General features: G+C 49.0%; 107 protein-coding genes and 1 tRNA gene (2 of these 108 cut by a window edge). 65 read left to right on the forward strand and 43 right to left on the reverse strand.

Going from position 1 to position 115,343, the window contains the following annotated elements:
* A protein-coding gene (locus tag F569_RS0106255) for a hypothetical protein (RefSeq protein ID WP_154813663.1) crosses the window boundary here: on the forward strand, positions 1-565 show its 3' portion. Its footprint begins 641 nt before the window's first position; the window shows 565 of its 1,206 coding nt (coding positions 642-1,206); its start codon lies beyond the left edge, outside the window; the stop codon is at positions 563-565.
* Positions 566-818: 253 nt separating this feature from the next.
* On the opposite strand, the gene F569_RS0106260 is transcribed toward F569_RS0106255, so the two are convergent.
* Positions 819-2,081: a Y-family DNA polymerase gene (locus F569_RS0106260; protein ID WP_026941497.1), complete on the reverse strand. Its 1,263-nt coding sequence runs from the start codon at positions 2,079-2,081 to the stop codon at positions 819-821.
* A 277-nt stretch (positions 2,082-2,358) separates the two neighbouring features.
* On the opposite strand from F569_RS0106260, the gene F569_RS0106265 reads away from it, so the two are divergent.
* The 20 genes from F569_RS0106265 (at position 2,359) to F569_RS16865 (ending at position 21,271) form a co-directional block, all read left to right on the forward strand.
* The gene (locus F569_RS0106265; RefSeq protein WP_026941498.1) at positions 2,359-4,419 is read left to right on the forward strand and encodes a conjugal transfer protein TraG; all 2,061 of its coding nucleotides are present in this window, start codon (positions 2,359-2,361) and stop codon (positions 4,417-4,419) included.
* Between the two features lie 2 nt (positions 4,420-4,421).
* A complete protein-coding gene (locus tag F569_RS0106270; protein ID WP_026941499.1) occupies positions 4,422-4,940 on the forward strand; it encodes a hypothetical protein in 519 nt (172 codons plus the stop codon).
* Positions 4,933-5,943 (forward strand): P-type conjugative transfer ATPase TrbB, encoded by a 1,011-nt coding sequence (gene trbB / locus F569_RS16855; protein ID WP_034387939.1) that lies wholly within the window; start codon positions 4,933-4,935, stop codon positions 5,941-5,943. Before F569_RS0106270 ends, trbB begins: the two co-directional genes overlap by 8 nt.
* Complete coding sequence (locus tag F569_RS0106280; protein ID WP_051279477.1) at positions 5,928-6,269, forward strand: TrbC/VirB2 family protein; 342 nt, start codon at positions 5,928-5,930, stop codon at positions 6,267-6,269. The genes trbB and F569_RS0106280 overlap by 16 nt, the downstream gene beginning before the upstream one ends.
* Positions 6,269-6,544: a VirB3 family type IV secretion system protein gene (locus tag F569_RS0106285; RefSeq protein WP_026941501.1), complete on the forward strand. Its 276-nt coding sequence runs from the start codon at positions 6,269-6,271 to the stop codon at positions 6,542-6,544. The genes F569_RS0106280 and F569_RS0106285 overlap by 1 nt, the downstream gene beginning before the upstream one ends.
* Entirely contained in the window at positions 6,541-9,000 is a 2,460-nt protein-coding gene (trbE, locus tag F569_RS0106290) for a conjugal transfer protein TrbE (protein ID WP_026941502.1), read from the forward strand. The genes F569_RS0106285 and trbE overlap by 4 nt, the downstream gene beginning before the upstream one ends.
* The gene (trbJ, locus tag F569_RS0106295) at positions 8,979-9,710 is read left to right on the forward strand and encodes a P-type conjugative transfer protein TrbJ (protein ID WP_026941503.1); all 732 of its coding nucleotides are present in this window, start codon (positions 8,979-8,981) and stop codon (positions 9,708-9,710) included. Before trbE ends, trbJ begins: the two co-directional genes overlap by 22 nt.
* Entirely contained in the window at positions 9,710-11,080 is a 1,371-nt protein-coding gene (gene trbL / locus F569_RS0106300) for a P-type conjugative transfer protein TrbL (RefSeq protein WP_026941504.1), read from the forward strand. Before trbJ ends, trbL begins: the two co-directional genes overlap by 1 nt.
* Before the next feature lie 22 nt (positions 11,081-11,102).
* On the forward strand, positions 11,103-11,804 hold the full coding sequence (gene trbF, locus F569_RS0106305) for a conjugal transfer protein TrbF (protein WP_026941505.1): 702 nt from the start codon (positions 11,103-11,105) through the stop codon (positions 11,802-11,804).
* Entirely contained in the window at positions 11,801-12,853 is a 1,053-nt protein-coding gene (gene trbG / locus F569_RS0106310; protein WP_051279479.1) for a P-type conjugative transfer protein TrbG, read from the forward strand. The genes trbF and trbG overlap by 4 nt, the downstream gene beginning before the upstream one ends.
* Positions 12,850-14,121: a TrbI/VirB10 family protein gene (locus F569_RS0106315; RefSeq protein WP_026941507.1), complete on the forward strand. Its 1,272-nt coding sequence runs from the start codon at positions 12,850-12,852 to the stop codon at positions 14,119-14,121. Before trbG ends, F569_RS0106315 begins: the two co-directional genes overlap by 4 nt.
* Positions 14,118-14,342 (forward strand): DUF2274 domain-containing protein, encoded by a 225-nt coding sequence (locus tag F569_RS0106320; protein ID WP_026941508.1) that lies wholly within the window; start codon positions 14,118-14,120, stop codon positions 14,340-14,342. The genes F569_RS0106315 and F569_RS0106320 overlap by 4 nt, the downstream gene beginning before the upstream one ends.
* A gap of 33 nt (positions 14,343-14,375) precedes the next feature.
* Positions 14,376-14,696 (forward strand): DUF736 domain-containing protein, encoded by a 321-nt coding sequence (locus F569_RS0106325; RefSeq protein WP_026941509.1) that lies wholly within the window; start codon positions 14,376-14,378, stop codon positions 14,694-14,696.
* A gap of 69 nt (positions 14,697-14,765) precedes the next feature.
* Positions 14,766-14,981 carry a helix-turn-helix transcriptional regulator gene (locus F569_RS20060; protein ID WP_034388240.1) on the forward strand — a complete coding sequence of 72 codons (216 nt, stop codon included), beginning with the start codon at positions 14,766-14,768 and terminating at the stop codon, positions 14,979-14,981.
* A 480-nt stretch (positions 14,982-15,461) separates the two neighbouring features.
* Positions 15,462-16,655, forward strand: a complete 1,194-nt coding sequence (locus F569_RS16860; protein ID WP_051279481.1) for a tyrosine-type recombinase/integrase — start codon at positions 15,462-15,464, stop codon at positions 16,653-16,655.
* Positions 16,652-17,449 carry a hypothetical protein gene (locus F569_RS0106340; protein ID WP_026941511.1) on the forward strand — a complete coding sequence of 266 codons (798 nt, stop codon included), beginning with the start codon at positions 16,652-16,654 and terminating at the stop codon, positions 17,447-17,449. The genes F569_RS16860 and F569_RS0106340 overlap by 4 nt, the downstream gene beginning before the upstream one ends.
* Positions 17,450-17,516: 67 nt before the next feature.
* Positions 17,517-17,732 carry a helix-turn-helix transcriptional regulator gene (locus tag F569_RS0106345; RefSeq protein WP_026941512.1) on the forward strand — a complete coding sequence of 72 codons (216 nt, stop codon included), beginning with the start codon at positions 17,517-17,519 and terminating at the stop codon, positions 17,730-17,732.
* A 264-nt stretch (positions 17,733-17,996) separates the two neighbouring features.
* The gene (locus F569_RS0106350) at positions 17,997-19,277 is read left to right on the forward strand and encodes a hypothetical protein (protein ID WP_026941513.1); all 1,281 of its coding nucleotides are present in this window, start codon (positions 17,997-17,999) and stop codon (positions 19,275-19,277) included.
* Between the two features lie 54 nt (positions 19,278-19,331).
* Positions 19,332-20,516, forward strand: a complete 1,185-nt coding sequence (locus F569_RS0106355; RefSeq protein WP_233353615.1) for a DNA cytosine methyltransferase — start codon at positions 19,332-19,334, stop codon at positions 20,514-20,516.
* Positions 20,517-20,518: 2 nt separating this feature from the next.
* Entirely contained in the window at positions 20,519-21,271 is a 753-nt protein-coding gene (locus F569_RS16865) for a GIY-YIG nuclease family protein (RefSeq protein ID WP_034387943.1), read from the forward strand.
* Here F569_RS16865 and F569_RS0106365 read toward each other — a convergent pair.
* The 3 genes from F569_RS0106365 to F569_RS0106375 are packed head-to-tail and all read right to left on the reverse strand — an operon-like array spanning position 21,268 to position 26,226.
* Positions 21,268-24,129: an ATPase domain-containing protein gene (locus tag F569_RS0106365; RefSeq protein ID WP_026941515.1), complete on the reverse strand. Its 2,862-nt coding sequence runs from the start codon at positions 24,127-24,129 to the stop codon at positions 21,268-21,270. The two genes, F569_RS16865 and F569_RS0106365, sit on opposite strands and share 4 nt — an antisense overlap.
* A 2-nt stretch (positions 24,130-24,131) precedes the next feature.
* A complete protein-coding gene (locus F569_RS0106370; protein WP_034387946.1) occupies positions 24,132-24,992 on the reverse strand; it encodes a hypothetical protein in 861 nt (286 codons plus the stop codon).
* Position 24,993: 1 nt separating this feature from the next.
* A complete protein-coding gene (locus F569_RS0106375; RefSeq protein ID WP_154813664.1) occupies positions 24,994-26,226 on the reverse strand; it encodes an NAD(P)/FAD-dependent oxidoreductase in 1,233 nt (410 codons plus the stop codon).
* Between the two features lie 516 nt (positions 26,227-26,742).
* On the opposite strand from F569_RS0106375, the gene F569_RS16870 reads away from it, so the two are divergent.
* The 4 genes from F569_RS16870 (at position 26,743) to F569_RS0106395 (ending at position 32,024) form a co-directional block, all read left to right on the forward strand.
* Complete coding sequence (locus F569_RS16870; RefSeq protein ID WP_051279483.1) at positions 26,743-27,885, forward strand: tyrosine-type recombinase/integrase; 1,143 nt, start codon at positions 26,743-26,745, stop codon at positions 27,883-27,885.
* 123 nt (positions 27,886-28,008) lie between these two features.
* Positions 28,009-29,181 (forward strand): Fic family protein, encoded by a 1,173-nt coding sequence (locus tag F569_RS0106385; RefSeq protein WP_026941518.1) that lies wholly within the window; start codon positions 28,009-28,011, stop codon positions 29,179-29,181.
* Positions 29,182-29,325: 144 nt separating this feature from the next.
* On the forward strand, positions 29,326-30,351 hold the full coding sequence (locus F569_RS0106390; protein WP_034387949.1) for a glutathione S-transferase family protein: 1,026 nt from the start codon (positions 29,326-29,328) through the stop codon (positions 30,349-30,351).
* On the forward strand, positions 30,348-32,024 hold the full coding sequence (locus F569_RS0106395; protein WP_026941520.1) for a sulfatase: 1,677 nt from the start codon (positions 30,348-30,350) through the stop codon (positions 32,022-32,024). The genes F569_RS0106390 and F569_RS0106395 overlap by 4 nt, the downstream gene beginning before the upstream one ends.
* A gap of 7 nt (positions 32,025-32,031) precedes the next feature.
* On the opposite strand, the gene F569_RS0106400 is transcribed toward F569_RS0106395, so the two are convergent.
* Complete coding sequence (locus tag F569_RS0106400) at positions 32,032-32,724, reverse strand: hypothetical protein (protein WP_026941521.1); 693 nt, start codon at positions 32,722-32,724, stop codon at positions 32,032-32,034.
* On the reverse strand, positions 32,724-33,572 hold the full coding sequence (locus F569_RS0106405; protein ID WP_026941522.1) for a type 1 glutamine amidotransferase domain-containing protein: 849 nt from the start codon (positions 33,570-33,572) through the stop codon (positions 32,724-32,726). Before F569_RS0106405 ends, F569_RS0106400 begins: the two co-directional genes overlap by 1 nt.
* Positions 33,573-33,649: 77 nt before the next feature.
* Between F569_RS0106405 and F569_RS0106410 the strand changes: the two genes are divergently transcribed.
* A complete protein-coding gene (locus tag F569_RS0106410) occupies positions 33,650-35,416 on the forward strand; it encodes an arylsulfatase (protein ID WP_026941523.1) in 1,767 nt (588 codons plus the stop codon).
* Here F569_RS0106410 and F569_RS0106415 read toward each other — a convergent pair whose 3' ends face one another.
* Genes F569_RS0106415 through F569_RS0106430 form a run of 4 tightly spaced genes read right to left on the reverse strand, consistent with a single transcriptional unit; the run spans position 35,417 to position 38,635 of the window.
* Positions 35,417-36,046, reverse strand: a complete 630-nt coding sequence (locus F569_RS0106415) for a TetR/AcrR family transcriptional regulator (protein ID WP_026941524.1) — start codon at positions 36,044-36,046, stop codon at positions 35,417-35,419. It abuts the gene before it with no gap.
* Positions 36,043-37,110, reverse strand: coding sequence for an MBL fold metallo-hydrolase (locus F569_RS0106420; RefSeq protein ID WP_026941525.1), 1,068 nt, complete (start codon positions 37,108-37,110; stop codon positions 36,043-36,045). The genes F569_RS0106415 and F569_RS0106420 overlap by 4 nt, the downstream gene beginning before the upstream one ends.
* A 2-nt stretch (positions 37,111-37,112) precedes the next feature.
* Positions 37,113-37,487, reverse strand: coding sequence for a hypothetical protein (locus F569_RS0106425; protein WP_026941526.1), 375 nt, complete (start codon positions 37,485-37,487; stop codon positions 37,113-37,115).
* Between the two features lie 11 nt (positions 37,488-37,498).
* Positions 37,499-38,635: a DsbA family protein gene (locus tag F569_RS0106430; protein ID WP_026941527.1), complete on the reverse strand. Its 1,137-nt coding sequence runs from the start codon at positions 38,633-38,635 to the stop codon at positions 37,499-37,501.
* 119 nt (positions 38,636-38,754) lie between these two features.
* On the opposite strand from F569_RS0106430, the gene F569_RS0106435 reads away from it, so the two are divergent.
* Genes F569_RS0106435 through F569_RS0106465 form a run of 7 tightly spaced genes read left to right on the forward strand, consistent with a single transcriptional unit; the run spans position 38,755 to position 44,746 of the window.
* Positions 38,755-39,900, forward strand: a complete 1,146-nt coding sequence (locus F569_RS0106435; protein WP_026941528.1) for a glutathione S-transferase family protein — start codon at positions 38,755-38,757, stop codon at positions 39,898-39,900.
* A 2-nt stretch (positions 39,901-39,902) separates the two neighbouring features.
* A complete protein-coding gene (locus F569_RS0106440; RefSeq protein ID WP_026941529.1) occupies positions 39,903-40,844 on the forward strand; it encodes a haloalkane dehalogenase in 942 nt (313 codons plus the stop codon).
* On the forward strand, positions 40,841-41,836 hold the full coding sequence (locus F569_RS0106445; protein WP_051279485.1) for an NADP-dependent oxidoreductase: 996 nt from the start codon (positions 40,841-40,843) through the stop codon (positions 41,834-41,836). The genes F569_RS0106440 and F569_RS0106445 overlap by 4 nt, the downstream gene beginning before the upstream one ends.
* The gene (locus F569_RS0106450) at positions 41,836-42,471 is read left to right on the forward strand and encodes a hypothetical protein (RefSeq protein ID WP_026941531.1); all 636 of its coding nucleotides are present in this window, start codon (positions 41,836-41,838) and stop codon (positions 42,469-42,471) included. The genes F569_RS0106445 and F569_RS0106450 overlap by 1 nt, the downstream gene beginning before the upstream one ends.
* Before the next feature lies 1 nt (position 42,472).
* On the forward strand, positions 42,473-43,549 hold the full coding sequence (locus F569_RS0106455; RefSeq protein ID WP_026941532.1) for a DUF2855 family protein: 1,077 nt from the start codon (positions 42,473-42,475) through the stop codon (positions 43,547-43,549).
* Between the two features lie 14 nt (positions 43,550-43,563).
* On the forward strand, positions 43,564-44,427 hold the full coding sequence (locus F569_RS16875) for a fatty acid desaturase family protein (RefSeq protein WP_051279487.1): 864 nt from the start codon (positions 43,564-43,566) through the stop codon (positions 44,425-44,427).
* Between the two features lie 10 nt (positions 44,428-44,437).
* Positions 44,438-44,746, forward strand: coding sequence for a hypothetical protein (locus F569_RS0106465; protein ID WP_026941533.1), 309 nt, complete (start codon positions 44,438-44,440; stop codon positions 44,744-44,746).
* 80 nt (positions 44,747-44,826) lie between these two features.
* On the opposite strand, the gene F569_RS0106470 is transcribed toward F569_RS0106465, so the two are convergent.
* The 4 genes from F569_RS0106470 to F569_RS0106485 all read right to left on the reverse strand — a co-directional run bounded on the left by F569_RS0106470 (position 44,827) and on the right by F569_RS0106485 (position 48,542).
* Positions 44,827-47,454, reverse strand: coding sequence for a TonB-dependent receptor (locus F569_RS0106470; protein ID WP_026941534.1), 2,628 nt, complete (start codon positions 47,452-47,454; stop codon positions 44,827-44,829).
* A 169-nt stretch (positions 47,455-47,623) separates the two neighbouring features.
* Positions 47,624-47,788 carry a hypothetical protein gene (locus tag F569_RS19520; protein WP_154813665.1) on the reverse strand — a complete coding sequence of 55 codons (165 nt, stop codon included), beginning with the start codon at positions 47,786-47,788 and terminating at the stop codon, positions 47,624-47,626.
* A gap of 96 nt (positions 47,789-47,884) precedes the next feature.
* Positions 47,885-47,960: transfer RNA gene (locus F569_RS0106480), tRNA-Thr, on the reverse strand.
* 129 nt (positions 47,961-48,089) lie between these two features.
* On the reverse strand, positions 48,090-48,542 hold the full coding sequence (locus F569_RS0106485; RefSeq protein WP_026941535.1) for a DUF1761 domain-containing protein: 453 nt from the start codon (positions 48,540-48,542) through the stop codon (positions 48,090-48,092).
* 117 nt (positions 48,543-48,659) lie between these two features.
* On the opposite strand from F569_RS0106485, the gene metG reads away from it, so the two are divergent.
* Together metG and F569_RS0106495 are read left to right on the forward strand one after the other, a co-directional pair.
* Entirely contained in the window at positions 48,660-50,396 is a 1,737-nt protein-coding gene (gene metG / locus F569_RS0106490; RefSeq protein ID WP_026941536.1) for a methionine--tRNA ligase, read from the forward strand.
* 1 nt (position 50,397) lies between these two features.
* Positions 50,398-50,898 carry a DUF805 domain-containing protein gene (locus F569_RS0106495; protein WP_034387953.1) on the forward strand — a complete coding sequence of 167 codons (501 nt, stop codon included), beginning with the start codon at positions 50,398-50,400 and terminating at the stop codon, positions 50,896-50,898.
* On the opposite strand, the gene F569_RS0106500 is transcribed toward F569_RS0106495, so the two are convergent.
* Positions 50,875-51,684, reverse strand: coding sequence for a hypothetical protein (locus F569_RS0106500; RefSeq protein WP_026941538.1), 810 nt, complete (start codon positions 51,682-51,684; stop codon positions 50,875-50,877). The genes F569_RS0106495 and F569_RS0106500 overlap by 24 nt on opposite strands.
* Before the next feature lie 150 nt (positions 51,685-51,834).
* Between F569_RS0106500 and hpf the strand changes: the two genes are divergently transcribed.
* From hpf to F569_RS16885, 4 genes are all read left to right on the forward strand, one after another.
* A complete protein-coding gene (hpf, locus tag F569_RS0106505) occupies positions 51,835-52,410 on the forward strand; it encodes a ribosome hibernation-promoting factor, HPF/YfiA family (RefSeq protein WP_026941539.1) in 576 nt (191 codons plus the stop codon).
* 139 nt (positions 52,411-52,549) lie between these two features.
* A complete protein-coding gene (locus tag F569_RS0106510) occupies positions 52,550-53,029 on the forward strand; it encodes a PTS sugar transporter subunit IIA (protein WP_026941540.1) in 480 nt (159 codons plus the stop codon).
* A gap of 110 nt (positions 53,030-53,139) precedes the next feature.
* The gene (locus tag F569_RS16880; protein ID WP_034387956.1) at positions 53,140-55,359 is read left to right on the forward strand and encodes an RNA degradosome polyphosphate kinase; all 2,220 of its coding nucleotides are present in this window, start codon (positions 53,140-53,142) and stop codon (positions 55,357-55,359) included.
* On the forward strand, positions 55,349-56,884 hold the full coding sequence (locus F569_RS16885) for a Ppx/GppA phosphatase family protein (protein ID WP_051279489.1): 1,536 nt from the start codon (positions 55,349-55,351) through the stop codon (positions 56,882-56,884). Before F569_RS16880 ends, F569_RS16885 begins: the two co-directional genes overlap by 11 nt.
* Before the next feature lie 29 nt (positions 56,885-56,913).
* Here the strand turns inward: F569_RS16885 and sciP are convergent, their stop codons facing one another.
* Positions 56,914-57,186 (reverse strand): CtrA inhibitor SciP, encoded by a 273-nt coding sequence (sciP, locus tag F569_RS0106525; protein ID WP_026941541.1) that lies wholly within the window; start codon positions 57,184-57,186, stop codon positions 56,914-56,916.
* A gap of 287 nt (positions 57,187-57,473) precedes the next feature.
* On the opposite strand from sciP, the gene mnmA reads away from it, so the two are divergent.
* The 3 genes from mnmA (at position 57,474) to F569_RS19525 (ending at position 59,107) form a co-directional block, all read left to right on the forward strand.
* Entirely contained in the window at positions 57,474-58,628 is a 1,155-nt protein-coding gene (mnmA, locus tag F569_RS0106530; RefSeq protein ID WP_026941542.1) for a tRNA 2-thiouridine(34) synthase MnmA, read from the forward strand.
* A 48-nt stretch (positions 58,629-58,676) separates the two neighbouring features.
* The gene (locus F569_RS0106535; protein WP_026941543.1) at positions 58,677-58,880 is read left to right on the forward strand and encodes a dodecin family protein; all 204 of its coding nucleotides are present in this window, start codon (positions 58,677-58,679) and stop codon (positions 58,878-58,880) included.
* 62 nt (positions 58,881-58,942) lie between these two features.
* Complete coding sequence (locus F569_RS19525; protein WP_154813666.1) at positions 58,943-59,107, forward strand: hypothetical protein; 165 nt, start codon at positions 58,943-58,945, stop codon at positions 59,105-59,107.
* On the opposite strand, the gene F569_RS0106545 is transcribed toward F569_RS19525, so the two are convergent.
* The 8 genes from F569_RS0106545 to rimK all read right to left on the reverse strand — a co-directional run bounded on the left by F569_RS0106545 (position 59,104) and on the right by rimK (position 68,777).
* Positions 59,104-59,985, reverse strand: a complete 882-nt coding sequence (locus F569_RS0106545; RefSeq protein WP_026941544.1) for a dienelactone hydrolase family protein — start codon at positions 59,983-59,985, stop codon at positions 59,104-59,106. The two genes, F569_RS19525 and F569_RS0106545, sit on opposite strands and share 4 nt — an antisense overlap.
* A gap of 63 nt (positions 59,986-60,048) precedes the next feature.
* Positions 60,049-61,773 (reverse strand): SulP family inorganic anion transporter, encoded by a 1,725-nt coding sequence (locus tag F569_RS0106550; protein ID WP_026941545.1) that lies wholly within the window; start codon positions 61,771-61,773, stop codon positions 60,049-60,051.
* A 101-nt stretch (positions 61,774-61,874) separates the two neighbouring features.
* Positions 61,875-63,023, reverse strand: a complete 1,149-nt coding sequence (locus F569_RS0106555) for a hypothetical protein (protein WP_026941546.1) — start codon at positions 63,021-63,023, stop codon at positions 61,875-61,877.
* 602 nt (positions 63,024-63,625) lie between these two features.
* Positions 63,626-63,922 (reverse strand): hypothetical protein, encoded by a 297-nt coding sequence (locus F569_RS0106560; protein WP_026941547.1) that lies wholly within the window; start codon positions 63,920-63,922, stop codon positions 63,626-63,628.
* A gap of 87 nt (positions 63,923-64,009) precedes the next feature.
* Complete coding sequence (locus F569_RS16890; protein WP_051279491.1) at positions 64,010-65,233, reverse strand: lipase family protein; 1,224 nt, start codon at positions 65,231-65,233, stop codon at positions 64,010-64,012.
* Between the two features lie 504 nt (positions 65,234-65,737).
* A complete protein-coding gene (locus F569_RS0106570) occupies positions 65,738-66,499 on the reverse strand; it encodes a uracil-DNA glycosylase (protein ID WP_026941548.1) in 762 nt (253 codons plus the stop codon).
* Positions 66,492-67,385, reverse strand: coding sequence for an ATP-grasp domain-containing protein (locus tag F569_RS0106575; protein ID WP_026941549.1), 894 nt, complete (start codon positions 67,383-67,385; stop codon positions 66,492-66,494). Before F569_RS0106575 ends, F569_RS0106570 begins: the two co-directional genes overlap by 8 nt.
* 3 nt (positions 67,386-67,388) lie before the next feature.
* Positions 67,389-68,777, reverse strand: a complete 1,389-nt coding sequence (gene rimK, locus F569_RS0106580; RefSeq protein ID WP_026941550.1) for a 30S ribosomal protein S6--L-glutamate ligase — start codon at positions 68,775-68,777, stop codon at positions 67,389-67,391.
* A 117-nt stretch (positions 68,778-68,894) separates the two neighbouring features.
* On the opposite strand from rimK, the gene F569_RS0106585 reads away from it, so the two are divergent.
* From F569_RS0106585 to F569_RS0106600, 4 genes are read left to right on the forward strand one after another with little or no spacing between them, the layout of a single operon-like run.
* A complete protein-coding gene (locus F569_RS0106585) occupies positions 68,895-70,598 on the forward strand; it encodes an electron transfer flavoprotein-ubiquinone oxidoreductase (RefSeq protein ID WP_026941551.1) in 1,704 nt (567 codons plus the stop codon).
* A gap of 39 nt (positions 70,599-70,637) precedes the next feature.
* Positions 70,638-72,353 (forward strand): tetratricopeptide repeat protein, encoded by a 1,716-nt coding sequence (locus tag F569_RS0106590; protein WP_026941552.1) that lies wholly within the window; start codon positions 70,638-70,640, stop codon positions 72,351-72,353.
* A 1-nt stretch (position 72,354) separates the two neighbouring features.
* Positions 72,355-73,191 (forward strand): 4-(cytidine 5'-diphospho)-2-C-methyl-D-erythritol kinase, encoded by an 837-nt coding sequence (locus F569_RS0106595; protein WP_026941553.1) that lies wholly within the window; start codon positions 72,355-72,357, stop codon positions 73,189-73,191.
* A complete protein-coding gene (locus F569_RS0106600) occupies positions 73,191-74,222 on the forward strand; it encodes an MraY family glycosyltransferase (protein ID WP_026941554.1) in 1,032 nt (343 codons plus the stop codon). Before F569_RS0106595 ends, F569_RS0106600 begins: the two co-directional genes overlap by 1 nt.
* Before the next feature lie 97 nt (positions 74,223-74,319).
* On the opposite strand, the gene F569_RS0106605 is transcribed toward F569_RS0106600, so the two are convergent.
* A complete protein-coding gene (locus tag F569_RS0106605) occupies positions 74,320-75,372 on the reverse strand; it encodes a polyprenyl synthetase family protein (protein ID WP_084168873.1) in 1,053 nt (350 codons plus the stop codon).
* A gap of 81 nt (positions 75,373-75,453) precedes the next feature.
* Between F569_RS0106605 and F569_RS0106610 the strand changes: the two genes are divergently transcribed.
* The 11 genes from F569_RS0106610 (at position 75,454) to F569_RS0106660 (ending at position 89,075) form a co-directional block, all read left to right on the forward strand.
* The gene (locus tag F569_RS0106610) at positions 75,454-75,678 is read left to right on the forward strand and encodes a putative signal transducing protein (protein WP_034387963.1); all 225 of its coding nucleotides are present in this window, start codon (positions 75,454-75,456) and stop codon (positions 75,676-75,678) included.
* A 141-nt stretch (positions 75,679-75,819) separates the two neighbouring features.
* Positions 75,820-76,740: a glycine--tRNA ligase subunit alpha gene (locus F569_RS0106615; protein WP_026941557.1), complete on the forward strand. Its 921-nt coding sequence runs from the start codon at positions 75,820-75,822 to the stop codon at positions 76,738-76,740.
* 2 nt (positions 76,741-76,742) lie between these two features.
* Positions 76,743-78,935, forward strand: a complete 2,193-nt coding sequence (gene glyS / locus F569_RS0106620) for a glycine--tRNA ligase subunit beta (RefSeq protein ID WP_026941558.1) — start codon at positions 76,743-76,745, stop codon at positions 78,933-78,935.
* A gap of 55 nt (positions 78,936-78,990) precedes the next feature.
* The gene (gene ppdK / locus F569_RS0106625; protein ID WP_026941559.1) at positions 78,991-81,645 is read left to right on the forward strand and encodes a pyruvate, phosphate dikinase; all 2,655 of its coding nucleotides are present in this window, start codon (positions 78,991-78,993) and stop codon (positions 81,643-81,645) included.
* A 39-nt stretch (positions 81,646-81,684) separates the two neighbouring features.
* Entirely contained in the window at positions 81,685-82,926 is a 1,242-nt protein-coding gene (locus F569_RS0106630; RefSeq protein WP_084168875.1) for an erythromycin esterase family protein, read from the forward strand.
* An 87-nt stretch (positions 82,927-83,013) separates the two neighbouring features.
* Positions 83,014-83,658: a 2-hydroxychromene-2-carboxylate isomerase gene (locus tag F569_RS0106635; protein ID WP_026941561.1), complete on the forward strand. Its 645-nt coding sequence runs from the start codon at positions 83,014-83,016 to the stop codon at positions 83,656-83,658.
* A 252-nt stretch (positions 83,659-83,910) separates the two neighbouring features.
* The gene (locus F569_RS18840; RefSeq protein ID WP_051279494.1) at positions 83,911-84,714 is read left to right on the forward strand and encodes a cell wall hydrolase; all 804 of its coding nucleotides are present in this window, start codon (positions 83,911-83,913) and stop codon (positions 84,712-84,714) included.
* Between the two features lie 50 nt (positions 84,715-84,764).
* Positions 84,765-85,685 carry a TolB-like translocation protein gene (locus F569_RS0106645; RefSeq protein WP_162143751.1) on the forward strand — a complete coding sequence of 307 codons (921 nt, stop codon included), beginning with the start codon at positions 84,765-84,767 and terminating at the stop codon, positions 85,683-85,685.
* A 49-nt stretch (positions 85,686-85,734) separates the two neighbouring features.
* On the forward strand, positions 85,735-86,889 hold the full coding sequence (locus F569_RS16900; protein WP_051279496.1) for an alkaline phosphatase D family protein: 1,155 nt from the start codon (positions 85,735-85,737) through the stop codon (positions 86,887-86,889).
* 274 nt (positions 86,890-87,163) lie between these two features.
* Positions 87,164-88,291: a DUF2817 domain-containing protein gene (locus tag F569_RS0106655; RefSeq protein WP_051279498.1), complete on the forward strand. Its 1,128-nt coding sequence runs from the start codon at positions 87,164-87,166 to the stop codon at positions 88,289-88,291.
* Entirely contained in the window at positions 88,284-89,075 is a 792-nt protein-coding gene (locus F569_RS0106660) for a VOC family protein (protein ID WP_026941564.1), read from the forward strand. The genes F569_RS0106655 and F569_RS0106660 overlap by 8 nt, the downstream gene beginning before the upstream one ends.
* A 117-nt stretch (positions 89,076-89,192) precedes the next feature.
* Here the strand turns inward: F569_RS0106660 and nadC are convergent, their stop codons facing one another.
* The gene (nadC, locus tag F569_RS0106665; RefSeq protein ID WP_026941565.1) at positions 89,193-90,056 is read right to left on the reverse strand and encodes a carboxylating nicotinate-nucleotide diphosphorylase; all 864 of its coding nucleotides are present in this window, start codon (positions 90,054-90,056) and stop codon (positions 89,193-89,195) included.
* Positions 90,053-91,228, reverse strand: coding sequence for an AAA family ATPase (locus F569_RS0106670; protein WP_026941566.1), 1,176 nt, complete (start codon positions 91,226-91,228; stop codon positions 90,053-90,055). Before F569_RS0106670 ends, nadC begins: the two co-directional genes overlap by 4 nt.
* 142 nt (positions 91,229-91,370) lie before the next feature.
* On the opposite strand from F569_RS0106670, the gene F569_RS0106675 reads away from it, so the two are divergent.
* Positions 91,371-91,610: a hypothetical protein gene (locus F569_RS0106675; RefSeq protein ID WP_026941567.1), complete on the forward strand. Its 240-nt coding sequence runs from the start codon at positions 91,371-91,373 to the stop codon at positions 91,608-91,610.
* Here F569_RS0106675 and F569_RS0106680 read toward each other — a convergent pair.
* The 3 genes from F569_RS0106680 to nadA form a co-directional block, all read right to left on the reverse strand.
* Positions 91,607-93,133, reverse strand: a complete 1,527-nt coding sequence (locus F569_RS0106680) for an L-aspartate oxidase (protein WP_026941568.1) — start codon at positions 93,131-93,133, stop codon at positions 91,607-91,609. The two genes, F569_RS0106675 and F569_RS0106680, sit on opposite strands and share 4 nt — an antisense overlap.
* Positions 93,130-93,624 (reverse strand): hypothetical protein, encoded by a 495-nt coding sequence (locus F569_RS0106685; RefSeq protein WP_026941569.1) that lies wholly within the window; start codon positions 93,622-93,624, stop codon positions 93,130-93,132. The genes F569_RS0106680 and F569_RS0106685 overlap by 4 nt, the downstream gene beginning before the upstream one ends.
* Before the next feature lie 92 nt (positions 93,625-93,716).
* Positions 93,717-94,889 (reverse strand): quinolinate synthase NadA, encoded by a 1,173-nt coding sequence (nadA, locus tag F569_RS0106690; RefSeq protein WP_026941570.1) that lies wholly within the window; start codon positions 94,887-94,889, stop codon positions 93,717-93,719.
* 157 nt (positions 94,890-95,046) lie between these two features.
* Here nadA and F569_RS19530 point away from each other — a divergent pair, with 157 nt between their 5' ends.
* A complete protein-coding gene (locus F569_RS19530) occupies positions 95,047-95,208 on the forward strand; it encodes a hypothetical protein (protein WP_154813668.1) in 162 nt (53 codons plus the stop codon).
* Between the two features lie 18 nt (positions 95,209-95,226).
* On the opposite strand, the gene F569_RS0106700 is transcribed toward F569_RS19530, so the two are convergent.
* Genes F569_RS0106700 through F569_RS0106710 form a run of 3 tightly spaced genes read right to left on the reverse strand, consistent with a single transcriptional unit; the run spans position 95,227 to position 97,364 of the window.
* Positions 95,227-95,820 (reverse strand): HD domain-containing protein, encoded by a 594-nt coding sequence (locus F569_RS0106700; RefSeq protein WP_026941571.1) that lies wholly within the window; start codon positions 95,818-95,820, stop codon positions 95,227-95,229.
* Complete coding sequence (locus F569_RS0106705) at positions 95,820-96,185, reverse strand: hypothetical protein (protein WP_026941572.1); 366 nt, start codon at positions 96,183-96,185, stop codon at positions 95,820-95,822. Before F569_RS0106705 ends, F569_RS0106700 begins: the two co-directional genes overlap by 1 nt.
* Positions 96,186-96,215: 30 nt before the next feature.
* The gene (locus tag F569_RS0106710) at positions 96,216-97,364 is read right to left on the reverse strand and encodes a beta-ketoacyl-ACP synthase III (protein ID WP_026941573.1); all 1,149 of its coding nucleotides are present in this window, start codon (positions 97,362-97,364) and stop codon (positions 96,216-96,218) included.
* Positions 97,365-97,590: 226 nt separating this feature from the next.
* On the opposite strand from F569_RS0106710, the gene F569_RS0106720 reads away from it, so the two are divergent.
* Entirely contained in the window at positions 97,591-98,817 is a 1,227-nt protein-coding gene (locus F569_RS0106720) for an endo-1,4-beta-xylanase (protein WP_026941575.1), read from the forward strand.
* On the opposite strand, the gene F569_RS0106725 is transcribed toward F569_RS0106720, so the two are convergent.
* The 4 genes from F569_RS0106725 to ygfZ are packed head-to-tail and all read right to left on the reverse strand — an operon-like array spanning position 98,807 to position 100,908.
* Entirely contained in the window at positions 98,807-99,421 is a 615-nt protein-coding gene (locus F569_RS0106725; RefSeq protein WP_154813669.1) for a DNA-3-methyladenine glycosylase I, read from the reverse strand. The two genes, F569_RS0106720 and F569_RS0106725, sit on opposite strands and share 11 nt — an antisense overlap.
* Entirely contained in the window at positions 99,418-99,780 is a 363-nt protein-coding gene (locus F569_RS0106730) for a hypothetical protein (RefSeq protein ID WP_034387968.1), read from the reverse strand. The genes F569_RS0106725 and F569_RS0106730 overlap by 4 nt, the downstream gene beginning before the upstream one ends.
* Positions 99,777-100,247 carry a GNAT family N-acetyltransferase gene (locus F569_RS16905; protein WP_084168879.1) on the reverse strand — a complete coding sequence of 157 codons (471 nt, stop codon included), beginning with the start codon at positions 100,245-100,247 and terminating at the stop codon, positions 99,777-99,779. The genes F569_RS0106730 and F569_RS16905 overlap by 4 nt, the downstream gene beginning before the upstream one ends.
* The gene (gene ygfZ, locus F569_RS16910) at positions 100,234-100,908 is read right to left on the reverse strand and encodes a CAF17-like 4Fe-4S cluster assembly/insertion protein YgfZ (protein ID WP_233353616.1); all 675 of its coding nucleotides are present in this window, start codon (positions 100,906-100,908) and stop codon (positions 100,234-100,236) included. Before ygfZ ends, F569_RS16905 begins: the two co-directional genes overlap by 14 nt.
* A 254-nt stretch (positions 100,909-101,162) precedes the next feature.
* Between ygfZ and F569_RS0106745 the strand changes: the two genes are divergently transcribed.
* Positions 101,163-101,561 (forward strand): NADH:ubiquinone oxidoreductase subunit NDUFA12, encoded by a 399-nt coding sequence (locus F569_RS0106745; protein WP_026941578.1) that lies wholly within the window; start codon positions 101,163-101,165, stop codon positions 101,559-101,561.
* Positions 101,554-101,958 carry a DUF2155 domain-containing protein gene (locus F569_RS0106750; protein ID WP_026941579.1) on the forward strand — a complete coding sequence of 135 codons (405 nt, stop codon included), beginning with the start codon at positions 101,554-101,556 and terminating at the stop codon, positions 101,956-101,958. The genes F569_RS0106745 and F569_RS0106750 overlap by 8 nt, the downstream gene beginning before the upstream one ends.
* Positions 101,959-101,973: 15 nt before the next feature.
* Here the strand turns inward: F569_RS0106750 and F569_RS0106755 are convergent, their stop codons facing one another.
* The 4 genes from F569_RS0106755 to F569_RS0106770 form a co-directional block, all read right to left on the reverse strand.
* Positions 101,974-102,609, reverse strand: a complete 636-nt coding sequence (locus F569_RS0106755; protein WP_026941580.1) for a hypothetical protein — start codon at positions 102,607-102,609, stop codon at positions 101,974-101,976.
* A gap of 141 nt (positions 102,610-102,750) precedes the next feature.
* Positions 102,751-104,703 carry a DNA topoisomerase IV subunit B gene (gene parE / locus F569_RS0106760; protein ID WP_034387971.1) on the reverse strand — a complete coding sequence of 651 codons (1,953 nt, stop codon included), beginning with the start codon at positions 104,701-104,703 and terminating at the stop codon, positions 102,751-102,753.
* A 72-nt stretch (positions 104,704-104,775) separates the two neighbouring features.
* Positions 104,776-107,391, reverse strand: a complete 2,616-nt coding sequence (locus tag F569_RS0106765) for a [protein-PII] uridylyltransferase family protein (protein WP_324603227.1) — start codon at positions 107,389-107,391, stop codon at positions 104,776-104,778.
* Entirely contained in the window at positions 107,385-110,759 is a 3,375-nt protein-coding gene (locus F569_RS0106770) for an autotransporter family protein (protein ID WP_026941583.1), read from the reverse strand. The genes F569_RS0106765 and F569_RS0106770 overlap by 7 nt, the downstream gene beginning before the upstream one ends.
* 175 nt (positions 110,760-110,934) lie before the next feature.
* On the opposite strand from F569_RS0106770, the gene lspA reads away from it, so the two are divergent.
* The gene (gene lspA, locus F569_RS16915; RefSeq protein WP_051279501.1) at positions 110,935-111,462 is read left to right on the forward strand and encodes a signal peptidase II; all 528 of its coding nucleotides are present in this window, start codon (positions 110,935-110,937) and stop codon (positions 111,460-111,462) included.
* Between the two features lie 112 nt (positions 111,463-111,574).
* Here the strand turns inward: lspA and F569_RS0106780 are convergent, their stop codons facing one another.
* Positions 111,575-112,108 carry a hypothetical protein gene (locus tag F569_RS0106780; RefSeq protein ID WP_026941584.1) on the reverse strand — a complete coding sequence of 178 codons (534 nt, stop codon included), beginning with the start codon at positions 112,106-112,108 and terminating at the stop codon, positions 111,575-111,577.
* Positions 112,109-112,594: 486 nt separating this feature from the next.
* On the opposite strand from F569_RS0106780, the gene F569_RS0106785 reads away from it, so the two are divergent.
* Together F569_RS0106785 and mutL are read left to right on the forward strand one after the other, a co-directional pair.
* Entirely contained in the window at positions 112,595-113,128 is a 534-nt protein-coding gene (locus tag F569_RS0106785) for a DUF3035 domain-containing protein (protein ID WP_026941585.1), read from the forward strand.
* Between the two features lie 85 nt (positions 113,129-113,213).
* The gene (mutL, locus tag F569_RS0106790; protein ID WP_026941586.1) at positions 113,214-115,067 is read left to right on the forward strand and encodes a DNA mismatch repair endonuclease MutL; all 1,854 of its coding nucleotides are present in this window, start codon (positions 113,214-113,216) and stop codon (positions 115,065-115,067) included.
* Positions 115,068-115,089: 22 nt separating this feature from the next.
* On the opposite strand, the gene F569_RS18845 is transcribed toward mutL, so the two are convergent.
* Positions 115,090-115,343 carry the 3' portion of a hypothetical protein gene (locus F569_RS18845; protein WP_051279505.1) on the reverse strand. The gene runs 169 nt beyond the window's last position, so only the last 254 of its 423 coding nucleotides appear in the window; the start codon falls outside the window, past its right edge — the gene reads right to left on this strand; its stop codon occupies positions 115,090-115,092.

Below are 115,343 nucleotides of genomic sequence, written 5' to 3' on the forward strand. Positions count from 1 at the left end.
TAAGTCGGACGATGCATTAGACGAAATGCTTAAAGCAATGGTGAAGTTTTGTAAGCTTATTGGATCATGTGGCTCAGCAAGTAATAAAGTTGATTTTGAAATGACCCTTGTAAGAAAAAATGACGCGAGGATATTCTTAATTGATAGAGGTAATCAGGAAAAATTTTCGCTTAAGGTTTTGTTTAGTAACTTTACCAATGAGGAAATAAGTCAGAGTGACTTTGTTACCACTGGTTTCATGTCTGAAAATACTAGTGCTTTCAACCGTATGTTGGAGATCAGAGAGTCTTATACTAGATCTTCTCAGAATATTTACGCTGAAAAAAATTCTGAAACAGGCGTGTTGTTAAATATTCCTCAATCATCCATTAAAAATGACCCATTTAACTTTATTGCGAAATATTATGGACTTGATGATAATTGGTATGGGTTTGAGAGTTTAACGGAGCTTAAGAAAAAGGCTTGCGATTTGAATACGGAATGGTGGAAAATGGACATAGAGTGTTTCAACGTTTCAATAGAAACGAAACGTATTCAAGAATTAAATTCCACTGCCTCAGCCTAATATTTTTAAGCCAATCCCCCTTGAAACCCTTCCGTTTCGTCTTTGTGTGTCTGTGACAGAACTATCTTACCTGCGCAGTTCCATTGTTTGCATTTCATTCGGGCTTCAAATTCATCGACAAATAACTGTCTAATATGAGACTTGTGAAAATAGACGACGGGGTCTTCATACCAAGTGTAGCCGCACGAACAGCAGCGGGCTTCTAAGCGGTCTGTTGTTTCAAAATCCAAAATTTGTATTTTGTGTTTCCAGCTCACCAAAAGTCCTCCGCGCGAGGGATGCGGGTGAAGCTGATTTTGCCGCCTAGGTTTCCGCCGGGTGGTAACTTCCACGGTCCCATCGTTACCAGTGACTTGCCGTAGCGTGAGTTGAGACTGTCCATTGCGGTTGTAACCGACTCCCATTTTTGACGTTCAGGATCATCATTGAGGAGCATATCAAGTTGGCGGGCTGCCGCGTCCGTGAGATCGCCGAGCGTTACGCCGACCCGGACAATTTTGAACTGACTTGGAATAGTTGACTTCGCCTTCGCCCAAAGCACATCCAGCGCAGTGAGGCAGGCTTGGTCATCATTGGCCATATGCAGCTTATGCGTTGACGCCCAGCCTTGCTCTTTGATTGAGCGGTTACGCAGACTTACCCAAAGATAAAGCGAGCTGGCATAAAAGCCCTCGCGCCGCATTCGGCGAGCGGCTTTAACGAGCAGTAGCCTTGAGCAATCACGCGCGTCTTTGAAATTACGGAGTTCAGGCGGTAAGACGCGCCCATGTCCAAACATGCCGCGTTCTGACTTTTGTGCCATCACATCATACCCATGAAGCGCATACCAAAGGCGTTCGCCGGTCACGCTGCGCCAGAGCTTACGCATTTGCTTTGGCTCAGTCGCCATTAAGTCGGCCATATTGTGAATGCCCGCATTGAATAGTCGCTGCTCCATGCGGTTGCCAATCCCGGGGATGTCGTCAAAAGGCAGATCGAGAAGCGGCCCGGGCATCGTATGGGGATGCCAGATGGTCGTGCCGTCAGGCTTATCCATTTTGCAGGCAATCTTTGCCAAGTGTCGATTGGCGGCAAATCCTATCGAGCAGGTTATGAAAGGGCCGACGCCTTCAGCGATGGCGGCTTTGAGCCTTTCGGATAAGCCTATCGGGTCAGCAATGTCTTTGGGGTCGAGCTTGCAACATAGCTCATCAATGGACTTTATAGCTTCAACGGGGATAACACTGTTGATCTCGGCAAGAAGGGCATTATGCGCACGGCGATATAAATCGGGACTCTGGCATTGCAGCACTAACTCAGGACAAGCCTTCTTGGCATCGGCTAATTTCATGACGTTTTTAACACCACGCGCCTTGGCCTCTTTTGAACAGGCGATGACGACCGTATGCACTGTCCCATCGAACGGCACGATGCCGACAGGCTTGTCGCGCAGAGCGGGCCTGGCTTGCTGCTCCACAGATGCAAAGAACCCGTCAAAGTCGAGGTAAAGTCTTTCTATCGTTTCAGGTTTTCGCATGTTTCGTCCGTGGTAAGCGCGGACGACCGAAAAAGAACGAAGACAGAACATTAGTCAAGTAAAAACGGATTATATTCCTAATTTGTATGGGGATAACTGAAATTTGCCAAGAAAATGATGACCGAAATCAACCAGTCTGGAAAATCGCCGTTTTCACAGAAAGTCACAGAAATTCATAGAAAGTCATAAAAGGTCACGCGATTTCACTATTTAGGAACTAGACCAAAAATCGACATTTCTGACAGCCTTAGTCCATCGCAATTGAAGGACTTAGGTAATGTCGCCACAAAATATCTTGATTGGACAGATATTCGTTGTTTTCACGACGATCATTCTGACGACATGGTATGCTACGCAGTGGGTGGCGCTTCAGTTTGATTACGATGCTTACTTGGGAACGGGATTTGCAGAGCTTGGCAATCACAAAATTTATGCACCTTGGAGCCTCTTCAAATGGTGGTATCAATTTGATGCCTATGCACCGCACATCTTTTCCAGAGGGGGACAGATTGCAGCGGGAGGCGGTCTTCTCGGGATTGTATTTGCAGTCATTGGGTCCGTCTTGCGCGGACGATCCGCCAAAGCGCTGAACACATTTGGCTCATCCCGTTGGGCCAATGATAAGCAAATTAAGAAAGCCGGTCTGTTTGGTGAGCGTGGTGTGTTTCTAGGTCGCACCAAAGATGACTATATCCGCCATGACGGCCCGGAGCATGTGATGGCCATTGCGCCAACACGCTCCGGTAAAGGCGTCGGCTTGGTTATTCCAACACTTCTGTCTTGGACAGATAGCGCCGTCATTCACGATATCAAAGGCGAGAACTGGCAACTCACCTCCGGCTGGCGCTCAACTTTCTCTCATTGCCTGCTCTTTGATCCAACCAATGCGCAGAGCGCGAAATATAATCCGCTTTTAGAAGTCCGAAAGGGCGAGTGCGAAGTGCGCGATGTCCAGAACATTGCCGACATCCTTGTTGATCCCGAAGGTATGCTGGAGCGCCGTAACCATTGGGAAAAGACCGCACATAGCCTCTTGGTTGGCGCTATACTCCATATTCTCTATGCAGAGCGCGATAAGACGCTGGCTCGCGTAGCCTCATTCCTGTCTGACCCAAACCGCTCTTTTGAAAAGACGCTACGGGTTATGATGAAAACCAATCATCTCGGCGACCGGACAACGGCAAAAGTCCATCCGGTGGTCGCACAAGCAGCGCGTGAACTCCTCAATAAATCTGAAAACGAGCGCTCAGGTGTTTTATCAACGGCTATGAGCTTTCTCGGTCTTTACCGAGATCCCACGGTCGCCGAGGTGACATCAAAATGTGATTGGCGCATCGCCGATCTTATGGCGGCAGACAAACCCGTCTCGCTATATCTGGTCATTCCGCCATCTGACATTTCGCGGACAAAGCCGCTGGTTCGTCTCATCCTCAATCAGATTGGCCGCCGCTTGACGGAAGAGCTTGTCGTCAGCGGTGACAAGACAGCAAAGCGTCAACTCTTGCTGATGCTGGACGAGTTTCCCGCACTGGGTCGTCTCGATTTCTTTGAAAGCTCTCTGGCTTTCATGGCGGGATATGGATTGCGTGCTTTTCTAATCTCGCAATCGCTCAATCAGATTGAAAAGGCTTACGGCCCCAATAATTCTATCCTTGATAACTGCCATGTGCGCGTCGCCTTTGCGACCAATGACGAGCGCACAGCTAAGCGTCTGTCTGATGCGATTGGCAGCACAACAGAAATGCGGGCTATGCGCAACTATGCGGGTCATCGCCTCGCGCCCTGGCTCTCACACGTTATGGTCTCCCGTCAGGAAACCGCGCGTCAGCTCATCACGCCGGGCGAGATCATGCAGTTGCCAAGCCATCAACAGCTTATCTTGCTGTCAGGGTTCTCACCCATCAAAGCTCAAAAAATCCGCTATTATGCGGACAAAAATTTCACTGGCCGTGTCCAAAACTCTCCTAATCTTTCCCCGGATAGCTCAGACGATTTGCCCCCTTCATCGTCTTGCATGTGGGGTGATGCGACGCGGCCAGTGGATGACCGCCTTTACACAGTGCCCGATAAAGCCACTCAAGAAAAAATTGCATCAGCCTTAAACACAAAGACTGACACTGACGAAGATGAAGACGGCGGCGGCAAAGAGCGTAGCCCTGAACTCAGCGGACATGAGACCTCGCATTCACCAAACAATGCCGGGGAAAAGTCTCTTGATGTTTCAGAAGACAACGACCTCACACCCGCAATCAAACTCGGCGAGTTTGTCAGAGATACCGCCAATCTTGCCCGCGCCCACGACCTGACCCGCAGCACAGATATAGACCTTGGAATGTAGCAATGAGCAATGACCTCACAGCCCGCGTTCGCGCGCGTATTACACCGGAGAACGCTGCCCTTTTAGATGTGCGGGCACGCGCCTTGGGTAAGACAAAATCCCGCGTCATCAATGATGCTTTGTCGTCTTGCTTCACTTTCGAGCATGACGACGCGAGAGACGCCCGTATCCTTGAAAAGCTGGATATGATGATCCGTCATAATCATCGGCATTCGCGCGACCTCAATCTGCACTCCGAGACGTTCGCTTTATTTCTGCACTTCTACTTCACAATGGCGCCCCAAATTTCAAAGGCCGATACGGACGTGCGCGCGGCGCGCGGCGTTGGGTTGATGAACCAATTTGTCGATCAGCTCGGCGCTAAAATGCGCATGGGCGGTAAGACGTTTAAACAAGCCCTGTCCGACGTGCTGGTGTCCGACCAAGACTTCTTTCGGCTTGATGAAATTCAGCTTCTCGAAAAATTACAAAAGAAGAAAGCGGCCACACCAAAAAAGAAGATGGAGACAGCTGATGTCTAGCCTTCAGTCAGCCGCCACATCAGACCGCACACTTGCTATGCTGCGCACAGCGCTTGGGCCTGTCATCACTCAGGCCTTAGATGATCCCAAGGTCATTGAGATTATGCTCAATCCCGATGGGCGTTTATGGCTCGATAAATTAGGCGTTGGCCGCTTTGATACTGATAGTGTTCTGACCCCTGATGAGGGCGAGCGCGTGGTTCGCCTTGTCGCCAATCACATTAATCAGGACGTGACAGCAAAAGCGCCAATTATCAGCGCAGAGCTTCCGGGGAATGGTGAGCGCTTTGAAGGCGTGCTGCCACCTGTTGTGTCAGCACCGTGTTTTTCCATTCGCAAAGGGGCCGTGGCAGTCTTCACATTAGACGATTACGTTAATGCGGGCAGCTTAACTTACGCGCAGTCGGAAGCCTTAAAATACGCTGTCACGTCTCGTCAAAACATCCTCATTGTTGGCGGCACATCTAGCGGTAAAACGACTCTGGCCAATGCCTTATTGTCGGAAATATCGGACACAGGTGACCGCGTTCTTATTTTGGAAGATACGCGCGAGCTTCAATGCGCGGCCAAGGACACGGTGGCGCTTCGCACACACGGCTTGAATGTCACGCTGGCGGATTTGGTGCGCTCGACACTGCGCCTTCGCCCTGACCGCATCATTGTCGGCGAAGTGCGCGGGCCTGAAGCCCTCGACATGCTCAAGGCTTGGACGACGGGTCATCCCGGCGGCATCGCGACCGTCCATGCAAATTCAGCAAAAGCGGCCTTGGGCCGGATTGAACAACTGATTTTAGAGGGTGTGGCCATTGTTCCGCGGACTCTGATTGCGGAGGCCATCGACGTGGTTGTCTTCATTTCCGGGCGAGGTTCGAAACGCCGCGTGCAGACAATCGCGCGCCTCATTGATGTGACCGACAAGGGCTATCAGCTCGAACCGCTCACAGCGTCGTCTTCCATTCCTAAACTCACATTTGACGGAGGTAACTCATGTACGGACCACTAACACACGGGACGATCAATCAACGGCTATTTTACGGGGCAGCAATCATTGTTCTGATTATGATGTTCATGCCACAGACGGCTCACGCAGCAGGTTCAGCGATGCCGTGGGAGGGGCCGCTGACAAGTATTCTGCAATCTATTGAAGGCCCGGTTGCCAAGATTTTTGGCACAATTGCGATCATCATGACCGGCATTGGCCTCGCCTTTGGTGATGCGGGCGGCGGTATGCGCAATCTCATCAAGATTGTCTTTGGCCTGTCCATTGCCTTCACGGCGACAAGCTTCTTCCTGTCATTCTTCAGCTTTACAGGCGGCGCGGTCATCTAATGGCAGACGCGTCCGCATATCAGCTTCCTGAGGGTTTCACCATTCCGGTGCGCCGTTCATTGACCGAGCCCATCCTTTTAGGCGGGGTTCCGAGAACGGCGGCCATACTCAACGGTACGCTTGCGGCGGCTTTGGGCCTTGGCCTCCAGCTCTGGCTACTGGGCATCATCTATTATGTCTGCGCCCATACGCTTTGCGTCTTCTTCGCCTCGCGTGATCCGCAATTCATGGAAGTCCTGGTTCGCCACATCAAACACAAAGGGTATCTCGCATGATGAACCTAAGCGAATATCAAAAGCGGCCGGATTGCCTGTCTGATTACCTGCCTTGGACGGCTCTGATTGCGCCGGGCACGGTGCTCAATAAGGACGGCAGTTTTCAGCGCACAGCGGAGTTTCGCGGGCCTGACCTTGAAAGCTCGACTGAAGAAGAATTAGTGGCGACCTGCGCGCGCCTTAATAATGCCCTCCGCCGTTTTGGCTCAGGTTGGGCACTCTACTTTGAAGCCGCCCGTATTCCGGCACGTCAATATCCTGTGTCTGAATATACCGACCCTGCTGCCTGGATTGTTGAGCAGGAACGTCGGGGCGAGTTTGAAGAAGAGTCCAGTCAGCGCGATTTGTATGAAAGCGTCTATTATCTGACCTTCCAATTTCTGCCGCCTGCGGACAGATCGAGTAAGGCAGAAAGCTGGATTATTGATACGCCAGCGGATGATAAAGGCGTCTCGGTTCAAGATCATCTGCAAAGCTTCATGTCGGAATGCGACAGATGCTTAGATCTTTTGCGAAGCCAATTTCCAATGGCAGAGTGGTTGGGTGATGACGAAACGCTGACATACCTGCATTCAACGGTTTCGCCAAAACGTCACCCAATCAAAACGCCTAAAACGCCTGCATATCTTGATAGTTTAATTGGCGGTTCAGATCTCGTCGGCGGACTTGTGCCGCGGCTTGGCGAGCACTCAATCCATACAGTGACAATCCTTGGATTTCCGAGCGAGACTACGCCGGGTATCTTGGATGAGCTGAACACATTGGGTTTCTCATACCGATGGATGACGCGCTTCTTGCCGCTCTCCAAAGCCGAAGCTTCAAAGGTCATTACAAAGACGCGGCGACAATGGTTCGCCAAGCGTAAGTCTGTTGTCGCGCTGCTCAAAGAAGCGCTCATGAATGAAACGACGCCGCTTGTTGATAGCGATGCTGACAATAAAGCCATCGATGCAGATGCCGCCTTGCAAGACCTCGGCGGTGATTACGTGTCCTACGGATATATGACGACGGCCATATGCGTGATGGATGAGGACGCTACGGTAGCTGAAGCGCGTATCAGAGCTGTTGAGCGCATTATAAACGGGCGCGGCTTTGTGACCATACATGAAAAGGTCAATGCCGTTGACGCTTGGCTTGGGACACACCCCGGTAATCCATATGCAAATGTGCGCGTCCCCTTAGTCTCGACACTAAATCTTGCGCATATGATGCCGCTCTCAGCCGTTTGGGCAGGGCCGGAAGGTAACGCGCATCTTGGCGGCGCGCCGCTCCTATATGCAACAACAGAAGATCATACGCCGTTTCGTCTGGTCACCCATCAAGGTGATGTCGGGCATACGCTTGTCGTGGGCCCCACGGGCGCGGGTAAATCAGTGCTGCTCAATCTGCTGTCCATGCAGTTCAAACGCTATCCAAACGCGCAGGTTTTCACCTTTGATAAAGGCGCGTCATCACGCGCCATGATTGAAGCGCTTGATGGTGATTTTTATGCTCTCGGCGAAACCAATTCAGGCTTAGTGTTTCAGCCCCTGCTAGGGATTGATGAGCCAAATGAGATGGCCTGGGCGTCAGAATGGATTGCGGGTCTGCTTACATCTAAAGGCGTCGATGTCACGGCGGAGATTGAAAATACAGTTTGGACCGCTCTGCAAAGCCTTGCCAGCGCGCCGGAAGAGCAGCGCACGCTCACAGGCCTTTCGGCTCTAATTCAAGATAGCGATTTACGTCTGGCGCTAAAGCCTTTCACGCTTGAGGGCGCTTACGGTCACATTCTCGATGGCAATAAAGACACATTGCGCGATAATGCTGTGCAGGCATTCGAGATGGAAGAGCTAATGCACTCAAAGGCGCTTGTTGCGCCCGTGCTAACCTATCTGTTTCACAAGCTCGAAGCGCGCTTTGATGGCAAGCCAACCTTCCTAATTTTGGACGAGGCCTGGGTCTTTCTCGATGATCCGATGTTTGCAGACCGCATTCGAGAATGGCTCAAAGTCCTGCGTAAGAAGAACGTCTCCGTTATCTTTGCGACCCAATCACTTGCGGATATTGCGAGCAGCCCGATTGCGCCTGCGATTATTGAAAGCTGCCTGTCAAGGATATTTCTTCCCAATAACCGCGCAATGGAGCCGCAGCAAAAAGAAGCCTATGACCGTTTTGGTCTCAATAAACGCCAAGTTCAAATCATAGCCTCGGCAACGCCTAAGCGGGATTATTATTTTCAAAGTCACGGCGGAAATCGCCTGTTTGATTTGCAGCTCGGCCCGGTTGCGCTCGCCTTTTGCGCAGTAGGTTCAGAGGAAGGCCAAACCCAGATTGACCGCGTCCTCGAACTTGGCGGGCCTGATAATTTTGCAGCCCATTGGCTGCGCATCAAAGGCTTGGAATGGGCCGCAGACCTTATGGCTGATCAATTTCATGAAGAGGAGTATGTCCCATGGCTCGACGCCGCGGAATAATCACAATTGCTATCATTGCGGCCATGGGGCTTTCCCATGCGCCCGCGAGCCATGCCCAATTTGGCGGGGTTGTTTATGACCCTGCCAATTATGTGCAAAATTTCTACACCGCTGTTCGCAGCTACACGCAGATTATTCGCCAAGCGCAACAACTTCGCAATGAAGCCAATATGCTGATCAATCAGGCCAAACACCTCTCCAGACTGGACGTGAACTCCGCCACTGATCTGAACCGCATCTTGAATGAGATAGCCTATTTGAACCGGCAGGCAGAAAATGTGGCTTACGATGTAAACCGCACACGCCAGCTTATCAGAGAGTATTTTCCTGAAAGCTATGACGGCATGTCGCAAGATGAACTTGTGGTGCAAGCTGAAGCGCAGTTTGAAATGTCAGAGCGCGCGCAAAATGACGCCATGCTGATGCAGTCAAAAATGGTTGAAAGCCTCCAAGAAGATAGCGTCCTGCTCAGTCAGCTTATGAATACAAGCCACAGCTCAGTCGGCGAGCTGCAAGCCACGCAATCGACAAATCAATTGATGGGATTACTCGTCAAACAGTCCATGCAAGCGCAGCAAATGCAAATCACCCAAGCGCGGGCAAACAGTCTAGAAACGTCGCGCCAACTCGCCCTCGAAAAAGAAGCCCGCGCACGCAGGAGGCTTTTTATGGGCCGCTCCGATGATGCCTACAGCGGAGGCACACCGTAATGGCTGATCCCACAAGTCTCGGCGTGATTGACGAATTTGTCGTCACCTTTACAAGCTATATCGATAGCGGTTTTGGTTTGCTTGGCGGCGAGGTCCAATATCTCACGGCTATCCTTATTGGTATCGATATTACTCTTGCAGGCCTTTATTGGGCCATGGGCTCTGATAATTCCGTCATCGGAAAATTCCTCAAAAAAGTTATGTATGTTGGCGTCTTCGCGCTGATCATCACCAATTTTTCTGGTCTCGCGAATATCGTCTTTAACAGTTTTGGCGGGCTTGGCTTAAAAGCGACGGCCACGACAATGACCGCCGACGACCTGCTGCGCCCTGGGTTCATTGCCAATACGGGTTTTCAGGCGGCACACCCGATTTTGACGCAAATAGGTGAGCTGACCGGGCCGGTGAAGTTCTTCCATAATATCGTTTTAATCGTCGCGCTGTTCTTGGCGTGGATAATAACAATGTTCGCCTTCTTCTTTATCGCGATACAGCTCTTTGTAACCATTCTTGAGTTCAAACTGACAACGCTTGCAGGGTTCATCCTCATACCCTTTGCTCTCTGGAATAAGACATCTTTCTTAGCGGAAAAGGTTCTCGGAAACGTCGTGGCGAGCGGCATCAAGCTCATGGTGCTGGCGATTATCATAGGCATTGGGTCGACAATCTTCGGTGACATCACATCAGCCTTTGCGCCGCCTGCCAGCGACCCGGATACGGTTGTGCCTATCACGCTGAAAGACGCGGCCTCCATCATGCTTGGCTCTATGGCTTTACTCGCTCTCGGTATTTTTGGCCCCGGCATCGCAACAGGCTTGGTTTCAGGCGCTCCCCAACTCGGGGCTGGAGCAGCCGTCGGCACAATGGCGGCAGTTGGCGCAGGCGCTTTGGCTGGAGGCGCCGTTGCAGGAGCCGGCATTAAAGGTATCGGAAAAGGCGCAGCGGCTTCTGTGAAAGCAGGCGCATCCATGGCGGGCGGTTCCAAAGTGGCCTTCACCCTTGGTAGCATGTCCCATGGCGGCGGCATTAAAGGTGCGGCTGCTGGCGTAGGTGCTGTTGCTCAAGCGGGCATTATGTCGGTCGCAAAAGCCGGAGGCAGCAAGGCGCTTGCAGCAGGCGGCGCAGTTTCAATAGCGCATGGCAATGGCATGCGCGGCGGCATGGCGGCTTTATCCAAAGGCATGAAAGCTCCTCGCAAAGATGGGGGCGGAGGTTCCGGCTCGGGTGAAACGGGCAAAGGGCCAAACTGGGCCAAGAAGGTTCATAGGCAACAGCAAACGCGTCACGCCACGCGCACAGCCACAAATGCGCTTCGCGGCGGTGATGGCGGCGGCAGTGGAAGCGGCCCATCCTTAAACCCGGACGCATAAATCTTAATAGGAGGACAAGACGATGAAATGGAAACGTAGCCAATCTAAATTTGGAAAAACACCTGTCCCTGAGACGCCGTATCAACGCGCAGGACAAAAAGAGGATCGGCGGTTAGGTCGAGCCAATGCGCGCGGTAACAGATGGTGCTTGGCCTTTTGCGGGGCCATGGGATTAGCCGCGCTCTCGACAAGCGGTCTGATATATCAAAGCGCCCAAGCGAGTATCGTGCCCTGGGTGGTTGAAGTTGACGAAAGCGGCGCAGTTAAAGCGTCAGGTCCGGCTCAAACCAATTTCAAACCTTCAGACGCGCAGATTGCGCATCAATTAGCGCGCTTCATAAGCAATGTCCGGTCAGTCTCAATCGACCCTGTTGTTCTGCGTGATAATTGGCTGAACGCTTATAATTACGCCACAGATCAAGCGGCGCTCACGCTCAATACCTACGCCAATGAGAATGACCCTTTTGCCGATATTGGGCAGCGCAGCGTGACCGTGGATGTCACGAGTATCGTGCGCTCATCCGAGGATAGCTTTGAAGTGCGTTGGCGCGAAAAATCTTTCCGTAATGGCGCGCAGCTGACCACGCAGACTTACACGGCGAGCCTTTCGATCATCACCAAGCCGCCGACGGATGCAGAGACTCTGCACCGCAATCCGCTTGGTCTCTATGTCCACGGACTTCACTGGTCAAAAGACCTCAATGCAGCGGGAGCCTCACAATGAAACAGACATCACACAAAGCACGCCTAATCCTAGGCACGTCAATTTTGGTTGCCGCTGTTAGTCTATCGGGTTGTGCTACTCTTGAAGGCGCATGGGGCAATCTTAAATCAGGAAACGTAACAAGGCCGGATGAAATGTCCAAAGCGCTCTATGTGCCTGAACCCGCACAAATGTATGACGTTTTAAGTGAAGCCGAAGATTACACGGCCCAGACGATGCCCAGCTTGATAATGGATGGGCAGATGAAGCCTATGCCGATCGATGTGGATTTATTTGATAGCGGGCCGTCTCTGTCCGGCTTTCAAGCTGTCAGCTACGCCAATGATGCTGCGATTGTGAAGCCGACGACAGATAATTATCTCAATGCGATTCAGCTCTACCCCTATACGCCTGGATCGCTTTATCAGGTCTACACCTCACCAACGCAGGTCACCGACATTGCATTGGAAAAGGGTGAAGGGCTTATCACGGTCTCCGCGGGAGATACCGAACGCTGGACAGTAGGCGATACGGTTTCAGGCAGCGGCGTAAATGAGCAGGTGCATATTTTGGTGAAGCCCATGGCGGCCAATCTATCGACCAATGCCATTATTACGTCTACACGGCGCACCTATTACCTTGATCTGAAGTCTTTTGCTGACACCTATATGGCGGCGGTGTCTTGGCGCTATCCGCACCAAGCCATCCGAAATATGCGAAAGACCGCTCCTGCAACAGACCTTGTCACCAAAGCAAGCTTTGAAAGGGTGGATGCAGGTCTGAACGCTGATGATCTGCGCTTTGATTACGTCATCAAAGGCGACACGCCGCATTGGCGGCCAACTCGGGTATTTGATGATGGATCGAAAGTATTCATTGAATTTCCGGAAGGTTTGGCCGTTTCTGAAGCACCACCCTTATTTGTCACGGACGGAACAGGAACCATCAGTAAACTTGTTAATTACCGCGTTCGCGACGGCTACTATGTTGTTGACCGTCTATTCGACGCCGCTGAATTGCGTCTGGGCGAGAAAGATCAAACCGTGGTTCGTATCGAGCGGCAATCATGAGTGTTTCCGGCATGAATGAAACGCCTCCCAATCTCACAATACGGGCACGGCCGCGTGCTGTTCGTCGGTTTAGCCGTAAAGCGCTCCTCGGCGGAAGTCTGGTATTAGGCGCTGTCATGTTTGGCGCATTGGCCATGGCGCTTCAATCACCCCAGCACGATGAAAAAGCAGAAGAGCTTTACAATGTCACCCACAAGCCGATGGCGGCAGGATTAGAGCTTTTGCCTAAGAGCTATGAAGAGATGAAGCCAAAGCTGGGACCACCTTTGCCAGGGGACTTAGGCGAAGCCTATCTGGCTAAAGATCAGGCATTGACGACACCTGCCCAAGTCGCCGTCGCTTTAGAGCCATCTCGACCGAAACGTAGAGCCTATAGCACGCCTGCGCAGACTTCATACCAACCCGCAGCTCCTGCTTATAATCCACCGGCTCCGGGACCATCTACTCAAAGTTTGTTCTTTGATGTGGGCCGTAAAGCCTCGGACGGTCAGGTTCAGCAATATGCGCGCGCCACATCAGTTGACCCATTGAGCCAAGGCCTCGGATTTCCGGTGCGGGGAATGCCCGGTTATCCCGCGCCGCCATCTGGGTTTGATTTAGGCGAAGCTGAGAATGATCCAAATGGGCAAGTGGATAAGCAGGCCTTTTTGGACCGCGAGGAAGATGATATTTACAACTCGCACGGTCTCGTGTCACCGCGCTCACCTTATCAGGTCATGGCGGGCAATATTATCCCAGCGTCACTGGTGACAGGACTAAACTCTGACCTGCCGGGCCAAGTCATCGGTCAAGTGACTGAAAACGTCTACGACACGGTGACGGGGCAGTATTTGCTTATCCCGCAAGGATCTCGTCTCATGGGACGCTATGACAGCGTCATCGCTTTCGGTCAAAGCCGTGCGCTAGTGGTTTGGACGCGGCTTATCTTACCGAACGGCGACAGCATTCAGCTTGATAATCTGCCGGGGTCCGACAGCCAAGGATTTGCAGGTCTTAAAGACAAAGTTGATCGCCACACTTGGCAGTTTATCAAAGGCGCTGCTCTGTCATCGCTTCTCTCAATCGGCTCCGAGCTGGCGAGCGATGATACTGACCGCCTGACGCGAGCCTTACAGAATGCGGGCCAAGACACAGCCAATATAGCCGGGCAGCGGATCATTGACCGCAATCTGAATGTTCAACCCACCATCACGGTGCGCCAAGGCTGGCGGTTTAATGTCATTGTCTCGCGCGACCTCATCCTCAAACCCTACGGAGCCAGACCATGAGTCAGCCTCAGATCAAATTAAACAAACTTCCCGATACCAAGCCAACCAAGCACACAATCTCTGTGATGCCGGACTTGGAAGCTGAATTGGAGGCCTACGCCAAAGTCTATGAAAAGGCTTACGGCGAAAAGGCCGATGTCTCAGCGCTCATCCCGTCAATGCTGGCAAGTTTTCTTGCCGGTGATGCGGGGTTCAAAAAGGCTAAGCGCGAGCTGGCCTAATTTCCACCACGTCAAGCACAGGAGAAAAACGCTATGGCTACTATTGGAACATTCAAACCGACTGCGACGGGCTTTGAGGGCACGATCGCAACACTGATGACAAATAAGAAGGTTCGCTTTGTGGCGAATGAAAAGAAAAAGACTGAGAACAGCCCGGATTACTTTGTGAAATCCGGCCGCTGTGATCTCGGCGTGGCTTGGAATGATGTCACAGAACCGGAAGATGATACCGCACCTTTGGAATATATCAGCGTGAAACTCGACGGCCCTGAGATGACTAAGCCAATTAATGCAGCGCTATTTCACCGCGAAGACGGAGCAGACTTGGTTTGGTCGCGTCCCAAATCTCAATAGGAAACTTTAACCAGCGCCGCTTGGGCGGTGGTGGTTACCTATTCAAAGTTTCAGGCACAGGAGTTAGCAATGGAAACTATATCACGAAGCAAAGCACCAGTCGCACTACTGACCGTTGATCAGGCCGCAATCTACCTAGGTCTTGCCCGTTCGACTTTGAATAAGTGGCGCTGTCATGGTGGTGGTCCCACGTTTATAAAAATGGGTAGGGCGGTGAGATATAGGCAGAAAGATCTTGAAGGCTTTTTGAATGAAGGTGCAGCAACTTCGACTTCAAACTACTAGTCTATGCTGATCACCAAGTAGCCAAGCGTATCGAGCTAAAATCCTACGTGAATGCTGAGTTAAGCGCATTTCCTTGAGAACCAAGGGGATGCGTTTCCGATTCGACGCTCGCATCCCAGTTATCCACAGTAATAAATCCTCCCAGTAATCACGCAAAATCGACGCAAATTGGCAAATGAAGCGCGTGCTTACTATGTGCTTACTGGAGTAAAAATGAGGACAGGCGAATTTCTCTAGTGCAGTCTAAATCTTTGAATTTATTGAGAAAAATGGTGCCCCCACACGGACTCGAACCGCGGACCCCCTGATTACAAAGCGCTTTTGGGCCATTATCACCGTTTTCTCTGCTTTACGCTGAACGTTCATAAATCTCTGAAACTATTGACATTTTTTAAGTTTCACTACTCTCTATGACTCTGGAAGGGCAGTGGTTTTCGCTACGGTTTTGCTTCCAAATTGCTTCCAAATTTGGAGTTGGTTTTGAAACTGAATAAAACAAACATCGACAAAATAGCCGCGTCCGATAAAGATCAATTCCATTGGGATGATGATTTGAAAGGCTTCGGCCTAAGAGTATCCGCTAAAGGACGAAAGACCTTCATTGTGCAATATCGCCATGCAGGACGAACGCAACGCATAAGGATAGGTCAGCACGGAAGGATAACGGCTTTTGATGCAAGAAAAGATGCGCAGATATTATTGGGAGAGATTGCTCAAGGCCAAAGTCCAGCGAAAGCAGCAAAGGCATTTCGGGAATCTCCGACCTTAACATATGTAGCGGAGCGATTTATGCGAGAGCATGTTAACGTAAGGCTTAAACCATCTACGCAGTCAGATTATAAGCGTAACATTCGCGCCTATATATTGCCTGCACTTGGCTCTAGGCGCGTTGCTGATATTTCCCACAGGGACATTCATGAGCTGCATCATAAAATGCGAGCGACACCAATTCAGGCTAATCGAACTGTCAGCGCTCTATCCAAAATTTTTAACCTATGTGAGAAATGGGGCTACAGGGACGGAAGCGTTAACCCATGCACCCAAATTGAGCGGTATAAAGAAAAGGCGCGGAGTAGATTTTTAGATCGTACCGAGCTTGAACGCCTATGGAATGCTTTGGAGGCGGCGCGTGATAGCGGCGACATAAGCCCTTATGCCGTTTCAGCTTTTAAGCTTTTGATTTTGACAGGGTGCAGGCTTGGCGAAATCAGAACGATGAAATGGGAATATCTGAAAGGTAATAGAGTCGAGTTCCCAGATACAAAGACAGGGTATAAACGGGTTCCACTAAATAAAGATGCGATGGCCATCTTATCAAAAATATCTCGAAAGCCCGATAATGATTATGTGATTTGCGGAAATGTGGAAGGACAGCCCATTATCAACTTACAAAAATCTTGGCGGCATATTCGCAAAAGAGCAGGGCTTGAAGATGTGAGAATACATGACCTACGGCATACATTTGCCTCGCATGCGGTAATGGGCGGAACGCCACTTGCCATTGTAAGCAAACTTTTAGGTCATTCACAAATTACGACCACGATGCGATACGCGCATTTGGCTGATGCAGAGTTATTAGATGCAACAGAATTAATAGGGAACGTATTACGCGTCACAAAAAAGAATAACTTTGACAACAATAACATCCACTATTTGGAGGCCTCAAAGCCATGAATTTTAATGACGTGAATGTTAGCTGTCCAATTTTAAAAGGACATCTTGAACGCATAGAGCCTTTATTTCAGCGCATGCCAGAAGGCGTAGATATTACTACTGCATTGGAACAAGTAGTAGTCGATAGCGCAAATAATGAAGACTGGAGTATCTATAAGAAATATAAAGATGAGCTGGAAAGCGAGTATCAATTCTTAGAACTTGAGGTTTCAGAACTAATCCAAGGTTTGGACTTTATAGCCAAACAATATGCCATGAGTTATGTTTCCAAAGCTCACCCAGATATGTTTGATGATGAGTTGTCAGAATTAGCACTCCTCTCTAAAGAGGCTAATCGACTTTTATATTATGTAGATCGTATAGATCCATCGATAGTCGAATTATTGAAATTAGTACAAAACTCTGATCCAGAAATTGTTGGTCCTCGTTTTGTCGAAGGTTATTTTGATGAGCTACGCGAAAACTTAAATACTCTAGTATCACTTAGAGAAAGTCTAAAAAATACAGATTTCGCAAAATTTCACAAAATTGGAGTTAAGAGTCCAAAAGGAAACATGCCGCTTCATATGTGGTTATGGTATCTGAGAAAGTTTTGGATTGAAGGGGTAGGGCGTTCATTTAAGTTTGATGGGCATAGCGGCAAAAATGGGAGAACAAGATTCCTGAATTTCGCAATGTATTGCATGGACAAACTGCATTCTGAAATCGCCTATGTAACGATAGAGAATGCACTCATTAAGTATGAGAAGAATGAGAAATTTAGGGTACAACTAGATAAGAGTTTAGCGGGGTAGTTACCCCATGCTTTGCTAGAACCAGCAGAGTAATGGTGAGTCATAGAGTGTATTTTAAGGAGACCTCATGACATCTACAGAGCAAAATCCAAACCAACTCATGACCGAAAAAGAAGCGGCGAGCTTAATCTGTTACACGCCGCGAGCTTTGCAGAATTGGCGTTTACGCGGCGGCGGTCCAAAATATGTGAAAATTGGCCGCTCGGTACGGTATCAGCGCAGCGATGTTTTAGAGTTTATCGAAGAACGCAAGCGTCTCCACACCTCCCAAACATTCGGTTAATGACCACTTTTGCCTCATGGGGGTTAACCGCGCCCATGGGGACTTTGAGGGCACAAGTTTGCGCTTGTCCCTGATCCGGTTCGGAGCTTGCTCCGTGCCGGGTCTCTCTCAATAGAGCAGGGCACGTAGTGCCCTCAAATAAGAAGCGGTTCGGGTGCGTTAGCACCCGCATAATTTAACAAACAAACTAGCTGGATAAAGCAAAAAGGGGGGTCTTCGTAACACCCCCCTCTCGTATGACCCAGCGTAAGACGGAGTATATCTATGGAACTATTACATTCAGGCTTTGATACGATTGCTTTTGCTCTTCAAGGTGCTTTGGAACCTTGGGCTATTGAACAACTACGCATGGCCAAAGAACGGGCAAAGAAAGAAGATCAAGACATAACGATAACGCTTGGCAAAACGGGCCGAAAGGTACGGGTTAAGAAAAGCGGGCAACAGGGCGGTTATGCATTTGTTATCGATACAGGGACGTTAGGAGAGGTGATAAGTCTTAAAGATAATCTTATCCGTGATAACTGGAATGGCTTTGTAAAAATAAGTGCTGAGTCATTGGCGGTGCATAAACGACAAAAAGCGACAAATAATGCATTAAAAGCCGTTTCGGAAATCGGTTTCATTATCACGGACGTTTCATATAACCGTGTCGATTACTGTATCGATTTTTTAACCGATAATTTATCGATAAAAATCGATAACTTTGTCGCTCACTCTCGCGTCAAAAAATCGATTTATTATCGACAAAAACCGCCAAGTTGCCGCCAAGATAACGCCCATAAAATAGGGCATAGCGATGCCCTATCGGATACCCCTTTCTTGGCCCCAAATGGGGCCTATAACGGGCTAAATAGCCCTAATAAGGTCCAAACTGTTGACGGCAAGGAAGCGCCTAATAATGCAATCCGTAAGACGGCTGTTATGCGAGGACGGGATATTGAAAGCGTAACCCTGGGAACAATGCCGGGGCGGCAAGTCATCATCTACGATAAAAAGGCGCAAGTTATAGCCAAACGCAAAAAATGGTGGTTCGACGTTTGGGGTTATCCAGAGGGCTATTTTAGGGCTAATCCAACCATGACCGTTACCCGTGTTGAAATAAGAGCGGGTAAAACCGAATTGGGAAAATACGGGATTAAATCGCAAAAGGATTTGGAAAGCCGTATCGGGAATGTTTTGCAAAAAAGCACGGAACAAATCCGTTATGTGGCCCCTAATGATACTGACACCAACGTAAGCCGACAGCCACTGCATCCCCTTTGGGAATGGGTTCAAATGCATTTAAAATGCAAATTAGAGCCTATGACATCCCTTATCCAACCAGAAACGGTTTTAAATGCAATTCGTGCGCAAAAGAAACGGGAATATGAAAGCCAGATTATTGGCAACATGGCTGGTTATTCCATTTGCGATGATATACCCATTGATGATGTTATTGAAGAATTACCAAAACGGGTAGAGAAAGCCCTATTGGAACGCGCTACGGGCGATGACAGCCCTTTTTGGAAAGCCTATAGCAAGGCGAAAGATAGGCTAAACTATTAAAATCCCTCTTGTCAGAACCTCCAAATTACCGTCTTTTAGATATAGGAGACGTTTATGGACCATAGCCTGACATCAATTGAGCTTTTTGCAGGTGCTGCGGGGTTGGGGCTGGGCGCAAAGCAGTCAGGTATCGAACCTATTGCAGTGGTCGAATGGAATAGAGATTGTCGTAAAACTATATTGATAAACAGGGATCGCAAAAACGGAGCCTTGAGTACATGGCCAAAAAAGATTGGCAAAGACGTGCGTAATCAGGATTTTCGAGAGTATCAAAGCAAGATTGACCTTGTAATAGGCGGCCCGCCATGCCAGCCATTTTCGTTGGGCGGAAAGCACCAAGCTCAGACGGATAGTCGTGATATGTTTCCTGAAGCTGTACGAGCGGTGCGCGAAACAAGGCCAAAAGCTTTTATTTTTGAAAATGTTCGCGGGTTAACCCGCGAGTCTTTTCGGCCTTATTTTGAGTATATTACTTTGCAAATGCGTCATCCTCAGTTGGTTTCTAGACAAGGAGAGGATTGGGCTGACCACCTATCTCGATTACAAAGACACCACACAGGCCACTCTGACGATGCAAATGATTACCGAGTAGTTACGCAGGTGTTAAACGCCGCTGATTATGGTGTGCCGCAACAAAGACACCGAGTATTTTTCGTTGGCTTTCGTGCTGACTTAGGTCTCCAGTGGCACTTCCCGCAAGCTACACATTGTAAAGAGGCGTTATTACAAGAATTAGCTAGTGGAGTGTATGCTGAACGCCTTGGTATAACCGAAAAACAGCTTGCTATATCGCCACAAATACAAAAATCCGTGAAACGCATTCAATCTCGTGATAACGAAAAGCAAGCTTTGGCCAGTTGGAAAACCGTTAGGGAAGCATTAGATGATTTGCCAGCCCCAACGCCTAAAGCTCATTCGAAAATTCTTAATCATCGTCTCCAAAAAGGTGCTAGAAGCTACCCTGGCCATACTGGCTCCCCCTTGGACTTACCAGCGAAGACATTGAAAGCAGGCGTTCACGGTGTTCCTGGAGGAGAAAATATGCTACGTAACGCTAATGGCCAAGTGCGCTATTTTACTATAAGGGAAAGCGCTCGCCTTCAGACATTTCCTGATAATTTCGAAATCTCGGGTACGTGGTCTGAAGCTATGCGGCAACTTGGGAATGCAGTACCCGTAGCTCTCGGAGCCGCTGTGGCATCTAGTGTTAGCAACACATTGCTTAGTGTAAAGCCTTAGTTATGGAAGATAATACTAATCCGGTTGGCTTCCGACAGTTTGAGTTTGAGCTTACAAACGCACTTATCGCACAACTTGTGAGATGTTTGGATGATTTGGAGTCCGCGCCGCTAACATCAAAAAACGTAGGTTTGATACCTGATGGTCAGGGCGTTTACCAACTTTTCTTAGATGGAAAGCTTCAATATATTGGAAAAACCGATAGCGAAGCGGGGCTTTCAGTAAGGCTACTCAAACATTCTAGAAAAATCTCTGGTCGTCCTAACTTGAGAGGAAGGGTGACGTTTAAAGCGGTTCAAGTACTGGTTTTTTCGGCGATGGAATTGGAAACTATGTTGATTCAACATTACAAGAATGTTGAAGGGAAGGTAAAATGGCAACACAGTGGATTTGGTTCCAATGATCCGGGCCGTAGGCGAGATAGAACTGATTACAAAATTGATCACTTTGATGTACTTTACCCAATTGATATAGACGAGAAAGGGTCATTTGAATTCCAATCCGGTGCCTCCATCAAGGACTGTTTGGATCAAATCAAAGGTCAACTGCCATATATATTCAGATTTGGAAAATCTCACAAATTAGAAGTTATAAAACTAACGCAGCGGGTTACAGCATCTTCAGTTCGCGATGCAATTGAGCAAATAGTTAAATTACTTCCTCCAGGATGGCAGGCTACGAGACTACCAGGTTATCTAATTTTATATGAAGAGTTTACTGAATACGTCCATGGAGAAAAAATCGCTATTAGTTAAGTAACAACTTTGTTTCCAAATAAGTCGACCTCGGTTTGAAGCAAGCTACTTTCGTGATACAAGACTAGACGCTCTCTACTCCAATATAATTCAGGTTCCTTTGAGGGAAGACTTTGCCCAATAGCTGAGTTAACTGCTACTACAAAAGGACGAGGTTCGTATGAGATAAAGTCTGGTGCTTTTTCAGCAATACCTTCGCCAGGGTCATCGTCTTGTGTCTCAAACTTTCGCGACGGTGATATATTCACACTATAGTCCATTTTGTGCACGAGTGCATGCTTTAAAGCATCTGACTTTTCATCATCCAGTGCAACTCTTGCTGCTTCGTGTCCAGTACGAATAGAAAGAAGAGTGTGTGTGACAATGAGTGTAATATTTAGTGAGCGCAGAGCGTTGAAGAGTTGCGGGAAAAACAAACGCCGAGCTTCAATTTTAGGAAATTGTAGAAAAACATTGTGAATTCCATCTATTACCACACTTGAAAAACTATCGCCTTCAAGCCTAGCTTGCTCAATCTTCCACAAAATTCGATTGAATAAAACATCAGGCTCTAGGTGACCAGGGTACAAATGTATGGTTTCTATTTTCGTGGGGTTCATTGGTTTTTTAAATTCCGGATATTCGAATTGCCTAATCAGGTCTAATCTTTCCACGATGTTTTCGTAATAAGTACTCGGGTACAAAAACGAAATCACAAGAACTCGGTCTCGCGCTTTTGAGGATACAGGAATTTTGCCGTCTGAAATCCATGGGGACGCCGCGATTTTCAATGCAAAAGCGGCTTTGCCGGCGGAACCATCTCCATTAACAAAAATATGTGAACCCTGAAAAATATCTACACCTAATCTTGCCGGTACTGCTGATAAGTTGATATCTGATAGTTGTTTCACTTGTCTCGGATTTGGCGATTCATTTTGGGGAAAGTGCTTTAAATCCTCATCCGCAAAGGACCGGTTCAAAAACGATTTTGACAAACTGACATCTGGTAAGGACGGCTTCAAAGTTGCAAATTCTTCTAAGAGATAACTCGCTTGAGGGGTGAACCGGACTCCGTCGTCGCCAGACATGCTAAATCCATGACTGCCCGGTGCAAAAACTTGGTGCCGAGCTTTCTGAAGTAGAATTCTTCGATCAGGTTTTGAGTGACGATCGTTCACGTACGAATGCTCCAATTTAACCACTGTATCTACTAAGTAATCAATTGATGATCCAACTTCCTCGCCGACAGTCAAAATTACAAGCGCATTGAATTTCCGACACTGTTCGATAAACTTTATTAGCCCATTTCTCTCTCGAGGAGTGAGGTTTGATGCGATCGCGTGATGTAAACCATCTATTACAACCACGTTAGCACAAGGAAGTGGTACTTGTTTTTCACTTAGTGCATTATTGTAAGCGGCTTTTAAGGGGTCAATTAAAACTTCAATATCTTCAGTAATTATATCGATTGGCGAAAACTCACCTTCACGTGACTCGAAATCTGATTTGTCGAAATGTGTTACGCTAAGCCATTCTTGACTTGAGGTGTTATTAATTCCTAAATCACGAGGTAAAGTTCCAAGAATATTTTGTACTCTTGTTTTCAGGTCGTTTGCACCTTCCTCGGTCGTAATAAATTCCGTCTCAATTCCAAACAATGATAGTGCTGCGCAAATAGATAGAGATAACGAGGTTTTCCCCGATCCCGCTGACCCATGTATTGCCAACACCATTCCTCCACGTGAAGAAAATTTTAGCCCACCTTGAAAAAGTGTTTCGGCACCGCGTAGAGCAATTTGAACGCCCCAAATTAGGTTTATAATATCACTGGAATATGGAAGGTCCTGACGATCACTTGCTAAATCATATTCGAAAATTTTAGATGCTTCGTATTTTACGATCTTACTATCTTTGCGATCCGTAATAAGTTGTTCCATCATGTCGACAAAAGTCTTATATTCAATACTGGGTTTTATACGAATATCGAAATACCCTAGCATGGAAAGAATTGCTCTCACGAGGCCTGTCGAACGATGTGCCGCCAGACTAGAAAATAAATTTGGCGGTAATTTATCTTTACCTTTGGAACGATCCCTTGGTGACAAACTTGTGCGGTTAAATTCAAAAGCGTCAATGACGTTTTTAATGGTTATTTTACCTCTTTTGTCATGCGGACCGGCCTCTAGCTCTTCAGGAATGAGATCGAACGAATACAACAAAAGCGATTTTAATGCGAAAATTGCAATGGACCTACTGGCCGGATTGTTTGGCATTGTTAGGATATCTAGAGTGACTTCCAATGGAGAGGGAATAACAATCGCATCTTGCCGTTTTAGGGAGGTGTGAGAAACTTTTGTAGTTACAAATCTTTGTAAAGTTGCTTCTTTTATTATCCGACTTATTCTTGTTGGAAGTGACCTGACATGTTCGCTCTCGGCATGCAAACTTGAGCGTTTTAACAGACAGTTTTTGGTTTCCAAATCTTCTAAAAACTGATCAAAACTGTAATCTTTCAACGTCGAATTCGATGACTTTAAGAATGATTCATATGTTGATGAATGTACCTTTTTTAAAGCCATCCAAACCTTCAAATCTGGTTGCCAAGTGTTAAGGTTTATCCTCCAAGCGCGCTTTAAATCATTTTTTATCAACGACTTTATCTTTTCTGAGGGAGAGCCAGCAACTAAATGCTTGTACTTTTTTCGATAAGGGTACAGCCAACAAAAATGTCTGTTTATTCTTGCATCCAAGTTTGCTTCATCTTGGGGAGGTTTTAACACCTCCCCAATAGCATGGGTCACACTCAATAGTAGGTCGGAGCAGATATCCATGAATGGATACTGTCCGGCTTGTCGATATTCAATTTTCTCTGGCGACATAATTATGCATCTAGGCGACGAATTGCGGGCATTACCTCAACAGCTCGTGACGAGTTGGCTTGAATTCGACTTCCCCTCTTCATTAATTTGCTCCGGAGGCCAATAGGCGGCATGCCAATGACCTCTAAAGCTTCGTTAGCAGTCTCAATGTGTGGTGTAGGTAAAGCTTTGTTAGCTGGTTTAATCTGTGATGTGGGTACAGAGTGGTTAAACAGATAGTTAGCCAGTGATTCCCTTAGTTCAAATTTTCGATAAATTGGAGTCGAGAGTTCTTTAGTATCAAGATTCACGTACTGAAAATCCGATGGTCTAAATTCAAAAAATTCTGATACAATGTCTTCCCTTAACCTTCCAATATTAACAGAGAGAACATGGTGATATTTTTGCGCAAGAGTTGAGCGGTTTTCATTAAAAGCATCAGTCTCTGTTGTAGGATCAGTATCGACTAATTCTGGAGCTGCAGTATCAACTGAAGCAAATCCGCCTTTCTCAATTAAAGAGACTTGTTGTTCAGGAGTGAGTCCACGTAATTCTCGACCAAAGCGAAAAAAGGATCCATCTGCCAAATATTCGCTAAGTGTTTTTCCCATTCGTGACCCAAATGGAGAAATATCTTCACAAGGGAGACCGTAAAGACTTTCGAATTCTTCAATTACAGCAATAGTATTCTTATCTGGATTTTGTTTTAAAACATCAACAATCATCAATACAAGGTCAGCTCGCGGCAGCGTTTTGTCGTTTACCCATTGAGAAATGGCTGGGGTCGAAATAGTCAAAAAGTCTGCCCACTGATTCCTTGAGAAGTAATTCGTATCATCAAGTAATTTTTTCAAAGATCGTGCAAATATGCTAATCTGTTTCATATTATCCCTCCGCATCATTAAATGTATATATTTTTTGGAAATGCATTTTTATTGGTTCTGTCCAATTTCCTGGAATAGAATGTGGAATTGGAATTTTCTTGTTGCCATTTAACTTTGTCGTGAGTTTTCCCCATGTTTTAATAGCTGCATCTGTTGCGACCGTTGCGCGGCCTGGGCTTGCAAAAACGACATTTCCGAATTCTTGAATCCAAGGACCGAACTCAGAGACGCCATACTGGTCAGGAATAACTTCGTATCCCGCCGTATATCTCACGTCCGAAAGTCGGTCGGTGAGGGGGGCTGGTAAACAATTATGTAGTTCATGAAGGTGTTCTTCACGAAATTCCCGGTTTTCGTATAAACAGTGTTTCGCGTTTTTGAGTCTGGTCGCATCACCGCCACCTACTACGATTGGTCTCGCGGGGTTACGATCATCGGTATATCTGTGCTGAACTGCGCTGTAACCCATACCCCAATCAATAAATATAGATGCTGGAAGAACTGGGTCGGTTTGCCCGACAAGTAATGGGGTTAAGCGTAACTTTCCGTTGGCGGTTATCCCCAATTGCTTTAGTAAGTCAAATGAACCGCTTCCTGCCGCAATAAGCGTCACTGATGATTCAATAGTTTGGCCATCAAAGTTTATTCTTGTAACTGATCCATGCTTGGAAATAGTTACTGGCGCTTCGGTTTGGAAAAATTTTGCACCGTTCTCAATGGCTTTCGAACGTAGTCTCTCTAAAACCTTTGCTTCATCAAAGGGCAAATCAGGTATTCGAAAATAAAGCTGTTTTGGGTTGTAGAGTGCTTCCAATTGATTGCGGGCCTCATCGGGCTCCAATTGTCTGAATTGGTCTATTGAAAAACCGATAAGCTCTGCTCTTCTATTTAGTTTTCCTATTCTTCTGGAATCGTCTTTATTTATCCCAACGATCCCATTATCGTCTGGTATTGGTAGCCCGATACTTTTCAGCATTCCTCTACCAGACTGAAAGGTGCTTCTTGCAAAATTCTGAAAACGAACCTCGTCGCCTTGAAAAGCTGCGATAGGGTACATTATCCCAGATTGTAACCAACCTTGGTTCCTTAGGGTATCTGCTCTCGGAATTCCTGAATCCTTTAAGCGAAATACAATAGGACGTTTGCCTGCTTGAGTGGCGAGAGCTGCAACTGCAGTCCCCATGATGCCACCCCCTATTATGGCAAAGTCGTAGTTTTCATCAAAATTAAGCACGGTCTCACTATAAATTAAGTGACTTAATTAAGTGTAAAATTGGCGATAGTCAAGACGCGCCTTCAATTACTTACATATTCTAATCATATTCTAACCTGGGTTGTTATGAGTGGTGTTGAGGTGACGCTTGCCGTAGAGCTCTATTCACAGATGATGAGACAGAGGTCTTTCAGACTGGTATGGCTTAAAGTATCCACAATAAAAATTTAGCTAAAAATTCTGCTTCCAAATTGCTTCCAAATTTATTGGGTTACATGATTCATGAAATTAGAAGTCAGTTAAGGTATTGAAATATAAGTGAAAAATGGTGCCCCCACACGGACTTGAACCGCGGACCCCCTGATTACAAATCTCACTCTCCATTTCGGATTTAATGCACTCCAGTACTCTAGAGTGCACTAAACGACTGTATTCATTGAGATTTAAAAATGCTATGATCACCCCATAGCACAGGGCTACGCGCAATATCACCCGCAATTGGTCCCTGTGAGGACCCACACATTTTGGGAGGGCGATATGGCAACAGGAAAGATAACATCACGATCCGTGGCCCGTTTTAAAGGAGAGCCGGGTAAAGAGAGCTGTCTTTGGGATACAGAAGTTAAAGGGTTTGGACTGCGAGTCCAGCCATCCGGGCGGCGATCCTACATATATAAATTCAGAACGCCTGATGGCAGGCGGCGTAATAGAAAGCTTGGGGATGAAGCCGCTTTAACAGCTGAAGCGGCAAGGCGCGCGGTAAAGGTTTGGGTTGTCAATCGTGCCGAAGGTAAACCCATATTAAACGCCAAGCCTGTCGTACAGTCTATCACTCTAAGAACGCTATGTGATCTTTATATTGAGGATTATGCCAAGCTTCATAAGAAGCCTAAAAGCATTGAGGAAGATAGCCGTTATATTGAGCGAGATATTAAGCCAGCGCTGGGCCATAAAGCATTGAGCGAAATAGGGTCAAAAGACATCGTCAGGCTTAAGAGTGATTTTGCTGATACGCCTGTCAAAGCTAACCGCGTATTGGCGCTTTTATCCAAGATATTTAATTTGGCAGAAGAATGGGAGTATCGAGAGCCTAATACTAACCCAGTCCGGCACATTCGAAAGTTTAAGGAGACGTCGCGCAAACGCTATTTGAATCCCGAAGAACTGGAGCGTTTGGAAAACGCGATGGCAGATGCGGAAGTAAATGGTTGGACATCACAACCCGTCATTGATGCCATTAGAGTTTTGCAGATGACAGGAGCTCGTCTCAGAGAAGTTCTGAACATGGAATGGACATTTGTTGATTTGCCGAATGGGCAAGTTCATCTGCCGGATTCCAAGACGGGCGAGAAGACGATATTTCTTAGTAATAAAGCTCGGCGTTATCTTGGCGACATAGAGCGCAAATCTGACAATCCATACGTCTTCCCAGGCCAACGGCAAGGTGCGCAACTTATAAACATACAAAAGCCTTGGAGATTGATCAGAGAGCGAGCTCAACTCAATGATGTTCGCATTCATGACCTGAGACATACTTATGCTAGCCTTGCGGTAGCGCAGAACCTGTCCCTGCCAATTGTCGGGAAACTTCTCGGTCACAAGAGTTCCAAGTCGACAGAGCGCTATGCTCATCTTTATACTGACGTTATGATTGCTGCCGCCAAAAAAGTAGGAGGATGATCAGTTTTTCGTCGCGCTATTGGCGTTTTCGGTGAACTTCGATCCTTTAATAAAGCGTGACACTAATAAAGTTTAGTGTATTATTCTTTAATAGTAAGAATCGTAATTAAAGGATAAAGTGCTGTGTCAGAAATAGACTTAACGCCCCGTATAGGTGAATATATCACAACGACCATGGTTGGCGAGTCAGTTCGCGCTTATGTGCCGCGTGATTTACCGCCAGTGCCTTCAATTGATATGCAATCGCTGTCTAACCTCGTGAGTGATGCGATGCTGGCCTTAGGGCGCTTGGATGGCGTGAGGTCAGTTGCGCCGGACACATCATTATTCTTATACATGTATGTTCGAAAGGAAGCGCTTCTCTCTTCACAAATTGAAGGGACACAATCGACTCTATCCGATTTGTTACTTTATGAGAATGAGCAAACGCCCGGGGCACCCATTGATGATGTCGAAGAGGTGTCCACTTATGTTGCGGCCTTAGATCATGGCTTGAAGCGCATGGAAGATGGTTTTCCGCTTTCGATGCGTCTCATGCGGGAGATGCACGGTATCTTACTATCAACAGGCCGAGGCAGTACGAAATTACCAGGAGAGTTCAGACAATCGCAAAATTGGATTGGCGGTACGCGTCCGGGAAATGCGCTATTCGTTCCGCCGCCTCCGGGATCCGTGCTAGACCTTATGACTAATTTGGAAACCTTCCTTCATGCAGAGGATGAATTGCCGATAATTGTGAAGGCCGGCATTGCTCATTTACAATTTGAAACCATCCATCCATTCTTAGATGGCAATGGCCGTCTTGGCCGATTGCTCATCACGCTCTATCTATGCTCAGAAGGTATTCTGGAAGAGCCGCTTTTATATCTCAGCCTTTATCTGAAGACACATCGTAAGACCTATTACCAACTTCTCAACGAGGTTCGCGATCATGGCCGCTGGGAAGTATGGCTCGAGTTCTTCTTACTTGGCGTGAAAGAAGTGGCTGAGCAGGCAAATGCTGCTGCGAAACGGATATCTAGTATTTTTGAAGCTGACGCTCAGAAAATCTCCAACTTAAAGAGAGCGGCAATGATGGCACGTAAGGTTCATGAAGTTATGCGTCAGAGGCCTATTGTTACGATAGCGCTTATTACCGAGCTCTGTGACACTACCGTGCCGACGGCTACCAATGCTCTTAGAAATTTAGAAAAGCTTGGAATTGTACTCGAAGTCACAGGGAAAGAAAGAGGGCGCATTTACGCTTACACAAAATATTTAGAGGTTTTAGATGAAGGTACGGACCCAATTAATTAGATGTTCTGCGGGGATATTATAGTTTTTCGCTGACTTCAGGTTGGGGGGCAAAGCGGACCTTAGCGTTTCCAAATTAGGTTTTAGAATATTAAATCAATTATTGAGTTATTGACATTATTAGTGTCAATAAATATTCATGTAGACATGACAAGTCCAATTGACCTTATGGGCGCGCCAGGATCGCCTTATACCCGCAAGATGTTGGCGCTTATGCGCTACCGGGGAATACCTTATCGTGTACACTGGACATCAGGGGAGGTGCCGAAAGGCTTTCCGAAGCCCAAGATTGGGTTGCTACCCACATATTTTCTACCCAGTAAAGAGGATGAACTGGAAGCTGTTACGGATTCTACGCCGATCATTCGCCGCTTTGAAAAGACCTATGACGGTCGGTCTGTTATTCCTGATAATCCTGTTCTTTCATTTCTAAACGAACTGATTGAAGATTATGGTGATGAATGGCTCACCAAGGCGATGTTTCATTATCGGTGGGCGCATGAGGCGGACTATAAAAATGCCGGGCCTCTACTGATTTATTGGGGGAGTTCGGTAATCGATGATGCAGCTGCGCAGGGCTTATCTGATCATTTTACGAAACGCCAGATTGACCGGCTCTATGTAGTTGGATCAAATGAAATAACGGCACCTATCATTGAGGCCGCTTATATTCGATTCATAGGCATTCTTGACAAACTGATTTCACAAAGAGGTTATGTGCTTGGCGGACGACCATCGGCAGCGGACTTTGCAATATTCGGGCAAATGACACAGCTCGGTATTATCGAGCCGACCTCTGCTAAAATAACGCGGGATATTTCGGCCCGTGTGCGGGCTTGGCTCGACCGCATGGAGGATTTGTCTGGACTGTCACCTAAGGATGAGGACTGGTTTGACGTCTCGAATATTAAAGAGGCTCTGGCGCCACTCTTATCCGAGATTGGCCGAACCTACACGCCTGTTATGCTGGCCAATGCCAACGCCGTCATGGCAGGTGAAAAGACGTTTGAAACAAGCGTCGACGGTGCGCCTTGGACGCAACCCACATTTAAATATCAAGCCAAGACGCTGGGTTGGATCCGAGAATCTTATTTCGATTTGAAATCGAAAGACCAAAAACACGTCGATGAAACCTTAAAGGGAACAGGCTGCGAAGCCTTATTCGAAACATGAAATTAAGATGGAAAGTTCTGACTGGCCTAGGCCTCGCGCTCATTGTTGTCGGGGCTTATGTCTATCAAAACCGTGTTGATATTATTCTCAATCGGGTTGCCAAACAGGGTAAGCCAGAGATTCGAGCAACCATTGACATTGATTGGGCGCAAGGTCCAACAACTGCGGCAAGGGGAGATCGTCCGCCCAATATTGTTTTTATTCTCGCGGATGATCTTGGCATAAATGACATCTCGACATTTGGTGGCGGCTTAGCCAGCGGCAAAATATCTACGCCTAATATTGACCGCCTCGCGAGCGAAGGCGCAATCTTTACGCAAGCCTATGCTGGTAATGCGACCTGCGCGCCGTCAAGGGCCATGCTGATGACTGGACGTTATCCGACACGGACAGGCTTTGAATATACACCGACACCGCCCGGCATGAGCCGCATGGTGACGATGATTTCCAATGACATGAAATCAAAGTCAGATAGTCCCATTGATAGGATGGTTTACACAAAGCCCGAAGGTGACGTGCCTGATTTTTACGGGCAAGGCCTGCCGAGTGAAGAAATTACCATTGCAGAGATCTTGAAAGAGACAGACTATCATACGGTTCATATCGGGAAATGGCATTTGGGATATGGCGAGCGCGGCGCGCATAATCAGGGCTTTGATGAGAGCCTGCATATGGACGATATGTATTACCTACCCAAAGAGGATCCCAATGTTGTCAATGCAGAGCTCGACTTTGATCCTATTGATAAATTCCTGTGGGCGCGCGGAGATTTTGCCAATAGTTTTAATGGCGGCGAAGGCTTCCGGCCCGGCGGATATTTGACGGATTACTGGACAGATGAAAGTCTGAAAGTCATTGAGGCGAATAAGAACCGCCCGTTCTTTTTATATCTGGCACATTGGGGTGTGCATACGCCGTTACAAGCGACCAAAGCCGATTATGATGCCATAAACGCAAGGGTGGGCGATGACGCGACGCACCGCATGAAAGTCTATGGCGGCATGCTGCGCGCGCTCGACCGCTCTGTGGGGCGGGTCATGGATAAACTCGAAGAAGAAGGCCTCTCGGAGAATACCATCATTGTCTTCTCCTCGGATAATGGCGGGGCGGGCTATATCGGCGTAGATGGTATCAACGCACCCTATCGCGGCTGGAAACTCACCATGTTTGAAGGTGGTATCAAAGCGCCCATGTTTGTGAAATGGCCCGCTCGTATTCAAGCGGGCACCAAAATTGACACGCCTGTTGCCCATATCGACCTTATGCCAACTCTGGCGGCGGCGGCAGGCGCAGAGTTGCCGAACGTACCCATCGATGGCCGTAATATGCTAAGCCTGATTGCTAATGATGGTGAGTTTACTCGCAAAGACGATGCACTCTATTGGCAGAGTGGTTATCTGCAAGTCGTGCGCGCTGGTGATTGGAAATTACAACATGAAGGCCGCAGGAATAAAAACTGGCTTTTTAACCTGGCCGATGATCCCATCGAGCAAAATAATCTGGCGGAGGCAAACCCAGAAAAACTCGCCGAACTCACCAAGCTATTAGAAAAACATCAAGCCGGACGCACACAATCCCTCTATCCCTATTCAATGGAAAGCCCGATCCAGATTGATAAGACACTGGCAGATGAGGCGAGTAAGGATGATGTGGTGGCCTGGTGGCCAAATTAGGTTTTCACTAGAACAGTTTTCGCCGTTTCCCGCGCGGCTTGGGTGTTTTATACTCAGGCGGAAGCTTACATATCCTTTCCATACGCGTGATGGATCCGTCAGCATATTCCCAGACCATTTGCTCGCCCTCGCCGTAACGCCGTACGACGACCGGACCCCATCCGAAAACATTGAATTCTAATTTTTCATCTCGCCATGTCATGCTGGCGGAGGTGCGCATGCAGTAGTCTTTGCCGCCTGCTATAAATTGCACGGAGCCTTCTGTGTCATTAGAATTTAGGCTGCCCGTCGCATTGGGGCCACCATCATGTATGATGCCAGAGGTCGTTATGACCGTGCGTGCTCCGCATTGCTCGACCCGTTCAATATGCCCGACCTTGCCCGAGACGGCTTTCCATAAACCCCGAATATCTTGCGCGCCGTCCACGAGCGGCTCTGTGCAGTCCGCGAGGATTGGCATTGGAAAATGTTCATAGGCACAGCCCGGTGTATTGCCTTTGGGAATGTCAGTCGCCATCAGGCCTGAGCCGTCAAGCTCGGGGAGGGCGCAGTAATCGACCTTACTACCATCCCCTGCCAGAACAGCTGGGTCAGTCATATTCGAGGGACGGGGAGAGCAATAGGCCAGCCAGAGCAAGCAGGCAGATAGAAGCAAGAAAAGCCCTATAATCCGTGTTCCCCATTTAAGCGTTTTCCTCATTATTGGTCTTTCGCAAGCCGCATCATTTCATGCGCGGTCACATGGCCGGAATTTTGGTTTTGCCCCGTCACGAAACGACCTTCATCATCGACCACAGTGTGCGTGGCGAATAAGTCTTTGGACGCGGTGCTAGCCTCAAATTTCGCGCCCGCTGCTCGCAAGGATTCTTCGGGATGAAGAGGCGTGAAATCAATTTTTAATTCCTTTATTTGCTTATCGGTCACGCCGGACATTTTGCGGCCTGCGATTAGAAGTCCCCCATCTTTATCTTTTGCGTTAATAAGCCCAAGAGGGCCGTGGCAGACCCCACCCATTACGGCGTCGCTCTCATAATAAGCTGTACTGATTTTCTCGGCTAAAACGTCAGATTGCCCCAAATCATAAGCGGCGCCCCATCCGCCTGCTAGAAAGATAACATCATACTGAGTGAAATCGATATTATCGATTTTCAAAGATTTTGTGACTTTGCTTTGAAAAACATTGTCTTTCCGCGAGCGCTTGTCGGCATCGGTAATAATCATGAAACGGTAAGACATAGGATCAATTGGGATGGCCCCGCCTTTGATGCTGGCTATATCGACGCTCATACCCGCATCTTGGAAATCGTAATAGGGAACAGAGAGTTCAGAGCCGAAAACGCCTGTTTTCTTACCCTTGGTTTCGCCGGGCTTGTTCAAGACTGCATGGCTGGTTGAGATGATTAAGGCGCGTTGACCCGAAAGGTCATACTTTGGTCCGTCATAGTCAGGATGAAGGCCTTGATCTTTTAAGATTGAAGGTAAGGCCGCAGCAAAAATAATCGCACCTAAAACCAGAACTCCTAATAAAATAAACAGTTTCTTTTTCATCACTAACCTTATCGTCTATATATTGACACTAAAAGTGTCATTATATACGAGTGCTGTCAAGAATTGGAGAGACATAAGTGCATTTAAAATCGATATTTTTGGTCGTTGCACTTTTGCTGTGCCCCGCAACCACTCAAGCGCAAGATGCGTCATCCCCAAATATCGTGATGATACTTGTTGATGACTCGGCGCTTATGGATTTCGGTGTTTATGGCGGAGAGGCGCAGACGCCCAATATTGACACATTGGCCGCGCGCGGAGCTATGTTTACGCAATACCGCACATCGCCGCTCTGTTCGCCGACGCGGGCCATGCTGATAACTGGACTTGATAATCACAAGACAGGCATTGCGACTATCCCAGAGGTTTTGCCAGCTGAGCAAGTGGGTAAACCCGGATATTCCATGGCGCTAGAGCCGAGCGTTCTGACGATTGCTGATCGTTTGCGGGATAAGGGCTACCGAACGCTGATGAGCGGGAAGTGGCATATGGGGGAAGAGGCAAATGAGATGCCGCAAAATCACGGCTTTGATCGCTCTTTTGCGCTAGCGGCCTCAGGGGCGGATAATTGGGAAGATAAATCCTATATCCCCTATTATGCTGATGCGCCGTGGTTTGAGGATGGCGTAGAAGCAAGCCTTCCCGAAGATTTTTATTCATCGAAATTCATCGTGGATAAGATGGTCTCTTATTTGGAAAAGACGGACTCCTCAAAGCCCTTTCTAGCCTATCTCCCATTCCAAGCCATTCATATTCCTGTTCAGGCACCGGCCGAATTTACTGCGAAATATAAAGGCCGATTTGATGAAGGCTGGCATGTGCTTCGCGCTAAGAGGCATAAACGGGCGCAAGAGCTTGGATTAGTTCCCAAGGGCGCACCCTTGGCACCCATGCCTGATGATGCGCGGGAATGGGATGATCTTAATTCTGAAACACGGGCGCTCTATGCGGCGCGGATGGAGGTCAATGCAGGTATGTTGGATGCGATGGATCACCATATTGGTCGGTTTGTGTCTTATCTGAAAGATAAGGACCAGTATGAGAATACGATTTTTGTAATCACCTCTGACAATGGTCCAGAACCTAATCGCGGTGACCATGATCGGCGCCTTGGACTGTGGATGAAGTTAAATGGTTACAATATTGACTTGGATAAAATAGGCGAAAAAGGGAGCTGGGGGTTTATCGGAACCGAATGGGCTCTAGCTGCGGCATCTCCTGGCTCGCTCTATAAATTTTACGCGACTGAAGGCGGCATACGTGCACCATTAATTATGGCAGGGCCGGGAATAGAGCCAAGCCGCATTCATTCCCCAGCCATGGTCACGGATGTCACGCCGACCTTAATGGACATGATCGGCTTAGACCCCGCGGTTCAGGGTTATATTCCCATGACGGGGCGTAGCTTGCTGCCGGTTCTTAATGGCGAAATACAAAGCGTATATTCGGATGACGATATTCGCGCGATCGAGGTGTCGGGTAATTCGGCACTTTATAAAGGTGACTATAAAATCCTGCGCAGTATTCTACCTGTCGGCGACGGAAAATGGCGCTTATTCAATTTAGCCAAAGATCCCGGAGAAACCCATGATCTCAGCGCGAAAGAGCCTGAGAAGTTACAAGAAATGCTGGCCCATTATGATGACTACGCCGCCGAAATGGGTGTGCTCGACATGCCGGAAAGCTATGATTCAACAAAGCAAATCGGAAAAAACGCCGTGAAACGGATGCGCGCACGTCATGGGAAAATCATTGTGTTAATCGGATTTCTCGGTCTTGTGGGTGTGTTGAGTTTAGTTGGAATAGTTCGAAGAAAGAGAAGAAAAGCGGAAGCCGAAGTTTAATCACTCTATCCCATCTAAAACTGACTGAACCATAAAAGTCATAACCATTTTGACTTTTGAGATTGATAATTTCCGGTCTTCACGCAAGCGCCGCATGGTCGAAAAGCTCATAGACGCATCAAGTGCCAACAGAACGTTTTCATAATTGTCGAGATCTTTTGGAAGGATTGCTTTGATGCCGGATATTTCTAGATTGCGAGAGCGCTGGTAGTCGTCCATCAAAACTTGGGACTTGAAACGTCCGATTTCTCCGGCCGTGTGAGGTACGCGAATACGCTCCCAAATCATCACATTCCGTTCCATCAGTTCCAACAGTTGGTCTTTCCAATGATTTGCCTTTAAAGGCGTCATGAATTCAGGAGTCACTTCATCATAAATCAGCGCCATCAACTCCCGCAGAAGCGTATCAAGATCCTCAAAATGCCGGAAGACTGAACGAAGTCCAACGCCTGCATGCTTTGCAATAGCCGCCGCGCTCGGCTTCATGTCGCCATTAAGCATCAGCTCCCAACAAGCCTTCAGAATTTTGTCTCGCGAACGTTGACTGCGCTGCCGACGTCCATCTGATTGTGAGGCAGCTCGCGGCTTATTTTCGTCCTTGACCACGACTAGTTTCGGTTTTTTACTCATAGGCCATGTTCGTAAATGATAGCCTCACTGTCAACGGGGAGACGGACAATCGTGCCGTCCTCAGAAACCGTAATCTTACCCTCAAACTCGTCCGAAGCACCGCGCACAAACATTGGAATCAATGCGTCACTCGGGAGCATCGGTACAATGTGGTAAAGAACAAGGTTGGTAGCGCCAGCTTGCTTCGCTGTCTTTGCTGCGTCCACCGGTGAGGTGTGATAGTCTTGAATATCGTATAGGATTTTCTCAAGTCCTTTTGCGCCATTAGCTTTAGCCGCCATTTGCATGGTTTTGACCATCTCCATGTTCAGCGCTTCGTGAAACAAGACATCCACATCTTTGGATGCAACCGCAATGTTGGGATCATAGGCCGTGTCGCCTGAGATGGCGATGGAGCGGCCCTTATAATCAATACGATAGCCAAAAGCCGGAGAGACGGGTTCGTGTGTGACTTCGAATGCTGTGATTTTGACGCCGTTTTTGTTGTATACGACCTGGGAACCGCCAGATAAATTAATTTCGCGGGCAGTTGCACCAAATGATGCGGGATTAGCAACTTTGGTGCCATGATGAGCCGTGCGGTATGTACTATCGATTTGGTAAGCCATGTTAAAGCCTTCGACGACTTGAGCCGTACCCATTGGTCCAGAGACTTTTGTTGGTTTGCTTCGCCTGCTATTAATCCATGTACCAAGAAGCATTTGTCCCAGACCGTCCAAATGATCAGAATGAAGATGCGTCAAATAAATTTCTTCCACGCGCCCAGTCGGGAAACCCATAGGTCCAAGATTTTGTGAACCATTGGTTCCAGCGTCAATGATGAAAGCCTGTTTGCCAGCTAATACCCCTATACAAGGTCCGCTGCGTTTAGAGTCAGCTAGTGGAGAGCCAGCCCCGCACATATAAATATGGAGTCCATCCGCGAGATCGGCTGTTCTATCAACACCGACATTAGCCGTGACCATTCTTGTGAAACCTCGCTCAACCATTTTTGGAACCAGAACCTGACGTCCGATGAGGAGTAAAGCCAGTAAAGCGAGCGCAAATATAGTAAGCTTCTTCATGATTAAGCCTCTTCTTTTGATAATTTTAAGGCGGTCAGCAACATAGCAACGAGGACAGCCTCGATGATAATGGGCTGCAGAGTCGTCTCGCCAATGCCCGTTGAGGTGATTTCAAAGAGACGGCCTAGAAGCGTCAGGCCCAGAAGTGAAATTGACACCCAGAGGAGTTTTGATTTTCCTTTGAATAAAGCCAAGGCTGCTGCCCCTGCGCCCGTAAAGAACATGGCTCCAAAATCACCAGAAATGGTTCCTCTGCCTGCTGCATTATCGGCTGATACACCTAAAATCCCGCCAATAATGTCAGGTGATAGAAAGGCGAGGCTCCCCATGAGTATACAAAAGAGCATGGGTATAAATATCAGTATTTTTCTAAGCATTAGCTTTCCCCTTATGATTTTATTTGTTTTTGCAGCGCATGTTCAATAACCCAAAGCCGGTCTTGGCCCCAAGTTATGGTCTCGCCAACCCGAAAGCTCGGTACGCCCCAGACGCCGCGCTCCATCATTTCCAGGCGGTTGGCTTCGGCTTCGGCGCGCCAGTCATCATTTCCCAAGATGTCTTTCGCTTCGTTCCAGTTTAGGCCTGCACGTTCAACAATTTTTTGAATACCAGATTTTGCGCCTGCATCGATGCCCTCGGCCCAAACCGCTTTTAGCCACCCTTGGACATAATCATATTCGCGACTGTGTTCACGTGCCCAAGGCAATAGAGAGTAGCCTAGCTCAACAGGCCTTCCAACCGGGTCAAGAACTCTGCCAAAGTCAACACCGTTCCTGCGCGCTTCGCGAGCCGTGTCCAGCGGTATGTATTTTTTCTTGGCTTTTGGGACGGGAAGGCCACGCATAACCATGGGGAGGACAAATCTGATTTTCAGGTCTGCGCCATAGGCGTCTGCGAGTGATTTTACGCGGTCTCGAACAATCGCTGAATAAGGCGACCTAAAGGATAGGTACCAATGAAGGTCGGCATTTGTGCGGCCCAATCCGGAGGGGCTCTGCGGCGGGGCGTAAATTAAATCTCTCCCGTTGCCGCCATGACGCAACCCCATATCCATGAGTCGCTCCTCAAGATAATGCAGACGATCAAGTCCCCAATACCATTCGCCCCCATAATATAGCGTACCGCCAAGATAGTGGCCGAGCTTTTCCCGCCTTGCATAAGCCACAGATGTATTTGATGCAGGGGCGCGTTCTTCGATTTTAAAATCAATGCCTGCCTTTTTAGCCAGACGCATGGCATCCATCTTTGAATACTCCGTGAGCTTTTCTCGTTCGGGGGCTGCTGCGGCATCGGGCGGGCTCACCAGATGGGTCAAGAGGTTGATTTTATAGCACTCGGTAAATTTCGGCAGAACTTTATGGAGAAGCTGTGAGTAGGGGTCAGAGGGATCATGGAAAAATTCCACAATGTGGTCTTCGCTTGCCTCGATACGCGCGCGCTCAAATCGTGCCCGTTTTTTGTCACGTGTCTTTTCGCTCAGCATTTTGGCGGCTATGCGCGGAATTATGAGGGATTTTACAGACATGTACTGGTTCTACTGAAAATGTTCTCTGTAAAGATACTAATTTCTTAAAATCCCCTTGATTTTACAATTATGACATTGATAGTGTCATATTATAGCAACTGGGACAGGTAAAGCGAATAATGGGTCAGGACTTCATATTATATGGCATGCAGGCCTCGCTCTATACAGGCAAGGCACGGGCCTATATGCGGCGTAACCGTATTCCGGTGACCGAACGCGGGGCCGGGCATCCAGAATATATGACGCGGATATTCCCGCATATGGACCGCTTTATTATGCCGGTCATTGAAACACCTGAAGGCGACATCATACAAGACGGAACAGATATTCTTGATTATCTGGAGGGGAAAGGATTGGGGCACGAACCGCTCTACCCTGAAGACCCGATTGTTAAAGCCATATCTTTCTTATTTGAGCTATTTGGTAATGAGGGGCTTCTTCGTCCCGCCATGCATTATCGCTGGAATTTTGATGAAGAAAATCTGGATTTTCTTAAAGTTAGTTTCCGCGATGTGATGCCTTTGGAAATGGGCGTAAAGGGCAATGATATAGGGTTTGAAAATGCCTCTGGACGTATGCGTAAGGCTGCAATGGCCTTTGGCGTTTTTGACACCACTTATGACTTGATTGAGAAGAGCTATGCCGAGTTTCTAAAACTCTATAGCGCACATTTGAAGGGGAGTTTCTTCCTGCTTGGCGATCGACCAACCATTGGGGATTATGGTCTGTTTAATCCGCTTTATGCGCATTTGTCCCGCGATCCCAAACCCGCCTTTCTAATGAAAACCACGGCGCCACTGATCTGGAACTGGGTTGAACGTATGAACCGTCCAGAAGTCACTGAAGAGCACACATTGGACAATCCACAAGCAGGATTATACGGCGGAGATGACATTCCAGAAACGCTCAAAGCCTTGATGACGTATGTGGGTGAAGAATATTCTGCAGAATACTCGTCTCATGTTGACTATACAGAGCAGTGGTTGGCAAAACAGGGCAAAAACCCCGAAAAAGTTAAAGCACCCTTGGGACGCGGTATTGGCTTTGCCGAGTTTAAATGGCGGGGTGAGTTCATTTCCTCAGTCGTCATGCCGTACCGCTTTTATTTGGCGCAGCGACTATGGGATCATTTTGACAGCTGCTCAGACAAACACAAAAAAGCTATCAGCACATTATTTACCGAGACGGGGCTCACAGCGTTCTTGGATAAACGCCTAAGCCGCCGAGTCTTGCGCCAAGACTATCACGAGGTTTGGAGTGACTAATCATGGAGTTTAAGCGGACATCGGATAGCTGTTTTGGCAATCTTGCTGACTGTCCCTTTGCGCCCAACTACGTAGAGGTGGATGACCAAGAGGGCGGCAAGCTTCGTATGCATTATGTGGATGAGGGGCCCAAAGACGGTCAGTTGGTTGTGATGATCCATGGCAACCCGACCTGGTCTTATATGTGGCGCAAGCTCATTCCGGTTCTGGCGGGTAAAGGCTACCGTGCTATCGCCATAGACCTTATAGGCTCTGGCCGCTCCGACAAGCCGACAAAAATGACCGACTACACGATCGGTCGGCATGAGGCTTGGGTGAAGCAGGCAGTGTTTGAAGAAATAGGTGTCAAAGATGCGCATTTCATTTTGCATGATTGGGGGGGGAACATCGGCCTGCGCGCCATTGCTGATAATCAGGATAAAGTCAGCTCAATCATTATGTCCAATACAGGTCTGGCGAACAGGGACCCTAATAAACTCATCAAGAAAATGTCCCGAAAAGGCGCGGGATTAATGAGGGCCTTTCAGCTCTGGATCCGTGTGAATAAGGGATGGAAGTTTTGGAAGACGATTTCAAAGATTACACTGTCCGAGATGCCGCAGGCAGACATTGATAGTTACGCTGCGCCTTATCCGGACAAGTCTTATCTGACCGGACTTCGCAAATTTACGCAGATGCTGCCAACTCGAAATGATAATCCTATTTTGACAGAAAATTGGCAGGCTCTTCAAAAACTCAAAGATTTCGAAAAGCCTTTTTTGAACCTTTTTTCAGATAAGGATCAAATTGCGCCGAGAGGGTATAAGTCGGTCCGGCCTGCTATTCCGGGAACACGAGATTATGACCCCATAATCCTCAAAGGCGGGTCGCATTTCCTGCTTGAAGATATTCCAGAAGACTATGCACGCGAGGTCATCAAGTTTTACGAAAGCCTAAAAGCATGACCTCTCAATACCGAATGACCCGTTTCCGTACGGCTGAAACAGGCAATGATATTTTTGAGTTAACCCATGATGATCCGCCGCCCGTTCAGGATGGAGAAGTTTTAGTGCGCTTTGACTGGATTTCCATTGACCCGGCGATGAGCGGATGGACGACCAATAAACGTAGCTATATGCCGCCCGTTCAGCCGGGGAAAATCATGAGAGCGTTTGGTATTGGCGAAGTCATGGAGACTAAATTTGAGGGTCTTGCGCCTGGTGATTGGGTGACGGGGTTTACCGGAATGCAAACCGAAGGTGTGCTGAGGGGCAAACATCTTCGGAAAGTGGATGTCAGCCTTGCGCCGCCCAATCATTATCTCTCAGGTCTCGGTATGACCGGCTATACGGGATATTTCGGTATGATGGATATAGGCCAACCAAAGCCGGGTAAAACGGTCGTGGTTTCAGCGGCAGCAGGCGCGGTCGGAACGATTGCAGCGCAGGTCGCAAAAATGGCGGGCGCGCGGGTTATCGGCATTGCGGGCGGGCCCATTAAATGTGCATTTTTGAAAGAAGAACTGCTGCTGGATGGCGCGATTGATTATAAAAGTGAAAACGTCGGTGAAGGCCTGGCGCGGGAATGCCCAGACGGGATAGATATCTACTTCGATAATGTTGGCGGCGAAATTCTCGATGCTGCGCTCGCACGCATTAATTACAAAGGCACGATTGTGGTCTGCGGCGCGATTTCCCAATATGCGGACTGGCATAGCCAGCAAGGCCCTAAAAACTACATGCAGTTGATCGCGCAAAGCGCAAAAATGCAGGGCTTCACCATGAAGGATTATATGCACCGCATCCCCGAGGCCGTGGCTGCACTGAGCGCCGCTCAGAAGAAAGGGGAACTCATTTTCCGTGAACATGTTGTTGATGGGATTGAAAGCTTTCCGCAGGCGTTTGAAATGCTGTTTAACGGCGGCAATCAAGGTAAATTACTCATAAAGGTGCGGTGATGAATTGGTATATTTGGATAGTTGCAGCGCTTGCTTATTTGGTATTTGCCGCGTGGTATTTTAACTGGAAGGGGCCGTTGGGGCCTGATGAAGTTACTCGGCTTGTTGCTCAGATGGAGAAAAATTCGAGCCAATCTCCTACGGACCCGGATATAATACGAAAGTTTCTCGAAACGGATGACGGTAAAGAATTTGTCATGCTAAATCTCGTGCGCTTGCATACGGGGGAAGTCGCCCATCCAGAAACAGGCCAGATGACGACGTCACCTGAAATTCTCCAAGGTTATTTTGGGCCATTTTCCAAAGCCTTATTTCGTAAGGCGGGACACCCCGTTTTTATGGGCCGAAAAAAAGGCGGCTATATTGATAGTTGGAATTCCGCTGCCGATGAGGACTTCCAAGTCGTCGGAGCTATGCGTTACCGAAGCCGCCGAGATTTGATGACTCTGGTGTCTGATCCGCGTTTCAGTGACAGCCATAAATTCAAACTTGCCGCCATAGATGGAACAATTTCGTTTCCCATGCAGCTCCGCATGAGCGCCTATTTGCGTCCCAAAATTTGGGTGCCTCTTTTGCTGCTTCTATTGGCTTCTTTGGGACAGAATTTTCTAATTTTATTTGAACTAAGGAAATAGCATGCAGGAAATCTGGGTAGACCGCGAAGACTTTCGCAAGACGAAAATTGTCAAATTCGAAAAACCGACATTAGAGGACGGGGACGTCCTCGTCTCTGTCGATAAATTCGGATTAACGGCAAACAATGTGAGCTACGCTGTGTCGGGCAAGGCCATTGGCTATTGGGGGTATTATCCCGCAGAAGATAATTGGGGCAAAGTCCCCGTCTGGGCGATGGCAGATATTGTCGAGTCAAAGTGTGAAGGCATAAAAGCCGGAGAGCGGATATGGGGTTTCTTTCCCATGGCCAGCCATGTGGTTTTAAAGCCGGGTCAGATTAAGCGACAAACTTTCGCTGACATGGCGCAGCATCGCCAAAATCTGCCGTTGTTTTACAATCAATATCAGCGAACCGAGGCAGAGCCGGAGTACCTCAAAACACTTGAGGATGAACGCTGTCTATTATTCCCACTTTTCGCGACATCTTTTATTTTAAACGACTTTCTGGAAGACAATGATTTCTTCGAAGCAGAGCAAATCCTTATTGGATCTGTGTCTTCAAAAACAGGTTTTGGATTAGCGAGTTTTCTCACGCAAAATGAAAAATATAAAGGTCAGGTCGTCGGTCTGACATCGCCGGGAAACGTTGATTTTGTTAAGGCCTTGAAATGCTGTGACCAAATTGTGGTCTATGGTGATGAAGCCCAGATCGACACAGAAAAACCCTCAGCCTTTGTGGATATGTCCGGCAATGGTGAACTCGTGAAGACTCTGCATGATCATCTGCAAGACAATATGGTTCAAAGCATTGGCGTTGGCGCGACGCATTGGGATGAAAAGCGCGCGCGTGGAGACATGCCTGGCGCGAAGCCAGCATTTTTCTTTGCGCCAGCGCAGATGGATAAACGAGATAAAGAATGGGGTGAGGGCATGCTGTTCCAAAAAGCCTTCGCTGCTGGGGCTCAACTCGCTGCCAGCATCAAAGACATTGTGAGAGTTGAACTCATCACGGGCCCTGATGACGTTGATCAAATATGGAAAGACATGCTTGATAATAAAGTCTCAGCCCGGCGCGGCATTATGGCCTCGTTAAATTAGGTAGAAATCTTTCGATGACTGACCACGCCGACGATAACGAACTCTTCAAAAAGCTCATTCAGAAGCCTCGTATAGCTTGGCCAACCATTATGCTATTGATTGCGGCTCTCGTTATATTTGGCGTATCAATATTTACTTATCTTGCAGGAACCTTACCGTTGGGATGGGCCATGTTGATAAACTCAATAGCCTCTTATATGTCTTTTTCGATAGCGCATGATGCGACGCACAGCTCAGTGTTCACAAATCGTCGGATGAATGATTGGGCGGGCCGCCTAGCCATGATGTTGCTTGAGCCAGGCCCATTTTTTCAAGTGTTTCGGTTTATCCATATGAAGCATCATAGGTTCACAAACCACAACGAAAAAGACCCGGATGTTTATTGCGGGACGGGGCCAAGATGGCTCTTGCCGTTTAAATGGCTGACATTGGATTATGTCTATTTCAAAACTTACCTATCGCCTGATGTCTTCAAGAAAAGACCAAAGAGCGAGCGTAGGGAATTTTATTTTGCCGTATTATTTATGGTAAGCGTGATAACAGCCGTTACGCTGGCAGGCTGGCTATACTACTATCTACTGCTCTTCTTTATCCCGACACGTATCGCAAAATATATTATCGTTATCGCCTTTGATTTCTTGCCGCATTATCCGCACGAATCTTACGCTAAAAATGAACCTTATCGCTGCACGTCAAACCGCGTAGGCCTGGAGTGGTTATTAACGCCTGTATTCATCTATCAAAATTATCACCTTGTGCACCATCTCTACCCGGCCGTTCCATTTTATCGTTACATAAAGATCTGGAACGCAAGGAAGCACTATCACGAATCCCAAAACCCCGCAATTACGGACACCTTTTCACTCAAACCCAGATAAAGAACAGACCATGAAAATCCTTCACAAGACTATTTGTTTCAGCCTCAGCTTCGCCGCGATAAGCGGTACAGCCTTTGCAGATAAAGGAAATTCAGAGGCCTGCGCTGCATCCCTATCGCCTACGGGTAAAACTATCTTTGAAGCTGTTGCGCCATCTGTTGAGGCGGAGACTAACCTCAAGAAACTCTTGAAAAAGAAGATCCGTCCGATGGTTATGAAGGGCAAATTAAAACGTAAAGATGCCAAGGCGAATGCCCCGCTTGCAGGGGAGTGCCTTTTACTCTTGAAGCAAGAGAAACAAAGTCTCTCTAAGACATAAAAAACAGGGTCACCTTTAAAAAAGGGACCCTGCAAGTTAACGGGGACGTATGCTCAAACACGTCCGTTTTCTGAAACCAATCAGAAATCCTTACGAATATTTATACCATATGTGCGGGGTGCATTTATGTAACCATTGATGACGCCCGTTTGCAGCACGCCCGGGAAGACCGTCGAGACATATTCATCATTAAAGATGTTACGGCCCCAAACCTGTACGGCGAAACCATTATCAAATTTCACGCCTGTTGCAGCGTTGAAAGTGCTGACGGTGCGGAAAGGTTGCTGCGCACCTGTCGTCGCGAAGATAGCCTCATTAGATTGAACCTCGCTTTCATACTGCCAATCTCCGCGTAAATATCCTTTGGCGCTATCGCCTACGGGATAAAAGAAATTCGCGCCTATATTGAGAGAGGTTTCAGGGATGCCAGCCGGTTTTTCGCCGGATAGATCTACAAAATTAAGACCAGACCCTGCCGGGGCAGGGCCGTTGGTGAAGGAGTCATAAATCGGATCGAGGAATGTCCCGGCGAATGTTAGTTCAATCATCGGGATCGGTTTAAAGCTCGCATCGACCTCCAGGCCTTTTGTGGATTGTTCGCCAGCATTTACCAGCGAGAAGCCTGAACCTATAAAGATGTTGGATTGAAAGCCTTCAATTGTTTGATCAAACAACGCGATATTAATGGCCCCTTTATCGAACTTAGCTTTTAAGCCAATTTCGTAAACCGTTGCTTCTTCTGGCCCGGCAAAACGTGTGCCAAAATTGCGCGATGTGGCAGCTGTTGCTCCAAGCACATAATTATTGGGAAGTAAGCCTGCTCCTGCCAAAGCCGCGCCATCTCCGAAGAATGGGCGAGAACCACGTGAAAGGTTCCAAGAGGATGATTTAAAGCCTGTGGCGGCGCTGGCATAGACATTGATGTTGTCATTGACTTCATAAGCCGCGCGAGCTGTCCACGTTAGCTTGTCATCGCTTGTTTTCCCGTCCTCAACCGCATTGGGGAAAGCAAGGAATGGAGGGTTGAACTGTAGGCCTTGCAAGCTAGCAATAATCCCGTTCTCAACATTGGGCAGAAATCCGTTCGTAAATGCACCTTGCGCCATTGGGTTAGGGAATTGACCGGTCGCGAGAGCCCCGAACGTCATGGGATCAAGTGTCAGCCCAAACGGCGCAAATGCGGCACCGAAGGCTTGAAAGAGAGGATCGGCTGGGTTGCCAACGGCAGCTTGAACTGAGCCTAAAGCCAACAAGTCAGGCCCTGGCGCTGTAGTGAGATCCAGGGCAAACCATGGATCTGTTGATTGCTGAGATGCTGTAACAGTCTTATCATCATTTGTGTAATTCAATCCACCCGTTAAAGTCAGGCGGTCACCAATTTCAAAATCTACCGTTCCGAAGAGGGAGTAAGAGGTGTTCTCTAGCTTGAAGCTATCTATAAAAGCGTGTTGTTCGCCGAAGAATGTTGATCCGGGCGTGAAGCCATTTGCCGCTTCAATTGTGCGGAATAGTGCTGGGCTGCCTGCTAGGACATCAATATAGCGCCGTGTATCTGCGCCCCAATCCAGCCTATCAACGGCTTCGACATTTTCGTCGAATAAGAATCCGCCGACCATCCAGCTTAGAGGACCATCATTATTTGATGTTAAGCGTAGTTCCTGTGTAAAGGTTCCGATTTTGTTTTTTGTTGAAACTGTTTCCAGGATTTCGAGTGTTGTGAAATCAGAGTCTGAATCAAAGAAGGTTTCATTATTTCTATAGGCCGTAATGGATGTAAGATTCGCAAAGCCAAGGTCATGATCGATTTGAGCAGAAACCCCCCAATCATCAACTTCGTTCACTGAGTCCTTATTCGAAAAATGCTCACGCGCAAATGGGTCATTCGCATCAGCCGTTTGTCCGCCCAATGCGCGAATAGCGTTGATAGCGCCTTCATTTTGGAAGTTTGTAATCGCGCAGCAAACCTCATTAAGGGTAGAGTAATCTGCGATGACGCGAATTGAGGTTTTGTCAGAGGGGTCAAATAAGAACTGTCCCTGAATATTCCAGCGGTTACGATCATTCAAATCAGACAGACCGTCACGAGCTTCGGCATAACCATCGCGGAAGTTAAATCCGCCGCCAAGGCTGAACGCCGCGTCGTCATTGCCAATACCGGTCGTATAATAAGCTTTGCCCGTAAAATTATTGTAATTGCCGTAACCGAGTTCGACATATCCCTCTTGCTCATAAGATGGCTTGGCCGACACAATCGAGATAACGCCTGCAGATGCATTTTTACCAAAAAGCGTAGATTGCGGCCCGCGCAGGACTTCGATTCGCTCAAGCTTGGGCAAGTCACCAATACGCGCCGCCGAGCGCGAGCGGTAAACACCGTCAACAAAAACACCAACGGATGGTTCAACGCCCGCATTATTAGCGCCGTTACCAAATCCCCGAATAATGAAATTCGTGTTGGTCGATGTTTGAAGTTGATTAACCCGAAGAGAAGGGACCACAGACTGCAAATCGTTTAGATCCAGAATGCGGGCATTTTCAATCGTCACGCTGTCTGTAACAGAAACTGCAACAGGTGTTTCCTGCAATGTCGTTGCTCGTTTAGTCGCCGTGACAATAATTTCGTCACCGGACGTTTGTGCAAATGCTGGCGTTATGAGTGATGCAGTAAGAGCCGACGTTACGGCCAAAATGGATAGGCGTGATGCCATTGATAATTCCCCTTTTCTAGTTCTTTAGAGGAATTATATGGCATAATCAGTGCCAATACAATAGTTTATTGGCATTGCTTATGTCATTACTATTTGGCGATAACTGTATCGTCGATTAGGTGTATTCTAATGTCTGCTAAGAGGATGTTTCTACAATAATCTGGGCGTCCTAAAGCCGCTGATTGTCGTGGCTATCTTTAAACTCCATAGGTGGATGAGTATATTCATGAGCTAGAGCTTCAAAAACCGCTTGATTTATTGGGTCTGCCAGAAATTCCGATTTCATGTCTTGGAATTTGTAAGTTTCTGTATTCACCATACGTACTCTGCTCATTGGGACTAGGAACCCCTGATTTCTTTTAGGGTGCTAACTATTTTGTAAATTTCGATGCGTCAATTTCCACTTAACTTATTGTTTTTATTCGTAAAATGGTGCCCCCACACGGACTCGAACCGCGGACCCCCTGATTACAAATCAGGTGCTCTACCAGCTGAGCTATAGGGGCACTCTTAATTGCTGATTAGCGAGGCGTCGTTTAGCGGCGTCTGCGCGCTCTGGCAAGTCGGAAATTGCGGCTTTGCTTAAAAAAGTGCAGAGATTTCAGGGCGGCTATGACCGCCCCGTCATTTGTTATTTAGGCTTCGCCGATTTCAACTTTATTTTTACCGCGAAATGCTGCGTAAATTGCGGCCATAGCCAGATAGCCGACAGCCAGGTGCCCGGCATCAATCATAAAGCCGGTTAAAGGATAACCGCCATAGATACAGGCATAGGCCATAAGCGGGATGGCGATTGTGACCAACAGCCAGAAAGTGACTTTAAGGCAGGCCGGCAGACGTTTAGCCCCTGCTAAATTTATAACCATAAGCACGCCTATGGCTTGTCCCAAAGTGACAGAAAGTGCCGCGAGTAACCACTTTACAACTCCCATCTCTTCCAAGCGGGCATTTGCAATTTCTTGCGTAATGCCTTCTGCCGCCATCCAAGCGTCACTAAATAACGGGCCGTACCAGATCCATCCGACCATAAAAAATGCGAGTGTTGCCAACAGAACTGCAAGCCATGATGTATTAAAAATTTTAGGCATATGCCTCTCCCCTTATTGTTTAGGCCATTTTTGACTCTGATACTTTCATAACAAAAAAACTCTCTCTGAGCAATGAACCCTTGCGCGTTGCAATGGGGGCGGTAGAAGTCGCACGTCATGGCAAAAATACTCATTACCTCTGCGCTTCCTTATATTAATGGCGTCAAGCATCTTGGAAATCTGGCGGGATCCATGTTGCCGGCAGATGTTTATGCGCGGGCTATGCGGCTTATGGGACATGATGTGCTCTATATTTGCGCAACCGATGAGCATGGGACACCGGCCGAGCTCGCTGCGCAAGCTGCCGGGATGAAGGTCGCGGAATATTGCGAAAAAATGCATATCGCGCAGAAGGGGGCAGGCGCCCAGTTCAAGCTCTCATATGATTATTTTGGCCGCTCCTCAGCGCCGAGCAACCACGCGCTGACGCAACACTTTGCCCATGTGTTAGAAGAGAACGGATTGATTGAAGAGCGGGTCTCGCAACAAGTTTATTCGAATGCCGACGGCCGCTTTTTGCCAGACCGTTATGTCGAGGGCACTTGCCCCAATTGCGGCTTTGAAAAAGCCCGCGGGGATCAATGTGATAACTGCGGAAAGCTGCTAGACCCAGTCGATTTGATTGATCCTTATTCGGCGGTGTCAGGGAGCAAAGATGTCGAGGTGCGCGATACAAATCACCTTTACCTTAAACAATCCGCTCTTTCAGATGATCTGCGTAAATGGGTCAATGCGGCGCAAGGCTGGCCACCCCTTGCGAGTTCTATTGCGCTGAAATGGCTCGATGAGGGATTGCGCGACCGCTCCATAACGCGGGATCTGAGCTGGGGTATTCCTGTCACTGATAAAGACGGATCTGTCCGCGAGGGTTTTGAAGGCAAAGTCTTCTACGTCTGGTTCGATGCGCCGATTGAATATATTGCGGCGACCCAGGATTGGGCGGCTGAAACGGACGCGGATTGGGAGTCTTGGTGGCTCACCGATAAGGGAGCTGACGATGTTCAGTATGTTCAGTTTATGGGCAAGGATAATGTCGCCTTCCATACCCTTTCATTCCCCACAACGATTATTGGCCAGAATCCAAAAAAAATGGGTGAACCTTGGAAATTAGTGGACCAGCTGAAAGCCTTTAATTGGGTCACTTGGTATGGGGGCAAATTTTCAACGTCTGAAAAACGCGGAGTCTTTATGGACCAAGCTCTGGATATCGCCCCATCAGATTATTGGCGCTGGCACTTAATTGCTAATGCGCCTGAAAGCTCGGATACCGCCTTCACCTGGGAAGAGTTTCAGGCGTCTGTGAATTCTGATCTAGCCAATGTGTTAGGTAATTTTGTAAATCGTATCACGAAATATTGCGTTGGTAAATTTGAGGGTAAAGTGCCGGAGGGCGGCGAAGACGGCGAAGCGGAAGCATGGCTAATCAAAGAGCTACAAACACGCCTTCCGCAATTGGTCAGCCATTATGAAGCGCGAGAATTTCGCAAAGCTATGGCGGAAACACGTGCCATATGGGCGGCAGGTAATGAATATCTTACGCAAGCTGCGCCGTGGACGCATTATAAAACAGATGTCGATCAAGCGGCGGTTGGCGTACGTGCGGGCCTGAATCTTGTCGCGCTATTTGGAATTATCGCACAGCCAATCATTCCTGATGCAGCGGAGAAAATATTGGACGCAATGAATATTCCTCCTGCCAATCGCACATGGAACTTTGGAAAACATGACGATATCGCAAAGCTTATAAATGCGCTTCCGATAGGACATGCTATTAATGCCCCGGATGTTCTTTTTACAAAGATTGAAGATCCGGATATTGAACTATGGACCGAGCGCTTTGGAGGAGGACAATAATATGAATATGATTGAGGCTGTAAAAAGCTGTTTTTCGAATTACTTCACATTACGGGGACGCGCCAGACGTTCTGAATATTGGTGGTTTTATTTGTTCACAATTTTGCTGAGTCTTGTCACAGGTTTCATCGATGGAATTTTAGGCTTGGGAACAGATGATATTGGCGTGCTGAGCACAATAGCTGCTTTAGTCACCTTTATCCCCACGATTACGGCTCAGGTACGGCGCCTTCATGACACAGGCCGTTCGGGCTGGTGGGTTGGCGGTGCATTTATTGCAGCTCTACTGATTGGACTTTTGGTATCAGTCTTTGCTTTGTCTTCTTTGGGCGGCGTGGGTTCAAACACTGCACCTCTTGGTATCCTGGTCATAATACTGGGTATTGGGGTTTTAGTCTATGGTGTCGTTATGTTGATATTTTTATGCCAAGATTCCCATCCCGGCGATAATGTCTATGGTCCCAGTCCAAAATACGACTCAGGGGCTTCGGTATTTGATTAAGCGGAATACAGTTTGCGAGTTATCTCGTCCGCTGAAAATAGCTCCGATTATAATTATAACACCCATGAGCGCAGAGATAGCAATTATTTCGGTTTTTGGAGCTTGTGTCAGCGCTTTAAAAGCTAGCCATGCCAGACCCCAGATTATTGGGAAAGCATAAACCATATTGGCCCCACTTCGGCGGGTCACAAAGACCGCCCAAGCAAGCGCGATGCAGAGCATCAATAGGTTTGGAATAATGGGCTGTACTGAGCTCCCGAAACTATCAGAAAAGATGGGCGTCCAATTTAGGAAAATAGCAATGGATGTCCACCCAGCTATGAGGCTAATCGGTGCCCACACCCAAAGCCGTTCGGTTTTGTCCAGCGCGTTTTTATTTCGGGTTAAGATTAGCATGGCTTTGACGAGGCAGAGGACCGTGGGTATAAAAATCAACGCTGTTCCCCAGCGCGCTAGAAGGGGCGTGCCCCAGCCTGAAAATAGGGCCCAAATGCAAACGCACGTAAAACCAGCGGCTGTCCACCATCCTGTTTTCCTGAAAATTTCCCGCGTACGGTTTGTTTTCATCCCTTGTAGAATGGCATATCCAATACAGCCTACAAAAATCGGAAGCCAAATAGAAAAGGCAATTCCATAGGGCACTAAAAGACTGTTGTTCGCATCGGAAAATTCCTGCGGTGTGCGGCCCCACGCTGTAAGTTGCGGAAGTGTTGAGAGCACCCACATCGCCGGAGCGGCGATAATATTAACCCATTGGCGCGCTATGTCGTTATTTTCTAATCTCATAAAGCTGATACGTTTCAAACGCTCAAAAGATGCAAAAATCCTGCATAAGAGAACTAGATCAGGCGGTCTAAAGAAAACTTTTATAAATTGTCACGACAAGAGGTCAGACTATGTGCTAGAGTAAAGTTGTAATCACAAGAAAGGACTTCCATGCAAATTCAAATTGTCTCTAAAGGTATTGATGTTTCACCGGCTCTACGCGAGCGAATAACTGGCCGAATAGATGAGATGATGGATAAATATATACACCGAGAGGGAGAAGCCCAAGTCTCGGTCAGCAAGGAAGGGTCCGGATTTAAAACAGTATGTTCTATACATTTACCCTCGGGTGCGTCGATGGAGGGGCAGGGGCGCGCGCCCGATGCTTATGGCGCTTCTGATGAAGCACTGGAGCATGTTGAGAAACGTCTGCGGCGCTATAAACGCCGCCTAAAAGATCACAGCCAACAGGCGAAAGCTAAAAATGCGGCCATGTTCATTCTCGAAAACCCCGTGCGTGAAGATGACTCCGAGGATATGGAGGCGTCCGGCAAAGACGAGCCGATGATTATTTCAGAAAAAACAAGCACAATTCGTACTTTAACCCCGGGCATGGCGGCTTTGGAGCTTGGACTCGCCGATAATGGCGTGGTGGTGTTTAACAACGCTAAACATGGCGGTATCAATGTGGTATTTAAGCGTTCTGACGGTAACATTGGCTGGATTGACCCCGCAAATAGTGCCTAAATTTTAAGCGCTGAGTAACGCTGTTATACCCATTTGAGGCTTTGCGTTGACCCTGTGTCTGATTGCGCGTATGGGAGCGGCAAAATTTAAATCATGGGGCGTTAATTCCTATGAGCGCGCCTTAGTAACGAAGATAATCATGAGCCAAGATACTCTCTTTCATGCCGGGTCCATGCTGTGTGACATACATGTCAGCAGCAAGAAACAGCTGTTTCAGGAAATGGCGTCTAAACTCTTAGAGCTTGAAACCTTCGGGGATAAGACGCTTGCGTGCCGCGATATTGTCGCCGCAGCTTCGGAACGCGAACGTTTAGGCTCAACGGGAGTGGGTTCGGGCGTAGCGCTGCCACATGCCCGCATTGATGGTCTTGACCGTGTCTATGCTGTCTTTGCGCGCCTTGAGGCACCTATTGACTATGACGCGATAGATGAGCGTCCGGTTGATCTTGTGGCCCTTCTGATCGCGCCGACAGACGCAGGCGGAGCCCATTTGCGTGCATTGGCAAAAGTCTCGCGCATGTTACGCCGTGAGGATATGCGCCAACGTCTGCGATCGGCGCCCAATGCAGAAAGCTTATTTACAATATTGACTGAGAGCCGCGCGGCAGATGCCGCTTAAATAACGGTAACATGGCCCGGTTTTTTGGGCCTTGTCATATATGTGTTACAGCAACTCGCTAACTTAGCGGGCTTAAGCTGCGTTAGAAAAAGATATTTGAGATTGCCATAATGACCGGAGATATTGCGCCTGTGAATTCTGAAACAGAAAAACGATATTTTAACAGAGAACTTTCATGGCTTTTTTTTAATAGCCGTGTTTTGGAAGAGGCCCAAAACCCTGCTGTGCCCTTACTTGAGCGCGTACGGTTTTTATCTATATCCGCATCTAATCTGGACGAATTTTACATGGTTCGTGTGGCCGGACTCAGGACACAGGTTCTGGCGGGCATGAGTGAGCCTAGCTTTGATGGGTACACGCCTGAACGGCAGCTCAAGAAAATTGCTAAGCGCGTTCGTAAAATCAAAAAAGCACAAGCGCAATGTTGGACACAACTTCACAAAGCCTTGACGAAGGAAAAGGTCAATGTGCTTAAAGTGGCCGAGCTATCAGACGATGAGCGTGAGGAGTTAGCGCTCTATTACGCACGAAGCGTGCTGCCTTTACTAACACCTATGGCCGTCGATCCTGCGCACCCTTTTCCTCATATACCTAATCTGGGCTTTGGAATGGTCTTGGCCTTGACCCGTACAGGTCAAAAAGACACGACTTATGCCTTGATACCTATTCCTGCCCATGTTCCTAGATTTATAGCGCTGGGTAAAAAAGAACGGAATTTCGTTTTAATAGAAGATGTCTTGGAACATTTTGCACCTGCCTTATTTCCTGACTTTACCGTCACGGGGCAAGGCGTTTTTCGTGTGACGCGTGACAGCGACATCGCGGTTGATGAAGAGGCTGAAGATCTGGTTCGTCATTTTGAATTCTTATTAAAGAAACGTCGCCGCGGCCGTGTTATCCGCTTGGAAGTTAATGCGGATATAGACGCTGATTTAAAAGATTTTCTGATTGAAAGTTTTGAATGTTGGGATGAGGATATTCATGAGTCGGACGCTTTATTGGGTATGACGGATTTGTCTCAATTAATTGGCAAACAGCGTACCGATCTTTTGTTCCCGCCTTTTCAGGCCCGTTTCCCTGAACGCATTCGGGAATATGACGGGGACTGCTTTGCCGCGATTGCCGCCAAAGATATCTTGGTTCATCACCCCTATGAAGACTTTAATGTTGTTGTTCAGTTTCTTGAACAAGCCGCGCTAGACCCGAGCGTTGTCGCGATTAAACAAACACTCTACCGGACCTCTGATGACAGCCCGATAGTTAAGGCTCTGATTGAGGCGGCTGAACGCGGCAAAACTGTGACGGCTCTTGTCGAGCTGAAAGCCCGCTTTGATGAGGAGACCAACCTGCGTTGGGCGCGAGATCTGGAACGCGCAGGGGCTCACGTTGTTTACGGATTTATCGATTATAAAACTCACGCAAAAGTTTCTATTGTTGTGCGCCGTGAGCATGAAGGTCTCAAAACTTATACGCATTTGGGTACAGGTAATTATCACGCACAAAATGCCAAGATATATACGGACCTGGCTTTATTTACGGCAGACCCCGCCATGGGGCGTGATGTCGGTAAGCTGTTTAATTATGTCACAAGTTACTCACAGCCGCGCGATTTGGAGAAGCTGATCATAGCGCCGATGATGTTACGAAAAAGCCTTATTGAACTCATTCAGGCCGAGATCGATATAGCGTCATCAGGCGGCCAAGGGGCCATATGGGTCAAGCTAAATGCACTTGTTGATAGTAAGATCATAGATAAGCTTTATGAGGCTTCTCAGGCTGGCGTGCAGATTGATTTAATCGTACGCGGTATATGTTGCTTGCGGCCCGGCGTAGAAGGTCTATCCGAGAATATCCGCGTAAAGTCTATTATTGGGCGCTTTTTAGAACATTCACGCATTGCCTGCTTCGGGAATGGCAAAGCTCTGCCAAACAGGAATGCAAAACTATATTTCTCAAGCGCCGATTGGATGCCGCGTAATCTTAATCGCCGGGTTGAGACCCTGATCCCTGTAGAAGCCACAACCGTCAGAAATCAAATTATGGACCAGATTATGGTCGCAAATTTAAATGACAATACAAATAGTTGGGACCTGACCCCAAACGGGACATATGTGCGGCGACAGTCAGACGATAAAGCCTTTTCGGCGCATGATTATTTCATGCAAAATCCATCACTTTCCGGGCGCGGCAAATCATTGCGCGTCAGTGCGCCTAAAGCTTTGGACGTGGCACGTCGTAAAGAGTCAAAATCTACAGTAGAAGAATCATCAAAAGTCATAGATAAAAGCAGCGTAAGGGAAAACGACCCAAAGGCTGCTAATGCAAACTGACGCGTCTCTGAGAAATAATAGGCTTGGGGTTCTGGATATAGGATCCAACTCTGTTCGCTTTGTTATATATGAGTTATTCGGCGCACATTTCACGCCTGTTTATAATGAAAAAGTGCTGGCAGGACTTGGCCGCTCGCTAAAAAATACAGGGCAACTCTCAAAACAAGGTAAAAAACTCACATTTGAGAACCTGCGCCGTTTTAAGGCGATTGCAGAAGCACAAGGCTTGGGTCCCCTACTGATAGGGGCAACCGCGGCGCTGCGCGTGGCGGAAGATGCCCCCGAATTTATCGCTAATATAAGGCGCGAAACTGGTTTGGATATCAGCCCCATTAGCGGGGATGAAGAAGCGCGCTTGACCGCTATGGGGATGCTCGCCGCGGATAATCGGGCCACCGGTCTGGCGGCTGATTTGGGCGGGGCTAGTTTAGAATTTGTTCACGTTCAAAATAATACCGTTGGAACTGGCATAAGTTTGAAATTGGGCCCGTTTGAGATGCTGGGCCGTGACATTGCAGCAGCCGAAAACTTCACCAATCAAGAAATTAAAGCTAAAGTTCAGGCCAAGCTCAATAAGATTGATCTCTCCGCTTTTAAAGGACAGGCCTTGCATCTTATTGGGGGGGCATGGCGAAACCTCGCCTCTATCCATCAGGCGCGGCAATCTTATCCTATGCGCACATTACAGGCTTACCGCTTAAAGCCCGAAGATGCCAAAGAGCTGGCATTGTGGGCCTATGGGGACGGCCGCCAAGAGGTTTTGTCTTGGCCTCGGATAAGTGAGCGGCGGTCAGAGACTCTTCCCTATAGCGGATATCTCCTCAATATGATTATAGAGCGCATGCGGCCAAGCGTAGTTATCATTTCCACAACAGGCCTTCGGGAAGGCCTTGTCTATGATTCCCTTGATGATAAATTGCGCGAGAGGGATAGCCTCATGGATGGTTGCCGCGATCTAGCACGAGGAAATTTGCAAGCCGTTCATTTTGCAGACCCGCTTTTTGAGTTTCTTAAAGAGGCCTCAAGTCACTTTCCAAGATTTTTTGATCCCGAAAATGAGACCCGCTTGCGAAAGGCTGCGTGCCAATTAGCAGGTATTGGCAAGGGATTGCATCCGGATTATCGGGCCAGCCTTATCTTTGACTCTGTATTATTTGCGCCGCTTGCAGGCTTGACGCATGAAGAGCGGGCCTATCTTGCGTTGGTTCTGTTCTCCTCCTATACGGGCAAATCTTTGCCCAAGAACAGTAAAGCGGTTGAGGCGTTGTTGACAGACGAAGCCCGGCTAAGTGCCCGCACTTATGGTGCTGCGATGCGCTTGGCGATTGTGGCAAGCGGCCGATCTCCTGAGTTATTGTCATGGTTCAGGTTGTTTGTTGAGCGGGGTGAGCTCAAATTGACAGTTGATCCTGCAAAATCAGCGTTGCTTTCAGATCGGGTTATGTATCGCCTGAGCAAGCTTTCACAGCTTAGCGGGTTAAAACTATCTCAACACAAAATTGAAGGTATAAAAAACCGTTCTTAAAGAACGGTTTTTTGAAAAAATGTTTAGGCTTACCGGTATTGCTGAATACGCGTTGTTCGTAAGCCGGAAATGCCGTGGCTCTCAATGGAGCGTTGCCAGGCCAGAAACTCTTCAGAAGACAAACCATAACGGTTACACGCGCCTTCAAGTGTTAATAGTCCGCCGCGAACAGCTGCTACGACTTCGGCCTTACGGCGAATAACCCAGCGGACAGTATCCGGCTTGGGCAAATCTGCCAGTGTTAAAGGAGTCCCCTCGGGACCAATCACCACATTCTCTCTTTTTATTTTTCGGTCTGACATTTAGCGCCGCCTCTTCGTTATTTTTATCAGTGGAATGTATATAGTAAGAGGGCGTTAAAAAGAGTTTAAGGTGATGCTAAAAAACGTAACAAAAACAGTCGTTTACGAAGGTTAACAGAGTCTGAGTTAGCGTTAATTAAGGTTTACAAAAAGCCTAGAGAATTGATTCTATTGAGTCTTTTATCTCTTATCTGCGCAAGAGGTGTATCGACTTGGGACGGAAGGCTTCCTATATGAGCTTCGAAATTAAGAAACTTTTTTGCTAAACTCTTATGAAAAGGCTTAAAATGAACGAAAGCCGCGCCGAAATTGTCAATTCCCTCGGGTTTACGAAGCCTGAAGCGCAGACACGTGTGGTTGTTGCTATGAGCGGCGGCGTGGATAGCTCTGTTTGCGCGGCAATGCTTGCACGTGAGGGCTATGATGTGATTGGCGTAACCCTGCAGCTTTATGATCACGGCGCCGCTATACAGAAAGCCAAAGCCTGTTGCGCAGGGCAAGATATTTATGATGCTAAACGCGTCGCTGAGATGATGAATTTCCCGCATTACGTTTTGGATTATGAAAGCAACTTTCGTGAGCAGGTCATTGAGGACTTCGCGGACACTTACCTGAAAGGCTCCACACCTATTCCTTGCGTACGCTGTAATCAGACTGTCAAATTCAAAGACCTGTTGACTGTTGCCAAAGATCTCGGCGCAGATTGCATGGCCACGGGGCATTACATTAAGCGAGTTATGGGCCCCGACGGAGCAGAGCTTCACCGCGCTCATGATTATGGCAAAGACCAGAGCTATTTCTTGTTTGCGACGACGCGCGAGCAGCTAGATTTTCTGCGCTTCCCCCTCGGAGGGATGGAGAAGTCTGAAACACGCGCATTAGCGGTTGAGCTCGGCCTAAATGTGGCGAGTAAACCTGATAGTCAGGATATCTGTTTTGTACCAACCGGAAAATATACGGATGTGATAGAGAAGATACGTCCGAATGCAGCAGTTCCTGGCGATATCGTGCATTTAGATGGGACAATTCTGGGTCAACACCGCGGAATTATGTATTACACAATCGGACAACGCCGCGGATTGGGCCTACCTGATGGCTCAGGGGCTGACCCTCTCTTTGTCGTGCGTATAGACTCCGAAACTAATCATGTCATTGTGGGGCCGCGTGAGGCGCTGCAGCGTGATAAAATATGGCTCACCGATATTAACTGGATCGGCAAAGGCGAATTTGGCCCTGAGCTTGAGGGACAGCCCCTGAAAGTAAAAGTCCGTTCAACCCGCCCGCCCGTGCCGGCTATATTTCGTATGCAGGATGATGACGTCATCATTGAACTTGAAACGCCGGATCAAGGAATATCACCGGGACAAGCCTGTGTGTTTTACGCGCCGGATGAAAAAGCGGCCAGAACATTGGGCGGTGGGTGGATAGTGCGCACGGAATAGGTTAAAGCTGTCTTAGGGTGAAAGCCTATAATAAATAAGGAGGCCAATATGGCTATTATGAAATCAATCGAAGTGATGAGCGAAAGCTCTAAATCTTTTGAAGATGCTATCCAAAACGCTGTGGACCGTACCGCTAAGACTGTCAAAGATATTCAATCTGCTAATATAAAGAATATGAAGACGACCATTAAAGATGGAAAAATCGACAAATTCCGCGTGAATGTAAAAATTACATTCAAAGTCGGCGATTAAACGTAAGACTTTTAATAAACAGTCCTGCCGGGATTTCCCGGCGGTATTTATGAGAGGCCTGAATGCAAGATCAAACCGCTATATTAATAGTCGTCGGATTGGCCGCCGTCTTTTTTGCGCTCTGGGTTTATTCCTCCAAACAGAAGCGTAAATTTGAAGACGAGCGCCGCAAACGCAAACAAGATTTGGCTCGCTTGAAAAAAGAAGCGCGTCAAAAAGAGGATTAAGCCAAAGCCTTTTCAAATAACGCAAGTTTTCGCGCCCAAGCTTTATTGGCCATAGCTTCATCATAAACCGCAGAATCCGGCGGACACCATCCGTGCTGTGTACCCTCATAAACTTCTATTTCAGCCATAAGTCCCGCTGATACGAACGCGTCTTTGAGCGTCGTTTTGCTCATGGGATCACGCTCATCGTCATTTTCTGCAATTGCGATAAGGTAATCAGCCTTTATTTCGGGGATAAGCAGATGCGGGCTATTGTCTTTTTCTGTAGCTAAGCCGCCGCCATGGAATGAGGCACCCGCGCTAATGCGGTCTGCCCGCTCATGGGCTGTGAACATGGTTATAGGCCCGCCCATACAATATCCTGTCGTGCCAATGCCGCGCGCCGTATCTACCGCGTCCTGTGCGTCTAGCCAGTCCACATAGGCATTTGCATCAATGCGGTTATGGGTTTCAGTCATGGCGCGGCGATAGGGTATGATTTTCTCGCGCACAGCCGGATCCCGGAATGTTTGTCCGGGTTCAACCAGTGCACCTTTAACTTGGCGATAATAAGGATTGACGACAAGCGCCGCATAGCCGTCACCCGCCAGACGTTTAGCCATCATTTTAAAGGCAGGGCGAAGGCCGACAATATCGGGCCAAATCAGAACAGCTGCATGTGCACCTTTGGAGGGGTGAGCAAAATAAGCATCAGCCATGCCGTCAGGGGTTTTTATCTCAACGTCAGATTCAGTTATGCCCGCTTTAGCCTCACCGGGAGCGCAGCCCGCAAAGGCGATAGAAATCGCCGCACCGCCCGCCATGAGGTTAAAGTCCCGCCGCGAGAGTTGCTTTTTATAAAAGCCTTGATTCTCGAGTTCCGTAATATCATCGCACATATAATCTTCTCCTCCTAAGTCATACGCTATGCGAGGATGCGGCGATGTTCAATGCCGTAGCCTCTAATGTCCGCTGCCGAGGCGCCCTGTTTTTACGCTGTAATCGGTGGCGATTTGATATTCGGGATCATCATCTGAATCGATCATAAGCTGTCCAGCGCGGTTCAGCAGCGTATGACAATCACGTGTCAGATGACGCAGACGAATGGATTTGCCGGCCTGTGTATATTTTGCCGCCAAAGCTTCAATTGCTTGTAGAGCGGATTGGTCCACGACGCGGCTATTGTTAAAATCAACGATAACAGTATCGGGGTCTTCTTTGATCGTGAAAAGCTCATTAAAGCCTTCAATCGAGCCAAAAAATAAAGGCCCTTCGATTTTATAAACCTTGGTATCACCCTCGACCTCTGTATTTGCATCAATACGGCGGGCTGCATTCCACGCATAGGCCAGAGCGCTGATTATAACGCCGACGATCACGGCAACGGCCAAGTCATGATAGACGGTCACAACCGTCACAATCACAATGACAAGCGCGTCTATCAGTGGCACGCGGCGCATAATAGAAAAAGACTGCCAGGCAAATGTGCCTATCACGACCATAAACATAACGCCGACAAGCGCCGCCAGAGGGATGCGCTCAATGATGCCTTTGTCAAACCATGTAATGCCGAAATTATTAAAGAATGGCCCGATTTGTCCTTCGAGCAGGATAAAGGCGAGCAAGAAAAGCGCCGCCGCAATTCCGGATAATCGCGTGCGCGCCCCAGATTTAATATTGATCATGGATTGGCCGATCATTGCACAGCCGCCCATGCCGCCAAAAAACCCTGTGACCGTGTTGGCCACGCCTTGGGCGACACATTCTTGAGATGCGCCCCCGCGTTCTTCTTTGATCTCGCCAACAAGATTAAGGGTGAGCAAGCTTTCGATCAATCCAATTGCGGCCAAGATCAGCGCATAGGGAAAGATGATCTTAAATGTGTCTATATTAAAAGGGGCGAGCGGCGTTCCGTAAATGCCTTCACCCTCACCAAATGGAATATGAAACCCGGGAAGGCCGCCTTTAATTGAAGCCAAATCACCTACCGTTTGAACATCAAGCTTGAACGCCAAAACAAGCGCCGTGACCACGCCGATCCCCAAAAGCGGAGCGGGCACAGCTTTGGTGATTTTGGGGGCGGCCCAGATTAAAAGCATCGTCAGCGCCACAAGGCCGAGCATAAGTATGAGCGGCGTGCCCGTCAGCCATGTGCCTTCTAATATATGAAAGGGCCCATAATGTTCGCCCGGAATGCGCACGGGCGGCGCGGATTGAAATTGGCTTAATTGTGCCATGCCAATCACGATAGCGAGGCCATTTACAAAGCCCAACATAACGGGATGAGGCACAAGGCGAATAAACTTCCCAAGCTTAAAAACACCGGCGAGGATTTGCATAATGCCCATCAAGATAACTGTGGCGAAAAGATATTCCACGCCGTGATCCGCGACCAGTGCGACCATCACGACCGCAAGTGCGCCTGTGGCGCCGGAAATCATGCCTGGGCGTCCGCCAATCAGCGCCGTAATCAACCCTACAATAAAAGCTGCATAAAGCCCGACTAGCGGCTCGACCCCTGCTACAAAGGCAAAGGCGATCGCTTCGGGCACAAGGGCGAGGGCCACGGTTAGTCCCGCCAATATTTCAACCTTTGACCGATTGAAATTAAACGTCATAGGTCCATCGCGGCGGCGCGCCGGAATGGAGATTCTATCGGCAAAGGCGGAAAGTGTAGAACGGATCACGGGGTAGCTTTCGGATGGGGTCTGTAAGCCGCGCGGTCTATAGGGAAGGCGAGAGAGGCGCAAGGCCTGTTTGTAGAGGGGCGTTGGCGACTAAGTGATGATCAATACAGTATAGGTCCTCTTAATTTAAGTTTCTCTTCTGTATGAACACTTTTCCCAGATATCGTTGCGCCAGGGATATCAATTTCATAAATCTGATTTAACATATTCGCTGTGAACTCGTCATATTCATGTGCAAGAAATTTAATGCATGTTTCAACATTTTCCTTCTGCTTATTTAGAACAGGTGCTTTCTTTATTTCCAAGGCGTTAGCATATAATTTTGGATGAAAAAATGCATAGTCAGCCAGAGGTCTAACTCTATCCCAAGGTTCGTGACCAAGATCAAATTTCGCGCCGTCCGGGCCAATCACCAAATACTCTAGATGAGCTTTTATTTTTTTGTTTTTAGTAATGCGACAAATACGGTCGATCCTCTCAATATCTTCAAAATTGAAAGATATTTCAGACGTCGTAAAATATTTGTTTTTTACAAACTTGTTGCCAGATTGCCATTCATACCAATAAAGATCGAAAGTGAAAAAGACGGCAAATAAGGCTATAAAAAAAGCAGTTAAAGCTCTAATTTTCCCATTAGGCCTTTTGAAGATTTTCGATAATGTAGCCTCTACTTCAGAGTCCTGAATATCTAAATCAATTTCTTTCCTGTAATATAGGTGTAGTATGTCTTCACAAAAATCTTCGGGGTCTCTTTGCCCGGGAATAAGCTGTCCCCATCCCTGTTCATAAACAAGGAATCTTCTGAATAATGGATTTCGCTTTGCAACCACCATGCAAATTACTGTTGCTATCATCAAGCCTGCTGGAATTGCCAAGACCCCTGCAAAAAGAAAATCTGTTCTCGCAAAAACATAGTCCGCATTTTCTGGAATGCGTTCTAATACTTTGTGACGGAGAAATTGGAATAAAACCCAATAGGCTCCAACTGAAATTCCTGCACTCGCAATGCACACGAACGTGTTATGCCCTATGATTTTATAATAATGCGGGTATTCAGTTTTTAGAACATCATGCCATATCTTTTGGGCAACTGTTTCTATTCTGGAATATTCTTCATCTGACAGATTTTTGCCATAACCAGGTGTTTTCAATTTATTATAACCAAGACGCACCCAACTAAGAACGATGTAGGTGATACCAACGAAAACAATAATTAACATTGGTTTTAAAAATATAATTAGCGATTCCATTTTATCCCCGTACAGAAATCTGAGTTTTTACCAACTATAGATTGTGGGTTTACTTGAGGTGAAAATTTATGGTTAATTTAAGTCTCAGATAAAATCCGCGTTATAGACCTCATTTCTCATGACACATCTACCCTGCCAAAAGACTCGGTTTTTTTGAAAAGGAAACCAAACATCTCAGCACTTTCCAATTAAATGGACGGCCCGCAGGGTCGATGCCTTGAGGCACCTTCTTAAGATAATAAACACAAGGCACTAACCCTGCGGCGGTGATTTTATCTGCGGCTTCTCAAGTGAAGCCAACAGAGGCCAGCTTTCCGCGCGCGTAAGTCGTGGCGCTCAACCTCACCGTCCCCCTACCAACAAACCTACGCGATTGCCTGTCCAAATAGGAGGAACCCATGCAGGATAACATAGGGTGATGAAGGAGAGGATTAAGTTTTTTGAAAGTGCAGCAGAGTTGGAAAAATAGACTAAATGACCAAGAATTGATGTGGTTAATATCTCAAAAGGAACGTGAGCGAACGTGTCGTGGCGACCAGTTGAACCCTCATACGCCTTAGGACGCTCAGTTTCGAAGAATGGAAAGGCTATTGATTAAGACTCTATTTTGTTAAGCGGGCTCCTTTAACCAAAGCAAGTAAACCAATCAGGTTGATCCCGATCGCCAGACCCCAACTCAACGCCGAAAAATAACCGGGTAGAGCGGAATTAGATATTAATGCTGAAACATGAGTATATATGCCCGAATAGGCTAACAAAGCGATGACGGGCAAAATTGCTATGGCATAAATACGGCGATAACCTATAAACCCTGCAAAAATAATCACAGCCGCAATCACCATAAATGCCAGTCCCAAAATCGGATCCGTCGGCGCGAGTGCTGTTCCACCGGATTTCATGAACTAGAGACTGACAAGATTATACAGAATACCCAGTGCCACCCATATAAACTGGAAAGTTGTGATTCGGTTCACTTCGTTATCCGCTTAATCAGGACAACTGTTTTCAACAGCTTCGCTGGCCATGACCGTTTTTGCAAAGGCCATGGCACCTTCGGTGGATTGCAAAAGTCCCTGATTATGATTGGCGCCGTCATAGGTATTGATCATCAATTTGGAGCCCGCCTCACAGGCGTCATTTAAAAACGCCTGCTGCATGGCTAGGGGCGTAATTTTGTCATTGGTGCCAGTGCCTGTGAAAACTGGAATCTTCAAAGCGAGTTTTGGAAACTGCATGCGCTTCATTGCCGCCATAAGCTTAAATGTAGTCGAGCCGGAAAATGTCCTATTGGACGACAATCCGGCTTCTGTGGTTTGGGCGATGAAATCAAAGACGCAAGCTTCGCCAATTTTGGAAACAACAGGCCAGGCCTCGCTGCGGATCACATCATCGAGTTTGAAACCCGGGTCGATCTGTTCGGTCAGAGCGAGCATATAAAGCGAAAGCACAAGACTAGCATCCACCGCGTCTGGATCGGAGTTCTTACGTAGAGCCATTACAACTTTGCGAGAAAAATAAGGAATACCTGTGACCATGATGCCGTCAAAATTCACCTCAGGCGCATAATCTGCCGCCATGCCAGCTGAGGCAATGGCGCCTGAGGCGCCTTGGGATTGACCAGCCATGACAGTTTTTTTGCTTAATGGAAAACCACTGGATTGAAGAGCTCGAATTAAATCCAGATTATTATGAGCCATGGTGCGTGAGTCCATATAAGGGTGCGTTCCCGGTGTTCCGAGTCCCTGATAATCCGAGGCCGCAATGGCGAATCCGGCCTGTAGCCAAGGATTAAGATAGGTGCGATCTCGTTCACTCCGTCCTGCAAAAGATGGCGCACAAACATCACCAATGCCGACAGTGCCATGAGACCAGACCAAAAGCGGCCAACCGCCTTCAGGCACTTCGCCTTCGGGCAGGTAAAGGGCTGCGGAAACCGCATTAATGTCCCGCCCATCTAGGCCTTCTGTTGACGTGTAAAGCAGGCGGATATTATGAGCCGCGCTCAACAGAGCTTGATCATCAGAAAGAGCTTCCTGTCGCAATAACACGCCGGGCACGTCCGGCAATTCTGTCGGCGGTACATAAAATTCCGACAGAACCACATCACCTCTTGTCGGGGCTGGTTCACTTGAACTGCAGGCCGTGAACATCAAAGTCGTTGAAAATAAAGTTGTCAGCAGAGCTATTCGTCTATTTGAAAAAATTTGCATTTAAAAATTCCCCTTTGCCGTTATATTTTGCCCAGTATTTTTTTCTGTTCAAAATCTGGCACTAAACAAGTTCCACATTACACCCAATAAGTCCACCATGATCCATCATTCCAAATTCGGAGAAGGAACATAACATTCTAAGATGGCGAACTTGTGTGTGAGTGCCTTATTCTGGGCGTTTCTAGACCCTAAGCTAACCTCCGCCATACTCTCATCCCGAAGCAGAGTCGCCACTTTTTAGAGTTCAAATCCTCTCAAGATATTTTGATTTTAATTCGCTGTTAAGCACCTCTACAAACGGGATTGTAATCGCTAGCATCCATTATGGCATTTATACTATTGTGGAGAGTATTTATGCGTGAACTCACGGATTACGAAATTGAGTTATTTGATCGAACAGGTCAGATCCCTGACACTAAAGTGCCTTTCGGACATAAAGAACGGCCACAGGTCAAATTTGAACAAAGATAAATACGCTCCCTATTCACTCTTGCCAAGCGGTGGTCACTTAGTCGGGTTTAACTGCTCCCTAAGCGCCAATAAATCTCGCCAAGCGTCCTTTTTCAGCACGGGCTGGCGTAATAAAAATGCTGGATGATATATGGGCAGGGCGGGTATCTCTACTCCAGCCGCCGTCACGCTTTGCCATTGGCCGCGTTGCTTCATGATACCTGTGAGGCCCGTCATGGCGGAGAGCGAAACTCCGCCCACTATTAGCAGAACTTTGGGCGCGGCGAGCTCAATGTGGCGATCCAAAAAGGGACGGCACATGTCGATTTCATCAGCGGTGGGATTGCGGTTTTTGGGCGGCCGCCAATTGACCACATTGGTGATGTAAAAGTCATCCTCTGTTAGGCCGATACTGGCGAGCATTTTATCAAGCAGCTGTCCCGAACGCCCGACAAAAGGCTTTCCGGTGATGTCTTCATCGCGGCCCGGCGCTTCGCCGATGACCATCAAATCAGCCTCGGGATTACCCCGCGCAAAGACACATTGACGCGCGGCGTCAGAAAGCGCTCCGGCATCAAATTTATCCATAGACGCTTTGAGCTCGGCCAAAGTTTTTGCTTTGGCGGCAATGGGCGCGGCATCCATGATGGGTTTTGAGCTTGGCGAGTTGGTTGGAGGCGCGGCTTTTTTTTGGGCGGATTGCGGCTGCGAAGCCGGCGGCGTAGCTTTGCGCCGAGGCGTAGAGAGTCTCACTTCTGGCACATCCACCCCCGCGGCGTCCCACCATTCCAGCACTGATTTTAGCGCTTTATCCATTTATGTTCGCCTCGTTCACCATTGTCTCTATATAGCGAATAATCTCTCCTGCGATATCTTTTCCCGTCGCTTTTTCTATGCCTTGCAATCCGGGCGAGGAATTGACTTCGAGCAAAAGCGGACCGCTATCGCTTCGCAATATATCCACGCCTGCAATAGACAGGCCGAGAACTTCGGCGGCGTCAATGGCCATACTGCTCTCGTCTTTGGAGAGGGCCGCAGGCATACCTTGACCGCCTTGATGAATATTCGCGCGAAATTCGCCCTGGGCCGCGACGCGCTGCATCGCGCCGACGACTTTGCCCCCCACAACAAAACAGCGCAAATCCGTGCCTCTGGCTTCTTTGATGAATTCCTGAATCAGGAAGGCTTTTTGTTTGCGGATATATTTTCCAATTTTCTTATGGGCCTTATCAACATCATTGATGAGGTAAACCGCATTGCCTTGCGTGCCTTTCAAGCGCTTTAAAATAAAGGGATAACCGCCAATAGATTTTATGGCTGTATCAATATTGCGGGCATCAGCTAAGGTCACGGTTTTTGGTACATTTATCTCGGCGCTTTTAAGAACTTGCCCCGCCAGGAATTTATTGCGTGAATGAATAAGGCCATAAGAGGATGTGGTGACCGGTATATCGGCCTCTTCGAGTGACATGATAAGGCTGTGTCCGTAATCTGTCAGGCCCACGCCGATGCGCGGAATAACAGCATCAGGTTCAGGCGACAGGCCGCTGGTAAAGGCCTCGCCATTCACATTCAGGATTTGTTCCAATGAGAGAAGTGGATAGACATTGTGTCCCGCTTTACGCCCGGCCTCCATCATGCGTTGATTAGAATAATTAGACGGGTCAGCCGTCAAAATGGCGATATTTAGCGAGGCTGTAATCGCCTAAGCCCTCGCAGCTGAGGCGCGCAGGATATTGGGCACGCTAGTTTCAATATACTCGATGATAGCGCCAGCAATGTCTTTATCAGTCGCGTCTTCAATGCCTTGAAGACCGGGGGAGGAATTGACTTCCAATATCTTTGGACCGGTATCACTGCGCAGAATATCCACGCCCGCCACATTTAATTTTAAAATACGCGCGGCTTTTATCGCTGTGCGGCGTTCTTCTTTTGTCAGGCGCACTTTTTTAACGGTGCCGCCTTGATGGACATTAGAGCGAAATTCTCCGGCTTGGGCGGTGCGCATCATCGCGCCGACGACTTTGCCGCCGACCACAAAACAGCGCAGATCAGATCCGCCGGCTTCTTTGACAAATTCTTGCACCAAGAAATGAGCATTCAGACCGCGAAAAGCATCGACCAACGCTGAAGCGGCTTTGCGTGTATCAGCCAAGACAACGCCTTTGCCTTGGGTTGACTCAAGCAGTTTAACCACAACGGGCGCGCCGCCGACCAGATCCAGAATACCTTTGGTGTCATGAGAGGATTTAGCAAAAGCCGTAGTTGGCATACCAAGACGATGTGCCGCCAAGACTTGATGGGCAAGCAGCTTATCGCGCGATTGTCCGATTGGGCCCGCTTTGTTGAGGCAATAAACGCCCATGGCTTCAAACTGGCGCACGACGGCCATGCCGTAAAAGGTCATGGAAGAGCCGACACGCGGAATAACAGCATCATAACGCGGCAGAGCTTTGCCGTCATAATGGACTTCGGGTTTATGCGCGTTAATCGACATATAGCAGCGTGAGGTATGGATACAGTCCACAACATGTCCGCGTGCCTCTGCCGCTTCGATCATGCGGCGATTGGAATAATTATTCGGCGCCTGAGTTAGAATGCCGATACGTAAGGGCCGTTTGGTTGTTGTCTTTTTTGTACGGCGCTTTTTATAGGCCGCGTAATCCAAAAGCGGCTGTTGAAATGACTCGCCGGGCACAACCGAGACGCCTTCTGTTAAGGCGGATCGGCCGAGCAACATGCGGTAGCCCATGGTCTCGCGATTGGTCAGCGATATTTCAATCGGCCAAGATCGCCCGCCGACATGAATGTCTGAGGCGATAACATAGCGAAGCTCCGCCGTGCCGTTGGAACTGGTGACATTGCGGCGGTCAATCACTTTGGCTGAGCAAATGACTTCAATGGACGGATCGGCAGGATCGGGATGCATGATAAAACGGACTTGTGGGTTTTTCTCGGTGCCGAAAGGTTCCACCGCGACGGCATGAAGTGCGGATGTGCGCGCCCCTGTATCCACTTTTGCTTTGATGGCGGGAAGGGCGAGGCCGGGTAGTCCGACCCATTCTTCCCAGCCTAATGACAGATTATCGCTCATAGACAGTATAACTTTCCCATATGCGGCAAAGCGAATGCTTGTTTCGCCGCGTGAAACTGTCTATTCCCTAGGGAAATTTAAATATGAATGCGAGTCCTACTGATGAGTGAAAACGGTATAACTGCCCCAGAACGCGAAAGCATGGAATATGACGTGGTCATCGTGGGGGCTGGGCCTGCGGGTCTGTCGGCGGCGATCCGCTTAAAACAGCTGGACGCAGAGTGTAATGTTGTGGTGCTTGAGAAAGGCTCCGAAGTCGGGGCGCATATTCTCTCTGGTGCTGTGCTTGACCCGTCCGGCCTCTCGCGCCTTATGCCTGATTGGAAAGAAAAAGGCGCGCCGATCAAAACCGAAGTGACCTCTGATAAGCTCTTATTATTGGGACCGAGCGGATCACTGCCTGTGCCAACATTCCTTATGCCCCCGCTTATGCATAATCACGGGAATTACATTGTTTCAATGGCGAATACATGCCGCTGGTTAGCGGAACAGGCAGAAGCCCTTGGCGTTGAAGTCTTCCCCGGCATGTCCTGTTCAGAACTTGTCTATAATGAGGATGGCTCCGTTAAAGGTGTCGTCGCGGGCGAATTTGGCATTTCTAAAGATGGCTCCAAAGGCGAGGGCTATGAGCCCGGCATGGAGCTTCACGGTAAATATGTCTTTTTGTCAGAAGGCGCACGCGGGTCGCTCTCGAAAATGGCAATTGCGAAATTTAATCTGGATGAAAATTCAGAGCCCCAAAAATTCGGCCTCGGTATGAAAGAGATTTGGGATGTAAAGCCTGAAAATCATGATGAAGGCGCTGTGGTTCATACGGCGGGCTGGCCTCTTGGCTGGAAAGCAGGCGGAGGATCATTTTTGTATCACGCTGAAAATAACCAAGTCTTTCTCGGCTATATTGTCGATTTGAATTATAAAAACCCGCATCTTTATCCTTACGCGGAAATGCAGCGCTGGAAGCATCACCCTGATATTGCCAAAGTCCTCGAGGGAGGAAAGCGCGTGGCTTATGGCGCGCGGGTCGTGACAAAGGGCGGTTACCAATCTATCCCCAAAGCCTGTTTTCCGGGCGGGGCTTTGCTCGGCTGTTCAGCAGGGCTTGTAAATCTGCCGCGCATTAAAGGTAATCATAACGCCATGCATTCTGGTATTGATGCCGCCGAAGCTGCCCATGCCGCGCTGAAGGGGGCGCGCAGCTCTGATGAATTGACTGCCTATGACACAGCTCTGCGCGAAGGCCCTGTAGGTCAGGATCTCTATCCTGTACGCAATGTGGCTCCTCTCAATGCCCGCTTTGGCCCGTTATTGGGCGGAATGGCGCTTGGCGGCACCGATATGTGGGCGGCCACACTTGCAAAGCTGAATATTGTCGGCGCAGTCATGAATATAGGCAAGATTTTCTCTAAAAAACGTACTGCGACTCTGGGCCATAAGAAAGATGATGCTCAGTCCACTGGCGAGGAGTCTAAATTTAAACCAATTGATTATCCCAAACCGGACGGCATTTTGTCTTTTGACCGCCTGACGAATGTGTCTTTCTCTGCGACTAATCACGGCGAAGAGCAGCCAAGCCATTTGAAGCTGATCGACACGTCTGTGCCAATACAGATCAACCTGCCGAAATATGACGAACCGGCTCAACGTTATTGCCCAGCGGGTGTTTATGAAGTTTTGCGCGATGATGATGGTTCAAACCCGCGCTTTCAGATTAACGCGCAAAATTGCGTCCACTGCAAAACTTGCGATATTAAAGATCCGAGTAAAAACATTGTATGGACTGTGCCTGAAGGCGGCGGTGGCCCTAACTATCCGAATATGTAATAGAGCTGAAAAGCCACGTCTTCGGACAGAAAGAGTGTGATGAAATTGCGTTTATTTGCGGCGGCATGTGCCGCTGTTATTCTCACGGCCTGTCAAACCGCCGGAATTGCGGGTTATGCCGGAGATGAACCTTCGCCGGAAGGTAAACTCTTTGGTGAATATTTGGCCGGAAGCTATGCGCATTACCTTGAGGATTCGACCGCGCGGTCCGATTACTATTCACGTGCCTTTGCGAGGGCTGAAACTGATATCAGTTTGGGTCGCCGCGCCATGTCATCAGCCGTTACAGCCGGAGATATGGATTTAGCCCGCACCCTGGCCATTGGGATAAACCAGAAAGATAATAGAGAGCCTATGGCGCTCATGCTCTTGGGCCAAAAGGCCTTTAAACAAGGGCGTCAAGATCAAGCCCGGGCCTTTTTTAATCCAGCAACAGCTGACTTGACCATGGGCATCGCGATGGGCCTGATGCAAGGCTGGAGCTATGCCGCTGATAATAATTTAGAAAAAGCTCGCGAGACGTTTCGCGCTGTTGGCGGCGGGGCTTATTTTCAAAATATAGCTGACCTGCAAATCGCAAAGGCCGAAGCGCTCTTAGGCGATCCCGAAGACGCGAAGAAAGCCTTCAGGACCGCCGAAGAAAATGGTCAATCAGCCATAGAAACGCGTTTGGCCAAAGCCAGATTTTTGCATTCCATTGGTGAAAATGATTTGGCCCTGAAAGAACTTGAGGCCTTTTCAAAACAAAATGATGTGTTTGAAACCGGGCCAATTGCCAAATATATTGCTGCTTTGAAAGCCGGTGAGGCGATTGATGGTCTGTTATCCCCGAGCCAAGAAGCCGCCCGCGCTTTGACAGAGCCTGCTTACGGCTTTTTTGTCGCTAATCGAGCCCGTGATGCCGGCGAAGTCTTTTTGCGTTTGGCGGTTGATTTGGATCCGCGTCATGACAAAGCCGTTTTATGGCTCGGCGATTTGCTAGATAATACAGAGCGTTCAGACGAAGCTATGCAGCTTTATAAAGGCATTCCTGATAGCTCTCATTATGTTGTCTCAGCCAAGTTAGCGGAAGCCAATGTTTATTTTTCCAGAGAAGAAGACGATAAAGCTTTGGCCGTACTTGAGGACGTGAATGCCAAACACACTTCATTTATCACCCGCGAAGCTTTGGGCCGTGCGCGCCTTATCCGTGAAAATTACGAAGAGGCGCTACCCATCTATATAGACTTGGTCAACAGCATGTCCGATGAGGATATAAAGGCCAATACACAGCCTCTTTATTTTCGCGGCATTTCTTATGAGCGCACAAAGCAATGGGATAAAGCTGAAGCTGATTTCAAACGCGTGCTTGCCATTGAGCCTGATAATGCGGATGCCCTAAATTATCTGGGGTATACATGGGTTGATCGCGGAGAAAATCTGACTGAAGCTTTTGACATGATCCGCAAGGCAATTGAGATTGAGCCCAATAGCGGCGCTATTGTCGATAGTTTGGGCTGGGCGCATTATAAACTCGGTCAATATAAAGAGGCCAAAGAAAAGCTCGAAGATGCTGTGGAATTATCGCCAAGCTCTGCCACTATCATTGATCATCTGGGCGATGTTTATTGGAAGCTTGGCCGTTTCCGCGAGGCGGGCTATCAATGGGAACGGGCCCTTGAATTTGACCCAACTGATAAAGAACGCGCTAACATTAAGCTTAAGCTTAAAGGGCAATTTGAAGCTGTTCAAAGATCGCTAGAGGCCGCGCCATAATATGCGGTTTCTAAAAGAACCTGCTAAAGCCAAGATAAACCTCACCCTTCATGTCGGGCGCATTATCAAAGATGTGTCTGACCCATTTTACGGTTATCACCCGTTGGACAGCCTTGTCGTCTTTGCAGATATTGCGGATGAAATTGTTATGTCTCCGGCAGAGGTCACGGCGCTGTCTATTGAAGGACCATTTGGTGCGAGCCTGACAGGCGAAAATGATAATTTGATTTTACGGGCTTTAAGGGCAGCTAGTGCCAAGCCACACCAAATTAAACTCACAAAAAACTTGCCTGTCTCAGCGGGGATTGGCGGGGGGAGTGCAAATGCGGCGGCAGTGCTACGGATGTGCGGCGTTGATGATTTACACACCGCTGTCTCGCTTGGCGCGGATGTACCTGTTTGTCTGCGGTCTGAAACAGCGCATATGACGGGCATAGGCAAGGATGTGACACTGATGCCAAATATGGGGCAGCTCCATGCTGTGCTTGTTAATCCGGGTGTTGCCGTCTCGACGGGCAAAATATTCAAAGCCTTTGACGCCGCGCCTGATATTCGCGAAACGCCCCGCCCAATGAAACAAAAAGGTGACTTGCTCGTCCGTGCGCTTGATGGCCGCAATGATCTAGAGCCGATAGCGATAGCGCAGGCGCCTATTATCGGAGATGTTCTGCGGATGATTGCCTCTCAAATTGGATGTCAACTCGCCCGTATGTCAGGTTCGGGCGCGACCTGTTTCGGAGTTTATGAAAACCGCACCGCTGCACGCAGAGCCAAAGCGGCTATAAAGGCGCAAGCGCCCGATTGGTGGTGCGAAGCTGTCATATTAGGCGATAAGTGATGCTAGCAAGCTTATGGCCATTACTGCATTTAGGCGCAATGGGGTTCGCAGTGTCGCTCGCCATAAGCGGCTTTATGATTGCCGCAGGCGTAGGAGATATTCCCAACACTCGATCCAATCACAAATCGGCCACGCCGACATCGGGCGGTTTAGGATTGGTTGCGGGACTCGGTATGATAGGTCTTGGCGCAGGGCTCTTTTATCCGCAATTAGGCCTTGGAACAGAATTTTCCTATTTATTGATATTGTCTTTTATCATCAGCGCCTTGGGATTATTTGACGATGTTGTTGAGGGGCGTACTCTTGTAAAATTTGCAGTTATCCTTGGCGTGGCCGTTCTGGCGGTGCGCATCATAGGCCCGCCCAAAGCCCTGCCAATGGGCGCATATGAGATCGCCTTGCCATATAGTCTCGGCCTTATAGGGGCGGTGCTCTGGATATTTGTTTGCGTCAACGGCGTGAATTTTATGGATGGGGCCAATGGATTCATGAGCAGTTTCATGCTAATAGCGAGCGCCGCTTTGGCAATGCTTGCGATGACTGTTGGGGCCATGACAGCAGCGGTATTGGCAGGAGCTTTGATGGTCGGTTTGCTGGGTTTTTTACCGTATAATTTCAGGCGTAATGCGGAGATTTTCTGCGGTGACGTTGGCTCGCTTTTGGCTGGATTTCTCTTTGCTGTAGCCTCCCTCATGCTCGTCAATGAAACGCCAAATGTGCCGATGCTTTATGTCGGGCCGATCTTATTGCTGCCCTTCCTCGCGGATATTTTTATGACGATGCTAAGCCGATTAAAACGCCGCGAAAACTTGCTCGCGGCGCATAGTACGCATCTTTATCAAAGACTTATTCGCAAAGGGTGGAGCCACGCTAAAGTGTCTTATATTTATACAGGCGCAGGGCTGCTATGCGCCAATATTGCGGTTTTTGCGGTGTTTAGCGGCATGATAGGGTCGTTTTGGTTGTTGTTATTGTTGGCGTTGGTGGCGGGGGCCGTCAAGGTGGGCGTGGAACGGAGGATTAAAGATTAAATGCGTGTCGGGCGGTTACCCTCCACCGCTAGCGGGTGGGCGATTTTACGACCCAAATTGTCACCGATATAGTTTATTTACTTGCGCGCATTTGTTCTTAATTAATCCGTTCAACTACGTAATCCGCTAGGTCTTCTAGCGTTTCGCGCCACGGGCTTGCGTCAAATACGCTTAAGGCCTCACGTGCCTCTCTTGCATATTGCCGCGCTAAATCCATAGTGCTATCGAGCGCGCCTGTTTTACGCAGCAGCGATATTGCCGTTTCAAAATCGACCTCAGTTTGCTCGCGCTCTACAATCACGCGGTGCCAGAAGGCGGCGTCTTTTTCATCGGCGGCTTCCACGGCGCGAATAACCGGCAGTGTCATTTTACCTTCGCGGAAGTCATCACCGACAGATTTACCTAGCGCGCTCTCAAACCCGCCATAATCTAGCGCGTCATCAACAAGCTGAAAGGCAAGGCCAAGTTTTAGGCCGTAATCGCGTAAAGCGCTTCGCTCAGCGGCGGGGCGATTGGCTATCACTGGCGAGACTTCGGTCGCCGCCGCAAAGAGGGCCGCCGTCTTGGCGGAAATCACCTGCATATAGGCTGTCTCGTCCATCTTTACGTCGCGAAGCGCGGCGAGTTGCTGCACTTCGCCTTCGGCAATGACGGAGGAGGCGTTGGAGAGAATGCCGAGCGCTTCCATAGACCCCGTTTCAACCATCAGGTTAAAAGCGCGGGCAAAGAGGAAATCGCCGACCAAGATAGAGGCGCTATTCCCCCAGATGAGATTGGCGGGTTTCTTGCCGCGGCGCAACTCACTCTCATCCACAACGTCATCATGGAGGAGGGTGGCAGAGTGAATAAATTCGACGGCAGCCGCGAGCTTGTGATGGGCATCGCCTTGATAACCGCACATGAGGGATGTGGCGACAGTCAGAAGCGGACGGAGCCGTTTGCCGCCTGCGCCGACCAGATGTTGCGCGAGGTTCGGAATAAGACCGACAGGGCTTTGCATTCGATCTAATATGAGCGCATCGACCGCCGCCATATCCTCAGCCGCTAAGGCCCAGAGCCGTTCAGCCGGACTGGCATGAGTGTCTTTTAAGATTTGCGCCGGAGCATTCACGCATTCACCATTTTCTATGGCCCCTTCAACGGTCACCATTTCTGTTGCCCCTCCAACCTAGTGCGGCTAAGCCCCACTCACAAGGGCTTTTGCTGTCGCAGGGCGCCATATGAGTATATCATGATTGCAGTTTTGAAAACCGTGAACCCCGCGACGCTAAATTTCGCGCAGGCTGTGTTAAAAGAGGCCGACATTCCCTTTTTCATAATGGATCAGAATGTCAGTATCATTGAAGGCTCTATTGGGATTATCCCGCGGCGCTTAATGGTGGTGGATGAAGATGCGGAGGACGCCAGAGAGGCGCTTCACGCCGCAGGTTTGGGTGAAGACATTTACCAACCTTAAGGCTTACTTCCAAGTTATTCCGACCCTGCCTTTGCGAAGACAAACGCTAGGACGAGATGACGTCATTTTTTACATACAACAATCCCTTGAATTAGCCCCCGTAATGCGTAATTTGCGGCCAAATTAGCAGGCACAGCTTTCATGGCACAAACATCTCCAAAACCGCTCTCATTTCAGGGCCTCATCCTCACCCTACAAAATTACTGGGCGGCGCAAGGCTGCGTGATTTTGCAGCCCTTTGATACAGAGGTCGGGGCCGGGACGCTCCACCCCGCGACGGTATTACGCTCGCTTGGGCCAAAGCCGTGGAATGTCGCCTATGTGCAGCCCTCGCGCCGTCCGGCCGATGGCCGCTATGGTGAGAACCCGAACCGCCTTCAGCATTATTATCAATTCCAAGTCATTATGAAGCCCAACCCGCCTAATTATCAGGAGCTTTATCTCGGCTCCCTTGAGGCGATTGGCATTGATATGGATTTGCACGATATTCGCTTTGTCGAAGATGACTGGGAAAACCCAACTGTAGGAGCTTGGGGTCTGGGCTGGGAAGTCTGGTGCGACGGTATGGAGGTCAGCCAATATACTTATTTCCAGCAAGTTGGCGGTATGGATTTGGATATGGTCTCGGGTGAGCTCACTTATGGGCTCGAGCGTCTCGCCATGTATGTGCAAAATGTCGATAATGTCTATGACCTCGTCTTTACCGAAGCCAATGAAGCCAACGGGACGCCCGAAGTGCTTTACGGCGATGTGTTCCATCAAAACGAAGTGCAGCAATCGACTTATAACTTTGAGCATGCCGATACAGATAAAATCCTCGAGAAATTCAAATTCGCCGAGGCGGAATGTATGCATCTCTTGGGTCTTGAGAAGCCTTTGCCATTGCCCGCCTATGAACATGCATTGAAGGCCTCGCATTTATTTAACCTGCTCGACGCGCGCGGCGTGGTCTCTCCGACGCAACGGCAAGAATATATTAAACGTGTGCGTGATTTGGCGAAAGGCTGTGCAGAGGCGCATGTGGCGAATGAAAAGACCATAAAAGAAAAGGCGTGGAGCTAATCATGGCTGAATTCCTTTTTGAAATTTTCTGCGAAGAAATTCCGGCGCGTATGCAGGTTCGGGCAGGGGCGGATTTAAGCAAAGCGCTAACCGATGGCCTTAAGAAAGCTGGCCTGACCGTGGAGAATGAGCATTGCTACACGGGGCCGCGGCGTTTGGTCTTTACGGCGGATATTCCGCTCCGCTCGCCTGACATTTCCGAAGAGCGTAAGGGCCCGCGTGTGGGGTCTCCTGAGCAGGCGCTTGCAGGTTTTATGCGCGGGGCGGGGCTGTCTGATATTTCCGAAGCGCAAATCCGCACTGACCCGAAAAAGGGTGAGTATTATGTCGCCGTGATTGAGAAATCCGGCGAGGATAGCGCGGCGATTATTGCGGGGCTTATCCCCGATATCATGAATAATTTCCCGTGGCCGAAATCGATGAAATCGGGCCGGTCTAATTTCCGTTGGGTGCGTCCGCTGCAAAGCATGATTTGCTTGCTGGGTGGTAAGACAATCGAATTTGAGGTCGGCGGAATTACGTCAGGCAACACCACCGAAGGTCACCGCCGTCACGGCAAGGGGCCTTTCAGCATTGAGCATTTTGACGATTACAAAAAGACACTCGAAGGCAAGGGGAAAGTCATCCTCTCGGCTGAAACGCGTAAGGAATTGATTATCGAACAAGCCCGTCAAGCTTGCTCCGCCAAGGGATTGGAATTGGTCGAAGATGAAGGCCTGCTTAATGAAGTGGCGGGACTGGCGGAATGGCCTGTGGTTATACTCGGCGATATGGATCCGAGTTTCCTCGAATTGCCGGGGGAAGTCATTCGCCTCTCTATGCGCACCCACCAAAAATACTTCGCGGTAAGAGACCCCAAAACGGGAGAGCTTGCACCGAATTTTGTGGTGGTGGCAAACCAAGACGCGCCTGATGGCGGCGTTGAAATTGCCAAGGGGAACAGCAAGGTTCTCTCCGCCCGCCTCGCCGATGCGCAATTCTTCCAGAGCGAAGATGCCAAGAAAAAGCTGATTGAGTATTATGATAAGCTGGACACGGTGGTGTTCCATAAGAAGCTTGGCTCTATCCGTGATAAGGCTGAACGCGTGGCTGCGCTTGCGCGGGAACTTGCGCCGAAAGTGGGCGCGGATGCGGATGCTGCAGAACAAGCCGCCAAGCTCGCGAAGTGTGATTTGGTGACGCAGACGGTGGTTGAATTCACATCCCTCCAAGGACAGATTGGCGCGCAAATGTATCGCCGTGAAAGTGGCGACGCCGATATCGCAACCGCCATAGAACAGCATTACAAACCCCAAGGGCCAAGCGATGCCGTGCCGACGAACCCTGTCACCGTGGCTGTGGCGCTCGCCGATAAGCTCGACACGCTGGTTGGGTTCTGGGCGATTGATGAAAAGCCCACAGGCTCAAAAGACCCCTTTGCCCTAAGACGCGCGGCGCTCGGTGTGGTGCGGATTATTTTGGAGAATGAGAAGCCGATTGATTTACATGAAATTTTAGGCGGTCATTTTATGTACCCTATGAAAATATCTTCTGGATCACTCGCTGATGGTGGTGGTTATGGTTTTGGAGGGCAGATAGATTTCTTAATCGAGCTCGGTTTGATAATGAGTGGCGGTGGGTATGGTGGGCCAGAGAACGAGAAGGAAGGTTTTTTCAAATCAGCCATTGTCCCTGAATATGTCGATAGTCTCCTCACCTTCATCCTCGACCGTCTCAAAGTTTATCTTCGCGACAAGGGTGTTCGTCATGACATCATAGAATCTGTTCTTGGTAGTGGCGAAGACGACCTCGTCGCTATCGTCAATCGCGTCACCGCCCTGCAATCCTTCCTCGGCACATCCGAGGGTGAGAACCTGCTAGCGGGATATAAACGCGCGGCGAATATCTTGAAGGCTGAAGCGAAGAAGGGTGACTTGCCATCTGGAGATATCGACACATTGTCGCAGACAGAGGCGCTCGCTTTACAACAATCGCTTTCGAAAGCGAAACCCGCCATTGAGACCGCTCTGGCCGAAGAGTCTTATTCTACTGCCATGACAGCGTTGTCGGAATTGCGCGGCCCCATTGATGCCTTTTTCGACAATGTGATGGTTGTTGCCGAGGATAAGATTGAACGTGAAAACAACCTTAGACTTTTAGGGCTAATACGTGATACCGCGCGTCAAATCGCCGATTTTGACCGCATAAACGGTTAATATCTCTATGTTACAGGCTCCCGAAAAATAGGGGCAGATTATATGGAATGGTCCTATGACAAAATGGGTTTATAATTTCGGTGGCGGCTCTGCAGAGGGCGACACCTCCATGAAAAACCTGCTCGGCGGAAAAGGTGCGAACCTTGCTGAAATGGCCTCGCTCGGATTGCCTGTGCCGCCCGGTTTTACCATGACTGCCGAAGTCTGCACGTCTTATTACGATAATGGCGAAAAATACCCAGACGATCTGGACCCGCAGACTGAGGCGGGCCTTGCCCATATTGAAAAACTGACCGGGAAAAAATTTGGCGATGCGGCAAACCCGCTGCTAGTCTCTGTGCGCTCCGGCGCGCGGGCCTCTATGCCGGGCATGATGGACACCGTCCTTAATTTGGGTCTGAACGATACCACCGTCGAAGGTCTGGCCGCGCTCTCCGGTGACCGCCGTTTTGCGCTCGATAGCTATCGCCGTTTCATCACCATGTATTCTGACGTGGTATTGGGCGTGCATCACCATACATTTGAAGACATCTTAGAGCGTCATAAAGATGATGAAGGCTATGTGCTGGATACGGAAATGACGGCAGGCGATTGGGAAGCCGTGATTGGCCGTTTCAAAGACGCCGTGAAACGTGAGCTCGGACGCGACTTCCCGCAAGACCCGCGCGAGCAATTGCAAGGCGCGATTGATGCCGTCTTTGGTAGTTGGATGAATGAGCGGGCCATCGTCTATCGCCGCCTTAATGACATCCCCGCCGCCTGGGGCACCGCCGTCAATGTCCAAGCTATGGTCTTTGGCAATATGGGCGAAACCTCCGCGACGGGCGTGGCCTTTACCCGCGACCCGTCCACGGGCGAGAACACCTATTACGGAGAGTTCCTGATAAACGCGCAGGGCGAAGATGTGGTGGCGGGTATCCGCACGCCGCAAACACTGACAAAAAAAGCCCGCGAAGAGATGGGCGAAGAGGCGCCGTCCATGGAAGAGGCTATGCCCGATGTTTACGGGCAGCTCGCGGCGACCTTCGTTAAACTCGAAGACCATTACCGCGACATGCAGGACATCGAATTTACCGTTGAGCAGGGTAAGCTGTGGATGCTGCAAACGCGGACGGGGAAACGCACGGCGCGGGCGGCGCTGAAAATTGCGGTGGATATGGCCGAGGCGGGACAGATTACCCATGACGAAGCCTTGATGCGGATTGAGCCTTTATCGCTCGACCAACTTCTCCACCCAACGCTGAACCCCGATGCCCCGCGGGACGTGATTGCGATGGGATTGCCGGCCTCTCCGGGCGCGGCGATTGGCGAGGTAGTGTTCAGTTCTGACGAAGCTGAGGAGTTGAGAAAAGCGGGGCACAAAGTCATTCTCGTGCGCACGGAAACAAGCCCTGAAGATATTCACGGCATGCACGCCGCCGAAGCCATTGTCACGGCGCGGGGCGGCATGACCTCTCACGCCGCCGTAGTTGCGCGCGGCATGGGGAAACCTTGTGTCTCTGGCGCAGGGAATATCCGTATTGATATGGACGCGCAGGAGTTTTCCGTCGCGGGCCGCATTATCAAAAAAGGCGAGATCGTCACGGTGGACGGCGCAAGCGGACAGGTCTTCATGGGCGCGGTGGATATGGTGCAGCCGGAACTCTCCGGTGATTTTGCCAAGGTCATGGACTGGGCGGATGAGGCCCGCACGCTGGGTATTCGTACCAATGCGGAAACACCGCTCGACGTGCAAACCGCTAAAGATTTTGGCGCAGAAGGTATTGGCCTTTGCCGCACGGAACATATGTTTTTCGAGGCGGATCGTCTAGCCCATTTCCGCGAAATGATTTTGGCGACGGATAAAAAGGGCCGCGAAGATGCGCTCGCGAAAATCCTCCCCGTACAGCGCGAAGATTTCGCTGCAATTTTCCGCATCATGAAAGACCGTCCCTGCACGATACGCCTGCTGGATCCGCCGCTGCATGAGTTTCTGCCGCATACGGAAGCTGACATTCAATCGGTCGCTGAGACTTTAAATTTGCCAGCAAAAGAACTCATGGCACGTGCAAGAGAACTTGCTGAATCTAACCCTATGTTGGGTCACCGTGGTTGCCGTTTGGGAATCTCCTATCCCGAAATTTACGAAATGCAGGCCCGCGCGATTTTTGAGGCCGAAATCATGGTCGAGAAAGAAACAGGCCGTAAGCCCACAGCGGAAATAATGATACCGCTCGTGTCATCCGCCAAGGAACTCGAAATCCTGCGTGAAGCGATTATCCGTGTGGCCGATGAGGTTGGCGGAGTGCATTACACCATCGGAACGATGATTGAACTCCCCCGCGCTGCGCTGCGGGCAGGGGACATTGCCGAGCACGCCAAATTCTTTAGTTTCGGCACCAATGATTTGACGCAGACAACCTTTGGCCTCTCGCGTGATGATGCCGGGCGCTTCTTGCCAGACTATGTTGCCGCAGGCATTATGGAAAAAGACCCCTTTGTGACGCTTGACCAAGACGGCGTGGGTGACCTCATCAAAATCGCGGCTGAGAGGGGCCGTGCCACGCGCCCTGATATTAAGCTTGGAATATGCGGCGAACATGGCGGCGATCCGGCCTCTATCACCTTTTGCCATAATGCAGGGCTAGATTATGTCTCTTGCTCACCCTACCGCGTCCCAATCGCGCGCTTATCCGCCGCCCAAGCAGCGATTGCGACCAAGATGGCGTAGAACGCTTAGGACTAGCTCTGTTTTTTCAGGATTAATTATATGAGCTACTTTTGCAGATTGATGAATCTGGTATTCGCAGCCTTTATAACGTTTTCCTTTTCTTCTTGCTCCGTAACCGAGGTGGCCTCTGAATCGTCCGCCGCCCTATCAGATGTGCAAGATGGAGCTTTTAAGAGGGTCAAGGTAGCTTTGTGTGACAAACAAATCGCCCTTCTGGGCGAGGGTCCTAATCACGGTGAAGGGACGACGGTAGCCTTTAAAGCTAAACTAGCCCAAGCCCTCATCGAGGATTGTGGCTTTTCTCTTCTGCTTTTTGAAAGTAGTCTTTACGAGGCTGTAAAGGTAAATCGAGATATTTCAGAAGGCCGCATGGTTGACCGCCAAGATGTAGAAGCGGTTATTAGCTTTCTATGGCGCGATGAAGTTGAGATGGGGCCTTTAATTAACTTCCTTCACAAAGCTGTAAATAGTGGGTCGCTCACAATTGGTGGTATTGATGACCAGATTGGGAGTAGAGGGCAAGACTATGCCAATTTCGTCATGCCAATCGACATTACTAAAGGCATGGTTGAAACTAAAGGCATGGTTAAAGTACGGAAAGATGAGTGTCGCGCGGCTCTCAGCCAAAGGATTTTCTACTCTTTTGCTGAAGATGACCCCTATAACGTCTCTAAAAAGCAATTCATCCTCTCCTGTTTAAAAAATATAGTGGAGGGCAAGTCAGATGCGGAGCCATATGACCCGCATGCCGCGATGACTGAAAGCCTTTACCGTATGGTTCATCGGGATTTGATCAATAACAGGAGTCGAATTATTGGCCGCGAAAGGTCGATGTATAAGAATTTTGAGTATTGGTTTAATCGTCGTGGTGACACTCCCAAAACCATTATATGGGGCGCTACTGTTCATACTGCTAAAAGCGGGTCAGTGCTTGATCTCTCTAATAATGACCCACACTTTGGCGCCCTGATCAACTCTCAATTTGAGGAAGACGCATATGTCGTGGGATTTTCGTCTTTGACAGGCAGTCATTCTTTGATGGGGCGCGGCATATCGGATTTACCCGCCGCACCTGAAAGTTCCATAGAAGCCGTAACCTTTGAGATCACGCACGGCGATGTAGCATTTCTTTCCGCCGCAGAGCTCATGCGCTTTGGCGAGGCTCCTGCGGCGGCTATGACTAATTCATACCAAGTAAGGGATTGGAGCTCATTGCTTGATGGTATGGTTATCTTTCGTGAACAAAAACCACCAATTAAGAGTAATGAAGAATTGCAGTAGAATGCAGTCGCGACTTCTTCTATAATCTCTTCGATCGCGAAATTGGCTGCGGCTCAAGCAGCGATTGCAAATAAGAGAGTATAATTCATGGCAGAACAAGTTGACGTTTATTGGTCTTTTCGCAGCCCCTATTCTTATTTGGTTACGCCTGACCTTTTAAAGCTGAAAGAAGATTTCGACGTTGATGTAAATCTGCGCGTCGTCTTGCCAATTGCCGTTCGGTCAAAAGCCGCGCTTTTCGACCCGTCTAATATGAAGCCCGTCATGTATATCCTGATGGATAGTCTGCGCCGCGCGGAATTTTTGGGGATGCCTTTAGCCTTTCCAAGACCTGACCCTGTCGCGCAAAACCAACAGACATTTGAGGTTTCCGAAGACCAGCCTTATATTTTCTGGATAAGTAAATTGGGCGTAGAAGCCCAGCGCCAAGGTAAAGGCATAGAATTTGCGGTGAATGTTTCGCGCCATATATGGGGCGGGACAGAAAATTGGCATGTAGGTGATTACCTTGCCAAGGCCGCCGCCGAGGCTGGATTAGATTTTACGCAGATGGAAAAAGCTATAGAGGGCGATACCCATTTGAACGAAATCGAAGATAATCAAAAAGCTCTGGACGCGGCAGGACATTGGGGTGTCCCGACTATGGTTGTCAAAGGAGAGCCATTTTTTGGTCAAGACCGTATCGACACGCTCCGTTGGAGACTCGAAAAATTGGGTTTGGCTAAGGCTTAGCTTGGTTTTATATGGGCCGCCGATGCGGTGTTGAGCCTAGGCTATGAAAGGCATGTATAGCCCTAAAAACTCTTACCATTAGAGTGAAATTTCTAATTTTCATCCCTATATAGAGGAACGAATGCGAGATTATCGCGTTAAAGCTGTGAGTATTTCTAATACTCTACACAAAATTAAGGGCTGATTAACCATGAGTAAGGCAATCTGTTGCCATAAGAGCACAGTTGTAATGATTCTTTCACGGGGTGTGAGATGAAGCATTGTAACGACAAGGCGGAGGCTATAGGCCCCGCCGCTATGGTAGATTATATGCGACCAAAGCGTTATATATTTGCGGGCTGGGCTGTTGCTATGACAGCGATTGCCGGCGCGGCATGGGCCTTTCCCGCCATTGCGGAAAAGGCTGCAAGCCAGCGTGAGTCGGCTGTGTGGCAAGCGCGGGCCGAAGCTTTCCAAGGCGTAGATCTGTCACAGGTTAAAATTTCGGGCCTTGCCGAAACGCTAAGTGATTATCATCTCGACAAAACCCTCGCTAATTCGCTTATGCGCGATGTCGCCATGACCGAAGACTTACTGGCCGTTGAGCCGGACGTTTTCGACACAGCAAAGTTTAAAGCCCAAGAGCATCGCTGTCTGGCCGAGGCCGTTTATTACGAAGCTCGCTCAGAGACCAAATCAGGCCAAAAAGCTGTGGCTGAAGTGGTTCTCAACCGCGTTAAATCTAAGCATTACCCTAACACAATTTGCGGCGTTGTTTATCAAGGTGCCGAGCGCAGAACAGGCTGTCAGTTCAGCTTCACCTGTGATGGCTCAACCATGAAAGAGCCCATAGGCAAACATTGGGTGCGTTCCAAAGATGTGGCGGCCCTCGTGATAACAGGCGGCGTCCAACCTTTCACGGACCGTTCGACGCATTATCATACTGTGGCCGTAAACCCGGTTTGGTCAGATTATCTGCGCCCCACGAAACAAATTGGTTATCACAAATTTTACCGCTTTAAATTCAAAGAACGCCCGGCCAAAAGCGCGAGCGTAAACGTCGCCCCGCCGACCTAGAGATCATCAGGTGAGAACGTCTGTAAGCGCAATAAAAGCGTATGCAGATTATGATTCAGATTAGACTACTACTTTTAGGCGCTGCTTTTTTAATTCAGTCTCACCCAGCTTTTGCCAGTGAACATTCTGCCGCCACCTTACATCCCTTGTCACAGCCAGGACAGATAAGCCTTACACCTGCCTTTACGCCTGATGGGAAAACCGCTTATTTTGCCCTTTCAGAATGCGCTAATATTGGAAACTGTCCTCAAACCCTGCACATAGCACGTTTTGAGGACGGGACTTGGACGAAGCCGGAACGTTTGGGGTTGTCCCTTAAGGGGTATAACGGGGAGACCGCGCGGGTGGATTGGCCCAGCGTGACGCCGGATGGGAAGACTCTTCTGTTCTCTTGGTCGCGCGAGCGCGCAGAGAAGCTGTCCGAAAGCCCGATGGAGGACTTTGACCTCTGGTCTTTGGATCTAAGTGACAAAAATGCCAAGCCCATAGCGTTGCAGGGCGAAGCGCTTAACCTCACCCGCGGCGGACGCCTTGGGAGGATCGAGTATTTCTATAATGAAACAGCCCCTGAATTGACAGATACTGGCGAGCTTTACTTCTGGACTCAACGGGAAGGCGGCGCTGGGGGGCGTGATATTTACCTTTCTCGTAAATTACCTGATGGCCGGTTTACCAAACCGGAAATTTTACCTGCGCCAATCAATACGGCTGGCAATGATACACTAAGTTGGATGAGTGCTGATGGGGCCACAATGCTGCTCACGCGAAATGGTGATATTCACCGAAGTAAAAAGGTTGATGGAGTCTGGTCCGAGCCTATGCCGCTCGGCCCTCATATAAATTCTTCTTATTCTGACTTTGCTGCCACACTCACGCCTGACGGTAAGTCCATTGTGTTTTCATCCACACGTCCGGGCAAAGACGGAGTGGCGGGGCTTATCCAAATATGGCAAGCTGCTTATAAAGATTAAATTTGGTCTCTGACATATCTCTGTCATGCTCATAAAGTAAGGTTCTGTTATGATGAAATTAGGTAGAAATCTTGCGCTGACGACGGCCCTCTCAATCGGGGCCTTGGCTATGGTCGGATGCGAAACAACGGCGACGCCCTCGAAGAGCTCTATGGTGTCCTCTTCTAAAGCCGCCCAAGCCGTCACGCCAATGCCGTCCAAGGCTTTGCCTGAAACTCTGACCCGTATTGCATTTGGCTCTTGCCTGTCGGAAAAAGAAGATCAATCGATTTGGGCAACCATTGCGGCGGAAAAGCCTGACGCCTTTATCTTTATGGGCGATAATATTTACGGCGACGCTTATCGCAGCGACCCGCTTTTTTCTGACCCGTCTATGCCAAAAATGCGCAGCTCTTATAATAAGTTGGCCTCTCATCAAGAATTTGCAAATTTCCGCGCCCAAGTGCCTGTCATGCCAATTTGGGATGATCATGATTACGGGGCCAATGATGGCGGGGCAGATTACTTGTTCAAAGATCAAGCCAAAGAGCTTTTCCTCGACGCCTGGGCCATTCCGCAAAATGATATCCGCCGCAAACGGGACGGTGTTTATACCTCTCAAATTATTGGCGAGGCGGGCAAGCGTGTTCAAGTCATCCTGCTCGATACACGAAGTTTCAGAACCTATCTACAGGCCACTGACAAACGTAATGCCCCCGGTAAAGAGCGTTATGTGCCGCTGGAAAGTGATAACGGCACATTGTTGGGCGAAGCGCAATGGGATTGGCTTCAAGGCGAACTTCAAAAGCCCGCCGATCTTCGCCTTCTCGTCTCATCCATCCAAGTGATTGCCGACGGTCATGGCTGGGAAGCGTGGCGCACCATGCCTGCCGAGCGTGAGCGGCTTTACAACATGATTACGCAGACAGGCGCGAATGATGTGCTTATGCTCTCGGGCGACCGCCATGCGGGGGCCTTTTATAAGCGCGAAGGCGTCGCGCCCTATACGCTTCATGAATTCACATCATCTTCGCTAAACCTCCCGGCCAGTAAGTGGCGCGCAGAAAGCGGCGAAACTCGCATCGAGGACGGCCCTTACCGTACAACAACAATGCAATTTGACGTCAATTACGGCCTCATGGACATCGACTGGGAAAAACGCCAAGCCAAAGTGCGCTTGGTCAGTCCGGGCAATGACAGCTTTGTAGAGACGGTTGAGTTTTAGGAAGGCGAAGGGGGCTGTGAGTTAAGGTGTTGAGAGGACCAAAATAAGGCGTCCGCTCAGAACAATAGCTGGCCTTAGCGAGAGGCTTAAGCTTCGTAAACTAATTTCTATCAATTGCTTCAAAAGAGTTGAAAACACGGCAAGGGTTCTCCAAATTTTCGAGAAGTATTCTAAGTTTGAGTAAAATATTAGGCGGTGAATCTCTAGGTGATGTGAAGAGTTTCAGTAGTGCCTACCAGAAAATATCTCTTGCATTGAATTAGAGGAAAGATTTGTGAACTTTGGAGCCATTGCAGAAGAGTATGCGTTTGAAAATTATGATGAAGCGCGAACTTCATTCCTGAAAAAGGTAAACGCGACTGGCGGCATCCTAAGAACATATCTCCATCCTGATTCACCTCAGCTAGACGGTACTGAGTTCGCAATAGATACTGCCTGGTATGGCCCTAAGGATGCAGACGCCGTATTAATTATGGTAAGCGGGACACACGGCTTGGAGCTGTTTAGCGGATCGGCAATGCAGCGGCTTTGGGTTGATAATTTCCAAAGCGCCCTTCCGTCAAATATTGGCGTTTTACTAGTTCATTCCGTGAATGCTTACGGAAGCGCTTACTATAGCCGCACAACAGAAAACAATGTCGACCTCAATCGTAATTTTATTGACTTTTCAGATCAGCCAAAAGCCACAGCATTAACCGAAAAGGTTCAGAATGCACTATGCGTGTCGAAACCAAAAGGTCCTCGTAATATGATTGTGGCCGCAAACTTGCTCTGCTTGGCTATTCGGCATGGCAAAAGCAAAGTTGTCAATGAGATTACGGGTGGTCAGTATGAACGCCGAGACGGTATCGGGTTTGGCGGCTTTGCCCCTGAATGGTCTAATAGAATGCTCAATCAAATTGTAACTGAGAACTTAACGAATGCTAAAAAGGTGGCCATTATCGACTGGCATACGGGTATCGGTTCTTATGGGGAACCGTTTTTTTTATGTTTCGACTCCCCTAACTCGCCCGAATTTCGAAGGGCTGAGACTTGGTGGGGGGCTGCTGTTAATGATGACGCGGCTGGATATGACGGCAATGATCGGCCCGATTATTCTGGATTGCTACTTAAATCAGTCAAGGACAAGGTCCAATCACTCGGCGCTGAGACTACCTCCGCCGTGATTGAGTTTGGTACATTTTCTAATCAGAAAATGTTACAAGCCCTCTTACTAGACCGTTGGCTACGGTGTGAAGACTTCGGCTCGGAGCCAGCAAAACAGGCTGCACATATTAATCAGATAAGACATCGTTTCTGCCCAAATGATCCAGTTTGGCGTGAAAGCGTGATCAAGGAAGGGTATTCTATTTTGAATCAGACCATGCAAGGCCTTTCAAGCTGGAAGAAAACTGATGGGTGATATTTGCTTAGATCATATTGTTATCTTTGTTCCAAACCTTCGAGACGCGATTTCAAATTTTTCAGCTTTGGGCTTTAATGTTGTTTTGGGCGGCGAACATGAAGCAACTGAAAACGCATTGATTGTCTTTGATGATCAAACATATTTAGAACTACTTGCCTTAAAACGAACACGGCTTAGGAAGTACATTCGGCTAGCAGCTTTGACTGGAATTCTGAAATTAATTGCCCGCAGGAAGATGGATTTGCAGTGGCGTCTTCTGCCTTGGGTGACGTATAAATTTGGCAGTATTGATTGGTGCATTCGTGTCAAAGACGTTGAGAAGACGTTAAAACATTGGGAAAGCAATGAACTTACTAACCTAGGTAGTCAGGAATTTTCGCGTGAGAGACCGGATGGTCGCACTGCTAAATGGATTTTGGGTAGCTTGAAGAATGTTGATTTACCCTTCCTTCTTTCAGATGTATCGAAAATAGATGTGCGCATACCAGTGCCTACAGCTCCACATCCAAATGGTGTGACGGGTATAAGTAAAATCTGGATTGCAACTCGCAATATAACTCAGGCTACCCGTCGATTTGATGCCTGTTTTTTAAAAGGTAAGTCAAATTCGAACTGCAGCTTGTCTTATTTAGCAGATGGAAAACGCCTAGAATTGGTCGATGCAAGTCATCACAAAGGAAAAATCGCATTGCAGCTTAAAGGGTCTCGCGAGGAAGAGACAATACTCGATCCAAGGAAAACCTTTGGAATGAGAATAATGATTTCTTCCCGTGATGGGTAATATTTATTTTTGAAATACGAGATGATGAAGCTAACGTCCGAAAAAAGGATGTTTTAACAAAAATATGAGCCCTTAATTAGGCGCTATCCCTAAAGACTTTGTGTGGCTCAGGCCCTTCTAACTTGCATCCATTCCGATATCGAAATTCGGGGCACTATGTGTGAGTGCCCCAATAGAAATAACATCGATGCCAGTCTGGGCGAGGCCTTTGACGGTGGTTAAGTTTACACCGCCAGAAGCTTCGAGCGTCGGGCGAGGACCGTCAAATCCATCGACTATGGCAACGGCTTTGGTCAATTTCTCTGCTCTCATATTATCAAGTAGCACAACATCCGGGGCGTATTTCAGTACTTTTTTCAGTTGCGCGAGTGTGTCCACTTCGACGCTGACTTTGGTCATGTGATCGGCGTTTTTGGCGATGGTTTTGAGGGCTTTATCAACCCCGCCTGCTAGCGCGATATGGTTATCTTTAATCATGATAGCTGCGGCGAGGCTCTCGCGGTGAGTAAAGCCTCCGCCCGCGAGGACGGCTTGTTTTTCAACTGCGCGCAGCCCTGGCGTGGTTTTGCGGGTGGCGGCGATGCGCACCTTTGTGCCCTTCACTAAAGCGACATATTGCGAGGTGAGGGTGGCCACACCCGACATGCGGCCAAGGAAATTCAGCGCGACCCGTTCCGCGGATAAGAGCGCCCGCGTAGGTCCTTCGACGGTGGCAATGATGTCGCCTCCTTTGACCTTGGAACCATCGCCTTTTTTGACCGTAAATTTTACGCGAGGGTCAACCATAGAGTAAGTCATCTGCGCAGCTTGCATTCCAGCGATCACGCCGACTTCGCGCGAGCGCATCATGAGCTTGCCTTTGGCGCTTGCGGGGACGAGCAGGTTAGCGGTGAGGTCCCCGCTATTGCCAAAATCCTCATCCAAGGCACGGCGCACCATAGGTTCAATAACTGTCGGGGGAAGAGGCGTAAGTTTGGTCATGCTTTATCCAGAAAATTTCGGCGAAGATAACTTGCAAACATAGGCACGGTAAAGTCCACGTCACCATGTTCAGGGCTGTAAATCATACCTTTGTGAATGATTTTAGCACGGCGGGGGCCGAGTGTGTTGACGCTCTCGCCTAATTGGTCGGCGATGTCAGAAGATTTATACGGCCCGTCCCCCAGCTCAGCCATAGCCAATACATATTCCCGCTCCTTGGGCGTGAGGCGGTCATAGCGCACACGAAAGAAGCCTTCGTCCAATCTGCGCAGTGCATTGATGGAGGCGTCTTTTACATCCGTCCGAGTGAAGGGGGAGGTCTGCGCAATGTTCCAAACCTGAAAGCCCCATTCTTGTAGGAAATAGGGATAGCCTTCTGTCACTTTGATAATATCGGCTACGGCGTCATTCGTGATACTCTCTTCCTCGTCTTCTATCGGAAGTCGGATAGCGGCGGCTGCGGCGCTATCGTTGAGTGCGCCAATTTTGGGAAACAGAAAGAGCCGTTCTGCATAGGATTTAGCTTCGCCGCTCAGCGCCGCGATTTGCGGCAGGCCTGCGCCGAAAAATAAAATCGGCAATCCCTTTTGGTTCATGCGGTGAATGGCAACGATGAGCGCGGAAAGTTCGGGCTTGGACAGATATTGTACTTCGTCAATCAGTAGCGTCCAAGCGCGTCCTGCGGATTGTGCCGCTTCGCCCACGGCAAAAAATAAATCTATTAAATCATATTCCAAGATACCGCTATCAGCGGAGCCGGGCTGCGGGTCGACCGAGATTGAGACATCTCCAACAGTGATTTTAAACGCGCCGGCAAAGCTGCGTAAACTGCGCAGCGCGGCGTGGGTTTTTGTTTTAGCGTCCTCGACGAATGAGAGTTTGCGTAGAACCTGATGGATTTTAGGATAGAGCAATTCCGCCAGATTACGGTCGTCAGGGGCTTCGACAAAGGATGTCATGTGGTCATTGTCGAGCGCGATATTCTCAATCTTATTAAGAAGAACGGTCTTTCCCGTCCCGCGTAAACCCAGCAATATTTGCGAGCGGTCATGCTTGCCGCGCAATATACGCTGAATAGCAATTTCGGCCGAACGTATCAAATCATCCCGCCCCGCAAGCTCCGGTGGCTGCGATCCTGCGCTGGGCGCAAAGGGGTTTCTAATCTCATCCATAAGCCAAATATAGGGAGTTTATCCATATATAGCAAGTTTTAGATATAAATGGGTAATAGTGGTATATTTACATTTTATATGGGCTCATATTCAGGGAACAAAAGCCATTATTCATCGTTATATAGTTGTAAGGAGACTTGACATGACATCACCTGTAAAACTTGATTATAAAAAATATGGAACGCCGGCAAAGCTTACGGCAGATAAAAGCCTGTCTGATGCAGAGAAAGTCAAACTTCTCCAATGTTGGCATGATGATGAAGAAGCGCTTATCCGCGCCTCTGCAGAAGGTTTATCTGGCGGCGAGCCAAGCCGATTGCAAGAGGTTCTTGAAGTCCTAAAAGATTTGAAGTGTCAGGACGAGCTTAACAACAATATTTAATCCAACATGTCATAAGTGATATAGCTTGAGACGGCTTCGTCTTTCATCTTCGTAAAATCATCGCGGAAATGTCCGCCGCGAGATTCTTCGCGCGCGAGGGCTGAGGCGGCTATCATTTTTGACGCGATTAGTGGATTGGCACGGCCGACTTGCTCGATAAGGGTATCAATATGAGCCAAAAGCTTATTTAATTTCGCAGCGTTACGGCGTACGCCGCAATTTGCGGTCATGGCATTGCGCAGGGATTGACTGACTTCTGGCCCCATAGAGAGCCAAGGCTGGCTGCGTATCATGCCGGCCTTTTTCTCGCTCCAATCGCGCCCATTAATATAGTCTGCCGCGCGGCCACCAAAGACTGTGGCTTCGAGCAGGGAGTTACTGGCGAGGCGGTTCGCTCCATGAACGCCGACGGCAGAGCATTCTCCGACAGCCAGAAGTCCGTCCAAATTACTCTGCCCATAACTATCCGTCGCGATGCCGCCCATGTGGTAATGCACAGCGGGCGCGATGGGAATTAATTGCGTGCGCGGGTCGATGCCTGCGCTCATGCAGCTTTCAAACACAGTCGGAAATTCTTCGGGGAAGTGAGAGCCCACGGCTTTGCGGCAATCCAGATAAGGCTGACGTCCCGCCTCTATTTCAGCAAATATGGCCCTAGCCACATCATCTCGGGGGGCCAGTTCGCCTTGCTCGTGATAACGCGGCATAAAGCGCACGCCTTTGGCATTGGTCAGCACGGCGCCGTCGCCGCGCAGGGCTTCGGTGGCGAGCGGAGCCGGGTCGCGGCCTATATCTATTGCGGTGGGATGGAACTGCACAAATTCCATATCTCGCATCTTTGCGCCAACAACAGCCGCCATACCCAGCGCATCACCGCGTGCCGTACGCGGGTTGGTCGTAACGGCAAAGAGCCCGCCCACGCCGCCTGTGGCCATAACCGTAATATCGGCTTCGATACCCAGCAAAGCACCTTCATCATTACGTGCCAAAGCCCCTGCCACGCCGCCATGGCCATCGGTGAGCAAACTTTCCGCGCGCCAGCCAATCAGGCCTTCAATGTGGTCAGCCTCTTGTGCGCGTTTGACCATGACTTTGATAATCTCCGCACCCGCCGTATCGCCTTTGACGCGGGCCACGCGGGGCATAGAATGTGCGGCTTCAAGGGAGAGGTAAAGCTCGCCTTTATCATTACGGTCAAAAGGCACGCCGAGATTCGCAAGATCTCTCACACGGTCAGGCCCTTCGCTGGCAAGGATATGGGCGATGTGATGATCCACCAGCCCATCACCTGCTGCAATCGTATCTTTAGCGTGGACTTCCGCCGTATCATCAGGCGATAGCGCTGCTGCAATCCCGCCCTGCGCCCAAGCCGAGGCCGAGCCAACAGAGGAGCGCCGAGAGGTCAGGACATAGACTTGGCGAGGGGCGAGTTTTAGCGCGAGGTAGAGGCCCGCGAGTCCCGCGCCCACGACAAGGACAGAGCCCGCGGGGAGGCGTTTTGTTTCGAGGGAGCCTAGGGTCATGGTTTATAGTCAGGATTATAAACTGACGCAGAAGCTTCAAGTGCACCATCGATGTCTTCTATCATATCCTGAATCCGCATATTTGATATTGGTTGAGGGAAAACAACTGAGCGCAGAAATTTGGAACGGGCTGTGGTATTCATTGTTTTCCAACCTTCTCTACTGAGTAAATGAGCGCTATTACTTAGGTGTAAAGTAATCTCCCGGAAAAAGTCCTTCAGGTTCCAGTCTTGTTGCGTGAACCCTTCTTTTAAATAGTAGTCGGGTGCTCCGAAATCCATCTCATTGCCTGAAACAGGAGAATAGCCAGGCTCGGCATCAATTAATGATTTCAGTAGTTCGTTAACCCAAGGGTTTGCTAATAAGTCATTATCAAATTTATCCCCAAACTTCGCCCGCGTAACTAGCCCCGATAACAAAATTGCGACGGATTGTCCTTCAGAAAACTCGAAGAGAACATTGTTATTAGCGTCAATAATTTTGCCAGGCATTTGCTAATATCCTTGTGCGGCACAAAAGAGCGCCATAAGGATTCGCGTTTTTTGCGCATTATGTGCACATTTTGTCTTTGACCAAAAGCGCACTAAATTACCTTCACATCAACTTCAGGTAGGCTCGAGTCGAAGTGCCCCTTCACGGCGTCGAATTTTACATTGATCATATCCATCACAGCTTTATGCGCCTTCTTGCGCATCGTTTCCGGCACCAGCACTTCATTGGTTTCATCGCGAAGGCACTCATAGATACCCTCTAGCGTGATGCGTTTCATATGGGGGCAGAGGTTACAGGGGCGCACGAAATCTGTGTCTGGATTTTCCATGGCGACATTGTCGGACATGGAACATTCTGTGAGCAGGATAACGTTCTTCGGGCTGTTGTCGCTGACATAATCGCTCATCGCTTTGGTGGACCCTGTGAAATCAGATTCTGCGACCACTTCGGGCGGGCATTCAGGATGCGCCAACACGACGACGCCGGGATGAGCTTCGCGCATATCCCGTACGTCTTGGGCACTAAATCTTGCATGGACTTCGCAGCGGCCATGCCAAGCTATCACTTCAATTTTGGTTTGCTTAGCCACATTTTTGGCGAGGAATTCATCGGGCAGCATGATGACTTGGTCCACGCCCCATTCGGCGCAGATATGCTCAACAATGGCCACGGCATTTGACGAAGTACAGCAAATATCGCTCTCGGCTTTCACGTCCGCTGAGGTGTTGACATAGGTTACAACGGGAATACCAGGATAACGCTGTTTAATCAGTTTAATATCTTCGCCCGTAATAGAAGAGGCGAGGGAACAGCCTGCGCGCATGGACGGGATAAAGACGCGCTTATTGGGGCAGAGAATTTTTGATGTCTCCGCCATGAAATGCACGCCGCCTTGGATAATCATATCGGCATCGGTTTTCGTGGCTTCTATGGCGAGGCCAAGGCTATCGCCTGTATAATCCCCTACAAGGCCGAAGATATCTGGCGTCATATAATTATGGGCCAGGATAACGGCATTTTTCTTTTTCTTAAGCGTGTTGATCGCATGAACAAGCGGCGCATAAGAAGGCCATTCAAATTTTGGAATGAAATCTGAGACTTCGTCATAAAGATGATCAGTCGCCGCTTTGACCTCATCGTCATAAACGAGGCCCTTGGGCAAGCCATCAATATCGTTGCCCGGCATGGCGCAGACTCCGTTCTCAACTTCGAGGGTCTGGCCAATCCAGCGGCCATTTTCCCAATTGATGAGCTCCTTACCCATATGCGTCGTCCTCCTAAGGCTTAAGTCCCCACTATATAAGGAGGGGCGATGCGTTTTACCACTGATTTTCGGCGTTAACCTTTTGTTCATCCTCGTTCATAAAAGGTTAATTTTCGTCCTGCTTATCTATACTGTCACGTTATAGGAGATGTCAGTCATGTCAGACGTCATAGAGAAATCTACGAAGCGCTTATTGCGATATCTGGTGGCAGGCAGCTTCTTTATGGTTGCAGGTGCGTTGTTTTATGCAACCCAAACAGAGACTTTGGATTATTGCCGTGCGCTTTATGATATTGAGCTGATGAGCGTGACGCCATAGCTCTCTTTCACTTTCTTTCTAGGCTCCCTCATTTAGCGCTTCAAACCTATCTAAAAAGAGCTGTTCTGCTTTGACGACAGAGAGCGGGTCGATAGTGACTTTTAAATCTCTTGGGGGCGGGATAAAAAATTTATCTGCCTCTACGGGGTCAAAGCCTGCGATTTGTGTCGCTTCGAACCAGGCGCAATACAGATCGCATTGTTTAATTTTCTTCTTTAGCGCTGGGGCCATTTTAGGCGGCAATCCATAGCGCAAATGTATCGCCTCTTCGAGCCGGGCTTCAAAGGCTTTGTAATCAATCCCAAGCGCCGCCTTAAACGGGCTAATCATATCGCCAATTACATATTCCGCCGCGTCATGAAGCAGGGCCGTAAGACGGTCTTCGCGGGTCGATTTCGGGTTTAGCGTGGTGAAGAGATGTTCCACGACAACGCTGTGTTCTGCAACGCTGAAAGCATGATCGCCTGAGGTCTGCCCATTCCACCGCGCCACACGTGCAAGGCCTCGCGCAATGTCCTCAATTTCAATATCAAAAGGCGAAGGGTCAAGCAGGTCGAGACGGCGACCTGACAACATACGTTGCCAAGCGCGGGCGGGCGGAGATTTAGCCATTACAGCTCCGCACTTGCGAGCATCACGTCTATTAAGACCGCAATGTCAGGGTCAAACTTTCTCCAAGGAAAGAATCGCGCGCGGCCATTACGGGGATAGAGCTTATAACCATCTAAATGAAATTGAACGTCGCCAATGCTCTTCCACCCTTTTCGAAAGTTTAGGTCTCCTTGCACGGCAAAAGCTTTATTGGTGATGTAAAGTTTGGAGCCTTTCAGCTTTTGATAACCGTGTAAGACCTCGCCGCGCACAGGACGATAGTCGCGGCTATAGGGATCGAGAATAGGTAGCTCGACAAAGCCGCTATCGTCACTTTCGACGTCAATAATCAGTTTGCTGCGCGCGCGCTCCAAACGGCGGTTCATCCACCATTTACTTATCCATCGCCACACGGATTAAGCAGCGACTTTGCGCACAAAAATAGCGCCCGCAGAATATCCCGCCCCAAAGCTACAAATCAGGCCTTTATCGCCATCATTGAAATCATCATTATATTTGTGAAAGGCTATGATAGAGCCCGCCGAGCTCGTATTGGCATATTCATCCAAAACAACGGGGGCTTTTTCAAGCTCAACATCTTTGCCCAAAACCTTTTTAGCGATGAGGTGGTTCATGGACAAATTCGCTTGGTGAAGCCACATGCGTTTGAGCTCATGTGGATCGAGGCCGTTAGCTTCGCATTCTGTGCTAATCATTTTCGCCACCATGGGCACAACTTCTTTAAAAACGCTGCGGCCATTTTGAACAAAGAGCTTATCAGTCAGACCTTTCTTTCCGCGCTCGCCTGTCATGCCGTCATCCTCAGGGGCGCAGTGATTAAGAAAGCCAAAATTATTTCGGATATTATTGGAAAATTGTGTGACGAGCTTAGAGCCGATAATCTCCCAATGCTCCGCAGGGGCTACATCGTCAGCTTCGACGAGGATTGCCGTAGCAACATCACCAAAAATAAAATGCGCGTCACGGTCTTTGAAATTTAAATGCGCGGTGCAGATCTCAGGGTTTACCACAAGGACAGATTTGGCTTGTCCGCCGACAATAAGTCCCCGCGCCGTTTCAAGGCCAAAGGTTGCGGAGGAACAGGCGACATTCATATCAAAGGCAAAACCTGATGTTCCAAGAATGTCCTGTACCTCTACGGCGACGGCGGGATAGCCGCGCTGTAAATTGGAACAGGCGACGATGACTGCGCCGACATCTTCAGGGCTGCGTCCTACTTTTTCGAGCGCGTCTTTGGCCGCATGGGCCGCAATTTCCGCTAAGATAGATGGCTCGTTATCGGGACGTGCAGGGATACGTGGCGCCATAATATTGGGGTCAAGGATTGGACCTTTTGATATCGCATAGCGCGATTTTACACCGCTAGCTTTTTCAATAAATTCTGCATTGGAATAGGTGAGAGCGGCTTTTGTACCAGCTTCGATTTCGGCAGCATTTTCCGAGTTCCATTTATCAACATAGGCATTGAAACTCTCCACGAGTTCTTCATTGGAAATGGAGTCTGTTGGGGTCCAGAGACCTGTGGAACTGATAACGGCTTTCATGGCAGAATTTTCCCTCTTATTCTATCCGCTGTCTTAGCGGCCCCAGATGCGTTCCGCCAGAGGTAATAATAAAAACGCTCTCACCTCACAGCGAAACGATTTTGCGCAAGGCCCGCGCCATAAACCAAATATTAACCACGTTCCTAGGGTGAATATTAGTGACTTAACGCTAAAAAATGCCCGAATTTCAAGATATTTTGTGGGTCCTAAAAGAGCGGTTGGCTAAATGGTAGAGTTTTCGAAAAGAGACAGGTTGAAGCTATTGGGAGGTGCAAGTGCGCTCTTGCTTTCGGCTTGCGGAGGTGGGGGCTCTGCGTCTTCGCCTGCGCCAAGTGCTGTTGTTCCGCCTCCGCCTCCGCCGCCCCCGCCTCCTCCTCCTCCTCCGCCTCCGCCTCCACCGCCGCCAACGGGGCTTACAGACGGACTTTTACGAGATACGTTCAGAAATGACTTTGTTATGGGCGCGGCGCTCAGCAGCTTTCAGGTTCAGCGCGGGGACATGTCCGCAAGTCTTGCCCAATCCCAATTTAACGGCATTACGCCAGAATTTCAGCTTAAAGCCGATGTTATCGCACCAAATGAAGGTACATTTGATTTTGGCCAAGCCGATGAGCTTGTCGATTGGGCTATCGCAAATGGCATGGAGGTGCGCGGGCATGCTTTATTGTGGCATGAAGCGACGCCAGCATATTTCCTTCAGGGCACGAATGCGCAAATCAGAACGCGCCTAGAGACTTACATCAGCACAGTCGTAGAACATTTTAGAGGCCGTATCACTGTGTGGGATGTCGTTAATGAAGTGGTTTCAACAGATATTTTTAATGGTAATAATGGCGTCGGCCCAGACCGCCGCACGGAATGGTTCGAAGCCGTAGGCAGCGGTGATTACCTTGATTGGGCTTTCCTTGCCGCGCGCGCTGCAGACCCAAATGCGCAGCTTTTCATCAATGATTACAACACTGAAAACAGCCTTAAGCGTGGATGGTTGATCGATATTGTTCGCCGGCTCCAAGACCGCAATGTCCCAATTGATGGTGTTGGACATCAAATGCATATCCGCCCAGACACATCCATTAGCGAAGCGCTGCAAGCGATTGATGATGTCGATAATGAGTTTATGGGGCTTATCAACCATGTCACTGAACTGGATATGGATGTGTATACGAATCCAGGGTCATGTTGGGAAAGCCAAACAAATTGCGAAGCAGATATGGGCCCTAATCCTCCGGAAGAGGTTTTAAACACCCAAGCGCAACGGATGCGGGAATTGTTTAACGGCCTGAAAGCCCGCAGCAGTGTCGAGTCGGTGACCATGTGGGGCGTCATGGATGGCGATAGCTGGCTTAATTCCTCACCGATTGAACGCTTTAACCACCCGCTTTTATTTGACAGAGACGGTGAACCCAAAGCGGGTTTCCTCGCCATTACGGATGATAATTACGTCATTGGTTAGGAGAATTCCCCAAATCTTTACAGGGCTTATAGGCATGGCACCCCACGGCGTGGTCATTGATCATGCCGACGGCTTGCATAAAGGCGTAGAGAATAACGGGGCCGACAAATTTGAAGCCGCGTTTTTTTAGCTCGATGGACATAGCAATGGATTCGGGACTGTCCACGGGGGCGTCCTTAAAGTCTTTCCAGCTATTTTGAATAGGTGAGCCGCCAACAAAGTCCCAAAGGTAATCGCTAAAATCTATGCCGTCTTCATCGCGCATTTTGACGAAAATATGTGCATTGGTGATTGTGGCATTCACTTTCAACTTCGAGCGGATAATCCCAGCATTAGAGAGCAATCTCTCGCGGTCTTTATCCGTGTAATGGATGATCTTGTCGGGATCAAAACCGTCATAGGCGCGCAGCATTTCCTCGCGTTTGCGCAAAATGGTAATCCAAGCCAGTCCCGCTTGCTGCCCATCTTGGATGAGTTTGGAAAAAAGCGCCTTACTGTCCCGAATTGGCCGTCCCCATTCCGTATCATGATAATGGGTGTAGAGCGGGTCGGTCGGTGGGACCCAGCCGCAACGTGGGATCTCTGGAATTACGTCATAGGTCATTTTGTGAGGCTCCTTTCGAGCACTTCCTCATAGCGGGATTTGCCCCAGCTATGATCGCCATCTATCCATTCCCAGTCTAGGTCAAAGGCAAGGCGTCCATCTTCTGTTTGACTGAATAGTGCGCTCGCCTTACCTGCCTTCAGAATCTTATCTGTGGTCAGGCAATGATAGAGCATATCGCCTTTATTCTCCGCTGTGAACTGTCCCATAATATGACCTTCGCGCACATCGCCGCCAAAATAATCAGCGTAGAAGACCATGCCTTCTTGCCAGAAATGAAAGCGGGTCTTGCCGCTCGCCACGCCGCTTTCGCTATTATGAACAGGGATAAAAACGCGGTTGTCGAGTGAGAGTTTCAAAGATATTTTTCCATGCCGATATTGGCGCGTTGATAGACGGGGTGTGGACCTTCGTGATTAACAGTCCAGCCATTTCGCGCATAGAGGCGCAGCGCGGCTTCGTTACGGGTGTTAGACAGCAGGAAAAGATAATCTAATCCCATCACGTCTTTGGCGTGGGCTTCAATCGCGCTCATTAAATGCTGCCCCACGCCATTTCCGCGAAACTTTGTATCAACGGCCATTTTTGTGAGCTCATAACGGCCATCTTCATGTTTCTTTAGCGCGCAAGCCCCTGCCACTTTGCCGCCAATGTGAGCGCTAAAAACATGATTGCCGTTTTGGATATAAATCTCAGGGTGGGCGACCATAAGCTTGTCGCTCTCTTCGAGAAAATGCAGATCCTCTATCCACGCGGCATTCAGCGCGGCAAAGCGGGGCAGAGCGCTTTCATCATCGAGGCGAATTTCAACTTCATTCTGAGCCATCAACGCTTCCAAAAATGTCTACCTCTTGGCCGTTCACGCTGGGTTCGACCTCGGCAGCTTTTAGGCGGTCTAAGCGAATAAGCCCCATAGCGAGCCTTTCATAGGAGTGATAAATTTCGCCAATCACGCGCTCCCCCGCCAGTATTTTATCACCGGCTTTTGCGGTCCCAATATGCCCGACGGTCCGCATGCGTTTTTTCACGGTCGTCATGCGCTTCATACGAGACACGACTTCTTGACCGACGAAACAGCCTTTTTTGAAATCCACACCGTTCATAAGGTCCATATTCGCATCGGCGGGGAAGGTGGTCACAGTCTCAAAATCCCATTCACTCTCCACCACACCGAGGGAGAGGCGGTGGGCGTTATAACCGCCATCCGCGTCCAAATAGTCCGTTGTGATGAGTCGGCGCCCAAGCGAGGCATGGCGGGGGTCGGCAAGGCCTTCTTCGCCCTGACCATCCCAGATGGCATAGACATTATGCGTTTCGGTGATGTCGGTGATCTCTATGGGCGCGCGGAGCTTATAAATGCGCAAACGTTTAAATAGGCTTTCGGCAAATTTAGGCGGTGTATCGAGCAGCAAGTCGTCACCCTCTTTGGTAACAAAAAAGTCTGCAATGATTTTACCTTGCGGCGTCAATAACGCAGCGAAGGACATAGGGCCCTTCAAACTGTTACTAATTAGCCCGTCAAGCCATGCGGCCGCGCCCTCTCCGGAGAGGCGAAAGACGGAACGATTAAGCTGAGCAATAGGCATGGAGAACAGATATGCCTGCAGAGCGTTCCTATCAAGCCCTATTGCTTAGGCGCAATAAATAAAAGAGGCGCCTAAATTTGGTCACATCCCTGCTTTACCTTATCTTTGAGTCGCGGCATAAGCGGGTGAAAAATTAAGAGGCTGGATAAAACCAAATGTTATTTATCAAACGCATATTTACGTGGTGGAACGGGTCAACATTTGGCACCAATTTACAAATCCGCCGTAAAGGGAACAAAGTCGGTGAAGATGCTTATGGGAATACCTATTATGAGCAAAAATCCGATGCCTATGACGGGCGTCTGCGCCGTTGGGTGACTTATACAGGCTATGCCGATGCCTCGCGCATTCCGCCAGAATGGCAGGGCTGGCTGAATTACACACATGAAGATGTGCCGACAGAAGATACCCGTCCTGATCATGAGTGGGAGTTGGAACACCGTCCGAATCTTACGGGGACAGTGCACGCCTATAAGCCTAAGGGCTCGCTAGACCGCGGCGGACAACGCGCCAAGGTCGCGGCTGATTACGAAGCTTGGAGCCCAGATGCGTAAGAGCCTTACAGCTTTACTGCTTACGGCACCGCTACTCTGCGGAACGGCTATGGCCGAGAACCTAAAGGGCCATGCCGTTGTCCTGCGCACGCTTGATAAAGTGACCGCCACGACCAAAGACTATACGGTTAAAATCGGTGAGGAGCTTAAATATGGCTCTCTGACAGTGGCTGTGAAACATTGCGAAAAAAAGCCGCCCGAAGACGTGCCAGAGACTTACGCTTTTCTGCAAATCGATGATCTAAAACTCGATGGTAAAGGCGATGAAGGCGAACAAGAACGCGTCTTCTCGGGCTGGATGCTCGCCAGCAACCCCGCGATAAGTGCGCTCGATCATGGCGTCTACGATATCTGGGTTATAGATTGTAAGGTTCCTGCGGTTCAGGGATTGCGTTAGGGTTTGCTTATAATATTATTTGAACCATGCTGGCTTTTGCCACCACGTTTTCTTTTTTGATTTTTCTTCAAGCTCTTTCAGTTTAGTCCAATACGCTTCTTGAGCTAAGAAATAAGCATTCGCTAATTCACAATGGTTAGCCTCAGATATATCAACAGTCATCTTTGTCTGGCAAAATTCATCATTTTCATAAAATGATGTCCTCAAGCTTCTTACTTTTTCTAACTGAAAATCTATCCCATCATTTACATAAGCTGATACTATCGTCTTACTAACTGACTCTTCTATAATTGAGCTAGTTTTGAAGTTATGATTGTTTGACTTAGGCAGTACAATTAACTGAATCTTACCGAGTTGAAAGTAAATGCCACAGTTAGCCCCGTTCATATGATGATAGACTTTTATTTTATGGGGTAGTGTGCCCCTAATTTCTTCTATTACCTCGATGTTTGTGTAAGTTTCAGGAGAAACACCCTCGCGTGATTTGTTCCATTTAGTTTCAAGAGGTCGTCCCCAAAAGACCACCTTATCTTCGACCCATTCACTGGTCATTCCGTCAGGATAACCCCAAGAACAAGCATAGGCGTTGCTGGAAGCCCATAAACTTATTATTATGGGCAAACTTAAAGTGAGAATTTGGATAAAATTCATGCCTATGTAATAATATTACATGGCTTGAGAGTCAACTAATACATCGTTACCTAAACATTCGGTGCTTCAAGGCGATAAGTTACTGGGTAGGTTACCACATCAAGCGCGGTAATGATGAGACTGGAAGGGAAACTAACTCACCTAAACATCCACCTCTTCAACGAATTGCGCGTGCTCTTGGATGAACTCAAAGCGCAAGTCAGCGCGTTTGCCCATCAGCGTTTCTACGAGGCTCTCTGTTGTTGTAATCTCTTCGCGGTCAATTGTTATCCGCGCTAACTGCCGCGTCTTCGGGTCCATTGTTGTGACTTTTAGCTGGGCGGGGTTCATTTCGCCTAGGCCTTTAAAGCGGCCAATATCGACTTTGGCGGCGCCTTTAAACACTGTCTGCATTAGCTCTTCGCGGTGTTCGTCATCAATGGCGTAAACCGTCTTACCCTTTTGCGTCATCTTATAGAGCGGCGGCATCGCCATATAAAGACGGCCCGCATCAATGAGTCCCGGTGTGTAGCGATAGAAAAACGTAATGAGCAGCGCTGCGATATGCGCGCCGTCCACATCTGCGTCAGTCATGATCACAACGCGTTCATAGCGCAGATCATCCAGCTCAAATTTCTTACCAATGCCAACACCAAGGGCGGTCATGAGATCACTAATCTCGTTATTGGCTTGAATTTTTGCCATAGTCGCGGATTCGACATTTAGGATTTTACCCTTAAGCGGAAGGATAGCTTGGGTCTCGCGGGAGCGGGCTTGCTTGGCTGAGCCTCCCGCAGAGTCGCCCTCGACGATAAAGATTTCCGTATCCTCCGAGCCTTTACGCGAACAGTCAGCAAGCTTACCGGGGAGGCGGAGTTTTTTGGTCGCCGTCTTGCGGCGTACATCACGCGCCTTGCGGCGCTTAACGCGCTCATCCGCCCGTTCAATCGCCCATTCGAGAAGCTTTGTTGCGTCTTTAGGGGAGCTGGCGAGCCAGTGGTCAAACGGGTCACGCACAGCATTTTCCACCATGCGCGCGGCTTCGGTATTAGAGAGGCGGTCTTTGGTCTGGCCTTGAAATTCTGGGTTCTTGATAAAGCAAGAGACAAGCGCGCCCGCCCCAAACATCACATCATCAGGCGTAACGTGGGATACCTTTTTGCCCATGCCTGCAATATCAGCATAGGCGCGCAGACCCTTAGTAATCGCCGCGCGAAGTCCTGCTTCATGGGTGCCGCCGCCTGCCGTGGGAACGGTGTTACAATAAGAGCGCACAAAGCTATCAGCCTCGCCGTAACCTTCCGGCGACCAACTAATCGCCCATTCCACGCGGCCATGGCCTGTTTGTTTTTTCGTGCGGCCCGCAAATATTTCAGAGGTGATGGTCGCTTTGCCGCCGAGAGTTTCAGAAAGAAAATCAGCAAGGCCTGAAGGGAAATGGAAGGTCGCTTGCTCAGGCACCTTATCCAGTTCTTTGACCAATGATGGATCGCATTTCCAGCGGATTTCAACGCCCGGCTGAAGATAGGCTTTCGCGCGGGCCATGCAGAATAAACGCGCGGCCTTGAACTTGGCTTTTGGGCCGAAAATTTCAGGATCAGGATGGAAGCTTACCTTCGTGCCGCGGCGATTATTTATCGGGCCCAGGTCTTTGATTTTCCCTTTAGGAATGCCTTTGGAAAACTCCATTTTGTAAAGGTTTTTATTCTTGGCAACTTCGACCTCAAGGAAGTCAGACAGCGCATTGACGACGGAAACGCCGACCCCGTGAAGGCCGCCCGAAGTTTCATAAGCGCCTTCTTTGAATTTACCGCCAGAGTGAAGCTCTGTTAGAATAACTTCGAGGGCTGATTTTTTCGGAAATTTTGGATGCGGCCCAACGGGAATGCCGCGTCCATTATCCGCGACCGACAGGATGCCGTCTTTATTAAGCTCGACCTCAATCCGCGTGGCATGACCTGCGACCGCTTCATCCATGGAATTGTCGATGACTTCGGCAAATAGGTGATGCAACGCCCGATCATCCGTTCCGCCAATATACATGCCGGGGCGCAGGCGCACAGGTTCTAGGCCTTCAAGAACCTCAATCGAACTGGCATCGTAATTATCTGTCATTATAGCGGTCTGTATGAAGTAAAAAGTGAATCAGTCGTCAATATGAATCATCCACGCGTAGGGGCAAGGACTTTATCTCTCTTCCCATATTATACGCGCGGATTCGTAATGTGTCGGTAAGCTCACCTCTTTAAATATGGCATTATACTGCGTCAGGACGGCTTTCGCATGACGGGCTTGCAGTTTAGCGAGGGCGGATAAATTATTGACCTCAAACTGGACTAAAAGATTATCGCGGTAAAATTTTGGAATGTCAGTAAGGGGCTTACCTGTCAGGCCCAAGAGCCTTTCCCAAAGCTGTAGCTTAGACCAAAATAATATCGGGGCTCTCAGAGCTTGCGCATCTTGGCCTAAAAGACGATAGCAATTCTCCGTATATTCCGCTTGCATTAAACCGCCGGGCCGCAGTTTAGAATTAAAGTGATCTGCCGGCGTATTATCGACGCGCTGCACCTCTATCATCTCCCACATCGCTTTTCCGTCGCTTAGGAATTGCGTGATGTCGCGCGGCCGCATCAAAATATCTTTGCGGGCCTCCATAACCTTTTGCCCAAGCATGTCATCCCCCGCTACGATACGCGCTTGGGCCAGCGCGATATGTTCCCAATTATGGGCGCGATCCGCATGGTGCTCTATAAAGCTTTGGAGCTTTACGGCGGGCGGGCCCGAACGCCCTGACGGGCGCAAGCGCATATCGAGTTCATAGGCTATGCCTTCGGAGAGCTTCGCGGTGAGGGCGGTGCGGAGGCGGCGCACAATCTTATGTGACAAGTCCGTATCCGCATCATCGCCAAAAATAAAAACAAGGTCGATATCGGATAGCGGCGACATACGGGATGTCCCCATTTTTCCAAGCCCCAAGACGGTTAATGGTAAATGAGTCAATCCCAGATCATCAGCCACGATACGAAGTGCCGCGCCTATGGTTATATCTGCAAGCTGCGTTAATTCTGCCTGTAAAGAGGCCGCGCTACCGCCGCTCATAAATTGCGTATAAGAGATAAAAAGGTTCTCATTTACAAAGCGCCGCAGACGCTCAAGCCGCGTTTCATAATCTTCGGATTGAAAGATAAAACCCGTATCCAGCCCTGTTTGTGGGGAAAGAAACACGTCTATAATATGGGGCGATTGCTCTAGCAGAACTGTCATATGCGGCGAATAAAGAAGCGGCGGGATCAGCGTGTCGAGCAGATCATTATTACGCGAAAGCAGATGCAGATATTGCTCGGACCGGGACAATGCGGCAAAGAACTGATTGACGCGGATGATAGCTTCATCGGACGCCACTGACGCAGAAAATATCCGCTCAAGCATGGCTTGGCCAAGGGATTGAAACTGCTCTGCCTTATTGGACCGCACGAAAAAACCGTTCAGCCAGTTTTGGGTAACCTCTTTCGCGGCAGGACTAAGTGCGTCCAGATGGGCTTCAAAACTCTCAGATATAGGCGTCTCTTCTGAGGCGATTTCGAAGATTAACTTAAACTGCTTATTTATGAAGCGGCGTAGGAGTTCTATGTCTTGGCAGAACCCGCTCCAATCGGTCTCGCCCAATAAGGCTAAAAGGTTTTGCCGCGCCACGCCTTGAGGCGGAATGATATGGGTTTGCTCATTGCCGAGCATTTGAATAGCGTTTTCAACCTGTCTGAGCCGAATATAGGCGCGGCTCAGATGGTCACTGATATCCGCTTTCATGTGGCCAAGCCGGGTCAAATGCGCAAGCGCCTCCAATGTATTCGGCGTACGAAGCTCATATTGTTTCCCGCCCCAAACAAGTTGCTGCGCGTTGGCGATAAACTCAATTTCGCGGATTCCGCCGCTGCCGAGTTTAACGTTGAACCCAGTTGCGTCTGCTGTGATAGGCTGTGGTGCGGCGCGTTGTTGGCGTAAGGCGGGATGCTCAAGGTTAATCCTAGATTTTAAATGGGCCAGTTCATCAAGCGCCCGAAAGTCAAGATTCTGGCGCCAGATGAAAGGTGTAATGGTTTGAAGGAAATTTTTGCCGACCTCAGCGTCACCCGCAATGACCCGGGCTTTCATAAGGGCCAGGCGATGCCATGGCAGGGCGCGGAAGAAGTAAAAATCTTGGGCCATATCGGTGGACATGGAGAGCTGACTTGCGGAGCTTTCGGGGCGTAACCGCCAATCGACGCGCCAAACAAAGTCGGGGCTGTTACGAGGCTTTAAAATTTGCCCCATGGTTTTGAGGACTTTATTGACCACATAGCTTTGACCCATATGCTTTGGCACGGGCAGTTTATCGGGGTCGTAATAGGCGATTAGGTCAACGTCGGAGCTGAAATTCAGATCTAACCCACCAAGCTTGCCGAGGCCTAAAATGAAGAGCCCAGGAACATTGTCTGGCAGGTTTTTAAGTTTTAGAGATTTGGCTTCTAATTGCCACGCGGTTTGTAGGGCTACGTCAATCGAACGAGCGGCGAATTCGCTTTGTAACGCGCCCAAGGTTTTGAAGTCAGCGTTGGGTGAAAGCGCTAAAGCGCTCCACCCTAAAGCAAATTTTTGTTTTAGGCGCAATAAGTCCGAAGCTGCTTCCCGCGAAGTCGTGTCTATGCACTCAAGAGCGTTTAACGCTTCTTGCGCTGTTATATTTGTGGGATGCTCGGAGTTTTCAATCAGCCCCGAGAGAAAAGGGCTGAACTGAATTTTATCTACGGCAAGTTTTCCTAGAATAGCAGACGCACCACAACGCGGCCTGTATGACGGATAAAGCCATCACGTATATCACTATCAAAGTCAAAACCGATAGAGGAATAGGCTGATCCCGCCGCAACACTAAATCCGACGACAAAGCCGCTATCCGGGAAGAGGAGCGATTGCAGCATGGCGGTTTCAGAATTGAATGTCTGGCCATCCTCGCCCACTAATCCGGCGTAGCGGAAGCTGGTATTTACAGGGTCTTTTAGGAATTCCTGACGGTAACCAGCCCGAATTGACGGGCGAATCCATGTGCGTTTGCCCATGAATTTCGCGCCAAAATTAAACATACCCGTTACGGAGCCTGTTGTGCTTGTGCGTTTGTCTACATCAAGTGCAACACCTGCATCTCCGGTCTCAGTGAAAGCTTTTTCTGACAAGCGTAAGTAATCGACACTGACGGTGGGGCGGAACCAAAACTTATCGTTCAATTCCATATCATAACCTGCACGCACAGACCCGTTTATGTGTGTACCTGACCAATCACCTTGAGCTGCGCCTGAGAATGTATTGATGCGCACACGGCGGTTTTGTTCGAAGTCGTTATAGCCGCCGCCGGCATAGGCATCGACACTTAGATTTCCGCTGGCCCATCCTGCATAGGCCCCGCCTTGTATGGTGACGACATCAAGCGGTTCGTCGATGCCAACAACGTCTTCAATCTCGGTGGAGGCGAAGCCAACATTTACGCCAACGGCGTGGAAGGGGCCGATGGCCCGATCAAGGCCGGCCGCAAAACCAAAGCCGTGACCGCGATATTGTTCGGATAGGCCCGCAAGGTCACGATCCGCAAAATAAGCAAATTCTTGGAGCCAAGCGCCGCCTGGCTTATCAGGTGATCGCCGCACAGAGTCGAGGTGGTTGGCTACTGCGCCCGTTGCGCCGTCTACATTAGCCAGAACAAACTGACGAGCTGCTGCAGAAAATTCCGGCAGGATTTGATTATAGGCCGCGTTGAAATCGCTTTGCGAGGTAATGTTGGCAAAGGCATCGCCAAGGTCTGTGTTACTGCGCAGCGCTTGGACAGCCGGTGTGTAAGCCGCGCTTTGGACTTGGTCGAGGCCAAGTTCCGCTGCATTTCGTAGGTCGAGCGTAATGACCAGATCATTACCGATCACATCGTAACTGGAATTAAACAGATAAGGGGAGTCCGCGGACGCCAGTGTTGCGATATCGCCAACCGTAAGTGTGCCGCCCGCTTGGGCAATGGTAAAGGCCGTTTGATCGATACCGACAACATTAGTGAGAGTCGGCGCGACTGTTGCGCCGCTTTCAAAAGTTATATCACCAGACGAGACTAAGCTTGCCGCCGTGCCATTCGTGCCGTCTAAAACAGGACTATAAGTTGATGTGCTGTCAAATGAGGCTGAGGTAATGGCTGTGTTCTGAGCGGCCGTTAAGGCGAGGGTGCTTTCATCGGTAACTGTAATGTCGAGACCGCCCGTATTTGATAGGGCGCCTCTGATCGTTGAGCCGCCTGACAGTGCAAGCGTATCATTGCCGCCAGCAAAATCCACATCACCAATCACGTTACCGGCCGTCACGGTCATGGTATCATCGCCGCTGCCTAGCAGAATATCGCCAAATGTATTTGGATCAGCTGGCGTAATCTCATCATCAAGGTCTGTATCTTCGGCGCGGTTTTGAACAAATGTGAAACCGCTCGCATTTTGTGAGGCATCCAGCGCGATCAGTGTGAAATTTGTGTCCGCTTCTCCGCTCGGGTCAGATGTGTTGCCCAAGGCCCCGATGGCCCCTGTGTTTGTGAGGCTGACAAGAGTGCCTGATTGATCTCTTACGGCATAAGCCGTGCCTTCACGGCCGACAAGCAGAGCGCTGATCGTGCCGCTATTAACAAGACTGGTCAGTTCGGCTGAGGCTCCAATATCAATCGCAGTCGCCTGCACTGAACGGCCATTTAGCGCCAGAGGGTTGTCAGGGTCCGCATAAACCAAATCTATGGCCTCCGAGGAGGTTGCTATGATGATACCTGAATTATTGATACGGTCCGCGATGGCGTTGTCGCCTAAAATAATAACCCGGGCGTGACCATCACCTGGGGTGAGGATAGCGCCGCCAACTTCGTCATTTTCTGTTCTTTCTGACGGTGCGAGGAAGGCTGAAGCTGTCATTGACCCGGTATTATTGATACCGCCTGTCAATGTCGCATCAGAGACGGAAAAGACCGTTGCGTCTATATCGTCAAATACGCCATTAGCTTGCAAGGTGCCTTGGTTCACGAAAGCATATTGTAAATCTTCGTCAAATCCATCTGCCGTAGGGTCTGTAATGGCGGCTACAAGGCCAATAGAAATAGGTGTGCCTTCGCCGTCAATTAAGACAGCCGGGGCGGAGCCATTTTGGACAATGGAGCCCGCTGTGCCGAGCTGTTGAATAACATTGCCTTCATCTGTGAAGGTCTGATTGCCGTCATCATCTAAGACGTCATCCCTGTTATCGTCAAAATAGATACCGCGCGCGATATTTCCGCTAATGCTAAGGGCTGATCCGGCTTGGAGTAAGTCTTCGACGCCCAATGTATCGCGCCCTGAAGCGCCCGAATCAGCATTTGATAATCCCGGGCGTGTCGCAAATCTGTAGCCTGTATTAGTGATCGCGCCAGAGCTCGTGAAGCCGCCCTGAATATCGGCGTCAATATTTATCGCCTGAGCGCCTTCACCCAATGTCGTAATGGTTCCGTTTTGCGCAAAGTCCCCGCTAATGCCGGAACCTATATTGATGCCTGTTGAGTTGTCTCCGCGCATATTGATGCGTCCATCATAAGACAAATTCCCTGTCAGGCCGTTTTGCGCCATGGTTGTGTTGGACAAGTTGATACCAAAGCTATCATTGCCTTCAATATCGATAATAGAAGAAGAGGCGAGTTCAACATTACCCTCGAAAGGTGAGGCCCCTGATATCAGAATACCTGTTTTGCCAGTGCCTTCTGCAAAAGGACCATCAACAATATTGTCATCATCTGTATCCGTATTGGTGAAGTCTTCGACGAGGTTTATCCTCCCGCTTTGGACATAGTTCCGATCTGCACCGCCTTCGAGGCTTACCCCGACAGCATTATCGACATCATTGATCGTGATGGTGCCGGCATTATTGATGTCATTATCCGAGTTCAGCGTCAGCGCAGGGCCGGGGGTTTCAAGCGTGATTGTTCCGCCGCTCTCAATCGTGACGTCTTGGCCATCCGTTTCAACGGGCGCAGTGCGGTCATCATTTACTGTTATCTGAGCTATGGCCGCAGGAGCAAAAGCGAATAAAATAGCGGCGCTGCTGACTGAACTCAAAAGGAGCTTAGAAGCGCGGAATGTGGACGTTATGCTCGTCATACAAATAACCCATAGGTAATCGGGCCCGAAGAGCCCTAAGAATCCTCATCGTTGTAACCACAAAAACCGGCGACGCCAATGAAAGAATTGTTAGATTCCCGAAGGATTACAGTGGTTTTTACGCGCGTCACGAACAGGCTTGCCAAATCGCGGCGTCCATGCGAACTCGTGCGCCATGAAAAAGACGCTTCTGATATATGCGCTCGTGATACCCGTGATCCTCGTCATTCTGGATCAATGGAGCAAATATGCCGTGATTCAGTCTTTCAATGTGCCGATGAATATATGCGAGCAGAACCTGCGCCCCGGTGTAGAGCATAAAATTCCAGGTCCGATGGATATCTCGTTGGTCTGTAATCCGGGCATTAGCTGGGGATTGCTCCAAGGGGATAGTCCGTTGAAACGTTGGCTGCTAACCGCCTTTGCCTTTATCATGAGCGGCGTGCTCGTTTACGCGCTCACCCAAAGTAAAGACCGCCTCACCAAGCTCTCAATCGCCCTGATCATTAGCGGCGCAATTGGCAATGGCATTGACCGTTTCTTCTTTGGCGCGGTCACAGATTTCATAAATTTTGGCGAAATAGGCTTTCACTGGGTCTTTAACATCGCCGACAGCGCGATAACCTGCGGCGTGATTGGTCTGTTACTGGCGAGTTTCCTAATAAAGCCGACAGAGGATGAGGTAGATACGGCGGAGTCTTAATAATCCTCATTGCAGACATCCCGCAAGAGGCTTAAGTCGCCCTAAGAAGGCCGCTCAGTGGAACAGTTATTCCGCGAAGGAGGGTGTTACAAGCACGGTAAAAAACCTTAGATTAACGATGCCAAGGCCATGAATGCACCATGCGCAACTTAATTTTTTTTTCAAATATATAAGGGCTTTGTTTGCCTTCACAGTCAAAAACCATACTTAATTTTACATCGTAAGGAAAAGATGACTGGTTGTAAGCAAACGGAAATTTACGGAAACTAATCTGTCCATTTTTATATTGACCAATTTTCTTAACTAAAGGAGCTGAAACTGACTGTCCGGAACCGCTAATATCTAACAGAATGGCCCCCGAACTAGGGTCCTTTAAATACACCTCTTCAACAGTGATTGTACAACCTTTTTGCAACACCTTCTTCTTAAAAGAAAAGTCTACCAATAGATATCCAGCTCCCTCTTTATCACCATAAATAGTGCCAGGTCCGTGTCCCATCCAGACATGCATTTTACCCCATTTAAATTTGTGCATCTCTGTTTGATAGCTTTCCACGTCGCCCGCGCATGCAGACAACCAAAATGTAGCTACAGCTAAAATAAACAGATTGAGTGCATTTCGGAGAGGAGAGACAAAATTTCGCATTTTGAATCCAAAATGCATTTTAACTTCAGTGTCAATGACTTTGTAATTTTGATATCCGCGCGTCGAATAACATAGACAGTCTTTGAGCGTCCTAAAATCGCCTCATAACGGCCGCTGGTAATGTTCGGCATTTCGCATTCGTTAAGGTCCGCAATGCCACCGCACAACCCAAAGCCACTGCCGTGGCCTTATCCGACTAAAATCGATTCGCAGGATCGATTTTTAGACTTCGTCCAACGTCTCCTAAGCCCCCACACCGCCAAAAGCCACTGCCGTGGCCTTATTCGACTAAAATCGATTCACAGGATCGATTTTTAGGCTTTGCCCGCCGTCTTCTTTGTTCTCAGAGAGAAAGATACAGACCATCCACCAAGTTTTCAGTCCTTCTGTCCATTCTCTCCGTCATCTGCATAAATAAACATATCGTCACTTGGCGTGGGGTGTTTGTTTGGTTATGACGTGTCTGAAATTTTGGAGACTCACGACATGAGACTTAAGACTTTAATGTTAGCGGCGGCTTGCGGCGCGATGGGGCTTTCGGCCTGTACGACCACCTCCAAGGCCCTTGGCATTACAAAAAATGCGCCTAATGAGTTTAACATTTTGACCAAAGCGCCTTTGGTTGTGCCGCCGGAATATAATCTGCGCCCCCCGCAAGTCGGGACGAGCTCGGCTGATAATAATTACAGCCAGAAATCTGCGCGTGAAGCCTTGCTTGGCGATATTGACGAGGCTGAGCCGACGCGCGGCGAAGTCGTGCTTATGTCCAAAGCGGGTGTCGGACGTGCCAATCAGGAAATTCGCTTGGAAATTGACGGCGTGAATTCCGTCGAGCGTAAATCGAAAAGCTTTTCCGACCAGGTTTTGTTTTGGAAAGACGGCAAGGTTGTAACGCCAAATGGCGCGCCAATGGATCCTGAGATCGAAGCGCGCCGCATGGAGTCCATGCAAGCCGCCACAGGCGGCGGTGAAGTTGAGATTACGAAGCGGCCGAGCGGCCCCAAATTGCCTGGCTTATAAGCCGCTTTAGTCCACAGCGGACATGATTGAATTTCTGGCCTAATCGCGTCACTGCGGTTAGGCTTTTTTAGTGACTACAAATCCCATATCGATTCGCCGCTTGCCGCCGCAGACCGTCAACCGCATTGCGGCAGGTGAGGTGGTCGAGCGTCCGGCTAGCGTCATTAAAGAATTGGTTGAAAACGCGATTGATGCGGGGGCGACCCAAGTGGATATCCGCTATGAGGATGGCGGCCGCGCGGCTATTACCATTACCGATGACGGCAAGGGGATGAGCCCGGCGGAACTGCCCATCGCCATAGAACGCCACGCGACCTCCAAGCTCTCGCCCAATGAGGCGGGGGAGTGGGATTTGCTCAATATTCATTCCATGGGGTTTCGAGGAGAGGCGCTCCCGTCTATCGGGTCTATTGCGCGGCTAACTATTACGTCACAAACCGAGAGCGATGACAGCGCGTGGGAAATCGCGGTGGAGGGCGGAGCGGAGTCTAAACCGCGCCCCGCGCCCCGTTTTGGACTGCATGGCACGCGGGTAAATGTGCGCGATCTGTTTTACGCCACGCCTGCGCGGCTGAAATTCCTCAAATCCGAACGCAGCGAGTCTCTCGCTATTTCTGATATCGTCAAACGCCTCGCGATGGCGAATCCTGCTGTGGGCATGACGCTCTCTAACGGAACCCGCACGACGCTGAAAGTCGCGCGGCAAAGCAATGACCAAGAGGGCCGCCTCGCACGTCTCGCCTCTATCCTCGGCGCGGATTTTGGACAAAATGCGATTGAGATTGATAAAGAGCGCGAGGGCATTCGCCTGTCGGGGTTTGCAGGGCTGCCGACTTATTCACGCGGGAATAGCCAGCATCAATTTCTATTCGTCAATGGACGGCCTGTGCGGGATAAGCTGCTCCATGGGGCGCTGCGCGGAGCCTATCAGGATTTTCTTGCGCGGGACCGCCATCCAGTTGTGGCGCTCTATATCGACCTGCCAAGTGACCATGTGGACGTGAATGTCCATCCCGCCAAAACCGAAGTGCGCTTTCGCAATCCGGGGCTGGTCAGGGGGCTTATTGTCAGCGCTATTCGCCATTCTTTGGCGGCTGCGGGGCACCGCGCAAGCACAACAGTTAGCGATTATGCGCTAGGCAAAATCCAAGCGGAACAGCCGCAATATGCATTTCAGCAAAATTATAACCGCCCCTTCTCGGGTGCGCCGATGCCCTACAGACATGATCCGGCCATGCAGCCACTCGTCGATGGGATGACAGTGAATGATTATGGCTTCTCGGCCAAAGTCGAAGAAATAGGTGAGGGATATCAGGCGGAGGGATACGTCCCCGACGCCCAACATAAAGATTTTACGGCTAATCCACTCGGCGCAGCCCGTGCACAACTTCATGAGACCTATGTCGTCGCCCAGACAAATGACGGCATCGTCATTGTCGATCAACATGCTGCCCATGAACGTCTCGTCTATGAGCGTATGAAAATGGCTATGGCGGGTAAAGGCGTCGAGCGGCAGGCTTTGCTCATTCCCGATATCGTAGACCTAGGCGAGACCGATGCCGCGCGTGTGCTCGCCCGCGCAGACGAACTCGCCGACATGGGATTAGTCATAGAGCCCTTCGGCACAGGAGCCGTGGCCGTGCGCGAAACGCCCGCGCTTATGGGGGAGATGAATATCCAGAGCCTGCTCCGAGACCTCGCCGATGACATCAGCGAATATGACGAAGCCTTGAGCCTCAAAGAAAAGTTCGAACATGTCTGCGGCACCATGGCCTGCCACGGCAGCGTCCGCGCAGGACGTAGGCTCAACGGCGCAGAAATGAATGCGCTCCTGCGAGACATGGAAGCCACGCCCCATAGCGGGCAATGCAATCACGGCCGCCCGACTTATGTGGAGCTGAAGCTCGCGGATATTGAGCGGCTATTTGGGCGGCGTTAACAAAGTTAATGAAAACTAGTATTTAAACTTCCCGCTCATAGTTCTGCAAATCAAGGACTTCACTTTTAATAATAGCCTCAGTTATTGAAATGACTGGGTCGTTTGGAGTAAGTTTATTTCTTCCAAGCAGTACGTCTTTCCAGCCCCGGTATTTGTCAAATTGAACTAGAAATCCAATTGGTTCGTCGTCAATCACTGGTTCTTCTGTTTCAGGATGAGTATCAACAAATGCTATAGCGCCGACCATGTAGTTTTGGCCATCTATTTTTGTATCGA

It is taken from the genome of Hellea balneolensis DSM 19091, assembly GCF_000428525.1.
Lineage (GTDB): Bacteria > Pseudomonadota > Alphaproteobacteria > Caulobacterales > Maricaulaceae > Hellea > Hellea balneolensis.

Excerpts from the sequence above, each read along its gene's own strand:
- metG (WP_026941536.1), top strand. The coding sequence starts at position 48,660 with ATGGCAAAAATACTCATTACCTCTGCGCTTCCTTATATTAATGGCGTC.
- F569_RS0106430 (WP_026941527.1), bottom strand. The coding sequence starts at position 38,635 with ATGTCTGTAAAATCCCTCATAATTCCGCGCATAGCCGCCAAAATGCTG.
- F569_RS19530 (WP_154813668.1), top strand. The coding sequence starts at position 95,047 with ATGTCAGACGTCATAGAGAAATCTACGAAGCGCTTATTGCGATATCTG.
- F569_RS0106590 (WP_026941552.1), top strand. The coding sequence starts at position 70,638 with ATGAAATTGCGTTTATTTGCGGCGGCATGTGCCGCTGTTATTCTCACG.
- F569_RS0106570 (WP_026941548.1), bottom strand. The coding sequence starts at position 66,499 with ATGGATAAAGCGCTAAAATCAGTGCTGGAATGGTGGGACGCCGCGGGG.
- F569_RS0106660 (WP_026941564.1), top strand. The coding sequence starts at position 88,284 with ATGGGTGATATTTGCTTAGATCATATTGTTATCTTTGTTCCAAACCTT.
- F569_RS0106720 (WP_026941575.1), top strand. The coding sequence starts at position 97,591 with ATGGTAGAGTTTTCGAAAAGAGACAGGTTGAAGCTATTGGGAGGTGCA.
- F569_RS0106750 (WP_026941579.1), top strand. The coding sequence starts at position 101,554 with ATGCGTAAGAGCCTTACAGCTTTACTGCTTACGGCACCGCTACTCTGC.
- F569_RS16885 (WP_051279489.1), top strand. The coding sequence starts at position 55,349 with ATGCAAACTGACGCGTCTCTGAGAAATAATAGGCTTGGGGTTCTGGAT.
- F569_RS0106495 (WP_034387953.1), top strand. The coding sequence starts at position 50,398 with ATGAATATGATTGAGGCTGTAAAAAGCTGTTTTTCGAATTACTTCACA.
- F569_RS0106270 (WP_026941499.1), top strand. The coding sequence starts at position 4,422 with ATGAGCAATGACCTCACAGCCCGCGTTCGCGCGCGTATTACACCGGAG.
- trbJ (WP_026941503.1), top strand. The coding sequence starts at position 8,979 with ATGGCTCGACGCCGCGGAATAATCACAATTGCTATCATTGCGGCCATG.
- F569_RS0106260 (WP_026941497.1), bottom strand. The coding sequence starts at position 2,081 with ATGCGAAAACCTGAAACGATAGAAAGACTTTACCTCGACTTTGACGGG.
- F569_RS0106470 (WP_026941534.1), bottom strand. The coding sequence starts at position 47,454 with ATGGCATCACGCCTATCCATTTTGGCCGTAACGTCGGCTCTTACTGCA.
- F569_RS0106705 (WP_026941572.1), bottom strand. The coding sequence starts at position 96,185 with ATGAACCGCCGTTTGGAGCGCGCGCGCAGCAAACTGATTATTGACGTC.
- F569_RS0106350 (WP_026941513.1), top strand. The coding sequence starts at position 17,997 with ATGGAACTATTACATTCAGGCTTTGATACGATTGCTTTTGCTCTTCAA.
- F569_RS0106675 (WP_026941567.1), top strand. The coding sequence starts at position 91,371 with ATGACATCACCTGTAAAACTTGATTATAAAAAATATGGAACGCCGGCA.
- F569_RS0106315 (WP_026941507.1), top strand. The coding sequence starts at position 12,850 with ATGAGTGTTTCCGGCATGAATGAAACGCCTCCCAATCTCACAATACGG.
- F569_RS0106600 (WP_026941554.1), top strand. The coding sequence starts at position 73,191 with ATGCTAGCAAGCTTATGGCCATTACTGCATTTAGGCGCAATGGGGTTC.
- ppdK (WP_026941559.1), top strand. The coding sequence starts at position 78,991 with ATGACAAAATGGGTTTATAATTTCGGTGGCGGCTCTGCAGAGGGCGAC.
- F569_RS16875 (WP_051279487.1), top strand. The coding sequence starts at position 43,564 with ATGACTGACCACGCCGACGATAACGAACTCTTCAAAAAGCTCATTCAG.
- F569_RS0106560 (WP_026941547.1), bottom strand. The coding sequence starts at position 63,922 with ATGAAATCCGGTGGAACAGCACTCGCGCCGACGGATCCGATTTTGGGA.
- F569_RS0106555 (WP_026941546.1), bottom strand. The coding sequence starts at position 63,023 with ATGGAATCGCTAATTATATTTTTAAAACCAATGTTAATTATTGTTTTC.
- F569_RS0106710 (WP_026941573.1), bottom strand. The coding sequence starts at position 97,364 with ATGAAAGCCGTTATCAGTTCCACAGGTCTCTGGACCCCAACAGACTCC.
- F569_RS0106780 (WP_026941584.1), bottom strand. The coding sequence starts at position 112,108 with ATGCGAAATTTTGTCTCTCCTCTCCGAAATGCACTCAATCTGTTTATT.
- ygfZ (WP_233353616.1), bottom strand. The coding sequence starts at position 100,908 with ATGTCCTTCGCTGCGTTATTGACGCCGCAAGGTAAAATCATTGCAGAC.
- rimK (WP_026941550.1), bottom strand. The coding sequence starts at position 68,777 with ATGAGCGATAATCTGTCATTAGGCTGGGAAGAATGGGTCGGACTACCC.
- F569_RS0106415 (WP_026941524.1), bottom strand. The coding sequence starts at position 36,046 with ATGAGTAAAAAACCGAAACTAGTCGTGGTCAAGGACGAAAATAAGCCG.
- F569_RS20060 (WP_034388240.1), top strand. The coding sequence starts at position 14,766 with ATGGAAACTATATCACGAAGCAAAGCACCAGTCGCACTACTGACCGTT.
- hpf (WP_026941539.1), top strand. The coding sequence starts at position 51,835 with ATGCAAATTCAAATTGTCTCTAAAGGTATTGATGTTTCACCGGCTCTA.
- F569_RS0106370 (WP_034387946.1), bottom strand. The coding sequence starts at position 24,992 with ATGAAACAGATTAGCATATTTGCACGATCTTTGAAAAAATTACTTGAT.
- F569_RS0106420 (WP_026941525.1), bottom strand. The coding sequence starts at position 37,110 with ATGAAGAAGCTTACTATATTTGCGCTCGCTTTACTGGCTTTACTCCTC.
- F569_RS0106345 (WP_026941512.1), top strand. The coding sequence starts at position 17,517 with ATGACATCTACAGAGCAAAATCCAAACCAACTCATGACCGAAAAAGAA.
- nadC (WP_026941565.1), bottom strand. The coding sequence starts at position 90,056 with ATGACCAAACTTACGCCTCTTCCCCCGACAGTTATTGAACCTATGGTG.
- F569_RS16870 (WP_051279483.1), top strand. The coding sequence starts at position 26,743 with ATGGCAACAGGAAAGATAACATCACGATCCGTGGCCCGTTTTAAAGGA.
- F569_RS0106535 (WP_026941543.1), top strand. The coding sequence starts at position 58,677 with ATGGCTATTATGAAATCAATCGAAGTGATGAGCGAAAGCTCTAAATCT.
- F569_RS0106395 (WP_026941520.1), top strand. The coding sequence starts at position 30,348 with ATGAAATTAAGATGGAAAGTTCTGACTGGCCTAGGCCTCGCGCTCATT.
- trbF (WP_026941505.1), top strand. The coding sequence starts at position 11,103 with ATGAAATGGAAACGTAGCCAATCTAAATTTGGAAAAACACCTGTCCCT.
- F569_RS19525 (WP_154813666.1), top strand. The coding sequence starts at position 58,943 with ATGCAAGATCAAACCGCTATATTAATAGTCGTCGGATTGGCCGCCGTC.
- F569_RS0106425 (WP_026941526.1), bottom strand. The coding sequence starts at position 37,487 with ATGCTTAGAAAAATACTGATATTTATACCCATGCTCTTTTGTATACTC.
- lspA (WP_051279501.1), top strand. The coding sequence starts at position 110,935 with ATGAAAAAGACGCTTCTGATATATGCGCTCGTGATACCCGTGATCCTC.
- F569_RS0106485 (WP_026941535.1), bottom strand. The coding sequence starts at position 48,542 with ATGCCTAAAATTTTTAATACATCATGGCTTGCAGTTCTGTTGGCAACA.
- F569_RS0106605 (WP_084168873.1), bottom strand. The coding sequence starts at position 75,372 with ATGGTGACCGTTGAAGGGGCCATAGAAAATGGTGAATGCGTGAATGCT.
- F569_RS0106510 (WP_026941540.1), top strand. The coding sequence starts at position 52,550 with ATGAGCCAAGATACTCTCTTTCATGCCGGGTCCATGCTGTGTGACATA.
- F569_RS0106320 (WP_026941508.1), top strand. The coding sequence starts at position 14,118 with ATGAGTCAGCCTCAGATCAAATTAAACAAACTTCCCGATACCAAGCCA.
- F569_RS0106390 (WP_034387949.1), top strand. The coding sequence starts at position 29,326 with ATGACAAGTCCAATTGACCTTATGGGCGCGCCAGGATCGCCTTATACC.
- F569_RS19520 (WP_154813665.1), bottom strand. The coding sequence starts at position 47,788 with ATGAGCAGAGTACGTATGGTGAATACAGAAACTTACAAATTCCAAGAC.
- F569_RS18840 (WP_051279494.1), top strand. The coding sequence starts at position 83,911 with ATGAAGCATTGTAACGACAAGGCGGAGGCTATAGGCCCCGCCGCTATG.
- F569_RS0106265 (WP_026941498.1), top strand. The coding sequence starts at position 2,359 with ATGTCGCCACAAAATATCTTGATTGGACAGATATTCGTTGTTTTCACG.
- F569_RS0106685 (WP_026941569.1), bottom strand. The coding sequence starts at position 93,624 with ATGCCTGGCAAAATTATTGACGCTAATAACAATGTTCTCTTCGAGTTT.
- F569_RS0106465 (WP_026941533.1), top strand. The coding sequence starts at position 44,438 with ATGAAAATCCTTCACAAGACTATTTGTTTCAGCCTCAGCTTCGCCGCG.
- F569_RS0106545 (WP_026941544.1), bottom strand. The coding sequence starts at position 59,985 with ATGTGCGATGATATTACGGAACTCGAGAATCAAGGCTTTTATAAAAAG.
- F569_RS0106455 (WP_026941532.1), top strand. The coding sequence starts at position 42,473 with ATGCAGGAAATCTGGGTAGACCGCGAAGACTTTCGCAAGACGAAAATT.
- F569_RS0106785 (WP_026941585.1), top strand. The coding sequence starts at position 112,595 with ATGAGACTTAAGACTTTAATGTTAGCGGCGGCTTGCGGCGCGATGGGG.
- F569_RS0106450 (WP_026941531.1), top strand. The coding sequence starts at position 41,836 with ATGAATTGGTATATTTGGATAGTTGCAGCGCTTGCTTATTTGGTATTT.
- F569_RS0106500 (WP_026941538.1), bottom strand. The coding sequence starts at position 51,684 with ATGAGATTAGAAAATAACGACATAGCGCGCCAATGGGTTAATATTATC.
- trbL (WP_026941504.1), top strand. The coding sequence starts at position 9,710 with ATGGCTGATCCCACAAGTCTCGGCGTGATTGACGAATTTGTCGTCACC.
- F569_RS16880 (WP_034387956.1), top strand. The coding sequence starts at position 53,140 with ATGACCGGAGATATTGCGCCTGTGAATTCTGAAACAGAAAAACGATAT.
- F569_RS0106595 (WP_026941553.1), top strand. The coding sequence starts at position 72,355 with ATGCGGTTTCTAAAAGAACCTGCTAAAGCCAAGATAAACCTCACCCTT.
- F569_RS0106435 (WP_026941528.1), top strand. The coding sequence starts at position 38,755 with ATGGGTCAGGACTTCATATTATATGGCATGCAGGCCTCGCTCTATACA.
- F569_RS0106325 (WP_026941509.1), top strand. The coding sequence starts at position 14,376 with ATGGCTACTATTGGAACATTCAAACCGACTGCGACGGGCTTTGAGGGC.
- F569_RS16865 (WP_034387943.1), top strand. The coding sequence starts at position 20,519 with ATGGAAGATAATACTAATCCGGTTGGCTTCCGACAGTTTGAGTTTGAG.
- trbG (WP_051279479.1), top strand. The coding sequence starts at position 11,801 with ATGAAACAGACATCACACAAAGCACGCCTAATCCTAGGCACGTCAATT.
- sciP (WP_026941541.1), bottom strand. The coding sequence starts at position 57,186 with ATGTCAGACCGAAAAATAAAAAGAGAGAATGTGGTGATTGGTCCCGAG.
- F569_RS16900 (WP_051279496.1), top strand. The coding sequence starts at position 85,735 with ATGATGAAATTAGGTAGAAATCTTGCGCTGACGACGGCCCTCTCAATC.
- F569_RS0106680 (WP_026941568.1), bottom strand. The coding sequence starts at position 93,133 with ATGACCCTAGGCTCCCTCGAAACAAAACGCCTCCCCGCGGGCTCTGTC.
- F569_RS0106400 (WP_026941521.1), bottom strand. The coding sequence starts at position 32,724 with ATGAGGAAAACGCTTAAATGGGGAACACGGATTATAGGGCTTTTCTTG.
- F569_RS0106725 (WP_154813669.1), bottom strand. The coding sequence starts at position 99,421 with ATGACCTATGACGTAATTCCAGAGATCCCACGTTGCGGCTGGGTCCCA.
- F569_RS0106635 (WP_026941561.1), top strand. The coding sequence starts at position 83,014 with ATGGCAGAACAAGTTGACGTTTATTGGTCTTTTCGCAGCCCCTATTCT.
- glyS (WP_026941558.1), top strand. The coding sequence starts at position 76,743 with ATGGCTGAATTCCTTTTTGAAATTTTCTGCGAAGAAATTCCGGCGCGT.
- mnmA (WP_026941542.1), top strand. The coding sequence starts at position 57,474 with ATGAACGAAAGCCGCGCCGAAATTGTCAATTCCCTCGGGTTTACGAAG.
- F569_RS0106770 (WP_026941583.1), bottom strand. The coding sequence starts at position 110,759 with ATGACGAGCATAACGTCCACATTCCGCGCTTCTAAGCTCCTTTTGAGT.
- F569_RS0106755 (WP_026941580.1), bottom strand. The coding sequence starts at position 102,609 with ATGAATTTTATCCAAATTCTCACTTTAAGTTTGCCCATAATAATAAGT.
- F569_RS0106285 (WP_026941501.1), top strand. The coding sequence starts at position 6,269 with ATGGCAGACGCGTCCGCATATCAGCTTCCTGAGGGTTTCACCATTCCG.
- F569_RS0106280 (WP_051279477.1), top strand. The coding sequence starts at position 5,928 with ATGTACGGACCACTAACACACGGGACGATCAATCAACGGCTATTTTAC.
- F569_RS0106670 (WP_026941566.1), bottom strand. The coding sequence starts at position 91,228 with ATGGATGAGATTAGAAACCCCTTTGCGCCCAGCGCAGGATCGCAGCCA.
- F569_RS16890 (WP_051279491.1), bottom strand. The coding sequence starts at position 65,233 with ATGCAAATTTTTTCAAATAGACGAATAGCTCTGCTGACAACTTTATTT.
- F569_RS0106405 (WP_026941522.1), bottom strand. The coding sequence starts at position 33,572 with ATGAAAAAGAAACTGTTTATTTTATTAGGAGTTCTGGTTTTAGGTGCG.
- trbB (WP_034387939.1), top strand. The coding sequence starts at position 4,933 with ATGTCTAGCCTTCAGTCAGCCGCCACATCAGACCGCACACTTGCTATG.
- F569_RS0106745 (WP_026941578.1), top strand. The coding sequence starts at position 101,163 with ATGTTATTTATCAAACGCATATTTACGTGGTGGAACGGGTCAACATTT.
- nadA (WP_026941570.1), bottom strand. The coding sequence starts at position 94,889 with ATGGGTAAGGAGCTCATCAATTGGGAAAATGGCCGCTGGATTGGCCAG.
- F569_RS0106630 (WP_084168875.1), top strand. The coding sequence starts at position 81,685 with ATGAGCTACTTTTGCAGATTGATGAATCTGGTATTCGCAGCCTTTATA.
- F569_RS0106355 (WP_233353615.1), top strand. The coding sequence starts at position 19,332 with ATGGACCATAGCCTGACATCAATTGAGCTTTTTGCAGGTGCTGCGGGG.
- trbE (WP_026941502.1), top strand. The coding sequence starts at position 6,541 with ATGATGAACCTAAGCGAATATCAAAAGCGGCCGGATTGCCTGTCTGAT.
- F569_RS0106340 (WP_026941511.1), top strand. The coding sequence starts at position 16,652 with ATGAATTTTAATGACGTGAATGTTAGCTGTCCAATTTTAAAAGGACAT.
- F569_RS0106615 (WP_026941557.1), top strand. The coding sequence starts at position 75,820 with ATGGCACAAACATCTCCAAAACCGCTCTCATTTCAGGGCCTCATCCTC.
- F569_RS0106365 (WP_026941515.1), bottom strand. The coding sequence starts at position 24,129 with ATGTCGCCAGAGAAAATTGAATATCGACAAGCCGGACAGTATCCATTC.
- F569_RS0106440 (WP_026941529.1), top strand. The coding sequence starts at position 39,903 with ATGGAGTTTAAGCGGACATCGGATAGCTGTTTTGGCAATCTTGCTGAC.
- F569_RS0106645 (WP_162143751.1), top strand. The coding sequence starts at position 84,765 with ATGATTCAGATTAGACTACTACTTTTAGGCGCTGCTTTTTTAATTCAG.
- F569_RS0106445 (WP_051279485.1), top strand. The coding sequence starts at position 40,841 with ATGACCTCTCAATACCGAATGACCCGTTTCCGTACGGCTGAAACAGGC.
- F569_RS16905 (WP_084168879.1), bottom strand. The coding sequence starts at position 100,247 with ATGGCTCAGAATGAAGTTGAAATTCGCCTCGATGATGAAAGCGCTCTG.
- parE (WP_034387971.1), bottom strand. The coding sequence starts at position 104,703 with ATGACAGATAATTACGATGCCAGTTCGATTGAGGTTCTTGAAGGCCTA.
- F569_RS0106610 (WP_034387963.1), top strand. The coding sequence starts at position 75,454 with ATGATTGCAGTTTTGAAAACCGTGAACCCCGCGACGCTAAATTTCGCG.
- F569_RS0106700 (WP_026941571.1), bottom strand. The coding sequence starts at position 95,820 with ATGGCTAAATCTCCGCCCGCCCGCGCTTGGCAACGTATGTTGTCAGGT.